The sequence below is a fragment of the Aureibaculum koreense genome (assembly GCF_034296135.1).
Lineage (GTDB): Bacteria > Bacteroidota > Bacteroidia > Flavobacteriales > Flavobacteriaceae > Aureibaculum.
This window is the reverse complement of the sequence record NZ_JAXKVV010000003.1, coordinates 1-115,343: the sequence shown is the minus strand read 5'-3', so window position 1 is coordinate 115,343 and position 115,343 is coordinate 1. Positions and strand designations below refer to the sequence as shown.

Sequence of the window (115,343 nt, the reverse complement as noted above, 5' to 3'; positions counted from 1 at the left end):
AAAAGCTCCCAATTTCTTGGGAGCTTTTATTGCTAGTAGCGGGGACTGGACTCGAACCAGCGACCTTTGGGTTATGAGCCCAACGAGCTACCTACTGCTCTACCCCGCGATATGGACGGCAAAGATACATATTTTTAATTCATTAGAAAATTATTTTACACAAAAAAAAGTCAAACAAAGAAATGCTTGACTTTTAATTACTTGAGTTAGTTATTTTTAAATACTCCCTTAATGGGAGATGCCGAAGGTAGAGAAGTTTAACCGTTCATTGAAATTAAAAACTCTTGATTGTTTTTAGAGAATTTAATTTTTTCGCTAATAAATTCCATTGCTTCAATAGGGTTCATATCCGCTAAATATTTACGCATAACCCACATACGCTGTACGGTTTTTTCATCTAACAATAAATCGTCTCTACGAGTACTTGATTTTACCAAGTCAACAGCAGGGTAAATTCTACGGTTAGCAATATTTCTATCTAGCTGTAATTCCATGTTACCTGTACCTTTAAACTCTTCAAAGATTACTTCGTCCATTTTAGAACCAGTATCGGTCAACGCAGTTGCAATAATGGTTAAAGACCCACCATTTTCAATTTTACGGGCCGCTCCAAAAAATCGTTTAGGCTTGTGCAGGGCATTAGCGTCAATACCACCAGATAATATTTTTCCGGAGGCTGGAGCAACAGTGTTGTAAGCTCTTGCCAAACGTGTTATTGAATCTAATAAAACAACAACATCATGTCCGCACTCAACTAGTCTTTTTGCTTTGTCTAAGACTATATTGGCAACTCTAACATGCTTTTCGGCAGGTTCATCAAAGGTAGAAGCAACAACTTCCCCTTTTACGTTACGTTGCATATCTGTTACCTCTTCGGGTCTTTCATCAATTAACAGAACAATTTGATAAACTTCAGGATGATTTGCGGCAATAGCATTGGCAATATCCTTTAGTAACATTGTTTTACCGGTCTTGGGTTGAGATACGATCATACCTCTTTGTCCTTTACCTATTGGTGAAAATAAATCGATTATCCTAGTAGATGTTGAGCTTCCTTTTTCTGCGAGATTAAATTTTTCTTTGGGAAATAAAGGTGTAAGATGTTCAAATGCAACTCTATCTCTAACAATACTAGGGTTTAATCCGTTTATTAATGAAACCCTGATCAGTGGAAAATATTTTTCGCCTTCTTTTGGAGGACGTACAATCCCTCTTACCGTATCGCCGGTTTTTAAACCAAATAATTTAATTTGTGATTGCGAAACATAGATATCATCAGGTGATGATAGGTAATTATAATCTGATGATCTTAAAAACCCATAGCCATCTTGCATAATTTCCAATACACCTTCGCTTTCAATTATGCCGTCAAATTCAAAATCAGGATCTCTATATTTTCCCTGTCTTCTGTTTACCCCAGGCTGTGGTTTACTTTGCTTATTGGAATTTCTTTGATTAGAACCATTTTGATTATGTTCTTTACGAGAGTTTCTATGGTTTTTTGGCTTATTCTCTTTAGTTTTATCTTCTGCAACGGTGTCATCTTTTTCTACTTTCTTAGGAGATGATTTTGGTTCAGGTTTATTTATTTTCTCTGATTTTTCAGTTACAGGAGATTGAGGTTCAGCTTCATTTGCGTCGTTATGTAGAGGTTTAACAGGTACGGGTTTCCCAATTCGCTTACGTGGTTTTTTGTTAGCAGGTTTACGCTCTGTTATTGGCTCTGAAGCTACTGGTTTTGTAGCCTGAACATCTAAAATTTGGTAAACTAAATCCAACTTTTTGAGTTGTTTGTATTTTGGCACACCTATTTTTTCGGCAATTTCGTGTAATTCGGGTAATTTTTTCTCTTTTAAAGATTCGATTTCAAACATTGAATAGTAATGTAATTAATTAATATAAAGAAGGAACTTCCTATAACTAAGAGTTGTAAAATAAATTGTATGATATTTTAAAATTAATGAATATTGCAAAAAGAAGAAAATCTACAATATGCGGTATTTGTGATGCAATTATACAAATTAAATTTAATATATAAGTTTATTTCTTAAAAAGTTTAACTTATTTTTGCAAAGTTATTTTAATTAAAAAACATGATTCAACGTATTCAATCACTGTATTTGCTTTTTGCGGCTGTATGCTCGTTAGGTCTAATACATACGTTTAATTTATGGGCTAATAAAGTTGGCAATACTTATTATGCTTTAGATTTATTTAACGAGAACGACCTTACTTTAAAAATAATCCCTATATTATTTATAATATCTGGGCTATTGAGTATTGTAAGTGTTTTTATGTTTAAAAAAAGAAAAAATCAGTTTGTTGTAAATCGTTTAAACATTCTGGTAAATTTTATTTTATTAGGTGTGTTGATTTATCATCTACTAACTTTATCTGGAGAAAGTCAAGTTTCTGAGAAGGGTATTGGGGCATTTTTACCTATTGTGGTTATTGTTTTGCTAGCCATTGCGAACAAAGCTATTAAGAAGGATGAAGACCTTGTAAAATCTGTAGATAGATTGCGATAGACCTAACATCTTAGTTATATTGTGCGAAAAGCTTATCGGAAACGGTAAGCTTTTTTTGTATAAAAAAACAGTCACACTAAAAGCGTGACTGTATCTAATTGGAGTATTTCGTTGTCGCTAAACACTTATATATAATAAATACTCCTTGTAATAAGGGGAGAAAAGAAAGGGGAGAAAGGAGAGAGGTTAAAACCACTCACCATTTATAATAGGAGTTTTCTTTTCTCTGGTACTAATATACTAATTATTTGTTTTGTTGACTTTATTCGGTAATTTTTTTTTACAACTACTTAAATTGTTGATAAACAAATTTTTACAACATTAATAATTAAATTGTTAACAATTTTTAGCTTACTTATTAACAATTTTTTATTATATTACACTCACAAAATGTCAATTTTTATATTTTTAAATAAAAACTAGTGGTTTTTGGGTAGTTTTTAAAATACCCAATTACACTATAAGTTATAGATCTTGACATTAAAAATTTAATTAATAACTCTAAAATCCCCTATCATGAGAAAATTAGTACTCGCACTGAGTGCTGTTTTGGTATTGGCATCTTTTACCAACAGTACAAACAAAACAACTATTTTAAAAGACATTGACGGCACATTATTACAATCTTATCCTGTAATTGAAACAATTGATGGTAATCATAAAATTACTTTCGCGGTTAATGCTAACACTATCGTAACCTCAAATGTTGTTGACAACCAAACACATATCAATTTGGTTGAAAATGGTTTTTCGAATAAAATCGTTACGCACACTATAACTTTTAGTACATCAAGTGTTGATTTTAATAATTTTTTTGAAAGTAATTTTGATGTAGCTTCAAATGAAGATGACGCACCTGCAAGAAGAATTAGAAAAGGCAAACCAAAAAAATTAATGGAATAGTTTACCAATTATCTATTATTTAAATCCGAAGTTTTACTTCGGATTTTTTTTTATCATTTTATGATATACCACACACAATATAAAGCCATATATTCAGTTTAATACTATAAATAATAAACCTCCTATTTTAAGTATGGTTGATGAAGATTTAAAAGAGTTTTTAAACGATAAGATTACCGTTCATATTGCAGACGATCATCAAATCTTGATTGATGGCGTTATGGCCGTGCTTGGTTTAGAACGAGATATTGATGTTGTTGGATATTCTTTAAATGGCGAACAGGTTATAGAATGGTTTGAAGAAAATTCATCGGATGTTTTAGTATTAGACATTAATATGCCTATTTTAGATGGGCTGGAAGTGCTTAAGAAATTTCAGGGCATGGAAGATGTTCCTAAAATAATTATACTGTCAAGTTATGATGATATAAAGCTGATAAAAGAAGTTTTGGGCATGGGGGCTATGGGCTTTGTCCCTAAAAAATCTGCGGGGGAACATATCGTTAAAGCTATTAGAGAAGTTCATAAAGGCAAACAATATTTTAGTGATGAGGTTAAAGAGAAAATGATGAAAACACTTATGGGCAAACCGATGCACAAAGCAGATAACCCAGAAGGTGTGCTAATCAATTCATTGACCAGAAGGGAATATCAGATATTGAAACTTATCGCCCAACAATATACTACAAGAGAAATTGGCGATACTTTAGGTATAAGCGAAAGTACAGTTGAAACACATCGTAAAAACCTGATTAAGAAAGTTAACGTAAAAAATACGGTTGGCTTGGCTATTTTCGCCATGAAAAACGAAATAGTATAATAGTATTGCTACTTTTAGCTAACTAAGCTTAACAATTATGTTACCGGTTCAAACCCAAATAGCTAAATATAAGATAGTGCTTTTCATTTTTTGCATGTTAAGTGGTTTTTGGCTTTACCCGCAAACCGACCCTCTTGAAAAAGTAATTGAAATAAATCTTCAGAATAAGGAATACGAACTGGCACTAAGTAATATTGAAAAATTAGAAAGTAATTCAAAATATCTAAAATCAGATAGCAATAAATTAAACTTACATTTATTAAAAGCTAAGTTTTTATATGACACTAATCAGCACGAAAGGGCTATTAATCTGCTCTTAAAAGGATTTTCAGAATTAGCGGATAATACTTCCCAAAAAGCTTTGTACATAAAATATGCAAAGTATCTGGGTAAGATATTTAACGAGGCTCAAAATTATAATAAATCAATAGAATATTATAAAGAGGTTTTGGACAATGCCTTGGTATTGAAAGATACCCTAAACATTTTAGATGCATATTTATCATTGGGCAAAAACTATTATAACAAAGAGGTAAAGGATAGTGCAGTTATAAGTTTCACCAAAATGTTGGGTTTTCCGGTTACAGCTAAAACTGAAAATTTCATTTCTTTTAGTTATAATAATCTTGGCATTATCGCAAGTGAAACAGATCTGGAATTGGCAGAAGATTATTATAATAAATCGTTCGAAATAAAAGAAAAACAAAAAGATACTGTGGGGCTGGCAACCGCGGTAATGAATTTAGGGGGTATTTATTATGATAAAGAAGAGTTTGTTAAAGCTAAGGAAAATTATTATAAAGCTTACCAAGCCGTTAAAAGATTAAAATCGGAACGGGCTGTAAAAGTTCAGGAATATGCACTTTACAATTTGGCGTACACCAACGAACAATTGGGTGACTTTGAAAAAGCATACAGTTATTTAGAAGAAGCTACATATTTAACCGATAGCATTAACGAAGCAAGTGTTGCCGAAAATATTTCTGAAATTGAAGCTAAATACAATGCTGCAAAACAAGCTCAAAAAATAGAAGAGGAAAAATCGTTGCGTTTAAGAGCCCAATTTTTATTTTATGGCTCCGCATTAGCCTTATTGGCGTTTATAATATTAGGTTATATTTTTTATAGAAACTATAGGCTAAAGCAGAAAAGCAAGATAGAGCAATTGGAAAATGAAACACAAACTAGAATAATAAATGCAACTATTGATGCCAAGGAAAAAGAAAGAAAATCAATAGCTGGAATTTTGCACGATAGTGTTAGTGCTTTGTTATCATCCGCCAATTTACATTTGCAAGCCACTAAATCACAGTTAAAAACAGGTGCTCCTCAAGAAATAACAAAAGCCCAACGTATCGTTAACGAGGCTTCCGTTAAAATTAGAGATCTGTCACATGAACTGATCTCATCGGTACTACTAAAATTTGGGTTGGCTTTTGCCGTCCATGACCTTTGTCAAAAATATTCTAATTCTGAAATTACATTGCGTAGTGACGATAAAGGTATAAAAAGGTACGATCAAGATTTTGAAATTAAAATTTATAATATTATTGAAGAATTGATCAATAACATTCTAAAGCATAGTAAAGCTTCAAATGCCACCATAATGTTAGTGCATAGAGAAGATAATATGCTTAGTGTAAGATTGAGCGATGATGGTATTGGTTTTGATATTAAAACCATAAAAAATAAAGATGGGTTGGGTTTAAGCCATATAAATGCCAGAGTTAAGGTAATGAACGGTATTTTTAATATAGTATCCTCTAAAGGAAAAGGCACCAGTATTTTTATTTTAGTGCCTATTCAGTTAAAATCGAATGGTTTACGGTCAATAATTTAAGCTTTTTTACCTAGCTCAATAACTTCTAGATTTTCAATTTTAGAACCATCAACTTCAAACCGTAACATTGTTCTAATTTTATGAAACCCATGTTTTCCAGCGGCTCCAGGATTGAAATGCAAAAGGTTTAGTTTTTTATCGTTCATTACTTTTAAAATATGCGAATGTCCAGAAATAAAGATCCTTGGCGGATTTTTTTTAATCTCCTCTTTAATCCTGATATTGTACCTATTAGGATAGCCACCAATATGGGTAATCCAAACATCCACATTTTCAATGGTAAACCTATTATCTAAAGGGAATTCTTTTCTGATTTCAGTATTGTCAATATTGCCATAAACTGCTCTAAGCGGTTTTAAATTTTTAATGGTGTCACTTACATTTACATCACCAATATCGCCCGCATGCCAAACTTCATCTGCTTGCTTTACAAATTTTAAGATTTGGTCATCAATATAACTATGCGTATCAGAAAGTAACAGTATCTTTTTCATTTTCAATAATTACTAGGGAGTTAAAATTAGGAATACCTATCTTTGCTTTTTTAGCAAAAATAATATTTCTTGAGGTATTTTATTGAACTTTCATATAACGGTAAAAATTATCATGGTTGGCAAATACAGCCCAATGCAATTTCGGTTCAAGAAGTTTTGACAAAAGCCTTTTCAACCATTTTAAGGATTGATGTTGACATTGTTGGTGCCGGAAGAACAGATACAGGTGTACACGCACTGCAATTATTTGCCCATTTTGATGTTGACAGCATTTTAGATGGAGAAGATATAACGAGAAAAATTAATGCTTTTTTGCCAGAAGATATCGTGGTAAAAAATGTTTTTAGTGTAGAAGATGATGCACATGCCAGATTTAGTGCTACTAGCAGAAGTTATGAATATAGAATTTGGTTGGGCAGAAATCCTTTTTTGATCGATACTACTTGGCAATTGTATCAAAAAAAACTTGATTTGAATAAAATGAACCAAGCTGCAGCTATATTGTTAGAAAATACTAATTTTAAATGTTTTTCTAAATCTAAAACAGACGTTAGAACTTATAACTGTAAAGTTATGGATGCAAAATGGGTGAAAATCAATAATGAATTGACGTTTTGTATAACAGCAGATAGGTTTTTAAGAAATATGGTTAGGGCAATTGTGGGTACTTTAATTGAAGTAGGTTCCGGTAAAAAATCAATAGAAGATTTTATTGAAATACTCAAAAGTGAAGATAGGCGTAAAGCGGGTGTTTCAGCTCCACCACAAGGCTTGTTTTTGTCTGAAGTTAACTACCCTAAATCTATAATAAATAAATTATAAATGAGTAACAAAGTTACAGGTAACGCTTTTGATTTTAAAATTTTTAGAAGGTTAATGTCTTATGCCAAGGCGTATCGGTCTCAATTTATATTTTCAACAATTGCAGTACTTTTATTAGCGGCACTAGCCGCAGCTAGACCCATTTTGTTGCAATGGATAGTAGATGAATATATCCTCGGTAAGGAAGTCAAATTATTATTGACTTTTAGTTTAATAATGCTGGGGGTACTATTGTTAGAGGTTGTATTTCAGTTTTTGTTTATATATTTCACAAACTGGTTGGGTCAAAATATTATAAAAGATATCCGTGCAAAACTGTTTGACAAGGTGCTCAAATTTAGAATGCAATATTTTAATAAAACACCGGTCGGCAAGTTGGTAACAAGAGTAGTCTCCGATATTGAAACCATTGCAAGTATTTTTGGACAAGGTCTGTTTCCAATTATAAGCGATTTGTTGCAGATGTTAGTGGTCATAATAATTATGATGGTTATGAATTGGCGGTTAGGATTGATTGTAGTGGCCGTTTTACCTATTATGGTGTATGCCACTAAGCTTTTCCAAATAAAAATTAAAGGCACTTTTCAAGATGTACGAGATCAAGTATCCAATCTTAATAGTTTTGTTCAAGAAAGGATTTCAGGGATGAAAATCGTGCAATTATTTACTCGCGAAAAGATTGAACATAAAAAATTCTTAAATATTAATGATAAACATAAAAAAGCCCATATCAGAACTATTTGGTATTATTCTATTTTCTTTCCGGTAGTTGAAATTTTATCTTCACTTACATTGGCGGTAATTGTTTGGTATGGTGGACTTACCGCTGCGGTTGAAGGAGCTACTTCTTTTGGGGTTATTACAAGTTTTATTTATATGACCAATATGCTTTTCAGACCTTTGCGTCAAATCGCCGACAAGTTTAATACCCTTCAAATGGGAATGGTAGCCGCTGAAAGGGTGTTTGTAGTGTTGGACGAAAATGCTACCGAGGTTGATACCGGAATTTTAGAAATTAAACACTTTAAAGGTAATATTAAATTTGATGATGTTCACTTCAGATATCTTGAGGATGAGCCGGTATTGCGAGGAATATCTTTTGAGGTAAAACAAGGCGAAACCGTTGCCGTTGTCGGTGCTACGGGAGCGGGAAAATCGACAATAATCAATTTATTGAGTAGGTTTTATAGGATAAATTCAGGTAGTATCACTATTGATGGCATAGAATTAAATAAAATCAAATTAGAATCATTACGAAATCAAATAAGTGTGGTGCTGCAAGATGTTTTTCTGTTTTCAGATTCTATTTTAAATAATATTACCTTGAATAATAAGGATATTAGTTTGGAAGAGGTAACGGAAGCGGCTAAAGTAATTGGTATTCATGATTTTATAATGACACTTCCAAATAACTACCATTATAATGTAAAGGAAAGAGGAGGTATGTTATCCGTTGGGCAACGCCAGCTCATCGCTTTTCTAAGGGCATATGTAAGTAAACCCGCAATTTTGGTTTTAGATGAAGCGACCTCTTCTATTGATGCACAATCCGAAAGGTTGATCCAAAAAGCAACAAATACAATAACCTTAAACAGAACCTCAATAATTATCGCACACCGATTGGCAACTATTAAAAAAGCGGATAAAATTATTGTAATGGAAAAGGGTAAAATTGTAGAGCAAGGCACACATAAAGAATTGCTCAAACAAAAAGGATATTACAGTAAATTATATGAAATCCAATTTGAAACCGCTCAAGCGAGTTAGTTGTTAAGTTAATGGTTATTGAGTTATTAGTTACTAGAGGAATGAAAATGATTTGTTGAAATTTGGATTTTGCTATTTGAAATTTGTTTTTTAAACTCTGAACTCAAAACTCCGAACTCATAACTATTATTCCAGATCCTCCTTAATCATTTCCTTTAAACTGCTTAAGTCATTAAATAAAATAAACTCACCATCTTTAATATAGGATATTTGTCCAGTTTCTTCAGAAACAGCCAGAGCTAAAGCATCGGAACGCATGGTAATTCCTAAAGCGGCTCTGTGTCTTAGTCCAAAACGAGCGGGAATTGAAATGTCTTTTTCAATAGGTAAAATTACTCTTGTGGCGGTAATAAAATTATCTTCAATAATAACGGCACCATCATGTAAAGGACTGTTTTTATAAAAAATACTGGTTAAAAGTGGCTTATTAACCTCAGCGTACATTTTATCGCCAGTTTGTTTAACCAAATCTAAATTGTTGTTTCGCTGAATAATAATCAAAGCACCAGTTTTGGTCTTTGACATTTCATCACAAGAATTAATAATGCTGTCAACATCAGTTGTAATAAAGTCTTCAGTACCACGCAGATTGGTGAATAGCTTGAATCTCTTTAAGAAACCCTTTTTTCTTGTAAAATTGGTAGAGCCAACCATTAATAAAAACTTTCTTATTTCTTGTTGAAATACAATAATTAACGCGATAAATCCGCCACCTAAAAATTTGCCCAAAATATCACTTAGCAGTTCCATTTGTAAGGCAACGGTTAGTTTCCAAATCAAATAGACGATAGCGATACCCAAAAAAATGTTGATAGCAACAGTGCCTCTAATTAGTTTGTAAACATAATAGAGCAGTATTGCAACCAAGACAATATCTAAAATATCTAAAATACTAAGGTCTAAAAATTTGAATGCATCCAAAAAATAAGGTTTTGGTAAATGTAGTAAAAAGATTGAAGATTTAAAATTTAAAATTTGATTGTGTGCTTGGCGTTACCTCAACTGATAACATTATTAATACCATTGTCATTGCCATGGTATTAGCCAAAACACTAGCATTAAATAGCAATTTTAAATGCCTGTAGCACTCTCATATGTTATTAGAATATTTATTGCAAAAAAGGCTTTGAAACCATAATGTAGAGCTATTTAAGTGGGGTCTCCTCGGTTAAAAGTTGCGGATAGCTTTTCCTGACTAAATCAATTTCTATTTCGTTTTTCAGTTCATTAAAATTTTTTCCATAAAGAGATTGTGACAATTTATTTCTCAGTTCCGCGTAAGCACTTAAGATTTCATTTTGTACTGAAATATATATTGAATAGGTTGAATTTCGCTGTGTTTGAAATTGAATCATTGCTTTTTCAGGATGATCTGATGAGGTCTCATTTTTTTTACCGTTGCACCAAGTACATTTCTCGCCGTTAGCATTTGTTCCGGCTCCATTATCTATAAAATCGACAACTATTTGTTTAAGTTCTCTAATATCAATAGTTTGATCTCCTTCAATGAGAATTTCATCATTAGCATTCAGGTTAATTTCCAACACATTTTTTTCATTCACATTAATTCTTGAAATATCAGTTTGTTTTTCTGGTAATTTTTTATAAATACCAATTTCGGTATCCATAGTAGTCGTAACTAAAAAGAAGATTAATAATAAAAATGCAATGTCTGCCATAGATCCGGCATTGATTTCGGGGTTGTTCCTTTCGCTCATAATTGTAGTTTTAGAGGTTAAATTCAATTTAATCTAATTGTTTCCTCGACGAAACAACCTTGTTTAAGGTGCTGACTTACCTCTCCTTTGGAGAGGTCAGAAATACATTTTCTACATATTTCTGGGTGAGGAATAAGGAAAGGTTAACAAAATATTAACAAAAATAGTGCCGAAATGTTTATTAGGGTATAGTTTTATTCACGGAGTGCTTCAACAACTTTGATAGCCTCCAAGGCTTCGTTCACATCATGCACTCGCAAAATATTGCTACCATATAATACAGCAATTGTGTTTGCCACGGTAGTCGCATTTAATGCTTTTTGAGGTGTTGTGCCTAATAGATTATAGAGCATAGATTTGCGGGAAACTCCAGCTAGTATGGGGACTTCTAAATTTTTAAATAGTTCAAGATTATTCAGCAACTCATAATTTTGTTCTAAGGTTTTTCCAAACCCAAAGCCAACATCAATAATTATATCATTAAGCCCTAGTTTTCGCAACGTATTTAGTTTGTCGGAGAAATAATAGACAATGTCTTTGGTAACATCAGCATAAGTTGGGTCAATCTGCATGGTTTTTGGTGTGCCTTGCATGTGCATAATTATATAAGGGACTTGTAAATTTCTGACCGTTGTAAACATATTTTCATCTAAGTTACCAGCAGAAATGTCATTGACCATAGACGCTCCAGCTTCTATTGCCTTTTTAGCAACTACGCTCCTAAACGTATCAATAGAAACCAATATTTCAGGAAAATTTTTGACCAACAATTTAATAATGGGAATCACTCTTTGTGATTCTTCAACTTCACTCACATCTTTTGCATTGGGCTTTGAAGAATATCCACCAACGTCAATAAAAGTAGCACCTTCCGTGAGCATTTTCTCTGTTCTGCCAATAACGTCTCTATCGCTCTTTAAAGTTCCACCATCGTAAAAAGAATCTGGGGTCATGTTTAAAATTCCCATTACCTTCGGGGTAGATAAATCAATAAGTTTGCCTTTGCAGTTTATATTCATTTATTTAGGATATTAGCTTTAACAATTTTGTTGATTACCTTGGTCATTTTAGGTGCTTTATAATTATCCATTATTTTAATTAATTCTTCAACTTTATCACTGATTAAAAGCATATTTTTATTTTCCTGTTTTAAAAATCCCTCTTTTACCATTACATCTAATTGTTGTAAAGTGTGATCAAAATAACCATTAGTGTTTAAAATTCCGATGGGTTTGGTTTCAATGCCTAATTGACCAAGAGTAAGTACCTCAAAAATTTCATCTAAAGTGCCAAATCCTCCAGGCATCGCAATATATCCATCAACCAAACGACTTATTTTTACTTTACGTTTTGACATTTTCTTGGAAAAATACATTTTAGTAATAGCCGCATGGGCAACTTCCTCATGTCTCAATAAATGTGGAATAACACCAATTACTTCGCCTTTGTTTTCCATTACAGCATCTGCAATTACGCCCATCATGCCAATTTTACCACCGCCATAAACCAAACCGATATTGTTTTTTGCCATATAAACACCTAGTTTATTGGCTTCATCGGCATAAATAGAACTGTGACCAATACTCGATCCGCAAAAAACGGCTATTCTCTTCATATTTTTGAATTTGTTCAAAGGTAATAAATTATATATTTTGAAATTCTACGCGTTAAAATGACGGTTAACTTAATAACTTATTAACCTAATAACTAAAAATTTCAATAGAAATTGATAAATTCGCTACTTAGAACGAACAGTAACACAATATGCACCAAACTTCAGAAAAATACGATGCCGTAATTGCAAAATGTCGTGAACTTTTTATAAATAAAATGACAGATTATGGCAGGTCTTGGCGTATTTTACGATTACCATCGTTAACAGATCAAATTTTTATTAAGGCACAACGTATTCGAAATCTACAAGAAAATGAGGTTAAAAAGGTTGATGAGGGAGAAATGTCGGAATTTATGGGTATTATAAATTACTGTGTAATGGCGTTGATTCAATTAGAAAAAGGAGTCGCAGATCAACCTGATTTATCCGCAAAGGAAACAGAAGAGCTTTATGACAAGCATATCGCCATTACAAAATCTTTGATGGAGAATAAGAATCACGATTATGGTGAGGCTTGGCGTGATATGCGTGTAAGTTCTTTAACCGATTTGATTCTGCAAAAATTACTTCGCGTAAAGTCTATTGAAAATAACAAAGGAAAATTATTGGTTTCTGAAGGTTTAGATGCCAACTATCAAGACATGATTAATTATTCGGTTTTTGCATTGATTTTAATGAGTGAAAAAGACACAGATAAAAAATGAAATTTATAACCCACATCGCAAGATTTTTAGTAGCAGCAACTTTTATATTTTCAGGATTTGTAAAATTGATAGACCCGCTGGGTTCCGCTTATAAATTTCAAGATTATTTTGCAGCTGGTGTTTTAAATTTGGAATTTTTAAGCCCTTATGCTTTACCTTTTTCGGTAATTTTAATTCTTGCTGAAATTATGTTGGGTGTTACGTTGTTAATAGGTTTCAAGCCCAAAATCACCGTATGGAGTTTGTTAATTCTGACCCTCGTATTTTTATTTTTAACGTGGTATTCCGCCTATTACAATAAAGTAACCGATTGTGGTTGCTTTGGCGATGCCGTTAAATTAACACCTTGGGAAACTTTTTATAAAAATGTTGTTCTTATCGGACTAATTGTTCTGTTAATATTCAATTTAAAAAACATCAAGCCAATATTTAGTAAAAATATAGTAAAATGGATTTCTTTTGGGTCACTTATGGTATTTATGTACATAGCGTATTATGTATTACAACATTTACCGTTGATTGATTTTAGACCTTATGCTATTGGAAACAATATTCCTGACGGAATGGTAATTCCCGAAGGGGCAAAACAGGATGTTTATGAAGACACTTGGATTTACAACGTTAACGGTGAGGATAAAGAATATACTACTGCTGAAAAACCTTGGGAAATTGAAGGTGCCACTTTCGTGGATAGAAAGACAGTATTAATTGAAAAAGGTTATGAAGTACCCATTCACGATTTTACTATGGAACGTGATGGTGTTGATTTTACTGAATTTTTAATGCAAAAGGAAAAATTGGTTTTAATTATAATGCATAATTTAAACAAAACGGATAAAACCTTATTGCCAAAAATTAAGGAATTTTCTACCAAAGCATTGCAAGAAGGTTATGACGTTTATGCCATGTCTTCCAGCAAAGAAGAGGATTTTTTAAAACTAAAAAATGAGTATAATTTAGACTTTGATGTATTGTTTTGTGATGATATTACTTTAAAAACAATGATACGGGCCAATCCTGGAATTATGATTTTAGATAAAGGTACAATCACCGGAAAATGGAATGCCAATGATGCCGATAATGTAAAGCTATGATACTATGAAACAACTAGTACTGGTATTTATTGGTGGAGGTTTTGGTAGCATTGCTCGTTTCTTGTTGGCCAAATACTTCAACAGTGAAACTACCGGAATTCCTTATGGTACCTTTTTGGCCAATGTGCTTGGCAGCTTGTTAATTGGTCTTATCTTAGGATTGGCATTAAAAAATGACACCTTGTCTCAAAACCAAACATTGTTATTAGCAACGGGTTTTTGTGGCGGTTTTACTACTTTTTCTACATTTGCCTATGAAAATTATGTATTTTTAAAAGCGGGTGATTTTGCCAGTTTTTTTATGTATGCTGTTGGTAGTTTTGTTTTGGGTCTTGCTGCTGTTTTTTTAGGAATGTATTTAGTTAAGAGTTGAATTAAACAGTATTTGTCATTCAGAACTAAACACAGTGAAGCCAAGAATCTTTTGAAATAATCTACACAGAATTACGTTTATCCAATAGAACAGTAATTCTTAAACTATGCAAAGGCATTTTTTCATTTTAATATTGGCGGTTGTTAGTGTAATTTCATGCGATCAAATTGATAATCTCACTAAATTCACGATGGATTATGATTCTTCCATGACCATACCTTCATCAACTGGAATTAATTTACCATTTGTATTGAATACTCCAGAAATGGAAAGTAACTCAGAATCAGAATTTGAATCTAACAATACGCATAAAGATTTAATAGAAGATATTCGACTTAGAGTATTAAAACTTACGTTGACTTCACCTGAAAATGAGGATTTTAGTTTTTTGGAATCCATTAAAATATTTATTGTAGCAGATGGTCTTCAAGAATTGGAAATTGCATATAATGAAGACGTAGCCTCATCGGCAGGTAAAGTCCTCGACTTAAAAACCATAGATGTTGATATTAAAGACTACATCAAAAAAGATAAATTTTCTTTGCGTGTTAAAGCGGTTACGGATGAAGTTATTACAACCGACCACCATATTGATATTCATTCAGAATTTTTTGTAGATGCCAAGATTTTAGGTGTTTAATAATTAAAAAAACTTTTAACTTAGAAGCTAGATCCATGGTATAAAATTTGATACAATTAATCAAAGTTTAATACCCATGAAATACATCTGTTTTTCCCTTATTTTATTTTTAATTTCCTCTTGTATTCCTTTACGGATTGCCCCAACAATTGAAGATTATAAGTTGACTACTGGGAAAAAGTTTAAGAAACATTTACCCAGAGATGAGGCATTTGTATTTGAAGACCCAAAAGATGCCAGTGAATTTTATAATTTTATCAATACAAAATATTCATTAAACCATAAAACGGTTGAGTATAATGTACCTATTCATGTTGAAGGCGGAGAGTTTTACATGTCATTTTACGAAGTAGAAATTCCAACTAAAACTATAAATTTACTACCTATTGCTGTTGATGCTACCCTTAAAAATAAGGGACTTGACCCCATGCTACAAGGTTCTCAATTCACACGTAAAGGCAATTGGTATTTAGCACTTTTTGTTTATGATGCAAATATGAAAGATTGTCTTAAGTCAGATTACCCTTCAAGAAAAGGAATATTAAATTACTTAAAAGCTCTCAAAAAAGAATATTTAAATACACATAATTATTTGGAAGCTATGATGAAGATGAAGTAAAATTTTGAGCTACAAATTAATTAAAAAGGCAACTTCTTCAAATCAAAATTTCCACCAGAAAGGATAACGCCAACTTTTTTATTGGTAAATTCAGACTTTGAATTTAACACCGCTGCCAATGCCACAGCACTGGAAGGTTCAACAATAATTTTCATACGTTCCCAAATCAATCGCATGGCAGCAACAATTTCTTCTTCAATAACCCGGATAATTTTTTCAACATGGTTATTGATGAGATTAAAAGTAATGTCGCCTAATGAAGTTTTAAGTCCATCACCAATAGTATCGGTAGTTGAATTGTGTTCTATTTTTCCACTTTCCATAGAGCGGTAAGCATCGTCAACTGCAAAAGGTTCTGCACCAATTACTTTGCAATTATTGCCAAACGCCATGGCACTTAAAACAGTACCGGAAACCAATCCGCCGCCGCCAACTGGGGAAATTATAAAATCCAAATCTGGATGTTTTTCCAATAATTCTTTTCCTGCGGAAGCGTTACCAAGTACAACATTAAAATCATTGAACGGGTGGACAAAAGTTGCTCCTTTTTCTTGCTGGATTTTTGAGGCTGTTGTTTCTCGGGCTTCTAAAGTTGGTTCACATTCCGTAATTTCTCCACCATAACCCCTAACGGCACTTTTTTTTACTTCGGGGGCATTGCCGGGCATCACAATATAAGATTTAACCCCTAAATTTTTTGCTGCCAATGCCAGGGCTTGTGCAAAATTACCCGACGAATGCGTAACCACACCTTTTTGTTTTTGCTCAGGAGATAATTGTAAAATAGCGTTGGTTGCCCCTCGCATTTTAAAAGCCCCCATTTTTTGGAAATTCTCACATTTAAAATACAATTCAGCTCCTGCCATTTTATCTATGGTCTTTGAAGTTATTATTGGCGTATTATGTATGTAGGGGAGAATTCTGTTGTAACTTTCTAAAATGTCTTCTTTAATTTCCATAGTTATAATTTTTTACACCTGCCTTTATAGCAATAGCCAAGTCATTTTCTTTGGGTGGAATAGGGCAGGAGTATTTTTGGTTATAAGCACAATACGGATTATAGGCTGTATTAAAATCTATAATAAGAGTATCCCCTTTAGGAATTTCAACATCTAAAAAACGTCCGCCACCATAAGTTTCTTTCCCATTGGTTTCATCATTAAAGGGTATAAATAAATGATTTTCAAAATCGTGTTGTTGTATTATATCTTGATTTTGATAGACATGCAAGGCCAATTTTTGCCCGTTTAAGGTAAAAACAGCTACACCATAGGTTCTATATAAAGGTAATCTATCTGTAGTAGTTGGCATAGCAAAGGTTTTTGGATTTTCGTATAATTTGAATTCTGCCGTTACTTTGTAAGTAGAATCGATTGGGAAAAAATCCAAGCCTTTAAATTTTTTTCTGTCCTCTTCTGTTAACGGTGATTTATTTTTATCTCTAAATTCCAGATTCTGATTTTGCTGATAGTCCTTGATGGAGGCAACATAATCATTAAATATGACTTTTTTTTGGGAACAAGCAACTGACGAGATTATCAATAGAAATAATAAAATATGCCTTTGCATAAAAACTGGAATTTGTTGTAAATATAATGATTATTAAAAATATTTTGTAGCTTTGACAAATCACAAAATAAGAATAATGTACACCTCAATTAAATATGTCCAGTTTATTTGTTCAAGAATGAGCAATTACGGGTGTGTTATAAATTGATTGGTATAAAAAAATCATATTTTAAAAACCCGGCAAGCTGCCGGGTTTTTTGTTTTTTCCTCACCCAGAACCGCAAGAAAAATGCAGTTTTGACCTCTCCGAAGGAGAGGTGAAAAGGAAACCCGATTCAAACTCGGGTTAAATATTTAGATTAATGAATCTACTAACCTACTTAAATAAAAAAATTATTCAACCCTATGTTGATACCTTTAAAGGTTTGTCAACAGAAGTTTGGTGGTTGGCACTTATAACGTTTATAAACAGGGCGGGTACAATGGTTATTCCGTTTTTGTCTTTGTATTTAACCAAGCATATGGGTTTTACATTGAGTAAAGTGGGCTGGGTAATGACTGCTTTTGGTTTAGGTTCTGTCCTTGGTTCATGGATAGGAGGTAAACTTACTGATTTAGTAGGTTATTATAAAGTAATGCTTTTTAGTTTAATTGGTACTGGATTTCTATTTATAGGATTACAATATTTAGATACTTTTTATTCAATCTGTATAGGTGTCTTTTTGGTTATGCTGGTTGCAGATACTTTTAGACCTGCTATGTTCGTTGCGTTAAATGCATACAGTAAACCCCAAAATAAAGCACGTTCAGTTACTTTAATTCGATTGGCAATTAATTTGGGTTTTTCAGGCGGGCCAGCAATCGGTGGGTTGATTATAACAAAAATTGGCTATGGTTTTCTTTTTTGGATTGATGGTGTTACGTGTGTCTTGGCCGCAATATTGTTGGTTATTGTTTTACAGCCTAAAGCTTCGAGAATTTTGGATAATTTGATTGTAGAAAACCCAAAGTCGGTATATAGTGATAAATTGTTTTTTATCTTTTTTGCAGCTATGGTGCTGTTCGGATTTGTATTCTTACAATATTTTTCAACTATCCCGCTTTACTATAAAGATGTGCAACAATTGTCTGAATATCATATTGGTTTATTGATGGGGCTCAACGGTTTTTTGATTTTTGTATTGGAAATGCCATTAATTAAAAAGTTGGAAAATCGCAATTTAAATATAGTTGGGTTAATGATTTTTGGTGCAGCCTTAATGGGTGGTAGTCTCTTGATATTGAATTTTAGCAATTGGGTAGGTATTGTAGTTTTCGGGATGGTGTTGATGACTATTGGTGAAATGATATTGTTTCCCTTCTCTAACGCCTTTGTAATGCAAAGGGCCAAAGGGGGTAAGCAAGGTGAATATATGGGTTTATATACCGTTTCATTCTCCATAGCCCACATATTCGGTCATAATATGGGGCTACAATTTGTGGATAATGTTGGTTATGAAAATACGTGGTATATTATGACGGTATTAACGTTAGGATGCTTGCTCTTGTTATATTGGTTAAAAGTTGTAGCGAGGCAAGAGCGGTTGGTGAAGTTAGAATTTCCAGACTAAATTATTAGACCCCGAATCTCCTTGTCAGTCGTTCGGGATAAGCGACCTCTAAGTTTTTTCATGAAGTGCCGTAGTGAAAAATTCGAGATCCCGATGTAGTTCCTCATCGGGATGATTGATTTACGCACTTTTCGCAAAAAGCGAAAAGTGGTTCTCTACTCACATATTTCTTCGATATTCTCCGCCAACTTCAAACAAAGCACGTGTAATCTGACCTAAAGAACAAACTTTGGTAGCCTCCATTAATTGTTCAAAAATATTTTCGTTTTTGACTGCCTTTTCTTGTAATAATTTGAGTTGTTCTGTCGATTTTTCGGTATTACCTTTATTCAGATTGTTAACCACCTCAATTTGATTTTTCTTCTCTTTTTCTGTAGCTCTTATTACCTCTTGCGGTAAAATAGTTGGCGAACCTTTGCTACTTAAAAAAGTATTTACACCAATAATGGGGAAATCACCATTGTGTTTCAGCGTTTCATAATGCAAACTTTCTTCTTGAATTTTAGAACGTTGGTACATGGTTTCCATTGCTCCTAAAACGCCCCCTCTATCAGTAATTCTATCGAATTCTGCATACACGGCTTCCTCTACTAAATCTGTTAATTCTTCAATAATAAACGCCCCTTGAATTGGGTTTTCATTTTTTGCCAAACCTAATTCTTTATTGATAATCAATTGAATTGCCATTGCCCTACGTACCGATTCTTCGGTTGGTGTTGTGATGGCTTCGTCATAAGCATTGGTGTGCAAACTGTTGCAATTATCATAAATGGCATACAATGCTTGGAGCGTAGTTCTTATATCGTTAAAGTCAATTTCTTGGGCGTGCAATGAGCGTCCAGAAGTTTGAATATGGTATTTCAACATTTGTGCTCTAGGATTAGCACCATATTTTAATTTCATAGCTTTAGCCCAAATTTTACGGGCAACTCTACCGATTACGGCATATTCTGGATCAATTCCGTTTGAGAAAAAGAAGGAAAGGTTTGGGCCAAATTTGTCAATGTCCATACCTCTCGACAAATAATATTCCACATAAGTAAAACCATTGGACAAGGTAAATGCCAATTGTGAAATTGGATTGGCACCTGCCTCCGCAATATGATACCCTGAAATAGAAACAGAATAAAAATTCCGAACCTTGTTTTCTATAAAATATTCTTGTACATCGCCCATCAATCGCAGGGCGAATTCTGTTGAAAATATACAAGTATTTTGAGCTTGATCTTCTTTTAAAATATCCGCCTGAACTGTACCTCGAACTTTAGAGATGGTTTCTAATTTAATTTTTTGATAAACCTCGTTTGGCAACACCTCATCTCCAGTAACACCAAGCAACATTAACCCTAAACCATTATTGCCCTGAGGTAATTCGCCTTGATAAGCTGGACGTTTTACACCTTTCTTTTTATAAATAGATTCAATTTTTTTCTCCACTTCTTTTTCTAAACCTTTGGCTTTTATATATTTTTCACATTCTTGGTCAATTGCGGCATTCATAAAAAATCCTAGCAACATAGGTGCTGGGCCATTAATGGTCATAGAAACGGAAGTCATTGGGTTGGTCAATTCAAAGCCTGAGTACAACTTTTTAGCATCATCTAAACAGCAAATGGAAACTCCTGCATTGCCAATTTTACCGTAAATATCCGGGCGTAAATCGGGATCATTTCCATATAAAGTAACTGAATCAAAAGCGGTTGAAAGACGCTTAGCGTCCATGTCTAAACTCACATAATGAAACCGTCTGTTGGTGCGTTCTGGACCACCTTCGCCAGCGAACATTCTTGTAGGGTCTTCGCCAGTTCTCTTAAAGGGATAAATTCCTGCAGTATAAGGAAATTCTCCTGGCACATTTTCTTGTAAATTCCAAAGTAGTATATCGCCCCAAGCTTCATATTTTGGTAAGGCTATTTTCGGAATTTGTAAATGAGATAAGGATTCTGAATGGGTTTCAATTTTTATTTCTTTATCTCTTACATTAAAAGAATAAATAGGATTTTTATAGGTTTGCTTTTTCTTTTCCCAATTTAAAATTGTTTTCCAATTCTGAGGATTTAGGTCTGTTTTTATTCTAGAAAATTCTTTAAAAAGTAGCTTTAACAGTTGAGAACTAATATCCTTATCATTGTTAGTTTCTTCCAAAATCTTCTTCTCATCAAGACCATTCTCAGTAAGAAATCCCTTTTGATTATTTAATGAATCAACATTGCAAACCGAACAAATGGTTTTATAAATCCCATATAATTTTTGAGCAACATCTTTTTGTTCTAGACACCGCTGATTATAATTCCGATTATTATCAGTAATCTCAGAAAGATAACGCGTTCTATTTGGTGGGATTATAAACTGTTTTTCCGACATTTCGTCGGTTATTTTAAAAGTACTTTTAAGTTTAACATCTACTTTTTCATTGAGTTTGTCGATAATTGCTTTATAAAGCGAATTTGTACCTGGATCATTAAATTGAGAAGCAATAGTACCAAAAACAGGCATATAATCAGGATTTTCATCCCACAGATTATGATTCCGCTGATATTGCTTTTTTACATCGCGTAAAGCATCCAAAGCCCCACGTTTATCGAATTTATTAAGAGCGATAACATCGGCATAATCTATCATGTCTATTTTTTCCAATTGTGTAGCCGCACCGTATTCGGGAGTCATAACATACAACGACATATCTGAATGCTCGATAATCTCCGTTCCAGATTGCCCAATTCCAGAAGTTTCTAAAATGATGAGATCAAATTCCGCCATTTTAAGGATTTCGATAGCATCTGAAACGTTTTTTGAAAGTGATAGATTGGATTGCCTTGTGGCCAATGAACGCATATATACACGGTCATTTTTAATGGAGTTCATTCTAATTCTATCACCCAACAACGCTCCGCCTGTTTTTCTTTTCGAAGGGTCAACAGAGATAATTCCCAATGTTTTATTCTTAAAATCTGCTAAAAACCGTCGTACCAATTCATCAACCAAAGATGATTTTCCAGCACCACCAGTTCCTGTAATTCCTAAAATAGCCCCTTTGCCCTTTGGGCATTTCCCCTCAGGGGAAAGACTATCGAATAAAATTTTGTAGTTGTCGTAGTCATTTTCCGCTAATGTAATCAACCGAGCAATAGTATTTATATCCTTGTTTTTCAGTAGTTCTAACGTCCCTCCCCCTGAGGGGGAGGCTAGGTGGGGGCTTCTATCACACCTCTCCACCATATCGTTAATCATACCTTGCAATCCCATTTTTCTACCATCGTCAGGTGAGTAAATCCTGGCAATGCCGTAATCCATCAATTCTTTAATTTCTTCAGGTAAAATAACACCCCCGCCGCCGCCAAAAATTTTAATCTGTGGAGCATTTTTTTCTTGTAAAAGGTCAAACATGTATTTGAAATACTCGTTATGACCGCCTTGATAAGAAGTCATCGCAATGGCATTTGCATCTTCTTGAATAGCAGTATTTACAACCTCTTCTACACTTCTATCGTGCCCCAAATGAATAACCTCAACGCCAGTAGCTTGAATTATTCTACGCATAATATTAATGGCAGCATCATGCCCATCAAAAAGAGAAGCGGCTGTTACAATTCTAATTTTATTTTTGGGTTTATAAACGGGAACTTGCTCCATGAAAAATTTGATGTTTTATATGGCAATTTACAAATATTTTTAATTAAAACAGAGATGAAAGGGGAAGTGAAAAGTCGATATTTTAGGACTTTCAAGAAGTTTTTATAAATAATTTATAAAAGACCAGAATTTACGTTCATTTAAATAGTTAGGGTTTCCTTCATTTTCATAAGCTTCTTTTTCGAAACTTATATTTTTATAGGCAGCGGTCCAATTTCTTAATCGGATTAAATGAAATAAAAACTCCAAGGTATACCATATAAAAAAGAATACCCATAATAATTCCAACTGTTGTTTCAAGTGAATACGTTCGTGATTTATCAGTACCCAGTTGTTTGATAATGATCTATTCTTTAAAAAAATAAAAGGATATATGGCCAAACCAGTATAATTTTTAGGAATTAAGAATCTTGAAAATAATATCATTAAAATTTTTTTATTTAGGGGATTGCCTACTTTTTATAACGTTAAAATTACTAAATAATTATTTTTCAGCCTTTTAAGTATTTTTAACTTATAAACAAGAAGTTAACAGTTAAAATGGCTCGTCTTAAGTAAAAGATTATCGGCACTTACTTTTTTGGCTTTTTTTTAACTAGGCATTAACAAATTTATGCCTAGTTAAATTTTAATTTTAGACTAACTATTAATTATTCAAATAATCTATCTTGTCTTATGACCATATCTAAGATGGTTAAAATAATATTTTTGTTTATTTATGTCAGTAGTTTTTCTTTAAATTTTGAAGATCAAAATTTAAATTATTCAAAAGAAAAAAAACTGATTGATAGTTTGTATTTTGGCTATAACCAGTCTCCTGTTAATCAGCAAAATGCTCAAAAAATAATCGAGACCTATAATAATAAGAATAAGAGTGATTCAATTTTATCGGCAGAAGATTTAAAAATATTAGCAATAAGCTATAGTCATTTAAATAATTCAACTAAAGCCAGCCATTATGTAGAAAAATATATTAAAAAATCTCATGACTTAAAAATTTTGGATAATGATTCTTTTGAAAAGATATTTGAGTCTGATGAATATCAACATACAATTGGTAAATATAGACCTAAACTAAATGTATGGATTTTATTCTTTTTTGCTACAGGATTAATAGGAGTATTTATATCAATAGTTTTAAATTTAAGAAAGAAAGGAGATATAACAGCTAATATTCTTATCAGTTTGTTTGTATTAATGCATTCTTTATTTATGATAAATTTATGCTTATTTTTATCAAACTATGTTTATAATTTTCCAAATCTGTTTTCAATAACACTTTCATTTTCATTTTTATATGGTCCTCTGCTTTATTTCTATTATAAAAGAATATCACAAAGGTATATCTTTAAACCTTTAGACATATTACATTTATTGCCAACTCTTATCTTACTTCTATTTTTATTACCGAACTATTTGCTGACAGCGGAAGAAAAATTACACATTTTATTAAATAGAAATAGTATTTTTCACTCAACATTGGTTATTGTAATAATTATCAAGTCAATTTCATTGATTGGTTATGGATATCTGGTGTTTAGGTTATACCATAAAAATTTTAATAAAAAATCAAAACCCAGAACAGAAATTTTAAAATGGCAAAGAAATTTAATGATTTTGAATTCGGCATATGCTCTTGTTTATGCTGCTTATGGCGTGTTTTTAATATTTAAATCGGCATTTGTTTTTATATACCCTCAAACATTCTTATTGTCAATTACGGTATTGTATGTAGGCTATATAGCATATGTACAACCTAGTGTTTTCAGTAAAAAGCATTTGTTCTATGACGTATTAAAATATCAAAAATCAGGATTAACAGAAAGCTTTTCGAATGAACTTAAAGGGCAATTATTAAAATTGCTATATGAGGAAAAAATCTATAAAATAAACAATATTAGTTTAGAAATATTATCAGAGCGGTTGGAAACAAATAGGCACAGTGCGTCACAAGTAATTAATGAGCATTTTAATATGAATTTTTTTAATCTAATCAATAAATTTAGAATACAAGAAGCAGTAGAGATTTTTAAAAATGACAAGAATAATAATTTGAATATTATTGATGTGGCTTATGATGTAGGCTATAATAATAAAGTTACTTTCAACAAAGCTTTTAAAGATGTTACCGGTACCACACCTTCACAATTCATTAACAACTTTAACGAAAACAAGCCAAATACAATTTTTAAAGTAAATTTTAAGTAATAATACTTCGGCTAAGAAAAATATTATAAGCCTTTCCTTCAAAATTTAACATTTTAACTTCATTTGCGACTGAATGCTGAACATCTAGTTGATGGATAACTTACTTCTTAAAAAAATAAAGAATCCACTAAACTTTGTTTTCATGTAAAGAAGATTATTTGAATTAATTGTTTTCCTGATTCTTTTTCGTTTGGCATTCTTTAATTTTTTATTAACTCAAATATTCAATTTATGAAATGTAAGTTTTACAATTTATGTTTCTTTCTTGCTATGCTGAGTAGTTCGCTACTTTATGCTCAAGGAAGAACAATTACTGGTAACGTAACGGATGAATCTGGACCTTTACCTGGAGTAAGTATTATTATTAAGGGCACCACTACGGGTACCGAAACCGATTTTGATGGTAATTATGCCATACAGGCGGAAACAGGCGATGTACTTGTCTTTAGTTTTGCAGGTATGCTAACTCAAGAAAAAACAGTAGGATCATCCAACACCATTAACGTAACAATGCAAAACAATAATCTTTTAGAAGAAGTTGTTGTTGTTGCTTATGGTACATCTAGTAAGGAAGCTTTAACTGGTGCTGTTACCCAAATTAAAACGGAAGACATTGAAAAAAGGTCTATTACGAACCTTTCTACCGCTATTGAAGGTGCTTCGCCAGGTGTAATCGCTACTGCTAGCGGAGAACCAGGTTCAGGACAAAGTATTAGAATTAGAGGTTTTGGCTCTTTTACAGCCACAAATGCACCTTTATATGTTGTTGACGGTATTCCTATTAATGGTAATTTGTCTAGTATAAATCCAAATGATATTGACAATATTACAATTTTAAAGGATGCTTCTTCAACCGCTTTATACGGAAATAAAGCAACAAATGGTGTAGTATTGGTTACTACTAAAAGAGGTAAGACAGGTAAAGGGCAACTTTCTGTAAATATATCTACAAGTATTGTAGATAGATCTATTCCTGAATACGATAGAATTGATGCAGATGATTATTATCCAGTTATGTGGGAGGCATTAAGAAATACTTCCGCAATACCTGGAGTAAGTAGTCAGGCGGATTTGGATGCGGCAAATCAAGCTGCTAGTGATGGTATTTTCGGAATTTTAGGATACAACCCTTACAACGTTCCAAATGATCAGATAGTAGGAACCAACGGACAATTAAATCCAAATGCATCATTGTTATATGATGATTTTGATTGGGAAGGTGCCATAACCAGAACAGGTATTAGAAGAACAGCAGATATAAGTTATCAAGGTAGAACAGAAAATGCAGATTATTTTGCGTCTTTTGGTTATTTAGATGAAGAAGGTTATATAACAAAATCTGATTTTGAAAGATTTACGGCTAGAGTCAATGTAAATTATCAAGCAAAAAAATGGTTAAAAGTAGGAGGTAACTTTGCTGGGGGTAAATCGGATAGTAATCAAAGTAATTTGGGAACGAATACCAGTTTTAGAAATGCTTTTCGTTTTACAAGACAAATGGGACCTATTTATCCTATTTATGAACATGACCCTGTTACCGGTGCATTTATACTCGATGAAAATGGAAATAGAAAGTTTGACATTAATGATAATAGACCAAGTGGGGCAAGTACAGGTAGGCATGTTGTTCTCGAAAGAAAGTTAGATGTAGATTTTGATGAAATAACAACCATCAACTTAAAAACCTATGCAGATATAACATTGGCTGAAGGTTTAACATTCAGAACTAACCTTAGTTATGAAGAAGATAACTTCTACAACACATTTTTCTGGAATACAATAATAGGTGACGGTGCACCTACTGGTTTAGGGTTTAGACAATTTGTAAGAACCAGAACAGTAGGTTTCAATCAATTGTTAAATTATACAAAGTCTTTTAATGATGTGCATAATTTTGAAGTACTGGGTGGTCATGAAAGTCAAAGATTAGAGATTGACGATTTGAACGGAACACGCAGAACGCAAATTGCAGCAGGCAATTTAGAGCTAATCAATTTTGTAGAAACTACTGATTTAGTATCTCAAAGAGATGAGGCTACCGATGATAGTTATTTTGGACGATTAAATTATAATTACGATAACAAATATTTTATAAGTAGTTCTATCCGTACCGATGGTTCATCTCGTTTTACAGATGAAAAAAGATGGGGTACGTTTTGGTCTTTAGGAGGTTCTTGGAGTATAGATAAGGAAAATTTTATAAGTGATGTTTCATGGATAAATCAATTGAAATTAAGAGCTTCTTATGGTGAGTTGGGCAATAGCAGAATTCTAAAAGAGGTTAACAATGTTTTTGTAGCTGATTATTATCCGGCTCAGGCCACTTTTGCTTTAGATAATAATAACCAAAATGAGCCTGGTATAATAAGGTCAAGCTTAGGAGCACCAGATTTAGAATGGGAAACTAGTGCAAATTTTGATGTTGCTTTGGAATTTGGTCTATTTAATAGAATCAGGGGTTCTGTGGAATATTATAACAAAGAGTCGCAAAACTTGATATTTAATGTTCCAGTTGCTTTTTCTGATGGTGCGGACAGCAAGCTACAAAACATTGGTACTTTATTTAATAGAGGTATTGAAGTTAGTTTGTCGGCCGATATCGTTAAGAGCGAAAATTTTTCTTGGAATATTAATATAAATGCAGCTACTATTCAAAATGAATTTACAGAATTACCTCAAGGAGAAATTATCAACGGTACTAAAAAACTGCAAGTTGGTAAAGGCCTATTTGATTATTGGTTGAGAGACTGGTATGGTGTTGACCCAAGTGATGGTGCAGGTTTATTTGTTGCTGATGACCCAACTGGGTCTAATGTTAGAACGGTAAATGGTGTAACGGTAACAACCTCTTCCAGCAATGCTAAATTTCATTATGCGGGTTCTGCCATTCCTGACTTAACAGGATCTATAACCAATGAATTTAAGTATAAGAACTTCTCTTTGTCAACTTTGTTTACATATCAACTGGGAGGTGAAACCTTAGATGGAAATTATCAAGGTATTATGAGTGCTGGAACGTATGGAGAGGCAAAACATGTTGATATTTTGGATCGTTGGCAGCAACCGGGAGATATTACCAACGTGCCAAGGATGGATGCTTCTTCCGCATCGCAGTGGGATGTTACTTCGGATAGATGGTTAACGGACGCTTCAAACTTGAATTTAAGACAAGCAAACCTTGCTTATACATTTAATGATGATGTAGCAGAGAAAATAGGATTATCCTATTTGAGACTATATGCTACGGCAGAAAATGTTTTCTCTATTAATGCTCGTAAAGGGCTTAATGTTCAACAACAGTTTAATGGTAATACTACAAATGTATATACTCCGTCAAGGATAGTGTCATTTGGTTTAAATTTAAAATTATAAAAGAATGAAAAAATTAAAGTTTATTTTAATACTGGTTTTAGGAATTTTTGTTCTTAATTCTTGTAAAGAAGATTTTTTAGAGACGGTTCCTACAGATCAAGTATCTGCAAGTGAAGCTGTAGCAACCACAGCCACGGCAAAATCGGTGGTGAATGGAATACATAGGTCGCTATACACACGTTGGAACGATATTCAAGGAAATTGTGGTATAGGAGGTATTTATATACATATGGATTTACTGGGCGAAGACCAAGTAGTGCACAGGGAGCAATGGCACAATAGAGTGTATAAGTGGACAGCTGGAAGAAGTGATACTGATTTTTATGCCGAATTTCCATGGAGATCATACTATATAATCATAGCAAACGCTAATGTTTTGATTAACGGTATAGTAGATGCTGAAGGACCTGAAGAAGAAAAAAACGAAATTTTGGGTCAAGCATTGGTATATAGAGCGTGGTCCCACTATCAGTTGGTGCAAACTTATGGCGGTAGATATGTACCTGGTGGTGGAAATTCTCAATTAGGCGTACCTTATAAAAAAAGTGAATTGGAAGAACAATTAGCTAGGAATACAGTTGAGGAAGTTTATACCGAAATTAATAACGATTTAGATGCTGCTATAGTGGCCTTAGACGGATTATCTAGGGCTAATAAGTCTCATATAAATCAAGCAGTAGCAAAAGGCGTAAAAGCAAGAGTAGCTCTGACAATGGGTAATTGGGCTACCGCTATTCAAATGGCTCAAGAAGCAAGAGCTGATTTTAGCTTGATGGATCAAGCTACTTATGCTTTAGGATTTCAAAGTTCATCTGAAAGTAATCCGGAGTTTATGTGGGCCAGTCAAGTTCAATCAGATCAAAATGATGGGTTCGGTACTTATGGTGCTTATATTTCCAGAAATTTTAGTTCTTCCGCCATTCGCGGCAATCCTAGATCCATAAACTCAAAGTTGTACGACATGATTTCCGATACCGATGTTAGAAAAAGTTTGTTTGACCCAACTGGGGAGCATTTGAATCTTCCATCAGGAAAATCATTATTAGATTCTCATCAAAGATTTCCATATACCAATCAAAAGTTTTTGGCTGCAAGTAATGGTGATAGTAGTATGGATGTGCCTCATATGAGAGCTGCGGAAATGTATTTAATCGAAGCTGAAGCTCAGGCGAGAAGTGGAAATGATGGTGACGCTGCTCAAGCACTTTTTGACTTGGTAACTACTAGAGATGATGCTTATACTTTATCAACCAATACAGGTCAAGCATTGATTGATGAGATTATGATCCAAAGAAGAATTGAACTTTGGGGCGAAGGATTCCGATTTTTAGATCTAAAAAGATTGAACCTACCATTAGATAGAACCGGTGCTAATCATAGTGCAGCGTTGGCAGACAATAATTTAGAAATCCCTGCTGGTGATATTCGTTGGGAATGGTTAATACCTCGTGAAGAGTTGGACGCCAATCCTAATATGGTTCAAAACCCTCAATAATTTATATTCCCCAATTTTACAAAAATCCATCTTATTAATTTAAGGTGGATTTTTTATTTTAAAATTTACCTGTTTTCCAAAAATAAGGTGTAAAAAGTATTAATACGGTAAATAATTCGAGCCTACCCAGTAACATTAAAAATGCAGACCACCATTTACCCGCTGTAGGTAAAGCGTTAAAATTATTAACTGGACTCAGCTGACCAAAAGCTGGGCCAACATTACCCAATGATGAGGCAGAACCGCCTAAAGCAGTTACAAAATCCAATCCCATAATTCCAAATACGACTGCACCGAGGGCAAATAAAATAAGATATAAAATAAAAAACGCCATTATGTTGAAAACAATATCTTGAGAAACCGTTTTGCCATTGTAACGTACAGGTATTATGGCACTTGGGTGCATAGAACGCTTAAATTCTATTATGCCATTCTTAATCATTATAATATGGCGAACAAATTTAACCCCACCAGAGGTTGATCCAGCGGATGCACCGAAAAACATCAATATAAAAAATAAAGTGGTTAAAAAAGGTGTCCATGTAGTAAAATCAGCAGAAACAAAACCCGTAGTGGTAATAATTGCTACAACTTGAAAGAAAGCATGTCTGAACGCACTTTCCAATTCTCCGTTTACCATGGGGTGAGCTATTAATTGTGTTTCCGTGGCAACTTTAGAGACGTCTGCCCTGAAAAAAACGATGAGACCAACTATAATACCGATTATTATAACGTTGAATATATAGGTTTTAAATTCTTCGTCTTTTATTATCTTTTTAATTTTTCCAGTAAATGCAAAATAGCTCAACACGAAATTTGTCCCCGCTAAAATCATGAATATTGTTATTATGTACTGTATGGATGGTTGGTCGTTCCAATGGGCAATACTAGCATTTTTAGTAGAAAATCCACCCGTAGAAAGTGTGCTCATAGCATGATTTGCGGCATCAAAAACACTCATTCCTGCTATTTTTAATAGTACAGCTTCTGTAACTGTAAGTCCTAAATAAATATACCACAATCTTTTAGCAGTATCAGTAATCCGTGGATGTAATTTATCAGCTGAAGGGCCTGGTGCTTCGGCAGCAAAGAGTTGCATGCCGCCAATACCTAACAACGGTAAAACGGCAATTGTTAAAACGATAATACCCATACCACCAATCCAATGGGTGGTGCTTCGCCAAAATAGTATGCCTTCGGGCATACTTTCTATATCATTTAAAATGGAAGCTCCAGTTGTGGTGTAGCCTGAAATTGTCTCAAAAAAAGCATTGGTAAAGGTAGGGATAGATTCAGAAAATAGATAAGGGAGAGAACCAGATAACGACATTAAAACCCATCCAAGAGTAACTATAATGTAACCTTCCTGTTTATTGATTTTTTTTGTAAAATTCTTAGTTGTGAATCTGGAAATAACACCCGCTAATATTGTTATTACACCTGCGAAAAATATTCCTTGAGTAGCTCCATCCTCATAAAAATAACTTATGCCAGCAGAAATTAACATAAAAAGACCATTGAAAATGAGAAGAAACCCCATCATTTGAAAAATGATCTTTATATTTAAGTTTTTCATTGTTGATGTAACGTAATCTTATGCAAAAAATTTCTCAACTTTGTTAACTATCTCTGACAAACAGCTGACAACTACTTTGTCATTGGTTCTAATCCTAAAATCACCCAAAGCGATCATACCCTTTCCATCCCTAATTACTCCACCAATGGTAGCTTCTCTCGGGAAGTTTAAATCACGTATGTCTTTTGTAGTTATTTTAGAACCTTCACGAACCTGAAATTCCATTATTTCAACATCCAAATTATTAAGTGTAGCAATTTCCAATACATCGCCTTTTCTGACATGCTTAAAAATACTATTGGCCGCCAATAACTTTTTATTGATAATGCTATGGATACCAATTGAGTGGGACAATTTGGAATAATCTATAATTTCTGCCAATGCAATTGTTTTTTTCACTCCTTTGGATTTAGCAATTAGACATGCCATAATATTTGCCTCTGAACTATCGGTGGCACCTATAAAAACATCCATCCTTTCTATACTTTCTTCCATTAATAATTCAATATCTCTACCATCTCCGTGTACCACAAGGGCATTTGGTAATCTATCGGCAAGTTCTAAAGCCCTGTTTTTGTTTTTTTCTATAATCTTAACGTTTAAATGCTTGCTACACAATTGTTTGGCCGCTCTCCTGCCAACTGAGCTCCCACCCAATATCATTACGTTTTTAACGGGCTCCTTTATTTTTCCGGTCAGTTTGTACAAACCGTTAACACCTTCTTTAACGGTTATAAAATAAGCCAAATCTCCACTTTTAAAAACAGTGTCACCACGGGGAATAATACTATTGTTGGAATTGTCGGTCTGAATGGCAAGAGGCATAAAATGAATTTCTGGAAAAGTGGCTGCAGCTTCCTTAACGGACATACCCACAAAAGGTGCGGTTTTAGATAGTATGATGCCCAATAGGCTTAATTGTCCATCTTCAAATTCGTGCATGTGGTTAAACGCTGCCTGATCTAGAAGCATTCTTATCTCATTGGTGGCCAATTCTTCCGTAGAAATCAATTCATCAATACCAAATTCGGAAAAATTAATTTCGTTTTTGTTATCTATAAATTCAGAGTTGCTTACCCTGGCAATAGTTTGTTTTGCTCCCAGCCTTTTGGCAAGTGCACTTATGGTAATATTAACAGTTTCATTCGAAGTTACTGCAATTAACAAATCCGTATGTTTTACGTCAGCCTGTTTTAGAATTCTAATTGAAGTTGCATTGCCCTTTAATACTTTAATGTCTAAACGCAGATCGGCATAGTTTAAGCGATCTCTTTTTTCATCAATAAGTGTAATGTCGTGAGATTCAAAAGAGAGTAATTTTGCTAAATGAAATCCGACTTCACCAGCTCCTGCAATAATAATTCTCATTGTTAATCATATTAAAAGAGTAACAAAAGTATTGTTTTTTCTTTTATATCTTTAGAGAAATTTTAATTAATGAATTCAGAACAGAAAGCCACTTCAATTAAAAATTGGAAAGAAGATGACAGACCAAGGGAAAAATTGCTTATTAAAGGTAAAGATGCTTTGTCAGATGCAGAATTGGTCGCTATTTTAATAGGCTCGGGCAATAGGCAGGAAAGTGCCGTTGATCTGTCAAAACGGATATTAACTTATGCAAATAATAATTTGAGCGAATTGGGTAAATTATCCGTAAACGATCTTATGCAATTTAAGGGAATAGGCGAAGCAAAGGCTATAACGATAATAACCGCTTTAGAATTAGGAAAAAGAAGACGTTTGGAAGAGGCTTTGGTAAAGCCAAAAATTTCTAGCAGTAAAGCCGTTTTTGAAATTATGCAACCTATTATAGGCGACTTGCAACATGAGGAATTTTGGTTATTATATTTAAACAATTCCAATAAAATTATTTATAAGAATAAATTGAGCAGCGGTGGTATAACGGGTACTTTGGTAGATGTTAGAATGCTATTTAAAAAAGCATTGGAACTTTCCGCCGTTGCGGTTATTCTTAGCCATAATCACCCATCGGGTAACTTAAAGCCGAGCAAGGCGGATACAGATTTAACTAAGAAAATACAAAATGCCGGTAAAACTTTAGATATAAAAGTGCTGGATCATTTAATAATAACCGAAAAAGATTACTTTAGCTTTGCAGATAACAATTTGATGTAATTTCTAATCCAGTTCAGAGTGGTCAGTTGAGTGTTTTTTAAGATAGAACACGGAAGAAAGAGGTTTTGGGATTTGGAATTTTATTTTTCACTAACCACTACAAACTAAAAAAATGCTACTAGTTTATACACATAAATTAACACCCAGATTAACCTATACTTTTAAGCACTTTTTTACCAGAATTTTACAAATTCAAGTAGATTTTACAACCAAAGTTGAGGATTTTATTGCACATGACGGACTTAAATTAACCTATGGTAAACAGCCTTTGGGAAATGAAATATTCATTAAAAGTACAAACCTTTTGTTTGAGCAGGGCATTAACGATGTAGATGTTAATATGGGCAAGTGGAGTGGTGTTGAATGTTTTTTTCAAACAAGGCAAGAAGCTTCTATCCCGTTTGATGTTTTTGCTGCAACTTTTTACTTGTTAAGCAGATATGAAGAATATCTACCACATCGGAAAGATGAACATGAACGTTACCCAGCAGAAGAAAGTTTAGCGTTTAAACATCAATTTTTACACAAACCATTAATAGATATCTGGGCGTATAAATTTAAAGATATTTTATTGGAAAAATTTCCTGAAACTGAGCTAAAACAAAGAAGTTTTGAATTTATTTCCACAATAGATGTAGATATAGCTTATTGCTTTAAACATAAAGGTGTGATTAGAACATTTGCGGGTTATTTTAGAGATTTGTCCAGATTTAGATTGCTAGATTTATGGTATAGAACTATGGTAATATTTGGATTTACAAAAGATCCATTTGATACTTTTGAAGAACTGATCAGCTTTCAGAAACAATATGGTATCAAAACTACTTTTTTCTTTTCAGTGGGAGGTTATACAACTTTCGATAAAAATACATCTTCAAGAAATTCAAGTTATCAATCATTGATAAAATCGGTTGCCGATTATGCTCAAGTTGGTTTGCATCCATCCTATTTTTCGTCAAAAGATGAAAGTATATTGCAAAAAGAAAAATTGCGATTAGAATCTATTGTAAACAGGCCTATTGAAAAATCTAGACAACATTATTTGCGATTTGATTTGCCGGAGACCTACCAAAATTTAGTCAACTTAGAAATTAATGAAGATTATACAATGGGTTATGCAGGACATTATGGATTTAGAGCCAGTACCTGTACACCATTTTATTTTTACGATTTAGAGTACGAAATCCAAACACCATTGAAAGTTTTTCCTTTTGCTGTTATGGATGGCACCCTAAAAGATTATTTAAAACTGCCCAATAAAAAATCATTTGAAATAATTATTGATTTGGCCAATCAGGTAAAAAAAGTGGACGGAACATTTATTACCCTTTTTCATAACGATACGTTGAGCAATAGATACAGATGGAGACGTTGGAGAAAAATTTACATTGATATGTTTAAAAAGTTGTCACCATTAACATAAAAACGTATCTCGATGATTAAATATTTAACTAGAAATCAAATAGATATTGATAAATATGATAGCTGTATTTCAAAGTCAATTAATAGCCGTATTTATGCACATAGTTGGTATTTAAATGCAGTTTGTAATGATTGGGATGCCTTGATTTTAGGTGATTATACTACGGTTATGCCACTACCAAAGCGTAAAAAGTATGGTGTAAATTATATTTATCAAGCTCCTTGGATTCAGCAATTGGGATTGTTTTCAAAAAACAAAATAGAATCAAATTTGTGTGAAGAATTCATTCAAAAAATCCCCAGAAAGTTTAAATTGATCGATATAATGTTGAACACGTCTAATGGTTTTTCTAGTAAACATATAACTCCAAGAGATAATTTTGTGCTATCGCTCGAAAATAAAAATCATAAATCATTACAAAAAGGATATTCCAAAGGTAGGAAAAGTAGTATAAAACAAGCCCAGAAACATGGATTGTGCATACGGACTACAACCACAGCAAATACACTTATTGAGCTATTTAAAGAAAATAAAGGGACAACCGTAAAAAAAACGGAACATGAATATTCAGCATTGAGCAATCTTGTTTTAAAAGGACTTCAACTCGGAAAAATATTTGTTTATGAAGTGTTGAACAAAAAAGGCAAACTGATTGGTGGAGCGGTTTTTTTAAAAGATACGAATCGGATTACTTATTTGTTTTCAGCTTTAAACGACGAAGGTCGAGAAAAACAAGCCATGTCTTATTTGATGGATTTTATAATCATAAAATATGCAAATCAGTCGATTATTTTAGATTTTGAGGGTTCCATGATACTAGATATAGCCTCGTTTTACAAAAGTTTTGGTGCAGAGAAGGAAATGTATTTTCACTACAAGAAATATCGACTTTATTAAAATGGTTTAAAAAATTTTTGAATCCAAAGTTCTGTCATAACCAAATGCCAAATTTTTCTAACATTATTCGTTTTTATTATTAAATCAATTTCTTTATTGTCAAAGAAGTTTCTTTTTTTTAATAATGAAATATTTTCTTGTACAAAATCTTTTAACTCACTTTTATACCAATATTCTAACGGCAGGCCAAAACCTTTCTTTTCCATTTTAAAGCAACTTGTTGCTATATACTTTTTAGCAACTTCCTTTAAAATGTATTTATGGGAATGATTTTTAATTTTATACTTAGAGGGTATTTTAAAAGCTAACTCAATTAAATGATGATCTAAAAAAGGAAACCTTCCTTCAATTGAAAAATTCATAGTAAATTGATCTATAGTTCTTGTTTGGTGATTGCTTATATATGATTTTAAGTTGTAATAACTTAAAGCTTCAATATCATCTGTAAAAACTCTATGATTTGGATATATATTTTCCAAAGAATTTATAGGTTTAAGGTTTTTATTATTAAAAAGCTTTCGTTTTTCTAATTCATTGAAAGTACTATGAAAGTGGGTGTAAAAATCAGCAATGGCATTATAGGATGCAATTTTTTTAGCTAAATCCAAACGCTTGTTTATATTTTTAGGAATTAATTTGAATATCGGATTAAATCTTTTCAAGATTTTCCATCCATTTAATTTATCATAAAAATGATAACCAGCAAAAAGTTCATCACCCCCTAATCCGTTTAAAACAACCTTGACGTGATTCTCTGAAACCACTTTTGATAATGCATAATTCGCAGGTAAATGATGATAGGGTTCTTCATAACAAGTAATTATGGTTTCTATGTTATCTATAACTATATCTGGATTCTCATAATGAATTATATGATTAATGTTATTTATTCTTGCAGTGTCTTTTGCCTGGTTTATTTCGTCATATTCGAAATAGTTGTTGTGAAATCCAAGTGTAAAAGCTTTAATATTAGGTTGTAATTTAGAAGCAATGGAAGATATCGTTGTTGAGTCTATTCCACCGCTCATAAATGTACCTACCTCAACATCAGCGTTTAACCTATATTTAATAGAATTATATAAACTTTCATCTAATAAATCAATTGCTTTTTTTTCGGTCATAGAAAAGTCTTGGATACCAATTGGAATATTCCAATACTTTTTTTTAGTGGTTTTACCGGTATGCAAATTTATTCTGATGTAATTAGCAGGTTCTAATGCTGTTATATTTAAAAAGCAAGTATTGGGACGTTGGGCAATTGAATAAGTATAATTTTGAGAAAGACCATTCCAATTAATTTCAGGTTTATATAATTTTGAGTCTATAATTGATTTTATAGTACTACTAAAAATGAACCTTGTATTATCATGAAAATAATACAAGGGTTTAATTCCCATCCTATCCCTAGCCAAAAAAAATTCATTATTTACTGTATCCAGGATTGAAAAAGCGAACATACCATTAAATTTCTGTAACGCTTCCCCCCCCCATGTTAAATAAGCTTTTAATACCACTTCTGTATCGGAATTTGAAATAAAACTATTGCCTAATAATCTTAATTCGCTTCTAATCTCTTTATAGTTATATATTTCCCCATTAAAAATAATCCAATATTTTCCACTTTTGTCAGACATAGGTTGATGTGCATTATAAGATAAATCAATAATTGATAATCTTTTAAACCCTAGAGCAATATTACTTTTTTTATTTATTGCAGTATCTATATGGAATTTAGGAGCATATGGTAAATCTTTATTCTTGATTTTAAGATTGGTATGACTTCCGTAATAAGGTACTGTAGAATCGCTCTTGAGCAAGAAACCTTCATTGTCTGGTCCTCTATTCTGTAAACTATTGGTCATGTTTTTAATGGCCAAAACTTGATTTGATTCACCATTAAATTCTATAATTCCAGCAATTCCACACATTAGTTAACTATATTTTGATTCAAGAGTTGGATATATTTTTCTGGAATTTTTTTATTAAAAGTGATTTTGGAAAAATCTTCAATATACATACCTTTTGGTTTTATGACTTTGCAGGGATTGCCTAATGCAATAGAATTTTTCGGAATATTTTTAGCTACAATGCTCCCTGCACCTATTACTACATTGTCACCAATCGATACACCGGGTAAAATAACACTATTAGAACCAATAAAGACATTATTACCTATTATAATTGGAAGTGCAAAATCATGTTTGGAATGATCGTCATGCGAATGAATTGATGATAACACCCTAGCTCCTGAACCTATACCCACATTAGATCCAAAAACTATACCATTATTGGCTTCAATGTAAATATTGGGGTTGTCTCCAGGGTCACACAAAATCCCTTTTTTTATATTCTGCCCATTAATGATTACTGAGGTAAAATGTACTGGCCATTTGACCTTAGCATTTAGTCTGAGTATTTTTTGGGGAATTAAAAAATGAAAAAACAATTTATAATAAGGTATATAATTAAATTTGGGTCTGTAATATTCGCCGTATACCAAATTTATTATCCACCCAAAAAGGAAAAAGTCTAATCTTTGTTTAAAAGAAACTTTAGCTTTCACTCGTTTAATTTTAGTTAATGTTTGTTTCATCTTTATATGTTTTAAGCAATCCTAAAAAATAAATTAACAATGCGAAATAACCTACACCGCCAATAATTGAAAAAATAAGGACTGTATAAATGATGTTGTTATATATACTGCCAATATAAATAGCAATAAAGTTAACCAATGCCAAAGCAATATTAAAGAATAGTCCAACATGCATTTTATTAATAATAACAATCAATGAACTAATAGGTGAAAAAGCTGCCTGCCCCAATACAAAAAAGGAAAGTATAAGAATATACATAGTCAAATTATCCCAATCTTTATTAAAAAAAATATCTAATAAATAAATACCTAGAGTATTAATAATTAATAAAATACCCAACATGATTAAAATGTTGGTGAAGGCAACTTTTTTCGTAAAATTATGTAATTTATGTTTTGCATGATTAAAATATTCAGATGCTTTTTGAAAATATACCTGCGAAATTGACGATGAAATAATAAATAGAGGTACAGATACTACTTTTAAACTTAAAGCATAAACGCCTGATTGAGCAACTGAAAAATATGCCAATATCAGTATAGGCAGAATATAATTGGCAATGCTGTTAATTACACCAGATGGAAAAGCAAAACGTAAAATATTTTTATGGTTTTTTATAGTTTCTTTAAAAAGTTTCATGTTAGGTTTTCCAATGATTTTCTTTGAAGTTAGGTAATAAAACAAAAAAGTTATAAACACCGCACCCGAATAACCGTATATAAGTCCGTTTTCGCTAATATAAAATAAAAAGAACTGAAATAAAACTGTACAAATAGAAAGTAAAACACGGGCATTGGCAATATTTTTAAATTTTGATTTCCTTGTGGCATAAGACTCTAACAACTTAGAATTTGATAAAAACAAGGAACTAACACTACTGTATAGTAAAATAGTGTAAGTTATGGCATGTTCTAGAAAAAAAGCTCTGAAAAAAATAAAAAATATGAGATAAAAAAAACTAATTAATGCAATAATGACCAATATGGCATTTACCATATTTTCACTTTTTTTATCAGATTTATCTGTAATAACTATGTATTCTAATTTAAGGCTGTTTATAATGGTTAAAATACTTACAAAACTTAAAAAAACACTATAGGTGCCATAAAGTTCAGGTGCATAAATTTTTGCTAAAAATAAGGCTCCAATAACATTCACAATCTGGGCAATAACAGTTCCGCTAAATAGTGTTGCTATATTTTTTTGAAAAGATGTTGAAAAAAAAGTTTTATAATTTAGTTTCACTAATGTTTTTCTTTGTGTTCAAAGATAAATTAAAGAATTCACAAAACATTAAATTGAATTTTCAAATTACGAGCCACAAATTTTTATCTTTGGATTTTTAAAAGTATCATATTGAACTCAAATATTAAACACGTTTTTTTCGATTTAGATCATACTTTATGGGATTTTGAAACAAATTCTGCTCAGGCATTTGAATTTATTTTTAAAGAGAGTAATGTAAATATAAATATTGAGGACTTTTTATTCCATTATAAACCTATTAATTTTAGGTATTGGAAAATGTATAGGGAAGAACGGGTAAGTAAAAAAGTACTACGGTACAATCGTTTAAAGGAAACATTTGATTTAATGTCCTATAAAATTTCCGATGACCACATTAATCATTTAAGTACAACGTACATAGATAATTTACCAAATTATAATGTACTTTTTGATGGAACAACCGAGATTTTAAACTATTTATTGCCCAAATACAAATTACATATTATTACCAATGGGTTTGAAGAAGTGCAAACCAAGAAAATGAAAACTTCAGGTATCTTACACTTTTTTGACAAGATTATTACTTCGGAAAGTGTAGGTGTAAAAAAGCCAAATCCTAAAATTTTTAATTATGCGTTGCAACTAGCTGAAACCGACGCTGCAAATAGTATTATGATAGGTGACAACTACGAAGCAGATATCTTAGGTGCACAACGGGTAGGTATGCAAACTATTCATTTTAGAGATTGCAATGAAACTACTTGCGATGGTACAATAAATATAACGGATCTTCTAGAAATTAAGCAATATCTTTAAATCAGTTATCTTTATCGTTTTAATTCCAATTGAATGAAGCGGTATATAACATACTTTCTAAGTAGCATCGTAATTACAACAATATTGTCATGTACCAGCAATGTTGACTTCGACCAGATTAATAATATAGAAATCAATCAAAATTTTTCTTCACCTTTTATCTATTTTAATATTGATCAAAACAGGTTTTTGAATGCTAATGGCAGTTCCGAAATACCTACAATAACGGACATTAGTGTTTTCGATATTTTTGATACCGATTATGTTCAAGATAATCTGGTAAAGGCAAATTTTAATTTTGAAATTGAAAACACTTTTAATCGGAATTTTGAACTGGAACTTTCGTTTTTAAATGCAGACAATGCCATTACAAACAGTTTTGTAATAAATGTTCCAAATAACAGTAAAGTTACGCACCTTCAGGTTTTTGAGGGTTTGGATTTACTTTCTTTAAAATTTTCTCAAAAGCTGAGAGTGTCCGTTAATTTGCAACCAAGTTCAAATTCAAGTATGCTTTCTGAAGATGCTGAAATGAAGCTCATAATAAAATCATCTGCTAACCTTATATTTAAAGTAAATTGATGCAATTACAGAAATATATAGTGTGCTTTTTAAGTTTTATTATATTTCAAAGTTATGCTCAAAATAAAAAATTTCTTTACGGAAATATTGAGATACCACAGTCTCTATTGTTAAATCCTGGAGCGGAGGTGGACTATAAAAAACATATCGGCATTCCTTTGCTGTCTGGTTTATACCTAAATGTAGGCTCAAATAATTTGACCGTTAAAGATATATTTGCTGATGATGGCATAGATATAAATGACAAAATAAGGAATCATCTTTTTAGAATGAAATCAACTGATTTTTTTACGGCTAACGAACAAATTGATGTAATTAATATAGGATATAAATTAGAAAATAATAGAGATTATTTAAATTTTGGCTTTTATCAGGAATTCGATTTTATAGCTTATTTTCCCAAAGATCTGGCAGTACTATTTTATCAAGGAAATACCGACATTAACGGAAATATTGAGTTAAATACCAATAGAAATATTAAACATCTTAATTTTAAAGGGGAAGCTTTTGGTGTATTCCATGCAGGTATTTCAAGAAAGATAAACAACCAACTCAATATCGGAGCTAGGGTAAAATTATATTCGGGAATTTTTAATGCTCAATCAATTAAAAACAAAGGAAGTTTTACTACTATGTTGGGTACTGATAATATCTACAGACATCAATTACAAAACCTAGATTATAGATTTCAGTCATCAGGATTACTTGAAGATGACCAACTAAGTATTTCTGCAAATAATATTTTAAGTAATTTATTTCTAGGGGGCAACTTAGGTTTGGGTTTTGACTTGGGGTTCACCTATAATTTAAACGAAAAAACGAAAATTTCAGCCAGTATTTTAGATGTTGGTTTTATTGCCTATTCAAATAATGTTACCACTTATACAAACAAAGGCGATTATTCATTTGAAGGTATTGGTCTGCTTTTTCCTGAAAACGATCCCGTTCCATATTGGGAGAATTTAATCGTAGATTTTGATGAGCAAATTAAAAGAGAAGGGAACAGTAAAACGTATGTTTCTTTACCATCTGCAAAATTAAATGCAGGTTTACAATATGGTTTTGGCAAAAAAATAAGAAAATTGCCACCAATTATAGATTGTCATGCCAATAATGGATTTTCATTGTACAATTATCAAAATGAAGTTGGTGTTCAATTATACAGTATATTCAGACCTAAATTGCCCCAAACTGCGGCTACATTGTTTTATGCCAGAAGGGTAAATAATTTTTTACGGGCTAAAATAACATATACTGTTGATAGTTATTCTTTTTCTAACATAGGTCTAGGATTTTCTACAAGAATTAATAAATTTAATTTTTATGCTTCCGCCGATAATCTTTTGGGTTATGCTGATTTTTACAATTCAAAAAAAATGTCGCTCAGTTTAGGGGCAAATTTAATTTTTGACTAAAATTATCCTTATATTTATCAACTAAATTTTATACTATGAAGATGAAATCGTTATTATTTGTCCTAGTACTTTTTATTTCAAATGGCCTTATCGGGCAATCGTTAAATGAATACAAGTATGTAATTATACCTTCAAAATATGATTTTCAAAAGTCGGAAGATCAATATCAGTTAAATTCTTTGACCAAGTTTTTATTTGAAAAAGAAGGGTTTGAAACTGTTTATGCAAATCTTGAATTACCGGCTGAGATTTCAAACAACCCTTGTTCTGCATTAACGGCAAAGGTTAATAACGAATCCAATATGTTTACGACCAAATTGGTTATTGAGTTGGTTAATTGTAAAAACCAAAAAGTATTGGTTACCGATGAGGGTAAAAGTAAAGAGAAAGAATACAAAAAGGGCTATCAAGAAGCATTACGTGAGGCATTTGAGGATGTAATAGCTCAAAATTATAGTTTTTCCAAGAGTAATATGCTTCGACCTGCAGAAGAACAAGTAGTTGAAGAAGAGCCAGAAGTAATTGAAATAATAGAAACTTCTGAAGATGAAACTACTGACGAAATTGGTATTACCGAGATGGTAGAAGTTGAAGAAACCATTGAGACGGAAGAGACCAATATCAATAATAAGGCTGAGCCAGAGTTAACAATATTGTATGCCCAGGCAAATAAACTGGGATACCAATTGGTGGACAGTTCACCAAAAGTGGTTTTTATATTGTTAACATCGAGCATAAAAAATGTTTATATACTCAAGAATAAGAACGGAATGGTTTATAAACAAAATGGAACTTGGGTGGCGGAGTACTTTAATGGAACTGAATTGGTAAAAGAGTCGTTGAATATAAAGTTTTAGCAACCATAATTAGATTTTTTCTAACAAATAGAACGGTCTAATAACCATATTTATCTTTCCAACGTTTTTTTAGAAATTCCCTAAAGCTATTTTCTCTACTGTTATTACCCGGGTCGTAGAGTTTTGTATTTTTAATTTCATCAGGTAAAAATTCTTGATCAATAAAATTATTATCATAATTATGGGCATATTGATAGTCTTTACCATAATCCAGATCTTTCATTAATTTGGTTGGGGCATTTCTCAAATGTAATGGTACGGATAAATCTCCAGTTTGTTTTACCAATTGTTGGGCGTTGCCTATGGCCATATAAGAAGCATTACTTTTTGGGGAATTTGCCAGATAGACCGCACATTGACTTAATATAATTCTCGATTCAGGGTTGCCGATTACCGAAACAGCTTGAAAAGTAGAAGTTGCCAGCATCAAGGCATTTGGGTTGGCGTTCCCAATATCTTCGGATGCTAAAATGACCAATCGTCGGGCAATGAATTTTACATCTTCGCCGCCCTCAATCATTCTTGCCAACCAATAAACCGCTGCGTTGGGGTCACTGCCACGAATGGATTTTATAAAAGCGGAAATAATGTCATAATGTTGTTCGCCCGTTTTATCATAACGAACCGTATTATTTTGGACTTTCTCCAGCACTTTATCGTTTGTAATTACTACGGGATCATCTTCTGTATTGACGATCAACTCAAAAATATTCAACAATTTTCTTGCATCACCACCTGATAGTTGTAATAGTGCATCAGTTTCTTTTAACTTTATTTTCTTTTTAGAGATAATTTCATCTTCAGCAATTGCCCTATCCAATAAAGCAATTAAATCAACTTTATCAAAAGAATTTAAAATATAAACCTGACATCGAGAGAGTAGTGCAGGAATGACTTCAAAACTTGGGTTTTCAGTAGTAGCTCCAATTAATGTAACCCAACCTTTTTCAACCGCCCCTAACAAAGAATCTTGTTGTGATTTGCTAAAGCGATGTATTTCATCAATGAATAAAATAGGATTTTTCGTAGTAAATAAACCGCCACTTTGTTTAGCTTTGTCAATAACTTCACGTACATCTTTAACTCCAGAATTTATCGCACTAAGCGTGTAAAAAGGCCGTTTAGATTCTTCTGCAATTATATTCGCCAATGTGGTTTTACCAATACCTGGGGGTCCCCATAAGATAAGTGACGGAATGACACCTCTTTTAATATGAGCGGTTAAAGCTCCGTTTTTACCGACCAAATGTTGTTGACTTATATAATCGTCTAGAGTTTTTGGTCTTATACGTTCTGCCAGCGGTGCATTCATAATACAAATTTAGTGAAAAGGAGTTATTAAGTTATTAGTTAATGGGTTATTTGTTTTTTAGTCTTTGGTCATTAGTTCTTGTTTGCCCTCCATAGCCTTGGCGAATGAGGGTCATTGTGAGGAGCATAAACAAAATACTATAGGATTATTTTAATTTTATATGCGACGTCGCAATCTAATTTATATTACTACTGATTCTATTGATAAAACCAATTGATAACTACAACACCAGCTTTTACCCTGACAATTTGTACCTTTATCTTTAATTGGACATATTTTTGAATATAGAATAAACACAATTTAATATCCGAATCAGTTCCCTCTCCTTTGGGGAGGGTTGGGGAGGGGCTTCATTATGGATTTAAAGGAAGAACATACACAATTCAAATTTTCGCCAATGGTAATTGCCATTCCATTGTATTTTGTCTTGTTTTTGTGGATTGTCTTTTGGGTTGAAGGTAATTACAATTTATACTTCACAAAATATGGTTTATATCCACAAACGTTAAAAGGATTACGAGGCATAATATTCTCGCCCTTTATTCATAGTGGTGTAAAGCATTTGTTCAATAATTCAATTCCTCTTTTTATTTTAATGACCGCCCTCTTCTATTTTTATAGAGAAATAGCTTTTAAAGTGCTTATTTATGGAGTATTATTAAGTGGATTATTAACATGGATTATTGCCAGGCCATCGTATCACATAGGAGCTAGCGGTATTGTTTATTTACTGTTCAGTTTTATTTTATTTAGCGGGATGATTCGCAAATATTATCGATTAATTGCAGTATCGCTAATTGTAATTTTTCTTTATGGAAGTATGATTTGGTATGTTCTGCCTATAAAAGATGGTATTTCTTGGGAAGGACATTTGTCAGGATTTTTAGTAGGAATATTGTTTTCAATTATTTATAGAAAGCACGGACCGCAACCTTTGAAATACGAATGGGAAGAAGAAAGTTTGGAAGAAAATGGCGATTTTTTTATTTATGATGAAGACTATGAAGAAGAATAAGTTCTTCATTTTCCTTTCCGCAGTTTTAATAATGTCTATTAAGGATTACTCCTGCAAACTTATCCGTTGTCTAACAACCTCATACAACGCCACTCCACATGCTACAGAAACATTTAATGAAGCAATATCACCGAGCAAAGGTAATTTTGCTTTAGCATCGGCTATCTTTAAAATTGAGGGAGATATGCCTTTATGTTCAGAACCCAGAATTAATGCTGTAGGTTTATTAAGTTCGACTTCATAAATGGTACCATCTGTTTTTTCGGTAATAGCAACAATTTGAATTCCTTCAGCTTGTAAAAAGTAAATAGCATCTAATAAATGATTCACTTTACAAATAGGTATTTTAAATGCAGCACCAGCAGATGTTTTAATGGCATCCGCATTTAAAGGAGCACTACTCTGATTAGGAATAATAACAGCATCCACTCCAGTACATTCAGAGGTTCGTAAAATTGCACCAAAATTTCTTACATCGGTAATTTGATCTAATAAAAGATATAAAGGATTCTCTTTTGTATTGGAAGCAATAATATCTTCTAAACTGTAAAAATCAACAGCCGAAATTTTACCAACAACACCTTGGTGATTTTTATTTTTAGAAAGATGGTTTAATTTTTCAATAGGCACATAACTTGACGATATATTATGTTGCTTAATTAATGTATTCAATTCAGAAAATAGATGTCCTGTCAATCCTTTTTGAATATAAATTTTCTCTAAGGTTTGTCCAGCATTAATGGCTTCAATGATGGCTCTAATACCAAAGATGTTCGAGGTTTCTTGCATGAGACAAAGGTAAGAAATTTAGGCATAAAAAAAACCACCTGCGAGAGGTGGTTTGGCTTAGAGTCAAGTATAAATTGCTTAATCTAATTAATTTGAAAGCCAGTAGAACTGGAAGCACCATAATTACCTTGGGCCGATGCGTAAACATTTCCTCCTACCGTCAACGTAAAAGAGCCTCCAGGAGAACTTAATCCATCTCCAAATGCATCATTTACTATTAATGTATAGCATCTACCAGCACATAAAGTAACAGGGATACTAGCAGATGGTTCTCCGTCAATCCATGGAGAACTGGGTCCAGATACGACAACCCCGCCCAATACATCACGTATTTCATAAGAAACCTCACTTGCCCAATCATCAAAATCAAAGTCCAAAGTACCAGAAACCTCAGTGGAGCATGCACCGCTTGGGGTTTGAAAGTAGGTTAACGTGGTTTCCGAATTGGCCGTTATACCCTCTGGCGGGTCTAAGCTCATCACAACATCATTAAAACAGTCTAGGTTCGTATCGCTCAGCTCTACTGTAAAAGTGCCTTTGTTCGTACCACTTGGAATAGTTACAGAACTTGGAACACTATAGGATCCTGTTGGAGCACTGGAACCGTCAACGGTAATATTAAAAGTTCTATCCGATGTAGCGGTTTTTGTTGCATATACATTTATGTCTATGGTCGAACTTCCATCTGGAGTTACGCCAGTTGAGTATGTGGAGTTTGCAAAAGACGCATAATCCAGTGAAGATTCAAACTGGTCTTCCTCACAGCTATTGAACAATGCTACTGACAATAATATCAAAAAGATATTTTTTATATTTTTCATAAATAAAATTTTAAGTTAATAAATATCTAGTTTTGATCGGCTTCCGTTAAAAATGGGTTCGCGTCAATTTCTTGTTGCGGGATTTTATATATCCAATCATTATTAACCGAAGGTTTATCTTGCATAAACCCGGCTCCGTATATTACCAGAGAAGCACCGGAATTAGTGTGGTCAATACCCTCGTCCCATCTAATTTTATCATGATAGCCAAAACCTTCGCCCCATAATTCCACGCGTCTCTGAAACTTAATTTGATCCATAAGTGCTTGTTGCGTAGCAAAATCCGTTTTATCGAAATCTGTATCCCTAGCGGAACCCAGGATATCTAGGGCATTTTGAGCACCAGTTATATCATTTAGCATCGCTTTTGCTTCTGCTTCTATCAAAACCATTTCAGAGGAACGCATATAAAGTACATCATCTGGACTGTTAGTTCCCGGATTGCTTTGTTTGAATTTCACATTCATGTACGGATGTGTATTATGAGCGGGAGTAGCCCCGTATTCTGCTATGATTGCAGCTTTAGCGGCATTAAATGAAGCTGCATCATCATAATTTGGATCTGTCAGATAACTTCCTCCTTGACCGTTATAAGCGGCAGAGTTTGTATTTGGTGCCATTGGCAACCATGCTTTATTTCTATAATCGGTTGCGGGAATAGCATCGTACAGCTCATTATTTATCATCTTGTTATTGCCCCTGCATTCACCACCATTGAACATAAAGGAAATATAGTAAAAATATGCTGCAAAGAAATTTGATTCGGTATCGATTATACGACTTCCCCAAATAACTTCTGACAAGTCAACAGAGTTAAATCCAGATTGCCAACCATCCTCGTTCAACAACGGAAAACCATCTCTGGCCAAAGCGGCATTTGTCGCCGCGGTTGCCCAATCGCCTTTAGATAATGCAATACGTGCTTTTATTCCGTAAGCTGCATTTAACGATATATGCGATTTATCAGCAGGAGCACTGGCATTGGTCAAATAAGTAATAGCTTGATCTATATCCGATTCTATCTGGTTATATACCGCCTCAACGGTAGCACGGGGGCCACCTTCATATGGAGCACCCTGTTCTAACAATAATGGCACACCTGGGTCGCTTGATGGGTTTCCGATAAGATACCCTTTGGCAAAAGTGGTAACCAACCTCCAGTACGACCAAGCACGATATGCATGTGCCTGACCCAAGATATTGTTCAGTTGTGGTGTTTCCGCAAAATCTGAAGCAGCAACACCGTTAATTAATGCATTTGAAGTTTCTACAAAATGGTAACGTTGAAACCAAAAGTTAAAAACCGTTGTAGAACTGGCATTGGTGTGCAAAAGCCATTGTGCATCCGCTTTCATCCAATTAAACCCGGGACCGGTGTGAATGACCTCTCCCGAAATAAAATCCAAAGAAGGTAAAAAATGGCTTTCGCCGTTCCTGCTCCCCGAAGACCCTTCTAATTGTGCCGAATACATCTGTCTATGAAGACCATTTAATACAAGTTCCATATTGTCCGGACTTGAAAACGCTGCCGCCTCTGAAATAGAATCCGTTGGGACCGTATCGAGGTAAGTTTCTTCACAACTGTACGTTACTATTAACGACACTGTCAATAATAATATATAAATTTTTCGTATCATTTTATTTAATATTATATTTTTCATATTTTTTTTAGTTAAAAACTAACATTAACACCCACAGATATTACCCTGTTCGGATTATAATCATTACCAGCAGGTGTACCTGCAAGATTGTACTGTGGGTCTAAACCGGTTCTTTTAGCAAGCAGGAACAGGTTTTCGCCAGAAATAAATATCCTTAGTTTGTCCGCACCTATTTTTTCAACAACTTGATTGCTCAAATTGTAGGCTAAATTCACATTTCTAAGGGCTAAAAAGTCAGAATCCGTTAACCATCTCGATGACAGTCTTGCGGATAAGTTTTGATCTCCATTTTGCAAACGGGGTACATTGGTTATATCCCCTGGTTGTTTCCAAGCATTTAAAGCATCAGGGTGCAACGATGCACCATAAGTACCTTCATGCATCATATCCGCATAACCGTAGTCCAATATTTTTCCACCGATTTGGTAGGTAAACAAGAAGCTAAGGTCAAGGTTCTTATAACTAAAGCTATTTGTTATAGACCCTATAACATCGGGAACGGTATTTGTATCTATATAACCTTTTCCGGCCTCTTGCCAATCATTTGTTACTGCATGGGTGCCATTATCATTTAAGATAGGGATACCTACATTTCCATCATCATCCTCTTCGTACATGTAATACAAAGCATCTCCATTGCTAGGATCTACCCCTGCAAAATCATAAATGAAAAAATCATACCTCGAACGTCCCACATCCCAACGTTTAGAACCTGTTACAAATGGATCCGGTAATGCTGTGATTTCATTTTTTAAAGTTGAAGCCTGTAGCCCTAAATCCCATGAGAAATTATCAGTTTCTACAATTCGTGCATTTAAACCAAGTTCAAAACCTTGATTGAACATATCCCCAATGTTATTAGGTGCTTCAATTTGACCTTCGGACGCAGCTATAGGAACATTGTATAAAAGATCGGAAGAAACCTTTTTATAAAACTCAAACGAACCCGATAAACGGTTGTTAAATAATCCAAACTCTAGGGCAACATCCCAACTCTCTGAGTTCTCCCAACGCAAATCCGCATTACCTGTTGAACTCCAAAAAAGACCAGGAGTACCTGCATTTGGAAGTATACCATATAAAGGCTGAGAGATGTAATAATTTCTAGTTAAATCATCATTTAACAAATTGTCATTTCCAACTTGCCCGTAAGAACCTCTTAATTTTAAATTATTTACAAAGGAGACATTTTTCATGAAATTTTCTTGACTAATTCTCCAAGAACCGCCAACAGAATAGAAAGTACCCCATTTATTATTGGTAAAAACGGACGAACCGTCCCTTCTAACAGATCCGCTTAAATAATATTTATTATCGAAGTTATAGTTAAGTCTGGCAAAATACCCTTCAAGTTTATAATCAGTCCTACTACCATCAGCAGACAATATTACAGAAAAGTTGTCCAATTCATAGATGCCTGTTGCGGTTTCAGTTTCTTTAAATGTTCTTTGTCTTTGAAAAACTCTGTTAAAGCTTTCATGACCTAAGGTGACATCTAAATTATGGTTGCCAAAAGATTTGTTGTAAGTGATTATTTGGTTGAAATTCTCAACGGTTCGCGTAAAACTGGTTTGATCCAACCTGCCATTTGGCTGACCATCACCAACTATAGGGTTCTCATAACTTTGGTTAAGACTGTTTTGAATGTCTTGCCCGTATATTACACTAACTTTTAAACCTTCTGTTAAAGTAAAATCAGCGTTAAACCTGTAGCCGAAGTTGTTTCTCTTTGTGAGTTCGTTATTTAAAATAGCCTCTTCCAAAGCGTTACGACCAATAAGTGTAGGCCTTGATTGAATACCCAACTCAGAGATACCTTCGCCCCTGTCCCATCGGGCATTGCCCTCTTCATTCCTAATGATTTGATTGGTAGCCGGATCTAATAAAAAAGGCGAATAAATGGATCCCATGTCTTTTGCAAAACCGAAAACGTTTGCCGCAAAAGAACCTCTTGAAGGAGGGCCTGTTGTTTTTTCAGTTGCAAAATTAACGCTACCTCCTAAAGACAACCACTTGGTCGGCGTAAAATCGGCATTTAAACGACCTGTGGTCCTTTTGTAATCACTTTCAATAACATACCCTTTTTCTTTTAGGTCTGAAACCGAGAAAAATATATTACTGTTTTCCCCACCACCGGATACACTTAAGGAATTACTTTGCCTACTGCCCGTTCTTTCCAAGGCATTATACCAGTCTAAATCCTCCGCTATAACACTTGCATTGGGATTGATATTTCCATCTACGCCAACTATTTGGTCATTGGGAACATTGAAAGGGTTTCTGCCCAAACGATTAAAAAGGGTGGCCGAGGCCTCAGCGGCGGGATCTGCAGTTGCTTGAGGACCGGGAGAATTTTTATAAGCTTGCCACATGAGTTCGTAATACTCCGCTGGACTAGTTGCATCGTACTCATCAATACCTTTGGTAATCAATCCGTATTGACTTGTAGCATTAACGGAAACACGAGAACCTTTCTTTCCTTTTTTGGTGGTAATTATAATTACACCATTTGCGGCACGAGAACCATAAAGAGACGTTGAGGCGGCATCTTTAAGAACGGTTAACGACTCAATATCATCTTGGTTTATGGTATTCAAACCTCCTTGGAAATCTATACCATCCACAATAATAAGAGGGCTAGTACTTCCGTTTAATGTTCCAACACCTCTTATTACTATGCCAGGAGATGATCCCGGTTGTCCGGATGCCGAGAGGAATTGAACACCGGTAACATTACCTTCAATAGCCGCAATGGGAGATGTCAATGACCTTAATTCTAAATCCTCAGAACTAACAACTTCTGCAGAACCCGTAAAGGCTTCTTTAGTTGTTGTACCATAAGCCACAACGATTACCTCATCCAACAAATTGTCGGATTGCATTATAATATTGATAGTGCTGGATGAACCAACAGCTACCTCTTGTGTGGCCATACCTACAAAACTAAAAACAAGTATATCGCCTGTTTTTGCTTCGATGGAGTAGTTGCCATCAAAATCGGTATCGGTACCAGTTACAGTACCTTTAATAATAATACTTACACCAGGTAAAGGACCTGTGTCATCTGAAACAGTACCTGTTACCGTCTTTTCTTGTGCAAACGTAAGTTGCACTACTAACGCCAATAATAGCGTTAGAAATCCACTAAACTTTGTTTTCATATTTAATTATTTGAATTAATTTTGCCAAAAGTCATAATAATTTGTTAAAGAACCAAATTTTTAACTAAAAAAGTTAACGTAAAGTTAATATATTGTTAAATATTTTATAATTTATTTAACATAATGATGCATTATTAGCAATTTGGTTGCTTAAAATTTTAGAAAAAATCAACAATGCTTAAAGAGAAGCAAGAATTATCAAAAAAAATCATTTGATTTTTCAAGATCTACTATTATGATAATCCTATTTATTATATGTTAAAAACTCGTTTTAAATTATTAAAACGAGTTTTTAGTATTAACCTTTAATGTTTTTTACTTTACAAAAAACAAATCAACTAGTTAAATGTTGGTAAGTTAGAATCATCAGCTCTAGCGGGTGCAGTACTAATATCAAAATGTGGTACAACACCTGTTGGGTCTGCAGTTACACCACCAAAAGTATATAATTCTTCTTCAATTACCTGCAACTCGGTAGCGGGTACAGGGAAGTGTCTAAAAGTTCCAACTTGCAGTTGATTCGTTCTTCTTCTGTCAAAGAATCCTGTTCCACAAGCTGAATTGAATAATTCTACATAACGCTCATAAAAAATGGCGTCCATTATTTCCATTTTAGATGCACTCGCAGCTAGAGGAGCTAAATTCCCTCTAGTTACTCTTGAACTTTCATTAACGGTTGTTACTGCATCTCCAAGTTCATCTAATCTAGCTTGTGCTTCAGCTAATAACAATCTATTATCCTCGAGCATAAATGATTTAAGTTGCTTAGAATCTGCACCATCTGAAAAGTTGTCATCATTTGCATAACGCATACTTATATAATGAGAAAAATGAAACTGACCTCTAGCAGGGAAGAAGGCAATGTTTGCTCTGAATTCAAAATCTTTACCAATTCCAACTCTAGCATCAGGTGTGGTCATTTCTGGGTTAGCTAAGACTGCACCAGGGGTTGCTGGATAGAATTCTGGTTGACTAGGGTCTAGTAAATTTACAACTCTCATGTCTAATCGTCCTCCAAAAGTTCCAAAACCATTTGGTGTTTCGCTAAAAACAAAAACATTACTCCACCAAATTACTCCATTGTCCCCAGTAGGTCCAAAATCTTCTGTTATACCATTTTGGGTAAGGGTTTTTATAGTGTTCCAGTCAATGGCATTAGTCTCATCTTGAAATCTTGCTGATTGAACAATAAATCTTGCTTTAAAAGAATTACAGAACTTTATTAAATCTGCACTAGTAGCTGTAATTCCATTAATGAAATTGTCAGTTATTGTGAAATCGTTACTTGAAGCCAAAGCTATGCAAGCATCTAAATCTGTTATGGCTTGAGCAATTAATTCATTGTATGGAACAAATGGTAATTTTTGTGAAAGGTCTGTATTCTCATCAACAATAAAACCTTTTTCAAAAAGTAATCCCAAATAACCATATGCAAGACCTCTTAAAAAATGTGCAGAAGCCTTAACCTGAGGTGTTCTGTCTACACCGCTTTCAATCCATTCAATACCGTCGTTATTTATGGCACCTAAAACATCATTTGCAGACGATATAGATGCATAATTACCTTGCCATGGTTGCTCAACAACGTTTGCGTCTGCCCAAGATGCAGCATTAAGCATTGGGTTTCTTGGCTCCCATGATAAAGATCTCATTCCATAGTTACCCCAAGAAGCAGTTCCATGATCAGCGGCAACCGCCAAGGCTGCATACGTATCTCTATTATTGGCTTGCCACCAAGTTGTATATCCTCCACCTATAACGGCATTTAAATCGGAACCTACAGCTAATACCTGTTGTGTATCCGGATTGTTAAGGTTTTTAACCGCATCTATGTCATCAGCACATGATGTAAACATGAGTATAAAACTCATGTATATGATATTATTTAATTTTAATATTTTCATTTTGTTTTTTTTTAAAAGTTTAACTGTAGAGAAAAGCTATACGATTTTGTAGTAGGGTAGGGAAAGTTATCTACCTTAAATACATTAGGGTCACCACCAGGTGTATTTGCATCATTACCAAGACCATTAGTATCTCTACTAGTTAAATCTGATCTGGATGCTTCAGCTTGATTTGTAATTTCAGGATCGAAACCAGTATAGTCAGACCAAGTAATTAAGTTTCTTCCAATGAATCCTATTCTCATACTCTCAATAAAGTTACCAATATTACCCATATTTTCACCGTCAAGTGTATAGTAAAGAGAAAGTTCTCTCAGTTTTACAAATGACCCATCTTCTATAAACCCAGAACTTGGATTGCCAGTATTATAGAGTCCTGCATAGAAACTAGCTGGAACTTGTGAATTTGCAGAAACTGCATGTCTTGTATCGCGATATAACCATTGATTGGTTCTATTATAAATATCACCACCTTTTTTCCAGTCGAACAGTGTATAAAATGAGAAATTTTTATATTTTAAAGTCGTATTTATACCCATTCTAAAATCTGGAGTAACATCACCAATCACGAAAAAGGCATTTCCTGCATCATCAACTCTTGCGACAGGGGTCGAACCGGTTGCCGCATCAACTACATAACCCTCAGCATTTACTTGGTAATCACTAGGATTAAGACCTGCTGGCAAATCTGATAAAGATGTAATGAAATCAGTACCATACATAATACCAAAGTTTTGGCCTTCTTCTACTCTAAAGAACGTTGTGTTCTGTGTTCCTGGCCCTGTGAGGTACGATGGCACATCTAGACGGGTAATTTTTTGCTTAGACTTGTCCCAAACAATTCCCAAATTCCATGAAAAGTTCTCATTTCTGATAATATCATAGTTTAAAGAAGCTTCAAGAGTTGTACCTTCTATTTCTCCGGCATTTCGCCACTGAGAACCAAAACCTGTAGCCGCTGATAATGGTACATTAAGAATTTGATCATCCGTTACTGCTTTAACATAGTTAAATTCAAAATTAAAACGATCTAAAAAATCTATATTAATACCTAACTCTAGCTCACCTGTTTTTGCAGGTTTTAATTGATTATTTCCTATAGTAGACTTAGTAGCCGCTCCATTTCTTAATGTGAATGTTTCAAACCTCATTTCATAGGTTGGTCTTATACCGGCTGTACCATACGATGCTCTTAATTTTAATTCTTGAACACCTGGAATTTCGAAGTCCTCAGTTAATCTGTAAGCTAAACTTGCTCTAAAATAATTAGCCCATCTAGTGTCTGGGCCAAATAAAGAAGATCCTTCGCGTCTTACAACCCCACTAAAAATATATTTCTTTTTGTAATCAATATCAGCAATTGCAAAATAACTATCTGATATGATAGTCTGAGATTCAGAAGCTAAAGCGGGTCTGTCTTTAATATTGTCTAATGAACGAATACCAGAAACAGATAAATTATAACCTTCTGCATTATTAAAGTCACTTCGATATCTTTCATTTAAATAACTTAATCTTAAGTTTAAATTAAAAGCGTCATCAGCACCAAAAGCTCTAGAGAATAATGCATTAAACCTTACATTTTGTGCACGACCGTTGAAATTGGATCTTTGAATAAATCCTATATTTTGAGCCTGTCCATCAGGAGTATCAGATAAAAAGCCTTTAGGAATATAGTTTTCAAAGGTGTTATTTTCATAGTCGTAAGAATAGGATCCGCTTAAAGTTAGCCAAGGCATAACTTTGTAATCTAACGCTACATTACCTAAGACTCTGTTTCTTCTTTCTTCTCTGTCATTATTCGCCAAACTATAAAGTGGGTTTCTATTATTACCATCAATAGTATCAAAATCATAATTGTAAGGCGAGCCATCTTCTTCATTTGGAGCTAACAAATCATGTATTGGCTCTGTCATTAATGTAGAGAAAAGAACATTCCCTGTAGAACCAGCATTAATTCCAGCATCTCTTCTTGAATTACCATAAAATAGCGACGTTTTCAAGTTTAGTTTCTCAGATATTTTGTTGTCTAAATTTAATCTAAAATTATCTCTTCTATAACTATCAACTTCTTTAAAAATTCCTTCATCTTCAAGCCTTGAATAAGAGAATAAATATCTCGAATTTTCACTACCTCCATTCACAGACGCAAAGTGTGAATTGAATTGACCTGTTTGAAAGACTCTATCTTGATTGTTATATAAGGGGCTACCAGATGGATAAGGATTATCAGCAAACCCATCAGGATCAAGTTGTCTTGAACCTGTTGATAAGTCAAAATTAGAACCATCAGGAAGCATTAAGAATTGATGTGTTGTCGCTAAGTCATATTCCGCATTCACTTTTCTCCAACCAACTTCAGATCTATAGGTAACATTAACTTTATCACTATATTTACCGCGTTTAGAAAATATTTGGATAACACCATTTGCTGCTCGAGATCCGTATAATGAAGCTCCTGCTGCACCTTTGGCTACCTCAATGCGGTCAATGTCTTCTGTGTTTACATCAGCTAGTCCACCTTCCAAAATCACGCCATCTAATATAATTAATGGGTTTTGACCGGTGGCTATTGAATTTGCGGTTCTTAGCTGAATGTTAACATCACCTCCAGGTTGTCCTCCTGAAGGAGAAACAGATACACCTGAAATTTTACCTTGAAGAGCTTGACCTGCTGATGCTGCTGGAACATTATCTAGAAGCTCGTTGTTCACTTGTCCTAAAGAAAAACTAAGTTCTTTAATAGACTTTCCTGAAGCACTCCCTGTAACAACCACCTCTTCAAGTATATTGTCTGCTTCCAAAACTACATTGATGGTGTTAGAAGCACCTACGGTAATTTCTTTTTTGCTCATACCAATAAAGCTAAACGAAAGCACATCACCTTCTTTAGCCTGTATTGTATATCTACCGTCAAAATCGGTTTCGGTTCCAGAAGTAGAACCTTTGATAATGACACTAACACCTGGTAAAGGTCCAGATTCGTCGGAAACTATACCGGTGATCGTTTTTTCCTGTGCAAACATAAGTTGCACTGTTAGCACTAGAAATAGTGCTAATAATCCACTAAACTTTGTTTTCATATTTTGATTATTTGAATTAATTTGCCCAAAAATCTTAATAATATGTTAAAGAACCAAATTTTTTAACTAAAAAAAGTTAATATATGCCAAGGAGTTATTATGAATATTTTAATTATGTTTAACATAATAATGTAATATTCTCAAATTTGTTACATGAATGTTTAGAAAAAATTAACAATCTTTAAGTGAAACCGAGAATTGTTGAAATTTAAAGTTTGACTTGGAGAACCTCCCAACGCATAGCTTAAATTAATAAACCCTAATTTTGAAGAAAAGGCATAACCAAGGCCGAAAGCGTATAATTGAGAAGATAAGCGACTGATTTTATTATTAATATAGCCTAAATCTGTAACAGAATATAAATAAGAAGTATTATTAGTACTATATCTGTATTCTATGTTAAAGTTGCTATAAGCCGATGCTAAAATACTTTCTTCGTCAAATCCGCGAATAGAATTTGTGCCACCAATTCTTAAAAGCTCATTGCTAAATAATTTTTCTGAATTAATAACACCACTTTGACTTTGCAAGAAAATATGGTTCTTAAAATTTAAATTCCATAAAAAGTTTGATTTTAAATAGAGTTTAGTTTGGTTACTATTAACAATTCCGTTTCTTTTTCCCGCTAGAGCCTCTAAAAGAATGTTGAATTTTGTTCTAAATAAAGGGTGGCTATTTGGTATTTTATAATTATAGTTTAGTCCATAGAAAGTGCTTTTGTAATCTTCGATATTGTTATTGTTGATTGTCAAAAGATTGGAAGAACTTTCAGTCTTCAAAATTAACCCAACAGAACTTCTACCATTAATATAATAAGGTAACGCCAATTTAAATGTAGTATTAACAAAAGAAGAATCTTGTTTGTAAATATTTAAAGCTAGTTCAGGTGAAATTTTTGATTTGAACACAAAGGGTAAAGCAACGTTTAAATCGAACATTTGTCTATTATTACCATTGTTTTTCCAGCGTAAGTTAAAATTTTCTCCTGAATTGAATAGATTGTTTAAGGATAGATCTAAATAGCCATTCAAGGATAATCCTTTTCCTGTTTCATTTGAGGTAAAACCGATAAGTCCATCAAAGTGATTGGCATTTTCTTTTTTCAGGTATAAATAAACTACGGTAGAGTCTTTGGTAAATAAAACTTCTGGTGGTTTGATTTCCGAAACAAAAGAAATAGCATTGATAGTACTTGAAGCCTCGTCTAATTTCTCTTTACTAAATAAGGCGTTCTGCTCTAATTTTAAATGATGTTTAAGAAATGTTTTTGGAAAAGATGTATATCCGTTAATAATTATTTTATCTATTTTCCTCAAAGTTGATTTATCTACAAAAAGTTCAGCTAATATTAAGGAATCATTTTTTATCGAGATGTTTTTTAAAGTTATTTGCGAAAATGAGTTTCCTTGTTCTTCAAGCGTATTGGCAATATTTTGCAAAGTGGTACTGAGATTCTCCGTATTCACTTCAAAATAATCAGATGTTACTATCCCTCTAATATTTGCAAGTTGTTTTTGAGAAATATCTTTCTCAAAATAATAAACCTTAATCTTCTCTATCTGCTCTCCCAAGTTAAAGTAAGCCGTATAAATTGTGTCATTTACAACCAAGCCATCTCCCTTCTTTTGGTTGGGGCTCAGGGGAAAGCTCACTCCAATAGTATCCCCCTCCTTCGGAGGGATTAGGGGAGGTCTTTTCTTCTGGAGGATAGAGGAAGGCCTTTTCACAAGACTATCAAGGTTGTAATTTACAAATCCCATAGTTTCTATTTTTAGCTTTACCGAATCCAACGATTTTATTAACGAATTTTCGGAAAAATGAATCTTTTGATAATGAACTTCCTGTAATAATAAAGTTGATGTAGTATCAGAAGCTGAAATTTCCAACACTAATTTTTGAGCATAACAAGTGTTTAAAAAACCTAGAATAATTAGTATATATATATATGGTGTAAATTTCTGTTTCAAAACGGTTCAAAATTAGTTTAAAACTGCTAAATTCTCTAATTATAAAAAATGTTTTTAAAATGATGATAAATTTTAGTCAACACCTGTTTGTAGAAACAGATTTTATTTATACATTTGCACACTCTTAAAAATAGAGGTTTTACAAAAACAAAAACAATAATTAATTTATATGCCAACTATACAGCAATTAGTACGCAAGGGAAGAACCCAAATAACTAAGAAGAACAAATCGGCTGCATTAAATTCTTGTCCACAAAGAAGAGGCGTATGTACACGTGTTTATACTACTACACCAAAAAAACCAAACTCTGCTATGCGTAAAGTAGCGAGGGTAAGGTTAACTAACGGTAATGAGGTAAATGCATACATACCTGGTGAGGGCCATAATTTACAAGAGCACTCGATAGTATTAGTTAGAGGAGGAAGAGTAAAAGATTTGCCTGGAGTAAAATATCACGTAGTTCGTGGTGCTTTGGATACTGCAGGGGTTGAAGGACGAACACAAAGACGTTCTAAATACGGAACGAAACGTCCTAAGAAATAATTTTAACACTTTAATGTAAGAAGTAATGAGAAAAAGAAGTGCAAAGAAAAGACATTTATTACCAGATCCAAGATTTCAAGATCAACTGGTAACTCGTTTTGTAAATAATTTAATGAAAGACGGTAAGAAGTCTGTTGCTTTTAAAGTTTTTTATGATGCTATGGATATAGTTGAGGAGAAAAAGCAAGATGAAGAAAAAACTGCTTTAGAAGTTTGGAAAGAAGCATTATCTAATGTTATGCCACATGTAGAAGTGAGAAGTAGAAGAGTAGGTGGAGCAACATTTCAAATACCAATGCAGATTAGACCGGACAGAAAAGTTTCTATGGCTATGAAGTGGATGATTTCATATTCTAGAAAACGAAATGAAAAATCAATGGCCCAACGCTTGGCAAATGAAGTTTTGGCTGCGGCTAAAGAAGAAGGGGCTGCGGTTAAGAAAAGAACTGATGTTCATAAAATGGCAGAAGCAAATAAAGCATTTTCACACTTTAGATTTTAGTAGATGGCACAAAGAGATTTAAAATATACAAGAAATATAGGTATTGCTGCTCACATCGATGCTGGTAAAACGACAACTACTGAGCGTATATTATTTTATACGGGCGTAAATCATAAGATTGGAGAAGTGCACGATGGTGCTTCTACAATGGACTGGATGGAGCAGGAAGCTGAAAGAGGTATTACCATCACTTCTGCAGCTACAACTTGTACTTGGCAATTTCCTTTAAAAAACGGACAACCAGTTGAAGATACTAAGGGTTACCATTTTAATATTATTGATACTCCTGGTCACGTTGATTTTACAGTTGAGGTAAATAGATCCTTAAGGGTACTTGACGGATTGGTATTTTTGTTCTCAGCTGTTGATGGTGTTGAGCCACAATCTGAAACAAACTGGAGGTTAGCCGATAATTACAAAGTGCCAAGAATTGGTTTTGTTAATAAAATGGATCGTCAAGGCTCTAATTTCTTGATGGTAAATCAGCAGGTAAAAGAAATGCTAGGTTCTAATGCAGTTCCTATCGTATTGCCAATTGGAGATGAGGCTGATTTTAAAGGTGTGGTTGATTTAGTTAAAAACAGAGCAATTATATGGCATGAGGACAATATGGGAGCTACTTTTGATGTAGTTGACATTCCTGTAGAAATGGTTGATGAAGTGAAAGAATATAGAGCTGCTTTGATAGAAGCGGTTGCTGAGTATGATGAGGTATTGATGGAAAAATTCTTTGAAGATGAAGATTCTATTACTGAAGATGAAGTACATGCTGCATTAAGAGCTGCGGTTATGGATATGTCTATCATACCTATGATATGTGGTTCTTCATTTAAGAATAAAGGTGTACAGTTTTTGTTAGATGCGGTTTGTCGTTATTTACCCTCTCCAATAGATAAAGATGCTATTGTAGGTACTGATCCAGATTCTGGAAATGAAATTTCTAGAAAACCTGATGTATCTGCTCCTTTTTCTGCTTTAGCTTTTAAAATTGCTACGGATCCATTTGTTGGTCGTTTGGCTTTCTTTAGAGCATATTCTGGAAGATTAGATGCAGGTTCTTATGTCTTGAACAATCGTTCTGGGAAAAAAGAGCGTATATCACGTATTTATCAAATGCATGCTAATAAGCAAAAAGCATTAGATTATATTGAAGCTGGAGATATTGGTGCAGCAGTTGGATTTAAAGATATTAAAACTGGTGACACTTTAACGGATGAAAAACATCCAATTATTTTGGAAAGTATGGACTTTCCAGATCCGGTAATTGGTATTGCAGTTGAACCTAAAACAAAAGCTGATATTGATAAATTGGGAATGGCGTTGAGCAAATTGGCTGAAGAGGATCCTACATTTACAGTAAAAACTGATGAAGCTTCTGGTCAAACCATTATTTCCGGTATGGGCGAGCTTCACTTAGATATTATTGTTGATAGACTTAAACGTGAATTTAAAGTTGAGGTTAATCAAGGTCAACCACAAGTTGAATATAAAGAAGCATTGACAAGAACCGCAGATCATAGAGAGGTTTACAAAAAACAATCTGGTGGTCGTGGTAAGTTTGCCGATATTGTCTTTACAATGGAACCCGCCGAAGAAGGTAAACAAGGATTGGAGTTTATCAATGTAATCAAAGGTGGTAATATTCCTAGGGAATTTATCCCTGCTGTTGAAAAAGGATTTAAAGAGGCGATGAAAAATGGACCGTTGGCTGGTTTCGAAATGGATTCAATGAAAATTACATTAAAGGATGGTTCTTTCCACCCTGTGGATTCTGACGCATTATCTTTTGAACTAGCTGCAAAAATTGGATACAAATCTGCTGCAAAAGCCGCTAGAGCTGTATTAATGGAGCCTATTATGAAATTAGAGGTGTTGACACCAGAAGAAAATATGGGTGATATTGTTGGTGACTTAAATAGAAGAAGAGGTCAGGTTGGTAGTATGTCTGATAGAGCTGGGGCAAAAGTAATCAAAGGTGAGGTGCCATTATCTGAAATGTTTGGTTATGTTACTTCTTTGAGAACATTATCATCAGGTAGAGCAACTTCAACAATGGAATTTTCACATTATGCTGAAACACCTTCAAATATAGCTGAAGAGGTAATCAAAAACGTAAAGGGTTAATTTACTAAATAGATAAAGATGAGTCAGAAAATTAGAATAAAATTAAAGTCTTACGATCATAATTTAGTAGATAAATCTGCTGAGAAAATCGTAAAAACGGTTAAAAGTACTGGTGCAGTTATCAATGGACCAATTCCATTACCAACGCACAAAAAAATATTCACGGTATTACGTTCACCACACGTAAATAAAAAATCTAGAGAACAATTTCAATTAAGTTCTTACAAAAGATTATTAGATATTTATAGTTCATCATCAAAAACAATTGATGCTTTAATGAAGCTAGAATTGCCAAGTGGTGTTGAAGTAGAAATTAAGGTATAACCTTAATTGCCATTCCCGCATAAGCAGGAAAACATGTCCCGAGCGGTTGACGAGGGAAAAACGGAAAAAAATACATTCAGGGTTGAAGTATTTTGACCCTTTTTTTTGAAATAAAGTTAGTAATAATAAATAAACAATTGACAGCAGGTTCGGTTTCAATTTTTGAAATCTAAGACCGGAAGTCTAAAATCTAAATTAAAATGTCTGGGTTAATAGGAAGAAAAATTGGAATGACCAGTATTTTTGATGACAACGGGAAAAATATTCCTTGTACGGTTATCGAAGCAGGTCCTTGTGTAGTTACCCAAGTCAGAACCAAAGAAGTAGATGGCTATGAAGCCATTCAATTAGGTTTCGATGACAAAGCAGAAAAGCAGACAACTAAAGCGTTAAAAGGACACTTTAAAAAGGCTGGTACTACTGCTAAAAATCGAGTTGCCGAATTTCAAGGTTTTGAGGAGGAGTACAAATTAGGTGATACAATCACAGTAGAGCACTTTGTAGAAGGTGAATTTGTCGACGTGGCAGGTACATCAAAAGGTAAAGGTTTTCAAGGTGTTGTTAAACGTCACGGTTTTGCCGGTGTCGGTCAAGCAACTCATGGTCAGCACAACCGTTTAAGAGCTCCCGGTTCTATCGGTGCGGCATCATATCCTGCAAGAGTATTTAAAGGAATGAAAATGGCCGGAAGAATGGGTGGTGAAAAAGTGAAAGTTGAAAATTTAAGAGTTTTAAAAGTAATTCCAGAAAAGAATCTTTTAGTTATAAAAGGTGCAGTTCCTGGACATAAAAACGCTTACATAACTATTCAGAAATAATGAAAGTAGAAGTAATAGATATCAACGGGAAAAAAACTGGGAGAAAAGTTGAACTTTCAGATGCTATTTTTGCAATAGAGCCAAATAAACATGCAGTTTATTTAGATGTAAAGCAATTTTTAGCAAATCAGAGACAAGGTACACATAAAGCTAAGGAAAGAGCTGAAATTAAAGGTAGTACTAGAAAGATCAAGAAACAAAAAGGTACAGGTACAGCACGTGCAGGTTCAATAAAGTCACCAATCTTTAGAGGTGGGGGTAGAATATTTGGACCTAGACCAAAAAATTATGGTTTTAAATTAAATAAAAATTTAAAACGTTTGGCTCGTCAATCTGCCTTATCTATCAAAGCTAAAGACAATAATATTGTTGTACTTGAAAACTTTGAATTTGATGAACCAAAAACCAAGAATTTCACAAATGTTTTAAAAGCTCTAGAACTGGAGAATAAAAAATCTTTGTTTGTGTTGGATGCTTCAAATAAAAATGTATATTTGTCCTCTCGCAATTTGAAAGGCACTAGCGTTGTAAACGCTTCAAGATTAAGCACTTACAACATGCTTAATGCAAATAAAATTGTACTTTCAGAAGGAAGTATAGAAGAAATTGAATCAAATCTTAGCAAGTAATAGCATGAGTATTTTAGTAAAGCCAATTATTACGGAGAAAGCAAACGACCTAAGTGAATTGCATAATAAATTCACTTTTCAGGTTGATAAGCGTGCAAATAAGATAGAAATCAAAAATGCTATAGAAAAGGCTTATGGCGTAACTGTTAACAAAGTAAGAACAATGAACTACCCTGTAAAAAGGAATACAAAGTTTACTAAAAAGGGTGTTGTTACAGGAAAAATAGGAGCTTACAAAAAAGCTGTTATTGAGTTAGCAGAAGGTGATAACATTGATTTTTATAGCAATATTTAAGACGAAAAAAGATGTCATTAAGAAAATTAAAACCAGTAACACCGGGTCAACGTCATAAAGTACTAAATACTTTTGAGTCGATTACGACTGATAAGCCAGAGAAAAGCTTATTAGCACCGCATAAAAGATCAGGTGGTAGAAATAGTGGAGGAAAGATGACCATGCGTTATTTGGGCGGTGGTCATAAAAAGAGATACCGTATTATCGATTTTAAAAGAGATAAAGATGGAATTCCGGCTACTGTAAAAAGTATTGAATATGACCCTAATCGTACTGCATATATAGCATTGCTTAATTATGCTGACGGTGAAAAGAGATACGTAATTGCACAAGCAGGATTGCAGGTTGGACAAACGGTTATATCTGGAGAAAAAGCTACACCAGAAGTTGGTAACGCTATGCTTCTAAAGGATTTGCCGTTAGGTACTGTAATTTCTTGTATAGAATTACATCCTGGTCAAGGAGCAGTTATTGCTCGTAGTGCGGGTTCTTTTGCCCAGTTAATTGCAAGAGAAGGTAAGTATGCAACGATAAAATTGCCATCTAGTGAAATTAGATTGATTCTATTGACTTGTAAAGCAACTATTGGTGTTGTTTCAAATTCAGATCATCAACTTGAAGTTTCTGGTAAAGCTGGTAGAACAAGATGGAAAGGAAGAAGACCAAGAACTAGACCTGTGGTTATGAATCCAGTAGATCATCCAATGGGTGGTGGTGAAGGTAAATCTTCAGGTGGACATCCAAGATCTAGAAATGGTATTCCTGCAAAAGGATATAAAACACGTTCTAAGACCAAAGCGAGTAATAAATATATCATAGAACGTAGAAAAAAATAAGAGAAAGATATGGCACGTTCATTAAAGAAAGGACCTTACGTTTTCCATAAATTGGAAAAGAAAGTACAAAGCAATATAGATTCTGGTAAAAAATCGGTTATCAAAACATGGTCAAGAGCCTCAATGATAACTCCTGATTTTGTTGGGCAAACAATTGGAGTGCACAACGGTCGTCAGTTTGTACCAGTTTATATTACTGAAAACATGGTAGGTCATAAATTAGGAGAATTTTCACCAACACGTTCTTTTAGAGGACATGCAGGTGCAAAAAACAAAGGTAAAAGATAAGCAATGGGAGTTCGAAAAAAATTAAGAGCACAGCAGCTTAAGGAAGAACGCAAAACTAAATTTTTTGCGAAGTTAAACGGTTGTCCTACATCGCCTAGAAAAATGCGATTGGTAGCCGACCAAATTAGAGGTGTTGATGTTGAAAAAGCATTAGCTATTTTAAAATTTAGTCCAAAAGAAGCTGCACGTAATTTAGAGAAGTTAACATTATCTGCAATTGCCAATTGGCAAGCAAAGAACGAAGATGCAAATATTGAAGATGCAGGTTTGTTTATAAAAGAAATTTATGTTGACAGTGCGGCAATGTTAAAAAGACTTAGACCGGCTCCACAAGGTCGTGCACATAGAATAAGAAAACGTTCAAATCATGTTACTATGATATTAGGAGAAAAAAACAATACAAGCAATTCGTAAATAGTATGGGACAAAAAACTAATCCAATAGGAAATCGTTTAGGAATTATCAGAGGATGGGAATCTAACTGGTACGGTGGAAATGATTATGGCGATAAGCTTGCAGAAGATGATAAAATAAGAAAGTACATACATACTAGGTTGTCAAAGGCTAGTGTATCAAGGGTAATTATAGAGCGTACGCTTAAATTAATTACGGTTACCATTACCACTGCCCGTCCGGGAATTATTATTGGTAAAGGAGGTCAAGAAGTAGATAAATTAAAAGAAGAGCTTAAGAAAATTACAGGTAAAGAAGTTCAAATAAATATTTTTGAAATTAAACGTCCTGAATTAGATGCATTTTTAGTAGCGTCGAGCATTGCACGTCAAATTGAAAATAGAATTTCGTATAGAAGAGCAATAAAAATGGCTATTGCAGCAACAATGCGAATGAATGCAGAGGGTATTAAAGTGCAGATTTCTGGTAGATTAAATGGAGCTGAGATGGCTCGCTCGGAAGGTTATAAAGAAGGAAGAATTCCATTATCAACTTTTAGGGCAGATATTGATTACGCTTTAGTTGAAGCACATACAACTTATGGTAGAATAGGTGTTAAAGTGTGGATAATGAAAGGTGAAGTATATGGTAAAAGAGAATTGTCACCATTAGTTGGTTTGTCTAAAAAGCAAGGAAAAGGTGGTCAAAAAGGTGGAGGAAGAAAACCTCAAAGAAGAAAATAATTTTTTAAAGTTTTAAGAAATGTTACAACCAAAAAGAACGAAATATCGTAAAGTACAGAAGGGCAAAGGGAACATGAAAGGGAATGCCCAAAGAGGTCATAGGCTCTCTAACGGTATGTTCGGTATAAAAGCTTTAGAGCAAGACTTGCTTACATCACGTCAAATTGAGGCTGCTCGTATTGCTGCAACACGTTATATGAAAAGACAAGGTAGTATTTGGATTAAAATTTTTCCAGACAAACCGATTACCAAAAAACCTTTAGAGGTTCGTATGGGTAAAGGTAAAGGTGCTCCTGAATATTTTGTTGCTGTAGTAAAACCAGGAAGAATTTTATTTGAAATTGGAGGTGTACCAATTGAAACAGCGAAAGAAGCTTTGAGATTGGCTGCACAAAAATTACCGGTAAAAACAAAGTTTGTTATCGCAAGGGATTATGACGAAAACGAGGCTTAAAAGTTTAAAAAGATGAAACAATCAGAAATTAAAGAATTATCTGTAGCAGATATACAAGAGAAATTGGCAAGTGTAAAGAAGAACTATACAGATCTTAAAATGGCACATGCTATATCACCTCTAGAAAACCCGATTCAACTGAGAGATTTAAGAAAAACAGTTGCAAGACTAGCCACAGAATTAACTAAAAGAGAAGTACAATAATTGTATTCGTATTTACAAGATGGAAAAAAGAAATCTTAGAAAAGAAAGAATAGGAGTTGTTTCGAGTAACAAAATGGAGAAATCTATTGTAGTTAGCGAAGTTTCAAAAGCCAAACACCCTATGTACGGAAAGTTCGTTATTAAGACGAAGAAATATGTTGCACATGACGAAAAAAACGACTGCAATGAAGGTGATACTGTAAAGATCATGGAAACAAGACCTTTAAGTAAAACCAAACGTTGGAGATTAGTAGAAATCTTAGAAAGAGCTAAATAATTATGTTACAACAAGAATCAAGATTAAAAGTAGCTGACAATACCGGGGCAAAAGAAGTACTGGTTATAAGAGTGTTAGGCGGAACAAATAGACGTTACGCTTCTGTTGGCGACAAAATAGTAGTTTCGGTAAAACATGCTACACCTAACGGTACAGTTAAAAAAGGACAAGTTTCTAGAGCAGTTGTTGTACGAACAAAAAAAGAAGTACGTCGTAAAGATGGATCTTATATTAGATTTGACGATAACGCATGTGTATTGTTAAATCCAACAGAAGAAATGAGAGGAACCCGTGTTTTTGGGCCGGTAGCTAGAGAACTTCGTGAAAAACAATTCATGAAAATTGTATCACTAGCACCTGAAGTGCTTTAAATTTATAGATGATGATAAAGATCAAAGTTAAAACAGGAGATACAGTTAGAGTAACAACTGGAGAAGATAAAGGTAAAGAAGGAAAGATTGTTAAAATTCTTAAAGACAAGAATAAAGCAATTGTTGAAGGCGTAAATATGGTATCAAAACATACCAAACCTAGTGCTCAGAATCCCCAAGGTGGAATTTCAAAATTTGAAGCTCCTATCCATATTTCTAACATTATGTTAGTTGAAAATGGTAATACCGTAAAAGTTGGATATAAAATAGAGGGCGACAAAAAAGTGAGATTCTCTAAAAAATCAAAAGAAATAATTTAGTTATGGCATACGTACCTAGACTTAAAGAGGAATATAATAACAGAATAAAAGCTGCTTTAACCGAAGAGTTCGGCTATAAAAATGTAATGCAAGTACCTAAATTACAAAAAATTGTAATTAGTAAAGGTGTTGGTGCAGCTGTAGCTGATAAGAAATTAATCGATTATGCTCTTGATGAAGTAACAAGAATTTCAGGACAGAAGGCAATCGCTACAATGTCCAAAAAGGATGTTGCATCGTTCAAATTGCGTAAGGGTATGCCAATTGGCGTTAAAGTTACCTTACGTGATCAAAAAATGTACGAATTCTTGGATAGATTAGTAACTGCTTCGTTACCGCGTGTTAGAGATTTTAGAGGTATAAAATCAACAGGTTTTGATGGTAGAGGCAACTATAATTTAGGAATTACAGAACAAATTATTTTTCCTGAAATAGATATTGATAAGGTGAACAAGATCAGTGGTATGGATATTACTTTTGTAACCTCTGCAAATACTGATAAAGAAGCAAAATCATTATTAACCGAATTAGGATTACCCTTTAATAAAAATTAAGAGATGGCTAAAGAATCAATGAAAGCCCGTGAGGTTAAGAGAAGAAAAATGGTAGCAAAATATGCTGAAAAACGTAAGGCTTTAAAAGAAGCTGGTGATTACGAAGCATTACAGAAACTACCTAAAGATGCTTCACCAGTTCGTTTGCACAATCGTTGTAAAATAACTGGAAGACCTAGAGGATATATGAGAACTTTTGGTATTTCGCGTGTTACTTTTCGTGAAATGGCAAATCAAGGTTTAATCCCAGGCGTTAAAAAAGCAAGTTGGTAAAATTATAAATTGGTTTCAGGTTTAATCATTTGTATTAAAAACCAAAACCGTAATTAAATAAATATGTACACAGATCCTATTGCAGATTATTTAACAAGAATTAGAAATGCAGCAAATGCAGGTCTTAGGGTTGTTGAAATTCCAGCTTCTAACTTAAAAAAAGAAATGACCAAGATTTTATTTGACCAAGGTTATATTTTAAGCTATAAGTTTGAAGAAAATAAAGTTCAAGATAATATTAAGATTGCTTTGAAATATGATAAAGATTCAAAACAACCTGTTATCAGGAAAATAGAAAGAATTAGTAAACCAGGTTTACGTAAATATGTAAATGCTTCCGAATTGCCAAGAGTTTTAAATGGTCTTGGTATTGCTATAGTTTCTACCTCTAAAGGGGTAATGACTAACAAAAAGGCTCAACAAGAAAATGTTGGTGGAGAAGTTTTATGTTACGTTTACTAATAAAGAATAAGAAATGTCAAGAATAGGAAATAATCCAGTAGCAATTCCAGAAGGAGTTACCGTTGATGTTAAAGAAAATATAGTTACTGTTAAAGGAAAATTAGGGGAATTAACTCAAGAGTTTTCTAATGTAACCATTAAAGTTGAAGACGGTAATATTTTAGTTACACGTCCTTCAGATAGTAAGGAAGACAAGGCAAAGCATGGTTTGTACAGATCTCTTATGTTCAATATGATTGAAGGTGTATCTAAAGGCTGGACTAAAGAATTAGAATTGGTTGGTGTAGGTTATAGAGCAAGTCACCAAGGGCAAAAATTAGATTTAGCTTTGGGTTACTCTCATAATATTGTATTGGACTTGGCTCCAGAAGTTAAAGTTGAAACAGTATCAGAGAAAGGTAAAAACCCTATAGTAAAGTTAACTTCTTTTGACAAACAATTGGTTGGGCAGGTTGCCGCTAAGATTCGTTCTTATCGTAAACCAGAACCTTACAAAGGAAAAGGAATTAAATTTGTAGGAGAAGAATTAAGAAGAAAAGCAGGTAAATCTGCATAATAAATAGATATTATGGCATTATCAAAGCTACAAAGAAGACAGAGAATTAAGCAAAGAATTAGAAAGATTGTTTCTGGTACTGCTGAAAAGCCAAGGCTTTCAGTTTACAGAAGCAATAAAGAAATCGATGCTCAATTAATAGATGATATTACTGGCAACACGTTGGTTGCGGTATCATCAAGAGATAAAAAGATTGCTGCCAAAGGCACAAAAACGGAAGTGGCCGCCGCGGTAGGTAAAGCATTAGCTGAAAAAGCAACAAAATCAGGAATTGAAAAAGTTGCTTTTGATAGAAATGGATATTTATACCACGGTAGAGTTAAAGCTCTTGCGGATGGAGCGAGAGAAGCAGGATTAAAATTTTAATTAAGATTTATGTATCAAAAATACGGAAACGTTGAACACGTAAAACCAAGCGGATTAGATTTAAAAGATCACTTGGTAGGAGTACAAAGGGTTACTAAAGTAACAAAAGGTGGTAGAACATTTGGTTTCTCGGCAATTGTTGTTGTTGGTAACGAAAACGGTGTTGTAGGTCATGGTCTTGGAAAGTCTAAAGATGTTGCTTCTGCTATCGCAAAGGCCATTGAAGATGCTAAGAAAAATTTAATAAGAATACCTATTATTAAGAATACGATACCACACGAACAAAAAGGAAAATATGCGGGTGCTAAAGTATTTTTAAAACCTGCTACCAATGGTACTGGTGTAATTGCTGGTGGTGCTGTGCGTATGGTATTGGAATCGGTTGGTGTACATGATGTATTATCAAAATCACAAGGTTCTTCTAACCCTCATAACGTGGTAAAAGCAACATTTGATGCTTTATTACAAATGCGTGACGCCAATACAATAGCTAAGGAAAGAGGAATTTCTTTAAATAAAGTTTTTAACGGATAAACCAAAGGGGCGATGAAAAAAATTAGAGTAAAACAAGTGCGTAGTAAAATCAGACGACCTCAAGATCAAAAAAGAACGTTAGAGGCGTTGGGTTTACATAAATTGGATCAAGTTGTTGAGCATGATGCTTCGCCAGCTATCCTTGGAATGGTAAATAAAGTTAAACACTTAGTTTCTGTAGAGGAAGTTAAATAAGATAACGATATGGAATTAAATAACTTAAGACCTGCTAAAGGTGCAGTTAAAAGTAAAGCGAAAAGAATAGGTAGAGGTCAAGGATCTGGTAAGGGTGGTACTGCTACCAGAGGTCATAAAGGGGCTAAATCTCGTTCAGGTTATTCTAAAAAGATAGGTTTTGAAGGTGGTCAAATGCCAATTCAACGTCGTTTACCCAAATTCGGTTTTACAAACATCAATCGAAAAGAGTATGCGGTTATCAATTTAGATACGTTACAAGAAATGGTCGATAACGGAAGTATTAAAGATACGGTGACGTTCGAAACCTTGGTTAATAATGGTGCAGTTGGAAAAAATGACTTGGTGAAGATATTAGGTAGAGGGGAATTAAAGGCAAAATTAGATATTACTGTGCATAAATTTACTGCATCGGCAAAAGAGGCCATTGAAAAAGCAGGAGGTAAAGCAGTAACATTATAAGAAATAAATGAAAAAATTTATAAGTACCATACAAGATATTTGGAAAATTGAAGAGTTAAGAAATAAGATTATCTTAACACTTGGGTTAATGGTGGTGTACCGTTTAGCGGCACAGATACCATTACCAGGTATTGATCCTCAACAATTATCTGGTTTGGCGAGTACAACAAGTGGTAACAACCTTTTAGGGTTGTTAAATGCTTTTACAGGTGGAGCATTTGCTCAAGCTTCTGTAATGGCCTTGGGTATTATGCCTTATATTTCTGCTTCAATTGTTGTGCAGTTAATGGGTATAGCTGTACCTTATTTACAAAAATTACAGAAGGAAGGGGAAAGTGGACGTAAAAAAATAAATCAAATTACCCGTTGGTTAACAATTGGTATTTTGGTAATTCAGGCTCCCGCATATATTTTAAGTTTACCTAGTTTAGGTATTCCTGAGTCAGCATTTTTATTAGGTAGAGGTCCAATGTTTATGTTTTCTTCCATTTTATTGTTAACTACGGGTACTATTTTTGCCATGTGGTTAGGTGAGAGAATTACTGACAAAGGTATTGGTAACGGTATATCATTATTAATTATGATAGGTATTATTGCCACTTTGCCTTCAACTTTTATGCAAGAATTTACGTCAAGGGTAACACAATCTAACGGAGGGTTATTAATGATTTTAATAGAGGTAATTCTATGGTTAGTAGCTATATTGGCTTGTGTGTTCTTGGTAACCGCGGTTAGACGAATTGCAGTACAATATGCAAGACGTACCGTTGCAGGAAATGTACAAGATGCAGCAGGGGCTAGACAGTATATTCCGTTAAAAGTGAATTCATCTGGGGTTATGCCAATTATATTTGCACAAGCATTGATGTTTGTACCAGGTCTATTATCACAGTCTGGAAATGCAACTGTTCAATCAATCGGGATAGAATTCCAAGATATGTTTGGTTTATGGTATAATGTAGTATTTGCAATTTTGATAATTATATTCAGTTATTTTTATACTGCAATCACTATTCCTACCAATAAAATGGCAGATGATTTAAAAAGAAGTGGTGGGTTTTTACCAGGTATAAGACCTGGAAAAGAAACAGCAGATTATTTAGATACGATTTTATCGAGAATAACCTTGCCAGGATCAATATTTTTAGCTCTACTGGCTATATTGCCAGCTTTTATTGTAAAAGCAGGTGTGCAACCAGGATGGGCTATATTTTACGGAGGAACATCATTGTTGATTATGGTTGGTGTGGCCATAGATACAATTCAACAAATAAATTCACACTTATTAAATCGTCATTATGATGGTTTAATGAAAACAGGAACTAAAAGAAAATCAGTAGCATAATATGGCAAAACAAAAAGCAATAGAACAAGACGGAACAATTATAGAAGCATTATCAAATGCTATGTTTCGAGTTGAACTAGAAAATGGTCATATTGTTACCGCACATATTTCAGGTAAAATGCGAATGCACTATATTAAATTGTTACCTGGAGATAAAGTAAAATTAGAAATGAGTCCTTATGATTTAACTAAGGCTCGCATAACGTACAGATACTAAAAATATAACGATGAAGGTAAGAGCATCAGTAAAAAAGAGAAGTGCCGACTGCAAAATAGTTCGCAGAAAAGGTAGATTATATGTAATCAATAAAAAGAATCCTAGATTTAAACAAAGACAAGGATAATTATGGCAAGAATAGCAGGTATTGACATACCAAAAAACAAAAGAGGAGTTATTTCATTAACTTATATTTACGGTGTTGGTAGAAACAGAGCTAAGGAAATCTTAGCAAATGCGAAAGTTGACGAAAGCACTAAAGTTCAAGATTGGACTGACGATGAAATCAGTAACATTAGAGAACAAGTAGGTACTTATACTATTGAAGGTGAATTGCGTTCAGAAACTCAAATGAACATTAAACGATTAATGGACATTGGTTGTTATAGAGGTATTCGTCATAGATCTGGTTTACCTTTAAGAGGTCAAAGAACTAAAAATAATTCTAGAACTAGAAAAGGTAAAAGAAAAACTGTTGCAAATAAAAAGAAAGCAACTAAATAATTTATATCGGTTAATAGTTTTCGGCTAAAATTATAATATAATTCGCTGACCAACTACTACCACCAATGACTATTAATTATGGCAAAAACAAGTTCAAAAGCAAGTTCAAAAAAACGTAAAGTTGTTGTTGATGCTATTGGTGAAGCTCATATTCAGGCTACATTCAATAATATCATCATTTCTTTAACCAATAAAAAAGGAGATGTGATTTCTTGGTCTTCTGCGGGCAAGCAAGGGTTTAGAGGTTCTAAAAAGAACACACCTTATGCTGCACAAACCGCTGCTGAAGATTGTGCTAAAGTAGCACATGAAGCTGGGCTGAGAAAAGTAAAAGTTTATGTAAAAGGTCCAGGTAATGGCAGGGAATCTGCTATTAGAACCATACATAATGCTGGTATTGAAGTAACAGAGATTATTGATGTTACACCTTTGCCACACAACGGATGCCGTCCTCCAAAAAGACGTAGAGTATAAATTGAGTTAATTTCAATTGCTCTGAAATAATACTGAATACAATTTAGTAACTGTTAATATAATATTTAATCAATTAAAAGGAACTATAGATTATCGAAGGATAAGCCTTAATTCATAATCCCTTTTATAAAACAAACGAAATGGCAAGATATACAGGACCAAAAACTAAAATTGCTCGTAAATTTGGCGAGGCAATCTTCGGAGATGACAAATCATTCGAAAAAAGAAATTACCCACCGGGACAACATGGTAACAACCGTCGTCGTGGTAAAAAATCTGAATATGCTGTCCAGTTAATGGAAAAGCAAAAAGCAAAATACACTTACGGAATTTTAGAGCGTCAGTTTAGAAATTTATTCGAAAAAGCTTCTAGAAGTAGGGGTATTACTGGTGAAATTTTGTTACAGTTATGTGAGTCTAGGTTAGATAACGTAGTTTACAGATTAGGTATTTCGCCATCACGTAGTGGAGCTCGTCAATTAGTATCACACAGACATATTACTGTTAACGGAGAATTGGTTAACATTCCTTCATATTCTTTAAAAGAAGGTGATGTTATCGGAGTTAGAGAAAAATCTAAATCTTTAGTGGCTATTGAAAACTCATTGGCTAACAATAGTGCAGTATATGAGTGGTTAAACTGGAATGGAGATACTATGCAAGGTACTTTTGTAACTGTACCTGAGAGAATTCAAATACCAGAAAATATTAACGAACAGTTTATTGTAGAATTATACTCTAAATAATTAAAGAAAGTAATTGAACTTATGGCAATATTAAATTTTCAAAAACCCGATAAAGTAATAATGATAGAATCTACCGATTTTGAAGGTAGATTTGAATTCAGACCTTTAGAACCAGGTTATGGTTTAACTGTTGGTAATGCATTACGTAGAGTTTTATTATCTTCTTTAGAAGGTTACGCAATTACATCTTTAAGAATTGAAGGTGTTGAGCATGAATTTTCTACGGTAAAAGGTGTTGTAGAAGACGTTACTGAGATGGTGTTAAACCTAAAACAAGTTCGTTTTAAACAACAGATTGAAGAAACAGAAAATGAGACTGTAACCGTTACCGTAACAGGTAAAGATCAATTAACTGCAGGAGATTTTCAAAATTTTATTTCAGGATTTCAAGTGTTAAATCCTGATTTGGTAATCTGTAATATGGAAAAATCAGTTAAACTTGATTTAGAATTTACCATTGAAAAAGGTAGAGGCTTCGTATTATCAGAAGAAAATAAAAAATCAAATGCTCCTCTAGGAACAATATTTACCGATGCTATCTTTACACCTATAAAAAATGTAAAATATGCAGTTGAGAACTTTCGTGTGGAACAAAAAACGGATTATGAAAAACTGATCTTTGATATTGTTACCGATGGTTCCATAAACCCTAAAGATGCATTAACTGAAGCTGCAAAAATATTAATCCATCACTTTATGTTATTCTCTGATGAGCGTATTACATTAGAAGCTGATGAAATTGCACAAACAGAAACTTATGATGAAGAATCACTTCACATGAGACAGTTGTTGAAAACAAGATTGATTGATATGGATCTTTCAGTAAGAGCTTTAAATTGTTTAAAAGCTGCTGAAGTTGATACATTAGGCGATTTAGTATCTTTCAATAAAAACGATTTAATGAAATTCAGAAATTTTGGTAAAAAATCATTAACTGAACTAGATGAGTTAGTGAATGTAAAAGGACTAACTTTCGGAATGGACTTAAGCAAATACAAGTTAGACAAAGAATAAAAAAATATAGATTTAGAAATAGAGGTTTTTGATTTATAAAGCACAAAACCCTCACAGCTAAAATCTAATATATAAAATAAGATGAGACACGGAAAGAAATTTAACCATTTAAGTAGAAAAACTGCTCATAGAAAAGCAATGTTAGCTAATATGGCATGTTCTTTAATAGAGCATAAGCGTATTAATACTACTGTTGCTAAAGGTAAAGCATTAAGACAGTTTGTAGAACCTTTAATAACTAAATCTAAATCTGATACTACTCACAATAGAAGAGTTGTTTTCAGTTATTTAAGACAAAAAGAGGCAGTTTCAGAATTATTTAGAGAAGTTGCAACTAAGGTTGCTGACAGACCAGGTGGTTACGTACGTATTATCAAATTAGGTAATCGATTGGGTGATAACGCTGATATGGCTATGGTAGAATTGGTTGATTATAATACCACCTATAATCCTAATGGTAATAAAAAGAAAACTACCAGAAGAAGTAGAAGAGGCGGTAAAAAAGCTAATGTTGTTCCGCCAGTACCAGTAGCAGATAAAAAAGCTTCTAAATCTGAAGAGGAAGAATAGAATGTTAATAAACATTAAATATAAAAAGGATAAGCTAGTTTAGTTTATCCTTTTTTTTATATTATTTTTGGTGCATAAAGGACATTTAAAAAATATGATTAACTCCAACCGATGTATGAATTTAAAAAAATAGTCGGTTTGTGACTGTTTAATATGTTTTAAAAATAAACTAATCAATGAAATATCAAACAAGAAAAAAGGCAATTGTTCTACTGGCTGACGGAACTATTTTTGAAGGAAAATCTATAGGTATTGAAGGCTCTTCTACAGGGGAAATCTGTTTTAATACGGGCATGACGGGTTATCAGGAAATTTTTACCGACCCTTCATATTATGGGCAGTTAATGGTAGCCACCAATGCACATATAGGTAATTATGGTGTTAACGATAAAGAGGTGGAGTCCGAAGGCATAAAAATAGCCGGATTAATATGCAGAAATTTTAGTTTTGATTATTCTCGACCTGATGCCGATGGCTCCTTAAAAGATTGGTTTGAAAAGCATAATTTAATAGCCATTTCTGATGTTGATACAAGAGCTTTGGTAACTTACATTAGGGAAAACGGTGCAATGAACGCAATCATTTCTACTGAAGTAAATGATATTGAAAAGTTAAAAGAACAATTGGCAGAAGTACCTAATATGGATGGATTGGAGTTGGCCTCTAAAGTATCAACCCAAAAACCATATTATGTTGGTAATAAAAGTGCAAAATACAAGATATCAGCCTTGGATATAGGCATCAAAAAGAATATTTTAAGAAATTTAGAAAAGAGAGACGCTTATATAAAGGTATTTCCATATAATGCAACTTTTGAAGAAATGAATAGCTTTAGTCCCGATGGTTATTTCTTGTCAAATGGGCCAGGAGATCCTGAACCGTTGGTTGAAGCCCAACAGGTCGCTAAAGAAATTATTGATAAAAATTTACCGTTGTTCGGTATTTGTTTAGGGCATCAAGTAATTGCACTGGCCAATGGTATTAGCACTTATAAAATGCATCATGGCCACAGAGGGATAAATCATCCAGTAAAAAATATGATATCTGGCAAAGGAGAAATTACTTCACAAAATCATGGTTTTGCAATCAATAAAGAAGAAACTGAAAAAAATCCAAATGTAGAAATTACGCACATACATTTAAATGATGATACCGTTGCAGGCATTCGCATAAAAGACAAAAAGTGTTTTTCTGTCCAATATCATCCAGAGGCTAGTCCTGGACCTAATGATGCCGAATATCTTTTTGATCAATTTTTTGAAATGATTGAAAATTAGGAATTGGAAGTTGACCTGCAAGGTCTCCAAGACCTTATAGGTCTAATCGCTCAGCGAAAACGTTGTCGTATAAATAGTCGATTTCAATCATAAAGACGCTGGCAATTTCGTAACTTTACGCTGTAGTAATCCACAGAAAAAATAAAAATAATCAATAAATAAAAAGATCATGAGCATTATAATTAACATTCACGCACGTCAAATTTTTGATTCAAGAGGAAACCCTACCGTAGAGGTAGATGTGGTTACAGAAAGTGGAATTTTAGGCAGAGCTGCCGTACCTTCGGGAGCTTCAACGGGAGAGCATGAAGCTGTTGAATTACGTGATGGAGACTCAGCCTATATGGGTAAAGGTGTATTAAAAGCTGTTGCCAATGTTAATGATAAAATTGCTGAAGAATTAATAGGCAGTTCCGTATTTGAACAAGCTTTGATCGATAAAACAATGATAGATTTAGATGGTACGCCAAACAAATCAAAATTAGGAGCCAATGCCATTTTAGGTGTTTCTTTGGCGGTGGCTAAAGCCGCAGCTAACGAATTGGGCATGCCTCTTTATCGTTATGTTGGTGGTGTTTCGGCAAAAACTTTACCAGTACCAATGATGAATATAATTAATGGTGGTTCACATTCAGATGCTCCGATCGCTTTTCAAGAGTTTATGGTTATGCCGGTTAAGGCTAAGAACTTTACTCAGGCATTACAAATGGGCACAGAAATTTTTCATCACCTAAAAAAAGTGTTACATGACAGGGGTTTAAGCACAGCTGTGGGTGACGAAGGTGGATTTGCACCAAACCTAGCGGGTGGTACGGAAGATGCTTTGGACACTATAGCAAAAGCGGTTTCTAATGCAGGATATAAGCTTGGTGACGAAATTATGATCGCTTTAGATTGTGCCGCTGCTGAATTTTATAAAGATGGAAAATATGATTATAAAAAGTTTGAAGGAGATTCAGGCGTAGTTAGAACATCAGAAGAGCAAGCTCAATATTTAGCAGATTTATCCTCTAAATATCCTATCATTTCCATAGAAGATGGTATGGACGAGAATGATTGGGACGGTTGGAAAGCATTGACTGATAAAATTGGCGATAAAGTACAGTTGGTCGGTGATGATTTATTCGTAACCAATGTTGAAAGATTGGGTAGGGGAATTGAAAACGGAATTGCAAATTCAATTTTAATTAAAGTAAACCAAATAGGTACGCTTACGGAAACTATAGCAGCTGTAAATATGGCTAAAGATGCAGGCTTTACTTCGGTTATGAGTCACCGTTCTGGTGAGACAGAAGACAATACCATTGCTGATTTGGCGGTTGCCTTAAATTGTGGTCAGATTAAAACAGGTTCAGCTTCTCGTTCCGACAGAATGGCAAAATACAATCAATTGTTGCGTATTGAGGAAGAATTGGGAGATGTTGCCTATTACCCGCAACAAAAGGCATTCAAGGTTAAATAATTTGTTTACATACTGTAAAAAGCGGTAATATTGTTTAACCGCTTTTTTTATGCTCTTTTCATAAATAATTTATAGTAATTTTTGTAAATTAGCCTTATTCAATTATTTAACAAAATCTACACAATAATATGTCTGACAAAGCAACTTTAGCGGTAAACGGTAAATCTTACGAATTCCCCATTATAAAAGGTACAGAGGATGAACTGGCCATAAATATTAGCTCACTTCGAGGGAGTACTGGCGGTTTGATAACTTTAGATCCAGGTTTTAAAAATACGGGTTCATGTGAGAGTGCCATTACTTTTTTAGATGGTGAAAAAGGAGTTTTACGCTATAGAGGTTATGCTATTGAAGAACTAGCCGAAAAAGCAGATTTTTTGGAAGTGGCTTACTTGCTTATTTTTGGAGAATTGCCAAATTCTGAACAATTGGAAAAATTCCATAACGATATTAAAGAACAATCAGTTGTAGATGAAGATGTTAAAAAAATTTTAGATGCCTTTCCTAAATCAGCACATCCTATGGGTGTGTTATCTTCTCTAACAAGTGCGTTAACTGCATTTAATCCAATTTCAGTTGATATCAGCTCTGAAGAAGCCATGTATAAAGCGATTGTAAGGATATTGGGTAAATTCCCTGTATTAGTGGCTTGGACTATGCGTAAAAAAATGGGATTACCTTTAAATTATGGTAGTAAATCGTTGGGTTATGTAGAAAACGTATTACGAATGATGTTTAGACAACCTAATGAAGAATATATTTTAAACCCCATCGTAGTGGAAGCGTTGGACAAACTATTGATTTTACATGCTGATCATGAGCAAAATTGTTCTACAAGCACAGTACGAATAGCTGGTTCCTCTCACGCAGGATTATTTGTTTCTTTGGCTTCGGGAATTTCAGCCCTTTGGGGGCCATTGCATGGCGGTGCAAACCAAGCGGTTATTGAAATGCTGGAAGCCATAAAGGAGGACGGAGGCGATACCAAAAAATATATGGCCAAAGCAAAGGATAAAAACGACCCTTTCCGATTAATGGGCTTTGGACACAGGGTATATAAGAATTTTGATCCTAGAGCAAAGATTATTAAAAAAGCGGCAGATGCTATTTTAGATGATTTAGGTATTGAAGACCCTATACTAGATATAGCCAAAGGATTGGAAAAAGAAGCTTTAGAAGATAAATATTTTGTAGATAGAAAACTCTATCCAAACGTCGATTTTTATTCAGGTGTTATTTACCGTGCTTTAGGCATTCCAACAGATATGTTTACAGTGATGTTCGCTTTAGGCCGCTTGCCAGGATGGATTGCCCAGTGGAGAGAAATGCGTCTTAATAAAGAACCTATTGGCAGACCCCGTCAAATATATATTGGTAAAACGCTCAGGTCTTTTGTTCCTTTAGATAAAAGATAAATTTTTTAAAATAGTGTGTATGCCGTTTTTTCCATATTTTTGGATAAAATGGCATTTTCTTTTTGATACTATGATAAAGTTGAATATACAAAATGAAACTTCCCGATTAAGGGCGGTGGTTTTGGGCATTGCACACAATAATGGAACCACACCTACTTTTGAAGAAGCCTATGACCCTAAATCACGGGAGCATATTTTAGCGGGAACTTATCCTAAAGAAGAAGATATGGTAAATGAGATGGAAGCTTTTTCAAAAGCCTTAAAAAAGTATGACGTTAAAGTATATCGACCACATGTTCTAGAAGGTGTAAATCAAATTTTTGCTAGGGATATTGCTTTTGTAATCGAAGATAAATTTATAAAATCGAATATATTACCTGATAGAGAAAGGGAAATTGAGGCAATTGAACATGTAATTGCTCAGATCGACCCTAAAAAGGTAATCAAATTTGCGGAAAAAGTACATGTAGAAGGCGGAGATGTAATGCCTTGGAACGAATATATTTTTGTGGGCATTTATACTGGCGAAGATTATCCTGATTTGATTACGGCACGTACTAACCGCCATGCAGTTGAAGCCTTACAAGAATTATTTCCTCATAAAAAAGTAAAGTCTTTTGAATTACGGAAATCCAATACCAAGGCCAAAGAAAATGCTTTGCATTTAGATTGTTGTTTTCAGCCTGTTGGTAAAGATAAAGCCATTTTGCACAAAAACGGATTTTTAATTGAAGATGAATACAATTGGTTGGTCAATTATTTTGGTCTTGAAAATATTTTTGAAATTACCAAAGAAGAAATGTATAACATGAACAGCAATATTTTTTCCATTTCTGAAAGGGTAGTGGTTTCTGAACAAAATTTTACTAGATTAAATACATGGTTACGCCAACAAGGTTTTATAGTTGAAGAAATTCCGTATGCCGAAGTTGCCAAACAAGAAGGATTGTTACGATGTTCCACAATGCCGCTAATTCGAGGTTAACAGCATTATTATCATATTTTTAGTTTTAAAAATCTAAGATTTACCTGATTTTTTTAGCGAAACTAAAATACCAATGAGCAATGACGATCCAATAAAAGTTAACGAAACCCATTCTGGGAATTTGTAATGATGTGCCAAAATTAATTTTACACCAACAAAGGTTAAAATAGCTACCAAACTGTATTTAAGATATTCAAATTTGGCAAGCATATTTGATAAAAAGAAATACATGGAACGCAATCCTAAAATGGCAAAAATATTGGAACTAAACACCAAAAACGGATCGGAAGTAATCGCCAAAATAGCAGGAACAGAATCCAATGCGAATAAAATATCGGTAAACTCTATGACAATTAAAGCTATAAATAATGGTGTGGCCGCTTTGATGTGCTTTATTTTTATAAAAAATTTCTGACCATCCATTTGTGTGGTAATGGGCATTACTTTTCTTAAATTTCTATATACAAAAGAATTTTTTGGGTTGTAGGCCTCCTCTTTTTGAGTTAACATTTTATAGGCGGTAAACAATAAAAAAGCACCAAAAACGTACGTTGTAAAACTGAATTTATTAATAAGTACTACACCAAAAAATATCATTAAAGCCCTAAAAACGATAGCACCTAAAATTCCCCAAAACAGTACACGATGCTGGTATTTTAATGGAATATTAAAAGAGGTGAAAATAACAGCTATCACAAAGATATTATCAATACTTAAGGAGAGTTCTATTAAATAACCGGTAATATATTTTATAGTAGCGTCGGTAGCGGTCAACTGGTCGGGGTTGGCAATATTCCCAGAACCGTAAAGCCAATAAACTACTGCTGAAAATGCAAAGGACAAAGTTACCCAAACCGTGGTCCAAGCAGATGCTTCTTTAATACTTATAACATGTGGGTTTTTATTAAAAACCCCAAGATCTAACGCTAAAAAAATTAAAATGGCTAAAATAAACAGTCCCCAAACAAGCATAAAATTTTATCTATAAATTGAGTGCGAAAATACCGTTTTTTAACATTCAATTTTAACGTAAATAAAAATTATTTTTGCTTAATAAACAATTTCTAGAAAGGAATTCTATAGAAGTCAACAATTTACAGCTTACATTGTTTGTTAGCTCAGTTCTTTGCAGTATGCCGTTTTTATTTTTCATTTCGTTTTTCAGCGTTAGCGAGAAAGTTCTTTGTAATCGTAAGACGAAGGAAATTGATAAAATTTCATATAGAAATAGATTTATCCTATTAGATTTTTAGGCAAAAACACGCATCAGAAAAAATTAAAAAGATTGACACTTGCCAGAAAGAAATTTAATTTTAAGTATATAACACATTTCAATATCATTAAACAGGGTAAAATGTACCATCATCTTTACGACTTTGCTTGGATAGAATTTTCTGATGACGAGGTTTTAATTATTAGAAGAAAGCCTTAAAAGTTCTGATAATTAAGAAAACCAATAAATAATTATACTTTCCCGAACAGAATAATTTACCTAATTTTAACCCGGCAAAACAAAAAAAATGATAAGTAGTAAATATAAAATTACATCACCCATAAACCTGACTGAAATTGTAACAAAAGAAGTTGATGTTGATGCCAAAAAAAAGCTCAAAATAGCAAGAAAACAACTTAGCGATGTGCAGGATAAAATGTATGCTCATGGTAAATATAGCATGTTGGTGTGCCTGCAAGGTATGGACACATCGGGCAAAGACAGTTTGATCAGAGAAGTTTTTAAACAGGTAAATGCCAGGGGAGTGGTAGTACATAGTTTTAAAGTGCCTACAGAAAACGAATTAAAACACGATTATTTATGGCGACATTATGTGGCTTTGCCCCAAAGAGGTAAAATAGGCGTTTTTAACCGTACACATTACGAAAACGTGCTGGTTACCAGAGTGCATCCCGAATATATTTTAGGTGAAAACATACCCTCGGTAAAAAATATTAATGATATTAATGATGAGTTTTTCCATAAAAGAATGGAACATATTACTAATTTTGAACAACATATTGCTGAAAACGGAACGATTGTTTTAAAATTTTTTTTACATCTATCAAAAGAAGAGCAAAAAAATAGGTTATTACGTAGGATTGAAAAAGAGAATAAAAATTGGAAATTTTCTGCCGACGATTTAAAAGAACGTAAACTTTGGAATAAATATCAAGACTTTTATCGAGATGCCATTAATAGAACTTCAACTGAAAAGGCACCATGGTATATCATACCGGCAGATGACAAACCTACTGCACGAATAATTGTAGCCGAAATTATTTTAGAAACTCTAGAATCTTACGACGACATTAGATATCCTGAATTGGATGAGAAAACCAAAGCTCGGTTGTCAGAATTTAGAGAGCAATTGGATAAAGGTTGATATAGTATTAAGTACAAAGAATTAAGTATTAAGAAAAAAAGTATAACAATAAAATTATTAAGATGCATCGATTTGAAGAATTGAAAATTTGGAATAAAGCAATGGATATTACAGAGAACTGTTACTTGTTGACCGAAAATTTTCCAAAAGAAGAAAAATTTAATTTAACTTCACAAATTAGAAGAAGTGCGGTATCTATTCCGTCAAATATTGCAGAAGGTGCAGGTCGAAATTCAAATGGGGAATTCAAACAGTTTTTGGGTATAGCTAATGGTTCTTCTTTTGAGCTATTGACACAATTATATCTCTCAGAAAGGCTAAAATTAACATCCAAAAAACAAATTGAACCAATAATAGGTGAAATTTTACAAATATGTAAAATGAATTACACACTACAAAATACGCTAAAAAAGTCTTAATTCTTTGTACTTAATTCATAATACTCATTCAACATGAAAAAATTATTAATATTATCTATTTCATTACTATTGACAGCAAGTCTGTTTGCACAGACAGATTTGAAAAATGATTCAATACAGCTTAGAAAAATATATACTGAGGCACTTACTAAAGGCAGAAGTTACACATGGTTGCACTATCTAACCAAAAGAGTTGGTCATCGTTTGGCAGGCTCAGAAGGTGATAAAAACGCCGTAGCTTGGGCAAAAGCCGAATTGGATAAATTAGGTCTTACCAAAGTTTGGCTACAACCCGTTACTGTGCCACATTGGGTACGTGGCGATAAAGAGGAGGCTCATATAGAATCCAAGTTCGGAAAATTTAATGTTGATATCAGAGCGTTGGGCGGATCGATCGCAACGCCTAAAGATGGGCTTTTAGCTGAGGTTATTGAAGTTAAAAGTTTAAAAGAAGTAGAAGAATTGGGAGATAAAGTTAAAGGTAAAATTGTTTTTTACAATGGGCCAATGCCAGCGGACAAAATAGAAACTTTTAGAGCCTATGGTGCTGCCGTTGGTCAACGTGTAAATGGAGCAGCCGTGGCAGGTAAATATGGTGCTGTTGGTGCTATAGTCCGTTCCATGACTACTAAAATTGATAATGTACCACATACGGGTACAATGCGTTATGGCGATATAGAAGAAAATCAAAAAATTCCTACTGCGGCAATTAGTACCAACAGTGCTGAAATGTTGAGCAAATTGTTAGAGCAGAAAGACGATATGGAACTTAAGTTCTACTTTAAATTAAATTGTAAGAACTTGCCCGATACACAGTCGTTTAATGTGATTGGAGAAATTGAAGGTCTAAGTCATCCCGATGAAATTATGGTCGTGGGTGGGCATTTAGATTCTTGGGATTTAGGCGAAGGTGCTCACGATGACGGAGCGGGAGTAGTACAATCAATGGAAGTATTAAGGTTGTTTAAGGAATTGAAAATTAAGCCTAAAAGAACTTTAAGAGTGGTTTTGTTTGCCAATGAAGAATTTGGATTAAGTGGAGGTACTACTTATGCAGCAGAAGCGGAAAAGAAAAAAGAAAAACATATTGTAGCGTTGGAATCTGACTCCGGAGGTTTTACGCCACGTGGATTTGGTTTTACCTGTAATGATAAAAATTATGATCAAATACTACAATGGAAACCTTTATTTGAACCCTATAACTTACATATTTTTGCAAGAGGTGGCGGCGGAGCAGATATTGGTCCGTTAAAAAAAGACGATAATGTATTGTTAGGCTTAAGACCAGATTCACAACGTTATTTCGACTATCATCATACCGAGGCTGATGTTTTTGAAGCGGTGAATAAACGTGAATTGGAATTAGGGGCAGCATCTATGGCTTCAATAATTTATTTATTTGACCAGTACGGGATTAATAATTAACAATCTCAATTAAAGGAATTAACTTAATGACTTATTCTAAAAAACAACTTTCTCAATTAATTGTAGAAAGCTGTGTTGCTTATAAAATAGAACACGTAATTATTTCTCCTGGCTCACGTAATGCCCCTTTAACCATTGGCTTTACTAACCATTCTAAGATAAAAACGTATAGTATTGTTGATGAACGATGTGCGGCTTTTTTCGCGTTAGGCATTGCACAACAGACTCAAAAACCTGTGGCTTTGGTTTGTACATCGGGCTCTGCATTGTTAAATTATTATCCCGCATTTGCAGAAGCATTTTACAGTAATATTCTGCTGATTGTTATTTCTGCAGATAGACCGAAACAACTAATTGATGTGGGTGATGGGCAAACCATCCGTCAAGAAAATGTATTTGCGAATCATAGTCTTTTCAATGCCAACTTAGTTGAAGGGGAGGTATTTGAAAATGAAAATGCAACATTGATTTCTAAGGCAATTCAGTTAGCAATTATAAAGGGCGGTCCAACGCATATTAATGTTCCTTTTGATGAGCCGTTATATGAAACTACCAATTCATTATCGGTAAATGGTATTGATAAAAAATTAATATCCACTGAAAAAGAAATAGATTATGATTTTGACTATTTTGCCAAGTTATGGAACACATCTACCAAAAAAATGGTCTTAATCGGTAACCATTATCCCGATGTATTATTGCAACAGCAATTAGAAGAATTGATTAAGGACAAATCGGTTTTGATTTTTACGGAAACAACGTCTAACGTGCATCATCCAAAATTTATAAATAGTGTTGACAAGTTGATTTTTCCTTTAAACGATGTTGACTTTGATCAATTGAAACCAGAAATTTTACTAACCTTAGGTGGTATGATAGTTTCAAAAAGGATAAAACAGTTTTTGCGAAAATTTAAGCCTGAACACCATTGGCATGTCAATGGTGAAAGTGCACCCGATACTTTTCATTGTCTTACCCAGCATTTTAAACTGCCGACAACGGTATATTTTCAGTATTTTTTAAAAGAAATTAAACCAGTAAAAAGTGCCTATCAAAAAAATTGGTTATCAATCAAAGAAAGTAGGAATAAAAAACAAAACCAATTTATAAAAAATGTTGAGTTTTCTGATTTTAAAGTTTTTGATGTTATTTTAAGTGAACTTCCTGATAACGTGCAATTGCAACTTGGCAATAGTTCCGTAGTCCGTTATGCACAATTATTTGATAATAACCCAACAATTAAAGTTTTTTGTAATAGAGGCACAAGTGGCATAGACGGGAGCACTTCTACTGCCATTGGGGCAGCGTCTGTTAACTTGGAACAAACTATTTTTATTACGGGAGATATTAGCTTTTTTTATGATAGTAATGCGTTGTGGAACAGCTACATACCCAATAATTTTAGAATAATAGTAATTAATAATGGCGGGGGTGGTATTTTTAAAATTTTACCCGGTCCACAAAAAACAAATGCGTTAAATTATTTTGAAACACCTCATAATCTAACTGCTGAGCATTTATGTAAAATGTATAAATTAGATTATTTTAAAGCAAAAAACGAACGTGAACTGTCAAATCAATTAAAACCCTTTTTTAATAGCGTTGAGAGACCTAAATTATTAGAGATTTTTACACCCAATAATTTAAATGACAAAGTGTTGAAGGAGTACTTTAAACATATTCAATAAAAAAAGTCGCTCAAGTTGAACGACTTCAATAATTTATTCTACCCAAATTGTTATTTGGAATGACACTATCCATTAAAGTGTGTAAATACAAAACATAGGGTTTAATTTTTTCTGGGTTGAACCCTGTGTTCAAATATAGCTAAAAATTGGTTTAGAATAATTCCCCAATTTCTAATGGGCATAGTCCATTTTTTAGTTACTTCACCAAGAGCCAAAAATACGGATTTTTTAACCGCATCATCTGTTGGGAACGAAAGCTTGTTTTTGGTGTATTTTCTAATTTTTCCATTAAGGTTTTCAATAAGATTGGTGGTGTAAATAGTCTTTCTGATCTGCACTGGGAAATCTAAAAAAGCAGTTAGCTCCTCCCAGTTTTTATACCAAGAATCAACAGCATAAGAATATTTATCGTTCCACTTTAATTTAAAGTCTTCCAAAGCTGCTCTTGCAGCTTCCGCATTAGGTGCCGTATAGATATGCTTCATGTCTTTTGAAAACTCCTTTTTATCTTTCCATACAACATACCTGGCCGAGTTTCTTATCTGATGTATCACGCAAATTTGCTTTGTCGAATTTGGGAAAACCTGCGTAATTGTATCTGTGAAACCATTTAGATTATCGGTAACCGTTATTAAAATATCATCTACCCCGCGGGTCTTTAGATCCGTTAAGACCGACATCCAAAAAGCGGCACTTTCATTCTTGCCGAGCCACATTCCCAAAACCTCTTTTTTACCATCTTCACGTAAGCCTACAGCTAAATAAACAGCTTTATTGACAACTCTTGAGTTTTCTCTAACTTTAAAGACTATGGCATCCATCCAAACAATCAAATAGGTAGGTTCCAAGGGTCTGTTTTGCCATGCGACAATATCTCCGGTAATTTTATCGGTAACCACAGAAATTGTGGAAGTAGAAACGTTAAATCCATATAATTCATTGAGCTGGGATTCTATATCCGAATTGCTCATCCCTTTAGCATAAAGAGAGACTATTAGGTTTTCAATACCTTCTGATAAAGTACTGCGTTTAGGAACTATTTGGGGTTCAAACTCCGCTTTTCGATCTCTTGGCACATCAATGGTAAACGTTCCATGTTGTGTTTTGATCTTCTTTTTACCATAGCCATTTCGGCTATTGTCCGGGTTTTTCTTCTTTTGATTTTTGGAATAGCCTAAATGAGATTCAATCTCGCCTTGCAACATGGTTTCAACTCCCCGTTTATAGAGGTCGTCCATAAAGTTTCCAAAATCTTTAGAGTCTTTAAATTGTTTTAAAAACTCACTGCTTAATAATTCTTCTTTTGTCATTTTAAGTGTAAATAAAAAGTTAAAAATAATTACTTAAAAGTTATTTCCGAAACATTTTTTGCTCTTTTAAGGAGCAAAATATTTCAGAATAACTTTTTATTTACACACTTTATAGGATACTACCTTTGGAATTTGTGATTTTAAATTTAATGTTTAACGTCCTGTCCCTTCACCTTCTTCCGATTCAATAACTTCTTCTTCTAATTCTTCATCAGGTATTTCACCATTATTTAAACTTTTTTGTTTAGCAAGTACTCGCTCTACATTTTGGTAGTAACCATCTGAATTTGGATCTTCTGATGAAATTTTGGCGAAACCGTTTTTATAGTATTTTAAAGCTCTTTTATAATCATTACCAGTTTCGTAGTACTGACCAATATAATAATCACCTATTGGAGATTCAGGGTACAATCTATTAATCATTTTACCAAATTCCTCAAGGTAAGCTCCATCTTCTTTATCTAAAATGATAGATTCAATAGCAAAAATATCCCTTTCCCTGATTTTTAAATTCGCACCAAATAAGAACTGAATTTCAACATATTTTTTCTCTACATACTCAATAGCTTCGGCTGGTGATAAATCTGCAATGTTATTATCAAACTCTTCTTTAGAAATAGAAGAATACATATCGAAAATATGAGCCATAGCACCCGGTATTGCCTGACCTATCGAAGAAATACTGGTAGAGGTGTTAAACTCATCATATTTATATTTAAAATTTTCGTTTTCAAAATTTTTCAAAACATAATATAACGTTTCAATATTTTTGTTTTTTTGCTCACCTAAAAATTCTCCATTATTTAAATAATAGTAAGTATGTCTGTCTAAAGTAGGCACTTTGCCTCTAAATAAATCTGCTATATCTTGCGAATATCTTGGGTTTATGTTTACATAAGCATTAAAAATAGGCGAAGGCTCTACCATAAAATAATTTGTAAAATTTGCCGTAATGGTATTTCCTACAATAGTTCTAAATGGAGAAATTCTATAGTTATCTTCTATATAACCTATCAACTCATTTTTAATGAATTTGTAAAATTTTGAACTGGTTTCAGTAAGCATACTGTTCAAATCTACTTCGCAGTCTGATTTACGTTCGTTTTTTTGATTTTGAAAAATACCTACAACAATTTGCTCTGGTGCTTTATCCTTAGCAGCAAATAGTTTAGAATTGGCTACATAAATATCAAATAAGTATTCCGCATCTAAAACAATAGCTAGTGGATACACCCTTGTAGAATCTTGTTGATAAGAATCGGGCACATAAATTTTTAAGGTTCGCGTACTATTTAGCTCGCCACTTAATTCGGCGGACTTAAATGCTTCTAAAGAAACGTTTTGGCCCACAGCAGTAAAAGTCAGAGCTAAAAATAATAATAGAGGGTATAATTTTTTCATATTACACAATTTTTGGATTTTTAATCGGGTTAATTTTTTTTCTCTTTTTCTAAATTCTATCTTTACAAACGAATAGAATCGGATAAAATTGTAATCAATGATAGAGCCAAACTGGAAAATTGTAAAAAAATATACTGATATTACCTACAAAAAAGCGAATGGAGTGGCTAGAATAGCCTTTAACAGGCCTGATGTTAGAAATGCTTTTCGACCTAAAACAACTAGTGAATTATATGATGCTTTTTATGATGCCCAAGAAGACACAAGTATTGGCGTAGTCTTGCTTTCCGCGGAAGGGCCTTCATCGAAAGATGGTGTATATTCTTTTTGTAGTGGTGGCGACCAGAAAGCAAGGGGACATCAAGGCTACGTTGGTGAAGATGGTATGCACCGCCTAAATATTTTAGAAGTACAACGATTGATTCGTTTTATGCCAAAAGCTGTTATTGCCGTTGTTCCCGGCTGGGCAGTTGGGGGTGGGCATAGTTTGCACGTGGTTTGTGATTTAACTTTGGCAAGTAAAGAACATGCTATTTTTAAACAAACGGATGCAGATGTTACTAGTTTTGACGGAGGCTATGGTTCAGCCTATTTGGCAAAAATGGTCGGACAAAAAAAAGCTCGTGAAATTTTCTTTTTAGGTCGCAATTATTCCGCACAAGAAGCTTTTGAAATGGGAATGGTGAATGCGGTAATTCCTCATGAGGAATTGGAAGAAACAGCATATCAGTGGGCTCAAGAAATTTTGGCAAAATCACCTACATCCATAAAAATGTTAAAATTTGCTATGAATCTTACGGACGATGGTATGGTGGGCCAACAAGTTTTTGCAGGAGAAGCCACACGATTAGCGTATATGACCGATGAAGCAAAAGAAGGACGTGATGCTTTTTTAGAAAAACGCAAGCCTAATTTTGAAAAGAAATGGTTGCCGTAAGTTCAAAGTGGAATTTCCGTCTTCGGACTTTAAGCTTTTTTCATTAACTCGTTTTTCATTAACTCATAACTAAATAATCATTATGAAAATAATTTGCATCGGCAGGAATTATGCTAAACATATAGCGGAATTAGCTAATGAAAGACCTGAAAACCCAGTGGTGTTTTTAAAACCTGATTCGGCTATTTTACCAAAAAAGATGCCTTTTTTTATTCCACCTTTTTCTAGTGATATTCATTATGAGGTTGAAGTGCTGGTAAAAATAAATAAAGTTGGTAAACATATTGAAGCTAAGTTCGCCCATAAATATTATGATGAGGTTGGATTGGGCATTGATTTTACGGCTCGTGATGTGCAAGCACAATGCAAAGAAAAAGGACTGCCTTGGGAAAAAGCCAAAGCCTTTGATGGCAGTGCCGTTGTCGGTCAATTTTACCCGAAAGAACAATTTGATCTTGATAATTTACAATTTCAACTGGAAAAAAATGAAGTCGTAGTCCAAAATGGAAGTACCAATGCCATGCTATGGAAAATTGATGAATTGATTGCCTATGTTTCGCAATTCTTTACCCTTAAAAAAGGGGATATTATTTTTACAGGAACACCTGAAGGCGTTGGAAAAGTAAAGGAAAACGATATTTTAATTGGAAAATTACAGGACAACGAGGCGTTTAGCATCAAAATCAAATAGTTATTAATTATTTTAGAACGCATAATGGTATTGACAGCTATTTTTTGTCTTAATTCTTAATACTAACATCTTAATTCTAATTGATGGCTCAAGAAATTGAACGTAAATTTTTGATAAAGAACGATGATTTTAAAAAAGAATCGTTTAAAAAGGAAAATATCATACAAGGTTTTCTGTCTTCAGTGCCAGAAAGGACTGTCCGTGTCCGTATTATTGGTGAACGAGGATATCTTACTATTAAAGGTATTGGCAATATATCAGGAACTACACGGTTTGAGTGGGAAAAGGAAATAGCACTTGAAGAGGCTACGGATTTATTAAAAATCTGTGAACCTGGTGTAATTGATAAGTGCAGATATTATATAAAATCAAAGAATCACACTTTTGAGGTTGATGAGTTTTACGGAGAAAATGAAGGTCTAGTTATTGCAGAGATAGAGTTAAATTCGGAAGAAGAACGTTTTGAAAAACCCGATTGGTTAGGCAAAGAAGTAACTGGAATTTCTAAGTATTATAACGCATCGTTAGTGAAAAACCCTTATAAAAACTGGTAAAATTTCTAAGTCTTACTTCATATTATACAAACTCTTCCCAGCATTATAATATTTATCGCCCTCGATCCAAAAAGGAGTTTTTGAGTCATTGGCAATCAATCGACAGGCCATAACATAAGATTTAAAGAACTTCTCCAAATAATCATAATCTAAATTGTCCGGGTTATCAGCCGTTTGATGGTAATATTTACCAATTTCCGCATCAAATGCTGTGAAACCCAAGCTATAAGTTGGAGCTGGAATACCTTTGGCAGCAAAATTAACATTGTCAGATCGGTCAAATAGACCTTGTTCTCCGGCAGGGTCATCAATGGCCTTTAAACCAAATTCGGTCGCTGCATTTTTAATATGATCCCCAGCCGTTGTTCTGTTTAATCCAATAATGGTGGCTATTGAAGTATCGTTATAACCACCATTATCACTATTAAAACAATAGACCATTTGTTCTAAAGGAATCACAGGATGTTCAACATACCATTTACTGCCCAATAATCCCTTTTCTTCACCGGTAAATAGTATAAATAAAGCAGATCTTTTTGTAGGATATTTTGCAATATTCTCTGCGGCACTCAAAACAGTTACTGTTCCCACTGCATTATCTCTGGCACCGTTGTAAATGGAATCGTTTTCCGCATTAGTTTCGCCTATTCCAATGTGGTCATAATGAGCGGAATAGATAATAAATTCATCTTTCAATTTTGGGTCTGTACCTTCTACCATTCCTACCACATTTTTTGAAGGAACTGTCTTTTTTTCTACACCTGAAATATTTAATTCAATTGGAATATTTTTTGTGGAACTTATTGCTTTTTCAATACTTCCATCAATATCCTGTAGCCAAATATGAAGTAGTTCTTTCTCATCATTACTACCCGCTAATCCTAATTTATCCGAGCCAAAGTTATGAGATAATCTATCCCACATTTGGTTATCTAGAGTTGATAATTCAATTAAGCCAATAGCTCCATTTTCTTCGGCTAACTTTGTTTTTGCCCTTCCGCTTCTAAAAGCTGATCTAGCATCTTCATTCTCTTTGGTACCAGCTTTTACAACTACAATTTTTCCCTTAACATCCTTATTTTTAAAATCCTCTTCCGTTCCGTAATTTAAATATGCCGCAGTTCCGCTATAATCAATATTACCACCTTGTAATGGCAATATATTTGGTGAAGACATATCGTTTAATTTGACACTCAATTCTTTTGCAGCGGTAGTTTTCTGTAATTCAACAGTTTGGTAATAACTTCCGTTATTTGCAGGTTTAACACCATATCTCCTAAAAGAATTTGCCAAATAAGAAGCGGCAATATCTATTTCTGGAGTTCCTGTCTCTCGACCTTTCAGTTCATCAGAAGCTAAAAAATAAATATGACCTTCAATATCATTTTTAGAAATGGTTTCATTTACTTTTTCTTTATCCGTTTGGGCTTTACAAGACCAAGTAATAAGAAGAGCGATGGAAAAAAGGACTATTTTTTGCATGATATGAAGATTTTGGTGTAAATATATGTAAATAGTTACAAAGTCATGGTCACCTTGGTTTAAAACACTTGACTATCTTTGTTGAGAATTTTAAACTATATTAATTTGAATGCAGAAATAATTACTATTGGAGATGAGATACTTATCGGACAGATTGTAGATACTAATTCTGCTTTCATTGCCCAAGAATTAAATAAAATAGGAATTTCTGTTTACCAGATTACCTCTGTTCAGGACGATAAAGAACACATTTTAAAATCACTTAAAGAGGCTGAAGAAAATGCGGACATCATTATACTTACTGGAGGATTGGGTCCTACAAAAGACGATATTACGAAACACACTATCTGTGAATATTTTAATGATTCCTTAGTTCGGAATGATGAAGTTTTAAAACATATTGAAAATCTATTTGCGAAATACATTTCTACACCAGTTTCAAATATCAACCGCCAACAAGCATTAGTGCCATCAAAGGCACTGATTTTAACGAACAAATTTGGAACAGCACCAGGCATGTTACTTGAAAAAAATGACAAAGCTTTTATTTCCTTACCTGGTGTACCTTACGAAATGAAAGGTTTAATTACCAATGAAGCAATACCTTATTTGCAAAAAAAATATAATCGCCCGTATATATTTCATAGAACTTTACTGACTTATGGTCTGGGCGAAAGTGCCATTGCCGATAGGTTAGATAAATGGGAAGATGCATTACCAAAAAATATCAAATTAGCATATTTACCTAATTTAGGTAAAGTTAGGTTACGATTGACCGCCAAAGGATTTGATAAAGATTTGCTAAAAAGTGAAATGTTAAGACTGGAAAAAGAGTTAATTACCTATGTTGATGATATTTTTGTAGGATTTGAAGGAGAAGAGTCCATCGAAACTTTGATTGGTAAATTGCTTGTTGCAAAAAACCAGACCTTAGCAACAGCTGAAAGTTGTACTGGTGGAAGCATCGCTAAAATGATTACTTCAGTGGCCGGTGCATCAAAGTATTTTATTGGATCGGTTGTCAGTTATAATGAGCGTATTAAAACCGATATTTTAAATGTATCACCAAAAACCATTATAAAACATTCTGTGGTAAGTGCTGCTGTGGCAGAAGAAATGGCTAAAGGTATCCAACAATTGTATAAAACCGATTATGCCATTGCGGTAACCGGAAACGCAGGTCCAACAACCGATAAGACAGATACTTCCGTTGGAGTTGTTTTTATCAGTTTGATTACGCCAATTGAAATAATTACACACGAATTTAACTTTGGTCAACCCCGAGAAAAGGTAATAGAAAGAGCTTCTGGTAAAGCGTTGGAAATGTTGAGAACGGCTTTATTAAAAAAGCACTTAGGGTAAACTCCCACTTTATAAAATGCTACGAATACACTAATTTTTCTTGATTGTGGATTAAAAAAAGAATCAACACTAATTTTTAAAAAATCTATAGATTTTTTATTCGTGATAATTATTTTTTACGTATTTTTAGTTTTATTCGTGTATTTGTGGCAAAATATTTCTTAAATAAAAGTATGGGTTTGCCTTGAAAAAACTAACATTAGTTGTCCAAAATTTTTTTTTGCTCTATTACTTGCTTTTCCATTCGTTGCAAACAAGTATTACTTGTCTTTAGTTTATTTATTAAACTAAATGATAGTTAATTAGTTGCGATTATGTCTTGCATCTTGTGTCAAGTAGACCCGAACCGAGAATTCGGGGTCGGGGCGGTCTTATGTCTATAACACTATATTAACAAAAAAAACACTTAATATTTTGTTTGTAAATTGAATTAATTTATTATTTTTGCACCTCGTTTAGAATAACATAGTTAAAAGTTTAAAAAATGTCAAGAGTTTGTGAGTTAACAGGAAAAAAAGCCATGGTGGGAAACAACGTTTCACACTCCATGAACAAGACTAAAAGAAAATTTGACGCTAATTTAATGAAAAAGCGTTTTTATATTCCTGAAGAAGATAAATGGATTACGTTGAAAGTATCTGCATCGGCTTTAAAGAACATCAATAAAAAAGGCATTTCTGCTGTAATTAAAGAGGCCAGAGCTAATGGCTTTTTGAAAAAATAGAATACAATGGCAAAAGGTAAAGGCAATAGAATTCAAGTTGTATTAGAATGTACCGAACACAAAGAAAGTGGCAAACCGGGTACATCTAGATATATTACTACCAAGAATAAAAAAAATACTCCTGACAGAATGGAATTGAAAAAATTCAATCCTATTTTAAAGAAAATGACTGTTCATAAAGAGATAAAATAATAAATCATGGCAAAGAAATCAGTAGCATCATTACAGACAGGCTCAAAAAGATTGACAAAAGCGGTAAAAATGGTAAAATCTCCAAAGACTGGAGCGTATTCATTTGTTGAAACCATTGTGGATCCCGCTAATGTAAACGACTTTTTTAACAAAAAATAATTGTTTTTATAAATTATAAAGAAGCTACTTTCATTCGCTTGAAAGTAGCTTTTTTGTTTTTTATATTTGTAGTGAAAATTTAAAATTCGAGATTTAAAATTTTTAAGGATTACACATTAATCTAATCCGCCTACGCTAAAGCTTCGGACGGACAACTAACTCAGTGACCAATTAACCATTAACTTTAAAAAATGAGTTTATTCAAAAAAATATTTTCAAAAGAAAAAAAGGAAACTTTGGACAAGGGTTTGGAAAAAAGTAAAACTACTTTTTTTTCAAAACTCTCTAAAGCTGTTGCCGGAAAATCTAAAGTTGATGATGATGTATTGGACAATTTAGAGGAAGTATTGGTTTCTTCTGATGTAGGTGTAGCTACAACGTTAAAAATAATCGATAGAATTGAGGCTCGTGTTGCTAAAGATAAATATTTAGGAACTGAGGAACTTAATCAAATTTTAAGGGAAGAAATAGCAGGCTTATTGTCAGAAACTAACGTAGGCAACGAAACCGAATTCACAATCCCTAGTGATAAAAAGCCATATGTTTTAATGGTAGTAGGTGTAAACGGAGTGGGTAAAACCACAACCATTGGTAAATTGGCAGCTCAGTTCAAAAAGCAAGGTTTAAAAGTGGTATTAGGTGCGGGAGATACTTTTAGAGCCGCGGCGATTGATCAATTACAGGTTTGGGCAGATAGGGTTGGGGTTCCTATTATAAAACAAAAAATGGGCAGCGATCCGGCTTCAGTGGCTTTTGATACGGTACAGTCAGCCGTAAATCAAGATGCTGATGTGGTTATAATAGATACCGCTGGGCGTTTACATAACAAAGTGAATTTAATGAATGAACTCACAAAAATAAAGCGTGTTATGCAAAAGGTTATAGAAGATGCACCACATGACGTTTTGTTGGTTCTTGATGGTTCTACTGGTCAAAATGCTTTTGAACAGGCCAAACAATTTACAAAGGCAACTGAAGTTACTTCACTTGCAGTTACCAAATTAGATGGAACAGCCAAGGGCGGTGTGGTTATTGGTATTTCCGATCAATTTAAAATTCCCGTAAAATATATTGGAGTGGGCGAAAAAGTTGACGATTTACAAGTATTTAATAAAATTGAGTTTGTGGATAGTTTTTTTAAATAATACTCTAGTCATCTTTTTTTAGGCATTGCCCAGTAGTAAAAAAATATTATTCCCGCACTAATTTCTAAAACTAAACCTCCTATTATTAGGATATTGGAGTATAATTCCATTTTAAAAACTTTTAAGATAGCTCCAAGTACAATTAATAGCAATCCTATAACAAGGAATTGAGAGGGTTTGTTTTTCATGTTTAATTTACGTTTAAAAAATAATAGAGGTCTTTTCAGACCTCTATTACATTAACTCCCTTATTAAAACAAATTGATTAAAAAGTGATTATTCTTCGCAAAAATTATAATACACCTTTATAATTAGAGATAAAAAGCCCATTCCAATGATTTATAGTAAAGTCCTTGCTATGAAAAAACCTTACATCCTTAGTAATAAGTGGAAATTTAGGAAAGTAGATCATTGGATTATGGGCTAAATTATTTATAATGTGTTTAGCAATACTTAATTGTTTTAATGTTGATACAAAGATAACGATATACTTAGGACTTTATTCAATAAAAAACCGCAAAATTTCATAAAATAAACCGCAAATTTTTACGGTTTGAACCGTAAAAATTTGCGGTTTAAAAAGCTATATTTTGTGGTTAAATACCTATAATAAAACAAATTAACTATGTAATTTAGTGAAACTAAATTAGGTGTTATGCAACATAGATATTCCATTATAGATAACAACAAATCAACTATTAAAAAAATTCAAAATTTTTTCGAAATAAAAGATGATTTTGTATGTGTGGGTGCTTCAGATTGTTATAATCAATCCTTAGATACTATTTTGGAATACACACCTGATATTGTCTTTATAAATGTAGATGATAACCATGATATTTGTAATAACGCCTTTACCTTTGTAAACGAATTGTATAAATACGTTAGTGAAATTCCTCATATAATTGCCTTGTCAGCTACAAAAGATGAGGCATATAATTGTATGAAGAATAATTTTTATGATTATATTTTAAAACCTATCAATGATTTTGAGTTGCGAAAATCAATAGCCAGGTTAAAACTAAAACCCAAACAGCCTTCAAATAAGCTATGCTTAAAATCTTATAAAGATTACCGGTTTATTGAAATGGACGAAATTCTATTTTTAAAGGCAGATAATACCAGTACAGATTTTTTTATGAACGATGGTAATACTATAAGTGCCTATAAGACCCTTAAGTTTTTTGAAAGTGTTTTACCAGAAAATTTTACCAGAATACACAATAGTTATATTGTAAACCAAAAATATGTATCTAGAATTCACTTCGGAAAATCTAAATGCACCATTAAACAAAGTAGTTTTGCCATTCCGTTTTCAAAATCTTACAAAGAAAACGTGGTTATTTTAGAAAAATCTATTTCTAAAAATGCACTATTGTCATTAAATTGATGTAATAAATTTCCAACTACTGCCATAAGTAGGTTAAGTACTTCTCTTTGCCTACCATCTACTATAACCTTACTAAAATAATAGTATAAACTTGCTATTCCACTTAGTTTTGTAACAGAATTTGAAGCTTCAAAATCAATTTAACTATTAAATAAAACAAGGCTTGTAAATAGTTACAAGCAAATAATCTAATTTTTTAACCTACTAAAAATATAAAATCATGAAAAACTTAAAAAATATATTCGCTTTATTACTATTATCAGTTGCTTTTTACTCTTGTGATGCCGATGCTACACTAGATGAAGTACAACAAGCCGAACAAACGGAGTTTGACGTAAAAGTTTCTGCTGATACAGGTGATCAAGGGCAAGTTGAAGCTGAAAGAGAGGGATAGAAAACATTTAAATAAAGCTTTAACAATAAACCCTAAACAATTTGTTTAGGGTTTATTGTTTTTATTGAATAGATTTGTTGTGATATTTTAAAATTATTTCTGTTGTATTATTCAAAATTAACTTTGTTATTTTTTTTAATACTGCCTCTCTTTTTTTTTGATTTGAGTGCGGATATTCACTCATTTGAAAAACAAAATGACAGTATTATCAAGCTCATTAACCTTGCAAAAGATAAAAAGTTTACATCTAAAAAGAGAAAATACTATTTAGACAGAGCTTTTAAAATTTCTAAGGATGAGAGAAATGATTCTTTAAAAAATATTTATTTTTCAAAGATTGCTTTTACATATTTGAAAATAAATGATTCATTAGGATTTAGAAAATCTAATAAAGAGTCAATCAAATTCTCTACTAAGATGAATGATTCAATTACTATTGCCAATAACTATTGGGATTTAGGGAGATTTTACTCAAAAAATAATGTTAAGGATAGTGCCTATTACAGCTATTCTAAAGCTGAAAAAATATATGAATCTTTAGGTAAAAAGTATTATGGAGGGTTGATGTTATTAAATATGGCCATTATTCAATCTGATCTTAGAGATTATACAGGTAGCGAAGTTACAACGTTCAGGGCCATTGAATTATTAAAACCATTAGACAAATATAAATACTTGTATAGTGCTTACAATAACTTGGGTATTGTATTTAATGAATTGGAAGAGTACGACAAAGCTCTGTTTTATCACAATAAGGCATTGGAGTACCAAGCTAAAATAGAGGGCGAAAATACTTTTAAATCCAATACGCTTAATAATGTAGGTGTTGTTTATAAAAACGATAATCAGCATTATAAAGCTATAAAAAGTTATAACGAAGCATTAAATACGCAAAGTTTAAAACAGCAAAACACAAAACTCTACGCCATGCTATTAGACAATTTAGCCTACAGTAAGTTTAAATTAAACGATACAATTGGGGTAAATGCCTTATTTCAAGAATCGTTGCATCTTAGAGATAGCATTGGTGATATATCTGGTAAAACCATCAACAAACTGCATTTGGCAGAATACCATGCCGCTTATAACGATTCTATAAAAGCATTGCAATTGGCCAACGAGGCTAAAGACTTGGCAGAAAATTCAAAAAATTATAGAGATCTATTGGCATCTTTACTGTTGTTGTCAAAATTAGACAAAAAAAATAGTGACCAATATTCACAACGCTACATAGCTTTAAATGACAAACTACTAAAAGAGGAACGAGCCATTAGAGATAAATTTGCCCGTATTCGTTTTGAAACCGACGAATTTATTGAAGAAAACGAAGCGTTAGCAGAAGAAAAAGAAATTTTAACAGAACAAAAAAAGCGTATTTTAACAATAGGCTCAATACTATTGGTGTTGGGTGTTTTAATCTACATTATACGCGACCAACGTTTAAAAAATATAAGATTAAGGTTGGAAAAAGAACAACAACAGGCCAATGAGGAAATCTATAATTTAATGCTAACGCAACAATACAAACTGGATGAAGGGAAAAGAAATGAGAAAAAAAGAATGTCCGAAGAATTGCACGATGGGGTGTTGGGCAACTTGTATGGTATTAAAATGAATTTAGCGGTTCTTAATCAGCAAAGTAATCCTGACGCTATTTTAAAAAGAGAAGAATTTATTGAGGGGTTATCCAATGTAATTGATGAAATAAGAAATGTTTCTCATGAGCTACATGCAAACGCTCTTGATGCAGATGTAGGTTATATGCAACTAATTGAAGACCTATTAATACAAAAAAGTGAAGTCAACGGTTATAACTATGAGTTATTAGTGGAGGAAGATACAAATTGGCAAGTAATAGCTGGTGATATAAAAATGAATATCTATCGAATTATACAAGAGGCTATTCAAAATATAAATAAATATGCTCAAGCAAATAAAGTTAAAGTTGAATTAAAAAGTGATGGTGACTTTATACATCTCACTATTAGTGACGACGGAATAGGATTTAACACCAAAACGAAAAAAGACGGTATAGGTATTAAAAACATAAAATCTAGAGTGGAGCGTTTAAATGGCTCTGTTGAATTTTTGTCAGAGCTAAAAAAAGGAACTTCAATAATTATTAAGATACCTTATATCGGTATATAATTTTAATTCACTAACTTTGTTACTGACCCTTTTCCCTTTTTATTCTGATGAAAAAGCTAATAAATACATTAATAGTTGATGATAATCCGATGATTATTGAAGCCTATAAAAGTATGTTTAATTATGCTGATTTAGAAGATTATAATATTGAAATTGATATTGCATCGGATTGTGAAGAGGCAATTGCAAAGATGAAATCGGCAACTGCAAAACAATCCTATGATCTTTTTTATTTCGATATGAATTTACCACCTTCATTAGATGGAAAATTTACGTCTGGAAAAGACTTAGCCTTATATGCTAAAGACAGCTTTCCTAAGGCTAAAGTGGTTATTTTAACCTTAAATAATGATAGTCTTAGTATTCATAATATTTTAACCAAAATTAATCCCGACGGATTACTCATAAAAAACGATAGCAACCCAGTTGAATTTATTTCTGGTTTTAAGACCATTTTGAGAAACCCTCCATTTTACAGCAATACCGTCGTAAAGTATTTAAATACCTTAAATGCTCTTAGGGAAAATGCTCAGTTTGACGAGAATGATGTCAAAATATTAATGCATTTGGAACGAGGTATAAGGACTAAAGATTTAGACCAATATATCAATCTTTCTTTGAGCTCGATTGAAAAGAAAAAAAGTCATTTGAGAAAGCTACTTGATGTTAAAAAAGGAAATGACGAAGAGCTTGTCCGTATTGCCAAAGAAAATGGTCTTATATAATTAGTTATTAGAGCATAATAGCCTACTTTTGCAAAAAATTATTGAAGCTATATGCGAACAAAATCCACCAAACAGAATAAGATAAATGTTGTTACCTTAGGCTGTTCCAAAAATGTTTATGATTCAGAGGTGTTAATGGGGCAATTACAAGCCAATGGAAAAGAAGTTGTCCACGAAGATGAGAATGACGATGGCAATATTGTAGTGATAAATACTTGTGGATTCATCGGCAAGGCCAAAGAAGAATCTATCAATACCATTTTGCACTATGCTCATAAAAAAGAGAATGGCGAGGTTGATAAGGTTTTTGTTACAGGCTGCCTAAGCGAACGTTATAAACCCGATTTAGAAAAGGAAATTCCCGACGTTGATGCGTATTTTGGTACGCACGACTTACCAAACTTATTAAAAGTATTAGAAGCAGATTACAAACACGAGCTGTTGGGCGAACGCTTAACAACTACTCCAAAACATTATGCTTATCTAAAAATTGCTGAAGGTTGTGACAGGCCTTGTTCTTTTTGTGCCATTCCATTAATGCGAGGTAAGCATGTTTCCACTCCTATCGAAAATTTAGTAAAGGAGGCTGAAAATTTAGCTGAAAAAGGAATCAAAGAACTAATTTTAATTGCCCAAGATTTAACCTATTACGGACTTGATATTTACAAAAAAAGAGCCTTGGCTGATTTGCTTAAAAATTTGGCTAAAGTAAAAGGCATTGAATGGATAAGATTACATTATGCATTTCCAACAGGTTTTCCGCTAGATGTGCTAGAAGTAATGAAAAGCGAACCTAAAGTTTGTAATTATTTAGATATTCCACTTCAACATATAAATACCGAGATTTTAAAATCTATGCGTAGAGGTACTACGCATGATAAAACGGTCAACTTAATTAAACAATTTAGAACGGCGGTTCCTGATATGGCTATTAGAACCACATTGATTGTAGGTTATCCAGGAGAAACAGATGAAATATTTAATGAACTTAAAAACTGGGTAAAAGAAACCCGTTTTGATAGGCTAGGGGCTTTTGCATATTCACATGAAGAAAATACCCATGCAGCTACTTTAGTAGACGATGTTCCTGAAGCTATTAAAGAACAACGCGTTGCGGAAATTATGGAAATTCAAAGTCAGATTTCTTTTGAGTTGAATCAAGAAAAGGTGGGTAAAACGTTTAAATGTATTTTTGACAGAAAAGAAGGGAACTACTTTTTCGGTAGAACAGAATTTGATTCTCCAGATGTAGATAACGATGTAATTATTGATGCCACCAAACATTATGTGCAAATAGGGCAATTCGTAAGCGTCAAAATTACAGAAGCTGGCGATTTTGATTTGTATGGAGAACCAGTTGGTTAAAAGATTTTATTAATTGACGATAATTCCTCCCCTTATTTCAAGGGGAGGTGTCCGAAGGACGGAGGGGTTTTCTTTTTTTCAATTTTAAATCTCGAATCCTTTCATTCTTTTTCCCTATTTTTATCACATGATAGAAGCCGATTGTACCACTCACATTCCTTTTGCCAAAACGGGCTATTTTTCAACTATTATTTGTGATTATCTCAATGAAGATGAAAAGATTAAACCCTTCTATTCAAACTTTCCAAATAGTGAAGGATTTAAAAAACAGATCGATGCTAAACGTCATTCTGAACTTGTTTCAGAATCTCATAGAAAAATACTTGTCACATCCTTAGAAAATCAATATCAAAATATAGAAGTTTCAGATTCAACCAAACAAAACATTAAACTTCTAAAAAAAGAAAACACTTTTACGGTAACTACCGGTCATCAATTGAATTTATTTACAGGACCATTGTATTTTTTATATAAAATTATTTCTACCATTAATTTATGTAAGCAGTTAAAAGCGGAGTTCCCTAACGAAAATTTTGTTCCCGTTTATTGGATGGCAACTGAAGATCATGACTTTGAGGAAATCAATTATTTTAATTTTAAAGGTCAAAAAATAAGTTGGAATATTGATTGTAAAGGAGCAGTTGGGCGATTGCAAACAGAAGGTTTAGAACAAGTTGCTAATGTTTTTGAAAAAGCATTGGATAGTTCTAAAAATGCCAACTATTTAATTCAGTTGTTTAAAGATTCTTATCTAAAACATGATAATTTAACGGATGCAACCAGATATTTAACCAATGAACTATTTAGTGAATATGGTTTGGTAATAATTGACGGTGATGATAAAGAGTTAAAAAAACAATTTATTCCTTTTGTTGAAGATGAGCTTTTAAATCAAACAAGTTTTAAGAAAGTATCGAGTACTATTGAACAACTCGAAAAGAACTATACAATTCAGGTTAATCCACGAGAAATCAATTTGTTCTATCTAACAAATGAGCTTAGAGAACGTATTGTTTATGAAGATGGAGTGTATAGAGTAGTGGACAACGATATTTCTTGGAGCAAAAATGAAATTCTTAAAGAACTTAACGACTTCCCCGAGAGGTTTAGCCCAAATGTAATAATGAGGCCTTTATATCAAGAAGTTATTTTGCCTAATTTATGTTACATAGGAGGTGGTGGAGAATTGGCGTATTGGTTGGAACTTGCAGCTTATTTTGAGGCGGTAAAAGTTCCTTTTCCAATACTCTTACTGCGAAATTCAGCTTTGATAGTTACTGAAAAGCAGAAGAAAAAAGCTGATAGATTAAATATTGCTATCGACGAACTATTCCTAGATCAACATCAACTGGTCAATAAAAAAATAAAGGAAATATTAGAAATTGAAATCGATTTTTCTGAGCAACGTAGTTTTTTAAAAAAGCAATTTGAAGATTTAGAACAACTTGCCGAAAAAACGGACAAATCATTTATTGGTGCTGTAAAAGCACAAGAGGTCAAACAATTAAAAGGTTTAGATAATTTAGAGAAACGTTTGCTCAAAGCCCAAAAAAGAAAATTAAACGATGAAGTAGAACGAATAAAAGAACTTCAAAATCAGCTTTTTCCAAATCAAAGTTTGGAAGAACGCCAACGTAATTTTTCGGAAATGTATTTGGCTTACGGGGAAAGATTAGTTCCATCATTGGTAAAATCACTTCGTCCTTTAGATGGAAAATTTACAATTTTAGAGTTATAATGAGAAAGCGGTTAAAATATATTATTCTCGCTATTATCATTATTCCACTCTCAATGATTTTTATGGCTAATTATAGTATAGTAAATACTTCAGAAAATAAAGTCTTTGACAAAACTACATCTATACAACCGAACAAAGTAGGTTTAATTTTAGGCACTTCTAAATTATTAAAAAACGGACGGATTAATTTGTTTTATCAATATAGGGTTGATGCCGCAGTGGCATTATATAAGGCTGAAAAAATTGAGTTTATTTTGGTTAGCGGAGATAATAGTAGCGTTAATAATGACGAACCAACTGACTTTAAAAACGATTTGATTGCAAATGGTATTCCTGCTGAAAAAATATTCTTAGATTATGCTGGGTTTAGGACATTAGATTCCGTGGTTAGGGCTAAAGAAATTTTCGGATTGACCGAAGTTACCTTTATTTCTCAAAAATTCCATAATCAAAGAGCTATATATCTTGCTGAAAAAAATGGAATTAAAGCCATCGGTTATAATGCCAAAGATGTTGGTGGTCAGTCTGGTACAAAGGTGATGCTACGCGAATATTTGGCAAGGGTTAAAGTCTTTGTTGATTTATTGTTTGGCGTTGAACCTCATTTTTTAGGCGAAAAAATTGAGATAAAATAAGTATTCAGTCAGCACTAGCAGTTTGCAATTTCTGCTGATTTCAAACTTTCGAGAAAACTCTTCGTGATCTTCGCGTTGCCCACTATGTACTTTGCGTGAAAATTTTAAATCTCAAGTCTAATATCTAACGTCCCATATCTAAAAGAATCCACAAATATCCAAAGCTTTTTTATAAGCTTCTGCCCTAAAATAAGTATTATATTTCGGTAAGTCTACTGGTAAAATCCAAACCAAATCCTCAAATTCATCATCCTGAGGATCCAATTTCATGGTAGCGTTGTACTTTATCTTAACAATATTTAATTCCTGCCGTTTAAAAATATACCTGTCCTCATCTGGATAAATATAAGTTACGGTTTGAGTATAGCTTTTTACAATGTCTTTTTCAGTAATGTCAATAGCTAATTCTTCTTTGAGCTCACGTATTATTCCATCGATAAAATGCTCATCATTATCCAATCCTCCTTGCGGAAATTTAAAGCCGCCATCTCTCGGTGAAGAACCGATCAACACTTTACCCTCATCGTTAACAATTACTGCCATTACGGCTTTTCTAACCTCTTGCTTTGTCAACTTTTATTGATTTTACTCGCAAAGTTATCTAGAAAATATGTTTTTTAATTTTTTTTGGTAATAAATTTGAGGTTTTTCCGTATAAATTTGGGTGAGCCTAACAATATTGTTAGAAAGTCGGTTGGTGGCCGAGAAAAGTTTTTCTTGCAAAGAATTAGTGTCCGAAGGTGTTGAATATGTATTTATTAAAAAAGTATGATAATTTCTGATATTTTGAAAGTAGGCAGGATTCAGAATATCATTGTCGTTTAAATCATTGTTTATTTTGGCATAGACTTTAAATTTGGCCTTATCCATTTTTGACATGGTAACCAAATCGCAAAATAATTTTATTTTTTGACCAAAAGAAAATTTATTCTTAGCGTTAAGATCCGAAATGGTTTTCTTATCGTTTGTACCAAGATGTTGTAACAAATACTTTGTAATCAGTTCATCAATAAGCGAAGTGTTCTCACCAACTTTTTTTTCTAATTCTGTAATCATAGTATAGCAGTTTTAAGTATTGAGACATTATGGTTAAATGAACTGAATACCAGGTTTAAAAAATATGATAGTTAGAAAAATAGTTAGATAGGCTCAAATATATTGAATATTATTGAGCAAAACAATGAAAATGAGTGTATTACCCTTTTTTGTTAACAAATGGTATGTTTTTTCTGTTTTTTAGTAAAATGATAATAGATAATATAAAGACCACCAGTGCCATATAAAAAACTTTACCACCGTCACCATTAACCTCAATACCCAATTTAGTAAGATGTGAAAAGATAGCACCGGAAATAATGCCTAATGATAACAATGCACCCATCCATACCGTTTTTGGAACGAGTATTAATATCGCTGCAATTAATTCCAGAATTCCTATTCCTATTCTACCATAAGGTTCTAGCCCCAAAGTGCTAAAAATATGTATACTATCAGGATGTGCGGTAAATTTAAAATATAATGTTTGAACCAATATCAGTGCAACTAGTAATCTTAAAACGAAGTAAATTTTTGAAGTCATAATGCTTTAGTTTAAACTTTAGTCGAGAATCACTAAAAAACATACAGATATATTTAAAACAATTTATAAACAATTCGCAAAAGGTTCTGACATTTTAAGAATTAAATTTTATTTTTGCGGATGCAAGAAAAAGTCCTCATTTTAGATTTTGGTTCACAAGTAACCCAGCTGATAGCTAGGCGAATTAGAGAATTGAATATATTCTGCGAAATCTTTCCTTTTAATAGCAACAAATTTAATGTTGACGATTACAAAGCGGTAATTTTATCTGGTAGTCCGTGTTCTGTAAATGCTGAAGATGCACCGAAAATTGATTTGACAAAAATAAAAGGAAAAAAACCATTGCTTGGTATTTGTTATGGTGCTCAATATTTGGTCAAATTTTTTGGAGGAAAAGTAGGAACTTCAAACACTAGGGAATACGGTAGGGCAAAACTTTCGTTTTTAGACCATAATGAAGAATTTTTCACGAATATTAATGAGGGCAGTCAAGTTTGGATGAGCCATTCCGATACAATTTTGGAACTTCCTGAAGGGTATAAAAATATTGCGAGTACAGAAGATGTGGAGTATGCCGCTTTTAAAATTGAGAACGAAGATACTTACGCCATTCAGTTCCACCCAGAAGTTTATCATACTACAGACGGCACTCAACTTTTAGCGAATTTTTTGGTAAATATTGCCGATGTAGAGCAAAGTTGGACACCAGATTCTTTTGTAGATTCTACCGTAGATAAACTAAAAAATCAATTGGGTAATGATAAAGTCGTTTTAGGTTTGTCGGGCGGTGTAGATTCTACTGTTGCCGCTGTCCTTTTAGATAAGGCAATAGGCAAAAATTTATATTGTATTTTTGTTAATAACGGCTTGTTACGTAAAAACGAGTTTGAAAGTGTTTTAAACCAATACAAGCACATGGGCCTGAACGTTAAAGGTGTAGATGCTTCGGCACGCTTTTTGAAAGCCCTTGAGGGAATATCTGAACCCGAGTTAAAACGTAAAGCTATTGGAGGCACGTTTATCGAGGTTTTTGATGATGAAGCACATCGAATTAAAGATGTAAAATGGTTGGCACAGGGCACTATTTATCCCGATGTAATCGAATCGGTTTCTGTTTCGGGCGGTCCTTCGGCAACTATTAAAAGTCATCACAATGTAGGGGGATTGCCAGATTTTATGAAATTGAAAATTGTAGAGCCTTTACGGATGATTTTTAAAGATGAGGTAAGAAGAGTTGGTAAGTCTATGGGTATAGATGCTGAACTTTTGGGCAGACATCCTTTTCCGGGACCAGGATTGGGTATTCGTATCTTAGGGGATATTACCGCTGAAAAAGTAAGGATTTTACAAGAAGTGGATGCTATTTTCGTAAATGGATTAAAAAAGTGGAATTTGTATAATGATGTTTGGCAGGCGGGAGCCATGTTGCTTCCGGTAGATTCCGTTGGTGTAATGGGAGACGAGCGAACTTACGAAAAAGTTGTAGCTTTGCGAGCGGTTTCTTCAACGGACGGAATGACAGCGGATTGGGTAAATTTACCCTACGAGTTTTTACAGGAAACATCAAATAAAATAATAAATGGTGTAAAAGGTGTGAATAGGGTAGTTTACGATATTAGCTCTAAACCGCCCGCCACAATTGAGTGGGAGTAAAATTTTAGTTTAGAGTTATGAGTTCAGAGTTAAATAGTAACAAGATACTTTGATTAACAATTCTAGAATTTTAAATGATTTGATTGTCCCCTTGATGGGACTTTAGGGGTGTTCACGCACCGATAAAATGATTGCCGAAAACTATGTGATTAACGTTTTCAGAATAATAAGTCTCAAACAGCGGTACCAATAAAATTGATTAATTGATTAAAAATGAATAAAATAAAATTAACTATACTATTATTTCTTTTGGTAATAGTTAGCGTTTTTTCACAAGAAAAAAAGTACTTGACCCACCAAGTTAAAAAGGGAGAAACGGTTTTTAGTATTACACAAAAATATAGTATCTCAAAAGCTGATTTTCTAAAATTGAATCCAGATATTAAAAATGACGAAGTTAGTATAGATCAAGTTGTTATTGTGCCCAACAAAGCTTTTAAGGCTATACCAGATATTGAGGATGGTGATTATGTGCTTGATGGTTTTTTATACCACAAGGTGCTTCCCAAAGAGAATTATTTTAGACTAAGAAAGGAATATGGAGCATCTAAGCGTATCCTTAGAAAACATAATGAAATACTGAGAATTGACGATTTAAAAGCTGGTCAAGTAATTAAAATTCCGGTAAAAGACGGTTATGAAGTTGATGCGGTTAAGGTCAAGAAGGAAGATAAAACCGTTAGACCTTATTTGGTTAAAGCTAAAGAAACCAAATATATGATTTCTAGACGTTATGGAATTTCAGTTGAAGAACTCGAAAAAATGAACCCTCAAATAAAAGAAGGTTTAAAGGCGGAAACAATAATTAAAGTCCCAAATAGAAAGGAAATACCCGATGCGGTAAATGATGGCAGTATTACGCATCAAATTGAAAAGAAGGAAACACTTTTTAGTTTAAGTCAAAAATTTAAAATTTCACAGGAGCAAATCTTATTGAATAATCCTGAATTGAAGGATGGCGTTAAAGAAGGCATGATAATAAGAATTCCAAAGGTATTGACGCTTAACAATAATCAGATTTTTATTGAAAACATTTCATTAAACAATAATTTAAAAGTGGCAATAATGTTGCCGTTTACAACTGGTAAAAGCGAGTTGGACTTTGATACGGATAGAACATTAAATATTGCAACGGACTTTTATTTAGGAGTGGAAATGGCTTTAGACTCCTTAAAAAAACAAGGGTTAAATATAGCCGCTAAAGTATTTGATACTAAAAATAAAATAACGGAAGTTTCCACTATTATAAAAACAAACCAATTTAATGACGTTGATGCCATAATTGGCCCTATGTTTTTGAATAATGTAAAATTGGTTTCTCAAAGCTTAGGCAATCAAAATACAGCTATAATTTCACCAGTTTCTTCAAAAGACCATGGTGTTTTTGCTTCTAAAAATACAATACAAGATACTCCTTCTGAAGATGAATTATCTCAAAAAGTATTGGATTATATCAAAGAAAATTATAAAGATGAGAATTTGATTGTTATTAAAGATGATATTGAAGAAAACCAATTAAAATATAACAAAACAATAGCTGAATTAAAAAGAATAGATTCACTAGGGAAACTAAGTGTTTTAAGTCCGGTAAAAGGATATATAAGACCAGATTTTTTCAAAAAAAACATCCAGGATAAAGAACAGAATTGGGTAGTTTTATTGACCGATGACCCTTCGGTTACCAATGACGTGATTCAGAATTTAGGGGTAATGCCTGAAAAAATTAATATTACACTTTTTGCGTTACATCATAATGTAAATCCCGGCGGTAATTTTGAGAAGGCTGAAAATCATCATTTGGCCAGGGTTAATTTGCATTATGCTACAGAAAATTTTGTAGATGAAAATGATGTTAAAGTACAGCAATTTGTTAAAAAATACAAAGCGAAAAATCATCTAGAACCTTCTGAATATGCTTTTAAAGGTTTTGATATAACTTATGATGCATTAGCTCGTATGGCTACTTATAAAATGGTAAATAGTGCTTTTTCAGGTGGTATTTCAGAAAGAACTTCAAGTAAATTCTTTTACGTTAAAAATGGAAATAAAGGTTTTATAAATAAGGGTATATTTTTAGTGAAGTATGATGGACTCAATTTGGTAAATGTGGAAAAAGAACCTACAGATAAAATGGAATTGAAAGAATAAATAAAGATATGATCTTATAAATAGCAAAAGCCTGAAATTAAAAATTTCAGGCTTTTTTACTATCTTTTTTTGATACCTACAAATTAAACCAACATCGTAACCGGATTCTCAATATACCCTTTCAATGTCAATAAAAATTCAGCACCAGTTGCACCATCAACCGTTCTATGGTCACATGCCAGAGTTAGCTTCATAGTATTACCAACTACAATTTGCCCTTCTTTTACAATAGGTTTTTGCACAATGGCACCTACTGATAAAATAGCCGAGTTAGGCTGATTTATAATTGAGGTAAAATCGGTGATACCAAACATACCCAAATTAGAAATGGTAAATGTACTACCCTCCATTTCTTGAGGCGTTAATTTCTTATTTCTAGCTTTACCAGCGTACTCTTTTACTTTTGCCCCAATTTGTTGCAAACTTTGCTCATCGGCAAATTTTAAAACGGGAACTAGCAATCCATCTTCAACGGCTACAGCCACACCAATATGTACATGATGGTTGATACGCATTTTATCATCAAACCATTGCGAATTTACCTGGGGATGTTGTTTTAATGCCAAAGCTACTGCTTTAACAACCATATCGTTATACGATATTTTGGTATCGGGAACAGAATTGAATTGTTGTCTAAATGCGATGGCGTTATCCATATTGAACTCAACGTTCAAATAGTAATGGGGTGCAGTGAATTTAGATTCGCCTAATCTGCGTGCAATAACTTTACGCATCTGTGAATTAGGTATTTCATCAAAATTCTCTTGTCCACTGGGTACAAATGGCATTGCAGCTGATCCGGCTTGACCTGGTGTAAAATTCTCAACATCATTTTTAATAATACGTCCTCCAGTTCCTGAGCCTTTTACTTGTGCTAAGTTAATACCTTTTTCCTTCGCTATTTTTTTAGCCAATGGCGATGCAATTATACGTCCACCTGATTCAGAAGTGGTTACGTTAGCTTCTTGCTTTGTTGCAGTCTCTGTTTTTTGGGTTTGTTGAGGTTGGCTTTTAGGCTCTTCTTTTTTAGTAGCTGGTTTCTCCGCCTTTTTATCATCTCCTTTAGAAAAGGCACCATCTTTAATTGAAGCAATTAGTGAACTTACATCGGTTCCTTTTTCTCCTACTACTGCCAAAACGCTGTCAACAGCAGCGGTTTCGCCTTCTTTGACACCAATATAGAGCAATGTGCCTTCATAAAAAGATTCAAATTCCATAGTGGCTTTATCCGTTTCTATTTCGGCAAGAATATCACCTTCTTTAACGCTATCACCTTCTTTTTTAAGCCAAGTTGCTACCGTTCCTTCGGTCATGGTATCACTTAAACGAGGCATGGTTATAATTTCTGCACCATCAGGAATGGTTGCATCGGCACTAGATTTGCTTTCTTCTTTGGTTTCCGTCTTTTCTTCTTTAGTTTCTTCGTTTTTATCCTCTTTTGGCTCCTCTTTTGCACCATTTAATAAATCAGAAATATCTTCACCTTCCTCACCGATAATGGCCAATAATGTATCAACTTTTGAAGTTTCCCCTTCTTGAATGCCAATATGTAAAAGTGTTCCTTCATGGAAAGATTCAAACTCCATAGTAGCTTTATCGGTTTCAATCTCGGCAAGAATATCGCCTTCGTTAATTTTGTCACCTACTTTTTTCAACCATTTTGCTACAACACCTTCTTCCATGGTATCGCTTAAACGGGGCATGTTAATTATTTCTGCCATAAAAATATAATTTTAAACTTTGATCGTTTATTTTTTTCTCTAACCTCTTTCATCCTCCATAGCTTCAGCAAAGGAGGAATTCTCTTACAGTCTATGTTTTAAAAACGGATAATCTTCTTGTTCATAAACCACGTCATATAACAATTGCTTATCTGGATATGGGGATTCTTCTGCAAATTTCTCACATTCGGCCACTTTGGTCTTAACTTCTTTATCTATCGCTTTTATTTCGTCATCAGTTGCATATTTCTCTTTTTTAATTACATCCAAAATTTGAGTGATTGGGTCTAATTTTTTATATTCAGCAACTTCGTCTTTTGTGCGATAATGTTGGGCATCGCTCATGGAATGACCTCTATATCTATAGGTTTTTACTTCTAAAAAGTAAGGGCCGTCTTTTCTAGCATGCTCAATAGCTTCATACATGGCTTCAGCTACTTTTACAGGATTCATACCATCAACCGGTTTACTTGGCATATCATACCCCAAACCTAATTTATAAATATCGGTATGATTTGCTGTCCGTTCCACACTGGTTCCCATAGCATAGCCGTTATTCTCACAAACGAATACAACAGGTAATTTCCAAAGCATTGCCAAGTTAAAAGATTCATGCAAAGAACCTTGCCTAGCGGCTCCATCACCAAAACAAGTTAATGTAACGGCATCACTACCTTTATATTTATCACCAAAAGCAATTCCGGCTCCTAAAGGAATTTGACCACCCACAATACCATGACCTCCGTAAAAACGGTGCTCTTTAGAAAAAATGTGCATAGAGCCACCTAAACCATGAGAAGTTCCAGTTTCTTTACCATATAGTTCTGCCATAACACGTTTGGGATCAACACCCATACCAATAGGTTGCACGTGATTTCGATAAGCGGTTATCATTTTATCTTTGGTAAGGTCCATGGCGTGCAAAGCACCTGCCAATACTGCTTCTTGACCGTTATAGAGATGCAAAAATCCCCGTACTTTTTGCTGAATGTAAACAGCGGCTAGTTTATCTTCAAACTTACGCCAAAACAGCATATCCTTATACCAGTTGATGTAGGTCTCTTTTGTTATTTCCTTCATTTTGTTTAAAAGTAAAATTTATAAACGTAAACACAAAAATACTACTTTAGTAATAGTTAAAAAAGAAACATCGAATTTTATTTTAACTCCATTGCTTATAGATTGAGCTGTTCCATGACAAATTTCATTTATCTTAGATTTAAAGTGATAAAAATAGCCGCTATTTTTTAATTTTCCAACGTGATAACTTCCATTCCTTTTGTTCCAGTTTAGACAGAAAAGTCCAAGCCACTATACGGCTAGATTTGTTGCCCGTGCCCATCAGGATGGTTTTTACTTCACTTGCATTAAATTTATTGAGTGCTTTATAGATTCCTTTAAGATTAGATTGTTTAGAAACCAATGTGGAAAACCAATAACAGTTTTTACCAAACTTTTCACTTTCCCTGACCATATTCGCAATGAATTTGGATTCGCCACCATCACACACCAATTCATTATAAATTCCAGCGAAATTGAGTTCTGGTTTTTCTACTTTTTTACCCGATAAATTCTGAACTTTTCGCTGTGTACCACGTTTAGCATCTTCTAATGAAGCATGGAAAGGTGGATTGCAAATTGTAACATCAATTTTATCATCTCGGGTAAGTATGTGGTAAAAAACATCTTTTGGATTTTCTTGTAATCTAAAAGTAACTTTACTTTTTAACGACTGATTAGAATCAACAATATGTTGTGAAGATGCAATGGATTTCGGGTTTATATCCGACCCAATAAAATTCCAACCGTATTCCGTTACTCCTAAAATGGGGTAAATACAACTCGCACCTACACCAACATCTAAGCAGATAACTTTATCTCCTTTGGGGATTTTCCCAAAATTATGCTCACATAACAAATCGGCTATATGGTGAATATAATCTGCTCTTCCCGGAATGGGCGGACATAAATTCTCATCCGGGAAATCCCAAATTTTAATTCCATAATAATGATTGAGCAATGCCCTGTTTAAGATTTTTACCGCTTTTGGATTGGCAAAATCCACAGAATCATCACCATATTTATTGGGTTTTACAAAAGCTTCCAATTCTGGATTTGACTTTACCAATGCCTTTAAATCGTAACGTTCCCTATTTTTATTCCGCGGATGTAAATTTGATTTTACAGGATTGGGTTTTTTTGAGGGCATTTGTTTTGTTTGAAATAGTTCTTTTGGTAGTGCAATTTAGTCTTTTTTTATTGCTCTCTTTTACAAATCAAATTATACATATATGTATAAAATTAAAAGATAAAATAGACATATAATACCATTTCTCTTGTTAATTTACTCAATTATTTGTAAATTGCCTTATGGCAAAACAAATAGACTTACACATTAAAGAGAGTGAATCAGAACTAAAGGCTCTTATGAATGCTCAAAGCAAGCT

At 33.4% G+C, this 115,343-nt stretch carries 113 protein-coding genes and 1 tRNA gene; 80 read left to right on the top strand and 34 right to left on the bottom strand.

Annotated elements, in window-relative coordinates:
- Positions 1-36: 36 nt before the first annotated feature.
- Together UMM65_RS04295 and rho are read right to left on the bottom strand one after the other, a co-directional pair.
- Positions 37-109: transfer RNA gene (locus UMM65_RS04295), tRNA-Met, on the bottom strand.
- A gap of 148 nt (positions 110-257) precedes the next feature.
- The gene (gene rho, locus UMM65_RS04290; RefSeq protein WP_321975246.1) at positions 258-1,874 is read right to left on the bottom strand and encodes a transcription termination factor Rho; all 1,617 of its coding nucleotides are present in this window, start codon (positions 1,872-1,874) and stop codon (positions 258-260) included.
- A 219-nt stretch (positions 1,875-2,093) separates the two neighbouring features.
- Here rho and UMM65_RS04285 point away from each other — a divergent pair, with 219 nt between their 5' ends.
- From UMM65_RS04285 to UMM65_RS04270, 4 genes are all read left to right on the top strand, one after another.
- Positions 2,094-2,528: a DUF4293 domain-containing protein gene (locus UMM65_RS04285; RefSeq protein WP_321975245.1), complete on the top strand. Its 435-nt coding sequence runs from the start codon at positions 2,094-2,096 to the stop codon at positions 2,526-2,528.
- Positions 2,529-3,044: 516 nt separating this feature from the next.
- Positions 3,045-3,431 carry a hypothetical protein gene (locus UMM65_RS04280; protein ID WP_321975244.1) on the top strand — a complete coding sequence of 129 codons (387 nt, stop codon included), beginning with the start codon at positions 3,045-3,047 and terminating at the stop codon, positions 3,429-3,431.
- Positions 3,432-3,564: 133 nt separating this feature from the next.
- A complete protein-coding gene (locus UMM65_RS04275; RefSeq protein WP_321975242.1) occupies positions 3,565-4,251 on the top strand; it encodes a response regulator transcription factor in 687 nt (228 codons plus the stop codon).
- A gap of 37 nt (positions 4,252-4,288) precedes the next feature.
- Positions 4,289-6,091 (top strand): tetratricopeptide repeat-containing sensor histidine kinase, encoded by a 1,803-nt coding sequence (locus tag UMM65_RS04270; RefSeq protein WP_321975241.1) that lies wholly within the window; start codon positions 4,289-4,291, stop codon positions 6,089-6,091.
- Here UMM65_RS04270 and UMM65_RS04265 read toward each other — a convergent pair.
- The gene (locus tag UMM65_RS04265) at positions 6,088-6,585 is read right to left on the bottom strand and encodes a metallophosphoesterase family protein (protein ID WP_321975240.1); all 498 of its coding nucleotides are present in this window, start codon (positions 6,583-6,585) and stop codon (positions 6,088-6,090) included. The genes UMM65_RS04270 and UMM65_RS04265 overlap by 4 nt on opposite strands.
- A 69-nt stretch (positions 6,586-6,654) precedes the next feature.
- Between UMM65_RS04265 and truA the strand changes: the two genes are divergently transcribed.
- Complete coding sequence (gene truA / locus UMM65_RS04260) at positions 6,655-7,407, top strand: tRNA pseudouridine(38-40) synthase TruA (RefSeq protein ID WP_321975239.1); 753 nt, start codon at positions 6,655-6,657, stop codon at positions 7,405-7,407.
- Complete coding sequence (locus UMM65_RS04255; RefSeq protein WP_321975238.1) at positions 7,408-9,174, top strand: ABC transporter ATP-binding protein; 1,767 nt, start codon at positions 7,408-7,410, stop codon at positions 9,172-9,174.
- A 126-nt stretch (positions 9,175-9,300) separates the two neighbouring features.
- On the opposite strand, the gene UMM65_RS04250 is transcribed toward UMM65_RS04255, so the two are convergent.
- The 4 genes from UMM65_RS04250 to UMM65_RS04235 all read right to left on the bottom strand — a co-directional run bounded on the left by UMM65_RS04250 (position 9,301) and on the right by UMM65_RS04235 (position 12,507).
- Positions 9,301-10,095, bottom strand: coding sequence for a diadenylate cyclase (locus tag UMM65_RS04250; protein WP_321975237.1), 795 nt, complete (start codon positions 10,093-10,095; stop codon positions 9,301-9,303).
- Between the two features lie 224 nt (positions 10,096-10,319).
- The gene (locus UMM65_RS04245) at positions 10,320-10,892 is read right to left on the bottom strand and encodes an ExbD/TolR family protein (RefSeq protein ID WP_321975236.1); all 573 of its coding nucleotides are present in this window, start codon (positions 10,890-10,892) and stop codon (positions 10,320-10,322) included.
- A gap of 194 nt (positions 10,893-11,086) precedes the next feature.
- The gene (folP, locus tag UMM65_RS04240; protein WP_321975235.1) at positions 11,087-11,911 is read right to left on the bottom strand and encodes a dihydropteroate synthase; all 825 of its coding nucleotides are present in this window, start codon (positions 11,909-11,911) and stop codon (positions 11,087-11,089) included.
- Positions 11,908-12,507, bottom strand: a complete 600-nt coding sequence (locus UMM65_RS04235; RefSeq protein WP_321975234.1) for an LOG family protein — start codon at positions 12,505-12,507, stop codon at positions 11,908-11,910. The genes folP and UMM65_RS04235 overlap by 4 nt, the downstream gene beginning before the upstream one ends.
- Positions 12,508-12,656: 149 nt before the next feature.
- Here UMM65_RS04235 and UMM65_RS04230 point away from each other — a divergent pair, with 149 nt between their 5' ends.
- The 5 genes from UMM65_RS04230 (at position 12,657) to UMM65_RS04210 (ending at position 15,937) form a co-directional block, all read left to right on the top strand.
- Positions 12,657-13,211, top strand: coding sequence for a DUF1599 domain-containing protein (locus tag UMM65_RS04230; RefSeq protein WP_321975233.1), 555 nt, complete (start codon positions 12,657-12,659; stop codon positions 13,209-13,211).
- Positions 13,208-14,305 (top strand): BT_3928 family protein, encoded by a 1,098-nt coding sequence (locus UMM65_RS04225; RefSeq protein WP_321975232.1) that lies wholly within the window; start codon positions 13,208-13,210, stop codon positions 14,303-14,305. The genes UMM65_RS04230 and UMM65_RS04225 overlap by 4 nt, the downstream gene beginning before the upstream one ends.
- Before the next feature lie 4 nt (positions 14,306-14,309).
- Positions 14,310-14,678: a fluoride efflux transporter CrcB gene (crcB, locus tag UMM65_RS04220; protein WP_321975231.1), complete on the top strand. Its 369-nt coding sequence runs from the start codon at positions 14,310-14,312 to the stop codon at positions 14,676-14,678.
- 106 nt (positions 14,679-14,784) lie between these two features.
- A complete protein-coding gene (locus tag UMM65_RS04215) occupies positions 14,785-15,318 on the top strand; it encodes a hypothetical protein (protein ID WP_321975229.1) in 534 nt (177 codons plus the stop codon).
- A gap of 76 nt (positions 15,319-15,394) precedes the next feature.
- The gene (locus UMM65_RS04210; protein WP_321975228.1) at positions 15,395-15,937 is read left to right on the top strand and encodes a hypothetical protein; all 543 of its coding nucleotides are present in this window, start codon (positions 15,395-15,397) and stop codon (positions 15,935-15,937) included.
- Between the two features lie 20 nt (positions 15,938-15,957).
- On the opposite strand, the gene UMM65_RS04205 is transcribed toward UMM65_RS04210, so the two are convergent.
- Positions 15,958-16,896, bottom strand: a complete 939-nt coding sequence (locus UMM65_RS04205) for a pyridoxal-phosphate dependent enzyme (RefSeq protein WP_321975227.1) — start codon at positions 16,894-16,896, stop codon at positions 15,958-15,960.
- Entirely contained in the window at positions 16,886-17,506 is a 621-nt protein-coding gene (locus tag UMM65_RS04200) for a DUF1684 domain-containing protein (protein ID WP_321975226.1), read from the bottom strand. Before UMM65_RS04200 ends, UMM65_RS04205 begins: the two co-directional genes overlap by 11 nt.
- A gap of 302 nt (positions 17,507-17,808) precedes the next feature.
- On the opposite strand from UMM65_RS04200, the gene UMM65_RS04195 reads away from it, so the two are divergent.
- The gene (locus UMM65_RS04195) at positions 17,809-19,056 is read left to right on the top strand and encodes an MFS transporter (RefSeq protein ID WP_321975225.1); all 1,248 of its coding nucleotides are present in this window, start codon (positions 17,809-17,811) and stop codon (positions 19,054-19,056) included.
- Between the two features lie 159 nt (positions 19,057-19,215).
- Here UMM65_RS04195 and UMM65_RS04190 read toward each other — a convergent pair whose 3' ends face one another.
- Both UMM65_RS04190 and UMM65_RS04185 read right to left on the bottom strand, forming a co-directional pair.
- Positions 19,216-22,689 (bottom strand): methylmalonyl-CoA mutase family protein, encoded by a 3,474-nt coding sequence (locus UMM65_RS04190; RefSeq protein ID WP_321975224.1) that lies wholly within the window; start codon positions 22,687-22,689, stop codon positions 19,216-19,218.
- Between the two features lie 102 nt (positions 22,690-22,791).
- Positions 22,792-23,115 (bottom strand): hypothetical protein, encoded by a 324-nt coding sequence (locus UMM65_RS04185; RefSeq protein WP_321975223.1) that lies wholly within the window; start codon positions 23,113-23,115, stop codon positions 22,792-22,794.
- A gap of 249 nt (positions 23,116-23,364) precedes the next feature.
- On the opposite strand from UMM65_RS04185, the gene UMM65_RS04180 reads away from it, so the two are divergent.
- The 3 genes from UMM65_RS04180 (at position 23,365) to UMM65_RS04170 (ending at position 29,764) form a co-directional block, all read left to right on the top strand.
- Positions 23,365-24,897, top strand: coding sequence for a helix-turn-helix domain-containing protein (locus UMM65_RS04180; protein ID WP_321975222.1), 1,533 nt, complete (start codon positions 23,365-23,367; stop codon positions 24,895-24,897).
- 231 nt (positions 24,898-25,128) lie between these two features.
- Entirely contained in the window at positions 25,129-28,269 is a 3,141-nt protein-coding gene (locus tag UMM65_RS04175; RefSeq protein ID WP_321975220.1) for a SusC/RagA family TonB-linked outer membrane protein, read from the top strand.
- Positions 28,270-28,273: 4 nt separating this feature from the next.
- Positions 28,274-29,764 carry a RagB/SusD family nutrient uptake outer membrane protein gene (locus UMM65_RS04170; protein WP_321975219.1) on the top strand — a complete coding sequence of 497 codons (1,491 nt, stop codon included), beginning with the start codon at positions 28,274-28,276 and terminating at the stop codon, positions 29,762-29,764.
- 58 nt (positions 29,765-29,822) lie between these two features.
- Here UMM65_RS04170 and UMM65_RS04165 read toward each other — a convergent pair whose 3' ends face one another.
- Both UMM65_RS04165 and trkA read right to left on the bottom strand, forming a co-directional pair.
- Positions 29,823-31,340: a TrkH family potassium uptake protein gene (locus tag UMM65_RS04165; RefSeq protein WP_321975218.1), complete on the bottom strand. Its 1,518-nt coding sequence runs from the start codon at positions 31,338-31,340 to the stop codon at positions 29,823-29,825.
- An 18-nt stretch (positions 31,341-31,358) separates the two neighbouring features.
- On the bottom strand, positions 31,359-32,708 hold the full coding sequence (trkA, locus tag UMM65_RS04160; RefSeq protein WP_321975217.1) for a Trk system potassium transporter TrkA: 1,350 nt from the start codon (positions 32,706-32,708) through the stop codon (positions 31,359-31,361).
- A gap of 69 nt (positions 32,709-32,777) precedes the next feature.
- On the opposite strand from trkA, the gene radC reads away from it, so the two are divergent.
- The 3 genes from radC to UMM65_RS04145 all read left to right on the top strand — a co-directional run bounded on the left by radC (position 32,778) and on the right by UMM65_RS04145 (position 35,796).
- On the top strand, positions 32,778-33,476 hold the full coding sequence (gene radC, locus UMM65_RS04155; RefSeq protein WP_321975216.1) for a RadC family protein: 699 nt from the start codon (positions 32,778-32,780) through the stop codon (positions 33,474-33,476).
- Between the two features lie 112 nt (positions 33,477-33,588).
- Entirely contained in the window at positions 33,589-34,899 is a 1,311-nt protein-coding gene (locus UMM65_RS04150) for a polysaccharide deacetylase family protein (protein WP_321975215.1), read from the top strand.
- Positions 34,900-34,911: 12 nt separating this feature from the next.
- A complete protein-coding gene (locus UMM65_RS04145) occupies positions 34,912-35,796 on the top strand; it encodes a peptidoglycan bridge formation glycyltransferase FemA/FemB family protein (protein ID WP_321975214.1) in 885 nt (294 codons plus the stop codon).
- Here UMM65_RS04145 and asnB read toward each other — a convergent pair.
- The 3 genes from asnB to UMM65_RS04130 are packed head-to-tail and all read right to left on the bottom strand — an operon-like array spanning position 35,793 to position 39,635.
- Positions 35,793-37,724: an asparagine synthase (glutamine-hydrolyzing) gene (gene asnB, locus UMM65_RS04140; protein ID WP_321975213.1), complete on the bottom strand. Its 1,932-nt coding sequence runs from the start codon at positions 37,722-37,724 to the stop codon at positions 35,793-35,795. The two genes, UMM65_RS04145 and asnB, sit on opposite strands and share 4 nt — an antisense overlap.
- The gene (locus tag UMM65_RS04135; RefSeq protein WP_321975212.1) at positions 37,724-38,389 is read right to left on the bottom strand and encodes an acyltransferase; all 666 of its coding nucleotides are present in this window, start codon (positions 38,387-38,389) and stop codon (positions 37,724-37,726) included. Before UMM65_RS04135 ends, asnB begins: the two co-directional genes overlap by 1 nt.
- Complete coding sequence (locus UMM65_RS04130) at positions 38,370-39,635, bottom strand: oligosaccharide flippase family protein (RefSeq protein ID WP_321975211.1); 1,266 nt, start codon at positions 39,633-39,635, stop codon at positions 38,370-38,372. The genes UMM65_RS04135 and UMM65_RS04130 overlap by 20 nt, the downstream gene beginning before the upstream one ends.
- Positions 39,636-39,746: 111 nt before the next feature.
- Here UMM65_RS04130 and UMM65_RS04125 point away from each other — a divergent pair, with 111 nt between their 5' ends.
- The 4 genes from UMM65_RS04125 to UMM65_RS04110 are packed head-to-tail and all read left to right on the top strand — an operon-like array spanning position 39,747 to position 43,287.
- Entirely contained in the window at positions 39,747-40,433 is a 687-nt protein-coding gene (locus tag UMM65_RS04125) for a YjjG family noncanonical pyrimidine nucleotidase (protein WP_321975210.1), read from the top strand.
- Positions 40,434-40,466: 33 nt separating this feature from the next.
- Positions 40,467-41,015, top strand: a complete 549-nt coding sequence (locus UMM65_RS04120) for a hypothetical protein (RefSeq protein WP_321975209.1) — start codon at positions 40,467-40,469, stop codon at positions 41,013-41,015.
- Entirely contained in the window at positions 41,015-42,430 is a 1,416-nt protein-coding gene (locus tag UMM65_RS04115; RefSeq protein ID WP_321975208.1) for a DUF5723 family protein, read from the top strand. Before UMM65_RS04120 ends, UMM65_RS04115 begins: the two co-directional genes overlap by 1 nt.
- A 41-nt stretch (positions 42,431-42,471) precedes the next feature.
- Entirely contained in the window at positions 42,472-43,287 is an 816-nt protein-coding gene (locus UMM65_RS04110) for a hypothetical protein (protein WP_321975207.1), read from the top strand.
- A gap of 37 nt (positions 43,288-43,324) precedes the next feature.
- On the opposite strand, the gene UMM65_RS04105 is transcribed toward UMM65_RS04110, so the two are convergent.
- Positions 43,325-44,599, bottom strand: a complete 1,275-nt coding sequence (locus tag UMM65_RS04105; RefSeq protein WP_321975206.1) for a replication-associated recombination protein A — start codon at positions 44,597-44,599, stop codon at positions 43,325-43,327.
- Between the two features lie 355 nt (positions 44,600-44,954).
- Here UMM65_RS04105 and UMM65_RS04100 point away from each other — a divergent pair, with 355 nt between their 5' ends.
- Entirely contained in the window at positions 44,955-45,614 is a 660-nt protein-coding gene (locus UMM65_RS04100; protein WP_321975205.1) for a rhomboid family intramembrane serine protease, read from the top strand.
- Positions 45,615-45,659: 45 nt separating this feature from the next.
- On the opposite strand, the gene rlmB is transcribed toward UMM65_RS04100, so the two are convergent.
- The 7 genes from rlmB to UMM65_RS04065 all read right to left on the bottom strand — a co-directional run bounded on the left by rlmB (position 45,660) and on the right by UMM65_RS04065 (position 59,000).
- Positions 45,660-46,403 carry a 23S rRNA (guanosine(2251)-2'-O)-methyltransferase RlmB gene (gene rlmB / locus UMM65_RS04095; protein ID WP_321975204.1) on the bottom strand — a complete coding sequence of 248 codons (744 nt, stop codon included), beginning with the start codon at positions 46,401-46,403 and terminating at the stop codon, positions 45,660-45,662.
- A gap of 83 nt (positions 46,404-46,486) precedes the next feature.
- The gene (locus UMM65_RS04090; RefSeq protein ID WP_321975203.1) at positions 46,487-47,224 is read right to left on the bottom strand and encodes a hypothetical protein; all 738 of its coding nucleotides are present in this window, start codon (positions 47,222-47,224) and stop codon (positions 46,487-46,489) included.
- Positions 47,225-47,250: 26 nt separating this feature from the next.
- A complete protein-coding gene (locus tag UMM65_RS04085; RefSeq protein WP_321975202.1) occupies positions 47,251-48,885 on the bottom strand; it encodes a RagB/SusD family nutrient uptake outer membrane protein in 1,635 nt (544 codons plus the stop codon).
- A gap of 11 nt (positions 48,886-48,896) precedes the next feature.
- Entirely contained in the window at positions 48,897-52,046 is a 3,150-nt protein-coding gene (locus UMM65_RS04080) for a SusC/RagA family TonB-linked outer membrane protein (protein ID WP_321975201.1), read from the bottom strand.
- 338 nt (positions 52,047-52,384) lie between these two features.
- Positions 52,385-53,950, bottom strand: coding sequence for a RagB/SusD family nutrient uptake outer membrane protein (locus tag UMM65_RS04075; RefSeq protein WP_321975200.1), 1,566 nt, complete (start codon positions 53,948-53,950; stop codon positions 52,385-52,387).
- A gap of 11 nt (positions 53,951-53,961) precedes the next feature.
- The gene (locus UMM65_RS04070; protein ID WP_321975199.1) at positions 53,962-57,033 is read right to left on the bottom strand and encodes a SusC/RagA family TonB-linked outer membrane protein; all 3,072 of its coding nucleotides are present in this window, start codon (positions 57,031-57,033) and stop codon (positions 53,962-53,964) included.
- 161 nt (positions 57,034-57,194) lie between these two features.
- The gene (locus UMM65_RS04065; RefSeq protein ID WP_321975198.1) at positions 57,195-59,000 is read right to left on the bottom strand and encodes a ShlB/FhaC/HecB family hemolysin secretion/activation protein; all 1,806 of its coding nucleotides are present in this window, start codon (positions 58,998-59,000) and stop codon (positions 57,195-57,197) included.
- Positions 59,001-59,169: 169 nt separating this feature from the next.
- Between UMM65_RS04065 and rpsL the strand changes: the two genes are divergently transcribed.
- The 36 genes from rpsL to UMM65_RS03885 all read left to right on the top strand — a co-directional run bounded on the left by rpsL (position 59,170) and on the right by UMM65_RS03885 (position 81,533).
- On the top strand, positions 59,170-59,544 hold the full coding sequence (gene rpsL / locus UMM65_RS04060) for a 30S ribosomal protein S12 (protein ID WP_117879401.1): 375 nt from the start codon (positions 59,170-59,172) through the stop codon (positions 59,542-59,544).
- A 25-nt stretch (positions 59,545-59,569) separates the two neighbouring features.
- A complete protein-coding gene (gene rpsG, locus UMM65_RS04055) occupies positions 59,570-60,046 on the top strand; it encodes a 30S ribosomal protein S7 (RefSeq protein WP_321975197.1) in 477 nt (158 codons plus the stop codon).
- Positions 60,047-60,049: 3 nt separating this feature from the next.
- Entirely contained in the window at positions 60,050-62,170 is a 2,121-nt protein-coding gene (gene fusA / locus UMM65_RS04050; RefSeq protein ID WP_321975196.1) for an elongation factor G, read from the top strand.
- A gap of 18 nt (positions 62,171-62,188) precedes the next feature.
- Positions 62,189-62,494: a 30S ribosomal protein S10 gene (gene rpsJ, locus UMM65_RS04045; RefSeq protein WP_117879398.1), complete on the top strand. Its 306-nt coding sequence runs from the start codon at positions 62,189-62,191 to the stop codon at positions 62,492-62,494.
- Positions 62,495-62,694: 200 nt separating this feature from the next.
- The gene (gene rplC, locus UMM65_RS04040; RefSeq protein WP_321975195.1) at positions 62,695-63,312 is read left to right on the top strand and encodes a 50S ribosomal protein L3; all 618 of its coding nucleotides are present in this window, start codon (positions 62,695-62,697) and stop codon (positions 63,310-63,312) included.
- The gene (gene rplD / locus UMM65_RS04035; protein ID WP_321975194.1) at positions 63,312-63,941 is read left to right on the top strand and encodes a 50S ribosomal protein L4; all 630 of its coding nucleotides are present in this window, start codon (positions 63,312-63,314) and stop codon (positions 63,939-63,941) included. Before rplC ends, rplD begins: the two co-directional genes overlap by 1 nt.
- 4 nt (positions 63,942-63,945) lie before the next feature.
- On the top strand, positions 63,946-64,236 hold the full coding sequence (gene rplW, locus UMM65_RS04030) for a 50S ribosomal protein L23 (RefSeq protein ID WP_321975193.1): 291 nt from the start codon (positions 63,946-63,948) through the stop codon (positions 64,234-64,236).
- A gap of 11 nt (positions 64,237-64,247) precedes the next feature.
- Complete coding sequence (gene rplB, locus UMM65_RS04025; RefSeq protein WP_321975192.1) at positions 64,248-65,072, top strand: 50S ribosomal protein L2; 825 nt, start codon at positions 64,248-64,250, stop codon at positions 65,070-65,072.
- A gap of 9 nt (positions 65,073-65,081) precedes the next feature.
- Positions 65,082-65,360 (top strand): 30S ribosomal protein S19, encoded by a 279-nt coding sequence (gene rpsS, locus UMM65_RS04020; RefSeq protein WP_321975191.1) that lies wholly within the window; start codon positions 65,082-65,084, stop codon positions 65,358-65,360.
- A 3-nt stretch (positions 65,361-65,363) separates the two neighbouring features.
- Positions 65,364-65,774, top strand: a complete 411-nt coding sequence (gene rplV, locus UMM65_RS04015; protein ID WP_321975190.1) for a 50S ribosomal protein L22 — start codon at positions 65,364-65,366, stop codon at positions 65,772-65,774.
- A 5-nt stretch (positions 65,775-65,779) separates the two neighbouring features.
- The gene (gene rpsC / locus UMM65_RS04010) at positions 65,780-66,496 is read left to right on the top strand and encodes a 30S ribosomal protein S3 (RefSeq protein ID WP_321975189.1); all 717 of its coding nucleotides are present in this window, start codon (positions 65,780-65,782) and stop codon (positions 66,494-66,496) included.
- A 19-nt stretch (positions 66,497-66,515) separates the two neighbouring features.
- Positions 66,516-66,950 (top strand): 50S ribosomal protein L16, encoded by a 435-nt coding sequence (gene rplP / locus UMM65_RS04005; RefSeq protein ID WP_321975188.1) that lies wholly within the window; start codon positions 66,516-66,518, stop codon positions 66,948-66,950.
- A gap of 12 nt (positions 66,951-66,962) precedes the next feature.
- Complete coding sequence (gene rpmC / locus UMM65_RS04000) at positions 66,963-67,154, top strand: 50S ribosomal protein L29 (RefSeq protein ID WP_321975187.1); 192 nt, start codon at positions 66,963-66,965, stop codon at positions 67,152-67,154.
- A 19-nt stretch (positions 67,155-67,173) separates the two neighbouring features.
- Positions 67,174-67,431: a 30S ribosomal protein S17 gene (rpsQ, locus tag UMM65_RS03995; RefSeq protein ID WP_321975186.1), complete on the top strand. Its 258-nt coding sequence runs from the start codon at positions 67,174-67,176 to the stop codon at positions 67,429-67,431.
- Positions 67,432-67,433: 2 nt separating this feature from the next.
- Positions 67,434-67,802, top strand: a complete 369-nt coding sequence (gene rplN, locus UMM65_RS03990) for a 50S ribosomal protein L14 (RefSeq protein WP_123896350.1) — start codon at positions 67,434-67,436, stop codon at positions 67,800-67,802.
- 11 nt (positions 67,803-67,813) lie between these two features.
- The gene (gene rplX, locus UMM65_RS03985; RefSeq protein WP_321975185.1) at positions 67,814-68,122 is read left to right on the top strand and encodes a 50S ribosomal protein L24; all 309 of its coding nucleotides are present in this window, start codon (positions 67,814-67,816) and stop codon (positions 68,120-68,122) included.
- A gap of 2 nt (positions 68,123-68,124) precedes the next feature.
- The gene (rplE, locus tag UMM65_RS03980; protein WP_321975184.1) at positions 68,125-68,676 is read left to right on the top strand and encodes a 50S ribosomal protein L5; all 552 of its coding nucleotides are present in this window, start codon (positions 68,125-68,127) and stop codon (positions 68,674-68,676) included.
- A 3-nt stretch (positions 68,677-68,679) separates the two neighbouring features.
- Positions 68,680-68,949 carry a 30S ribosomal protein S14 gene (rpsN, locus tag UMM65_RS03975; RefSeq protein WP_321975183.1) on the top strand — a complete coding sequence of 90 codons (270 nt, stop codon included), beginning with the start codon at positions 68,680-68,682 and terminating at the stop codon, positions 68,947-68,949.
- Positions 68,950-69,012: 63 nt separating this feature from the next.
- Positions 69,013-69,411 (top strand): 30S ribosomal protein S8, encoded by a 399-nt coding sequence (rpsH, locus tag UMM65_RS03970; RefSeq protein WP_321975182.1) that lies wholly within the window; start codon positions 69,013-69,015, stop codon positions 69,409-69,411.
- A gap of 13 nt (positions 69,412-69,424) precedes the next feature.
- Positions 69,425-69,967, top strand: a complete 543-nt coding sequence (gene rplF, locus UMM65_RS03965; RefSeq protein ID WP_321975181.1) for a 50S ribosomal protein L6 — start codon at positions 69,425-69,427, stop codon at positions 69,965-69,967.
- A gap of 12 nt (positions 69,968-69,979) precedes the next feature.
- Complete coding sequence (rplR, locus tag UMM65_RS03960) at positions 69,980-70,333, top strand: 50S ribosomal protein L18 (RefSeq protein ID WP_321975180.1); 354 nt, start codon at positions 69,980-69,982, stop codon at positions 70,331-70,333.
- Between the two features lie 9 nt (positions 70,334-70,342).
- The gene (gene rpsE, locus UMM65_RS03955; RefSeq protein ID WP_321975179.1) at positions 70,343-70,867 is read left to right on the top strand and encodes a 30S ribosomal protein S5; all 525 of its coding nucleotides are present in this window, start codon (positions 70,343-70,345) and stop codon (positions 70,865-70,867) included.
- Between the two features lie 12 nt (positions 70,868-70,879).
- Positions 70,880-71,062 (top strand): 50S ribosomal protein L30, encoded by a 183-nt coding sequence (gene rpmD / locus UMM65_RS03950; RefSeq protein WP_321975178.1) that lies wholly within the window; start codon positions 70,880-70,882, stop codon positions 71,060-71,062.
- 9 nt (positions 71,063-71,071) lie between these two features.
- Positions 71,072-71,524, top strand: coding sequence for a 50S ribosomal protein L15 (gene rplO, locus UMM65_RS03945; protein WP_321975177.1), 453 nt, complete (start codon positions 71,072-71,074; stop codon positions 71,522-71,524).
- A 7-nt stretch (positions 71,525-71,531) separates the two neighbouring features.
- Positions 71,532-72,869 (top strand): preprotein translocase subunit SecY, encoded by a 1,338-nt coding sequence (secY, locus tag UMM65_RS03940; protein WP_321975176.1) that lies wholly within the window; start codon positions 71,532-71,534, stop codon positions 72,867-72,869.
- Between the two features lies 1 nt (position 72,870).
- The gene (infA, locus tag UMM65_RS03935; protein ID WP_321975175.1) at positions 72,871-73,086 is read left to right on the top strand and encodes a translation initiation factor IF-1; all 216 of its coding nucleotides are present in this window, start codon (positions 72,871-72,873) and stop codon (positions 73,084-73,086) included.
- Positions 73,087-73,096: 10 nt separating this feature from the next.
- The gene (gene ykgO / locus UMM65_RS03930) at positions 73,097-73,213 is read left to right on the top strand and encodes a type B 50S ribosomal protein L36 (RefSeq protein ID WP_013305171.1); all 117 of its coding nucleotides are present in this window, start codon (positions 73,097-73,099) and stop codon (positions 73,211-73,213) included.
- 2 nt (positions 73,214-73,215) lie between these two features.
- Positions 73,216-73,590 carry a 30S ribosomal protein S13 gene (gene rpsM / locus UMM65_RS03925; RefSeq protein WP_321975174.1) on the top strand — a complete coding sequence of 125 codons (375 nt, stop codon included), beginning with the start codon at positions 73,216-73,218 and terminating at the stop codon, positions 73,588-73,590.
- A 78-nt stretch (positions 73,591-73,668) separates the two neighbouring features.
- A complete protein-coding gene (gene rpsK, locus UMM65_RS03920) occupies positions 73,669-74,064 on the top strand; it encodes a 30S ribosomal protein S11 (RefSeq protein ID WP_117879374.1) in 396 nt (131 codons plus the stop codon).
- Between the two features lie 140 nt (positions 74,065-74,204).
- Positions 74,205-74,810, top strand: a complete 606-nt coding sequence (gene rpsD / locus UMM65_RS03915; RefSeq protein ID WP_321975173.1) for a 30S ribosomal protein S4 — start codon at positions 74,205-74,207, stop codon at positions 74,808-74,810.
- Between the two features lie 21 nt (positions 74,811-74,831).
- Positions 74,832-75,824, top strand: a complete 993-nt coding sequence (locus tag UMM65_RS03910; protein ID WP_321975172.1) for a DNA-directed RNA polymerase subunit alpha — start codon at positions 74,832-74,834, stop codon at positions 75,822-75,824.
- Between the two features lie 81 nt (positions 75,825-75,905).
- Positions 75,906-76,394, top strand: coding sequence for a 50S ribosomal protein L17 (gene rplQ, locus UMM65_RS03905; protein ID WP_321975171.1), 489 nt, complete (start codon positions 75,906-75,908; stop codon positions 76,392-76,394).
- Between the two features lie 176 nt (positions 76,395-76,570).
- Positions 76,571-77,671 (top strand): glutamine-hydrolyzing carbamoyl-phosphate synthase small subunit, encoded by a 1,101-nt coding sequence (gene carA, locus UMM65_RS03900; RefSeq protein ID WP_321975170.1) that lies wholly within the window; start codon positions 76,571-76,573, stop codon positions 77,669-77,671.
- A 169-nt stretch (positions 77,672-77,840) separates the two neighbouring features.
- Positions 77,841-79,133, top strand: coding sequence for a phosphopyruvate hydratase (gene eno / locus UMM65_RS03895; RefSeq protein WP_321975169.1), 1,293 nt, complete (start codon positions 77,841-77,843; stop codon positions 79,131-79,133).
- A 128-nt stretch (positions 79,134-79,261) separates the two neighbouring features.
- Complete coding sequence (locus UMM65_RS03890; protein ID WP_321975168.1) at positions 79,262-80,548, top strand: citrate synthase; 1,287 nt, start codon at positions 79,262-79,264, stop codon at positions 80,546-80,548.
- A gap of 70 nt (positions 80,549-80,618) precedes the next feature.
- The gene (locus tag UMM65_RS03885) at positions 80,619-81,533 is read left to right on the top strand and encodes a dimethylarginine dimethylaminohydrolase family protein (RefSeq protein ID WP_321975397.1); all 915 of its coding nucleotides are present in this window, start codon (positions 80,619-80,621) and stop codon (positions 81,531-81,533) included.
- 33 nt (positions 81,534-81,566) lie between these two features.
- Here UMM65_RS03885 and UMM65_RS03880 read toward each other — a convergent pair whose 3' ends face one another.
- Entirely contained in the window at positions 81,567-82,505 is a 939-nt protein-coding gene (locus tag UMM65_RS03880; RefSeq protein ID WP_321975167.1) for a TerC family protein, read from the bottom strand.
- Between the two features lie 548 nt (positions 82,506-83,053).
- Between UMM65_RS03880 and UMM65_RS03875 the strand changes: the two genes are divergently transcribed.
- From UMM65_RS03875 to menD, 4 genes are all read left to right on the top strand, one after another.
- Positions 83,054-83,911 carry a PPK2 family polyphosphate kinase gene (locus tag UMM65_RS03875; RefSeq protein ID WP_321975166.1) on the top strand — a complete coding sequence of 286 codons (858 nt, stop codon included), beginning with the start codon at positions 83,054-83,056 and terminating at the stop codon, positions 83,909-83,911.
- A 62-nt stretch (positions 83,912-83,973) separates the two neighbouring features.
- Positions 83,974-84,330, top strand: a complete 357-nt coding sequence (locus UMM65_RS03870) for a four helix bundle protein (RefSeq protein WP_321975165.1) — start codon at positions 83,974-83,976, stop codon at positions 84,328-84,330.
- Positions 84,331-84,363: 33 nt separating this feature from the next.
- Positions 84,364-85,755, top strand: coding sequence for a M20/M25/M40 family metallo-hydrolase (locus UMM65_RS03865; protein WP_321975164.1), 1,392 nt, complete (start codon positions 84,364-84,366; stop codon positions 85,753-85,755).
- Positions 85,756-85,781: 26 nt separating this feature from the next.
- Positions 85,782-87,443, top strand: coding sequence for a 2-succinyl-5-enolpyruvyl-6-hydroxy-3-cyclohexene-1-carboxylic-acid synthase (gene menD / locus UMM65_RS03860; protein ID WP_321975163.1), 1,662 nt, complete (start codon positions 85,782-85,784; stop codon positions 87,441-87,443).
- A 101-nt stretch (positions 87,444-87,544) separates the two neighbouring features.
- Here menD and UMM65_RS03855 read toward each other — a convergent pair whose 3' ends face one another.
- Both UMM65_RS03855 and UMM65_RS03850 read right to left on the bottom strand, forming a co-directional pair.
- Positions 87,545-88,753, bottom strand: coding sequence for an IS256 family transposase (locus tag UMM65_RS03855; protein ID WP_321975162.1), 1,209 nt, complete (start codon positions 88,751-88,753; stop codon positions 87,545-87,547).
- Positions 88,754-88,906: 153 nt separating this feature from the next.
- Positions 88,907-90,154, bottom strand: coding sequence for an alpha/beta hydrolase (locus UMM65_RS03850; RefSeq protein ID WP_321975161.1), 1,248 nt, complete (start codon positions 90,152-90,154; stop codon positions 88,907-88,909).
- A 97-nt stretch (positions 90,155-90,251) separates the two neighbouring features.
- Here UMM65_RS03850 and UMM65_RS03845 point away from each other — a divergent pair, with 97 nt between their 5' ends.
- The 3 genes from UMM65_RS03845 to UMM65_RS03835 all read left to right on the top strand — a co-directional run bounded on the left by UMM65_RS03845 (position 90,252) and on the right by UMM65_RS03835 (position 92,336).
- Positions 90,252-91,091: a 1,4-dihydroxy-2-naphthoyl-CoA synthase gene (locus UMM65_RS03845; protein WP_321975160.1), complete on the top strand. Its 840-nt coding sequence runs from the start codon at positions 90,252-90,254 to the stop codon at positions 91,089-91,091.
- Between the two features lie 82 nt (positions 91,092-91,173).
- Complete coding sequence (locus tag UMM65_RS03840) at positions 91,174-91,782, top strand: fumarylacetoacetate hydrolase family protein (RefSeq protein WP_321975159.1); 609 nt, start codon at positions 91,174-91,176, stop codon at positions 91,780-91,782.
- 83 nt (positions 91,783-91,865) lie between these two features.
- On the top strand, positions 91,866-92,336 hold the full coding sequence (locus tag UMM65_RS03835; RefSeq protein WP_321975158.1) for a CYTH domain-containing protein: 471 nt from the start codon (positions 91,866-91,868) through the stop codon (positions 92,334-92,336).
- A 12-nt stretch (positions 92,337-92,348) separates the two neighbouring features.
- On the opposite strand, the gene UMM65_RS03830 is transcribed toward UMM65_RS03835, so the two are convergent.
- The gene (locus UMM65_RS03830; protein WP_321975157.1) at positions 92,349-93,818 is read right to left on the bottom strand and encodes a M28 family peptidase; all 1,470 of its coding nucleotides are present in this window, start codon (positions 93,816-93,818) and stop codon (positions 92,349-92,351) included.
- A 105-nt stretch (positions 93,819-93,923) separates the two neighbouring features.
- On the opposite strand from UMM65_RS03830, the gene UMM65_RS03825 reads away from it, so the two are divergent.
- The 12 genes from UMM65_RS03825 to UMM65_RS03770 all read left to right on the top strand — a co-directional run bounded on the left by UMM65_RS03825 (position 93,924) and on the right by UMM65_RS03770 (position 105,795).
- Complete coding sequence (locus UMM65_RS03825; RefSeq protein ID WP_321975156.1) at positions 93,924-95,180, top strand: competence/damage-inducible protein A; 1,257 nt, start codon at positions 93,924-93,926, stop codon at positions 95,178-95,180.
- A 484-nt stretch (positions 95,181-95,664) separates the two neighbouring features.
- The gene (gene rpmB / locus UMM65_RS03820) at positions 95,665-95,904 is read left to right on the top strand and encodes a 50S ribosomal protein L28 (protein WP_123896535.1); all 240 of its coding nucleotides are present in this window, start codon (positions 95,665-95,667) and stop codon (positions 95,902-95,904) included.
- Between the two features lie 6 nt (positions 95,905-95,910).
- On the top strand, positions 95,911-96,096 hold the full coding sequence (gene rpmG / locus UMM65_RS03815) for a 50S ribosomal protein L33 (protein ID WP_321975155.1): 186 nt from the start codon (positions 95,911-95,913) through the stop codon (positions 96,094-96,096).
- A 6-nt stretch (positions 96,097-96,102) separates the two neighbouring features.
- Positions 96,103-96,255 (top strand): DUF4295 domain-containing protein, encoded by a 153-nt coding sequence (locus tag UMM65_RS03810; protein ID WP_321975154.1) that lies wholly within the window; start codon positions 96,103-96,105, stop codon positions 96,253-96,255.
- 191 nt (positions 96,256-96,446) lie between these two features.
- Complete coding sequence (gene ftsY / locus UMM65_RS03805) at positions 96,447-97,400, top strand: signal recognition particle-docking protein FtsY (RefSeq protein ID WP_321975153.1); 954 nt, start codon at positions 96,447-96,449, stop codon at positions 97,398-97,400.
- 655 nt (positions 97,401-98,055) lie between these two features.
- On the top strand, positions 98,056-98,790 hold the full coding sequence (locus UMM65_RS03800) for a LytR/AlgR family response regulator transcription factor (protein WP_321975152.1): 735 nt from the start codon (positions 98,056-98,058) through the stop codon (positions 98,788-98,790).
- 220 nt (positions 98,791-99,010) lie between these two features.
- Positions 99,011-99,184, top strand: a complete 174-nt coding sequence (locus UMM65_RS03795) for a hypothetical protein (protein WP_321975151.1) — start codon at positions 99,011-99,013, stop codon at positions 99,182-99,184.
- Between the two features lie 417 nt (positions 99,185-99,601).
- The gene (locus UMM65_RS03790) at positions 99,602-101,332 is read left to right on the top strand and encodes a tetratricopeptide repeat-containing sensor histidine kinase (protein ID WP_321975150.1); all 1,731 of its coding nucleotides are present in this window, start codon (positions 99,602-99,604) and stop codon (positions 101,330-101,332) included.
- A 47-nt stretch (positions 101,333-101,379) separates the two neighbouring features.
- On the top strand, positions 101,380-102,057 hold the full coding sequence (locus tag UMM65_RS03785; RefSeq protein WP_321975149.1) for a response regulator: 678 nt from the start codon (positions 101,380-101,382) through the stop codon (positions 102,055-102,057).
- A 51-nt stretch (positions 102,058-102,108) separates the two neighbouring features.
- Entirely contained in the window at positions 102,109-103,422 is a 1,314-nt protein-coding gene (gene rimO / locus UMM65_RS03780) for a 30S ribosomal protein S12 methylthiotransferase RimO (RefSeq protein ID WP_321975148.1), read from the top strand.
- Positions 103,423-103,549: 127 nt separating this feature from the next.
- Positions 103,550-105,160, top strand: coding sequence for a bacillithiol biosynthesis cysteine-adding enzyme BshC (gene bshC / locus UMM65_RS03775; RefSeq protein ID WP_321975147.1), 1,611 nt, complete (start codon positions 103,550-103,552; stop codon positions 105,158-105,160).
- Positions 105,160-105,795, top strand: coding sequence for a SanA/YdcF family protein (locus UMM65_RS03770; RefSeq protein ID WP_321975146.1), 636 nt, complete (start codon positions 105,160-105,162; stop codon positions 105,793-105,795). The genes bshC and UMM65_RS03770 overlap by 1 nt, the downstream gene beginning before the upstream one ends.
- A gap of 138 nt (positions 105,796-105,933) precedes the next feature.
- Here UMM65_RS03770 and UMM65_RS03765 read toward each other — a convergent pair whose 3' ends face one another.
- From UMM65_RS03765 to UMM65_RS03755, 3 genes are all read right to left on the bottom strand, one after another.
- A complete protein-coding gene (locus UMM65_RS03765) occupies positions 105,934-106,368 on the bottom strand; it encodes an NUDIX hydrolase (RefSeq protein ID WP_321975145.1) in 435 nt (144 codons plus the stop codon).
- Positions 106,369-106,392: 24 nt separating this feature from the next.
- The gene (locus UMM65_RS03760) at positions 106,393-106,851 is read right to left on the bottom strand and encodes a hypothetical protein (protein WP_321975144.1); all 459 of its coding nucleotides are present in this window, start codon (positions 106,849-106,851) and stop codon (positions 106,393-106,395) included.
- A 139-nt stretch (positions 106,852-106,990) separates the two neighbouring features.
- Positions 106,991-107,374, bottom strand: coding sequence for a DoxX family protein (locus tag UMM65_RS03755; RefSeq protein ID WP_321975143.1), 384 nt, complete (start codon positions 107,372-107,374; stop codon positions 106,991-106,993).
- Between the two features lie 120 nt (positions 107,375-107,494).
- Between UMM65_RS03755 and guaA the strand changes: the two genes are divergently transcribed.
- Positions 107,495-109,027: a glutamine-hydrolyzing GMP synthase gene (guaA, locus tag UMM65_RS03750; protein WP_321975142.1), complete on the top strand. Its 1,533-nt coding sequence runs from the start codon at positions 107,495-107,497 to the stop codon at positions 109,025-109,027.
- Between the two features lie 213 nt (positions 109,028-109,240).
- Positions 109,241-111,175: a LysM peptidoglycan-binding domain-containing protein gene (locus UMM65_RS03745; RefSeq protein ID WP_321975141.1), complete on the top strand. Its 1,935-nt coding sequence runs from the start codon at positions 109,241-109,243 to the stop codon at positions 111,173-111,175.
- Between the two features lie 83 nt (positions 111,176-111,258).
- Here UMM65_RS03745 and UMM65_RS03740 read toward each other — a convergent pair whose 3' ends face one another.
- The 3 genes from UMM65_RS03740 to rlmF all read right to left on the bottom strand — a co-directional run bounded on the left by UMM65_RS03740 (position 111,259) and on the right by rlmF (position 115,105).
- Positions 111,259-112,896, bottom strand: coding sequence for a pyruvate dehydrogenase complex dihydrolipoamide acetyltransferase (locus UMM65_RS03740; RefSeq protein ID WP_321975140.1), 1,638 nt, complete (start codon positions 112,894-112,896; stop codon positions 111,259-111,261).
- Between the two features lie 84 nt (positions 112,897-112,980).
- Positions 112,981-113,976, bottom strand: coding sequence for a pyruvate dehydrogenase (acetyl-transferring) E1 component subunit alpha (gene pdhA / locus UMM65_RS03735; protein ID WP_321975139.1), 996 nt, complete (start codon positions 113,974-113,976; stop codon positions 112,981-112,983).
- Between the two features lie 160 nt (positions 113,977-114,136).
- Positions 114,137-115,105, bottom strand: coding sequence for a 23S rRNA (adenine(1618)-N(6))-methyltransferase RlmF (gene rlmF, locus UMM65_RS03730; RefSeq protein ID WP_321975138.1), 969 nt, complete (start codon positions 115,103-115,105; stop codon positions 114,137-114,139).
- Positions 115,106-115,343 lie beyond the last annotated feature (238 nt).

Bases quoted from the DNA above. Each gene is read 5' to 3' on its own strand.
- rho (WP_321975246.1), bottom strand. From the start codon at position 1,874: ATGTTTGAAATCGAATCTTTAAAAGAGAAAAAATTACCCGAATTACAC.
- UMM65_RS04285 (WP_321975245.1), top strand. From the start codon at position 2,094: ATGATTCAACGTATTCAATCACTGTATTTGCTTTTTGCGGCTGTATGC.
- UMM65_RS04280 (WP_321975244.1), top strand. From the start codon at position 3,045: ATGAGAAAATTAGTACTCGCACTGAGTGCTGTTTTGGTATTGGCATCT.
- UMM65_RS04275 (WP_321975242.1), top strand. From the start codon at position 3,565: ATGGTTGATGAAGATTTAAAAGAGTTTTTAAACGATAAGATTACCGTT.
- UMM65_RS04270 (WP_321975241.1), top strand. From the start codon at position 4,289: ATGTTACCGGTTCAAACCCAAATAGCTAAATATAAGATAGTGCTTTTC.
- UMM65_RS04265 (WP_321975240.1), bottom strand. From the start codon at position 6,585: ATGAAAAAGATACTGTTACTTTCTGATACGCATAGTTATATTGATGAC.
- UMM65_RS04255 (WP_321975238.1), top strand. From the start codon at position 7,408: ATGAGTAACAAAGTTACAGGTAACGCTTTTGATTTTAAAATTTTTAGA.
- UMM65_RS04245 (WP_321975236.1), bottom strand. From the start codon at position 10,892: ATGAGCGAAAGGAACAACCCCGAAATCAATGCCGGATCTATGGCAGAC.
- folP (WP_321975235.1), bottom strand. From the start codon at position 11,911: ATGAATATAAACTGCAAAGGCAAACTTATTGATTTATCTACCCCGAAG.
- UMM65_RS04235 (WP_321975234.1), bottom strand. From the start codon at position 12,507: ATGAAGAGAATAGCCGTTTTTTGCGGATCGAGTATTGGTCACAGTTCT.
- UMM65_RS04230 (WP_321975233.1), top strand. From the start codon at position 12,657: ATGCACCAAACTTCAGAAAAATACGATGCCGTAATTGCAAAATGTCGT.
- UMM65_RS04225 (WP_321975232.1), top strand. From the start codon at position 13,208: ATGAAATTTATAACCCACATCGCAAGATTTTTAGTAGCAGCAACTTTT.
- crcB (WP_321975231.1), top strand. From the start codon at position 14,310: ATGAAACAACTAGTACTGGTATTTATTGGTGGAGGTTTTGGTAGCATT.
- UMM65_RS04215 (WP_321975229.1), top strand. From the start codon at position 14,785: ATGCAAAGGCATTTTTTCATTTTAATATTGGCGGTTGTTAGTGTAATT.
- UMM65_RS04210 (WP_321975228.1), top strand. From the start codon at position 15,395: ATGAAATACATCTGTTTTTCCCTTATTTTATTTTTAATTTCCTCTTGT.
- UMM65_RS04205 (WP_321975227.1), bottom strand. From the start codon at position 16,896: ATGGAAATTAAAGAAGACATTTTAGAAAGTTACAACAGAATTCTCCCC.
- UMM65_RS04200 (WP_321975226.1), bottom strand. From the start codon at position 17,506: ATGCAAAGGCATATTTTATTATTTCTATTGATAATCTCGTCAGTTGCT.
- UMM65_RS04195 (WP_321975225.1), top strand. From the start codon at position 17,809: ATGAATCTACTAACCTACTTAAATAAAAAAATTATTCAACCCTATGTT.
- UMM65_RS04190 (WP_321975224.1), bottom strand. From the start codon at position 22,689: ATGGAGCAAGTTCCCGTTTATAAACCCAAAAATAAAATTAGAATTGTA.
- UMM65_RS04185 (WP_321975223.1), bottom strand. From the start codon at position 23,115: ATGATATTATTTTCAAGATTCTTAATTCCTAAAAATTATACTGGTTTG.
- UMM65_RS04180 (WP_321975222.1), top strand. From the start codon at position 23,365: ATGACCATATCTAAGATGGTTAAAATAATATTTTTGTTTATTTATGTC.
- UMM65_RS04175 (WP_321975220.1), top strand. From the start codon at position 25,129: ATGAAATGTAAGTTTTACAATTTATGTTTCTTTCTTGCTATGCTGAGT.
- UMM65_RS04170 (WP_321975219.1), top strand. From the start codon at position 28,274: ATGAAAAAATTAAAGTTTATTTTAATACTGGTTTTAGGAATTTTTGTT.
- UMM65_RS04165 (WP_321975218.1), bottom strand. From the start codon at position 31,340: ATGAAAAACTTAAATATAAAGATCATTTTTCAAATGATGGGGTTTCTT.
- trkA (WP_321975217.1), bottom strand. From the start codon at position 32,708: ATGAGAATTATTATTGCAGGAGCTGGTGAAGTCGGATTTCATTTAGCA.
- radC (WP_321975216.1), top strand. From the start codon at position 32,778: ATGAATTCAGAACAGAAAGCCACTTCAATTAAAAATTGGAAAGAAGAT.
- UMM65_RS04150 (WP_321975215.1), top strand. From the start codon at position 33,589: ATGCTACTAGTTTATACACATAAATTAACACCCAGATTAACCTATACT.
- UMM65_RS04145 (WP_321975214.1), top strand. From the start codon at position 34,912: ATGATTAAATATTTAACTAGAAATCAAATAGATATTGATAAATATGAT.
- asnB (WP_321975213.1), bottom strand. From the start codon at position 37,724: ATGTGTGGAATTGCTGGAATTATAGAATTTAATGGTGAATCAAATCAA.
- UMM65_RS04135 (WP_321975212.1), bottom strand. From the start codon at position 38,389: ATGAAACAAACATTAACTAAAATTAAACGAGTGAAAGCTAAAGTTTCT.
- UMM65_RS04120 (WP_321975209.1), top strand. From the start codon at position 40,467: ATGAAGCGGTATATAACATACTTTCTAAGTAGCATCGTAATTACAACA.
- UMM65_RS04115 (WP_321975208.1), top strand. From the start codon at position 41,015: ATGCAATTACAGAAATATATAGTGTGCTTTTTAAGTTTTATTATATTT.
- UMM65_RS04110 (WP_321975207.1), top strand. From the start codon at position 42,472: ATGAAATCGTTATTATTTGTCCTAGTACTTTTTATTTCAAATGGCCTT.
- UMM65_RS04105 (WP_321975206.1), bottom strand. From the start codon at position 44,599: ATGAATGCACCGCTGGCAGAACGTATAAGACCAAAAACTCTAGACGAT.
- UMM65_RS04100 (WP_321975205.1), top strand. From the start codon at position 44,955: ATGGATTTAAAGGAAGAACATACACAATTCAAATTTTCGCCAATGGTA.
- rlmB (WP_321975204.1), bottom strand. From the start codon at position 46,403: ATGCAAGAAACCTCGAACATCTTTGGTATTAGAGCCATCATTGAAGCC.
- UMM65_RS04090 (WP_321975203.1), bottom strand. From the start codon at position 47,224: ATGAAAAATATAAAAAATATCTTTTTGATATTATTGTCAGTAGCATTG.
- UMM65_RS04085 (WP_321975202.1), bottom strand. From the start codon at position 48,885: ATGAAAAATATAATATTAAATAAAATGATACGAAAAATTTATATATTA.
- UMM65_RS04080 (WP_321975201.1), bottom strand. From the start codon at position 52,046: ATGAAAACAAAGTTTAGTGGATTTCTAACGCTATTATTGGCGTTAGTA.
- UMM65_RS04075 (WP_321975200.1), bottom strand. From the start codon at position 53,950: ATGAAAATATTAAAATTAAATAATATCATATACATGAGTTTTATACTC.
- UMM65_RS04070 (WP_321975199.1), bottom strand. From the start codon at position 57,033: ATGAAAACAAAGTTTAGTGGATTATTAGCACTATTTCTAGTGCTAACA.
- rpsL (WP_117879401.1), top strand. From the start codon at position 59,170: ATGCCAACTATACAGCAATTAGTACGCAAGGGAAGAACCCAAATAACT.
- rpsG (WP_321975197.1), top strand. From the start codon at position 59,570: ATGAGAAAAAGAAGTGCAAAGAAAAGACATTTATTACCAGATCCAAGA.
- fusA (WP_321975196.1), top strand. From the start codon at position 60,050: ATGGCACAAAGAGATTTAAAATATACAAGAAATATAGGTATTGCTGCT.
- rpsJ (WP_117879398.1), top strand. From the start codon at position 62,189: ATGAGTCAGAAAATTAGAATAAAATTAAAGTCTTACGATCATAATTTA.
- rplC (WP_321975195.1), top strand. From the start codon at position 62,695: ATGTCTGGGTTAATAGGAAGAAAAATTGGAATGACCAGTATTTTTGAT.
- rplD (WP_321975194.1), top strand. From the start codon at position 63,312: ATGAAAGTAGAAGTAATAGATATCAACGGGAAAAAAACTGGGAGAAAA.
- rplW (WP_321975193.1), top strand. From the start codon at position 63,946: ATGAGTATTTTAGTAAAGCCAATTATTACGGAGAAAGCAAACGACCTA.
- rplB (WP_321975192.1), top strand. From the start codon at position 64,248: ATGTCATTAAGAAAATTAAAACCAGTAACACCGGGTCAACGTCATAAA.
- rpsS (WP_321975191.1), top strand. From the start codon at position 65,082: ATGGCACGTTCATTAAAGAAAGGACCTTACGTTTTCCATAAATTGGAA.
- rplV (WP_321975190.1), top strand. From the start codon at position 65,364: ATGGGAGTTCGAAAAAAATTAAGAGCACAGCAGCTTAAGGAAGAACGC.
- rpsC (WP_321975189.1), top strand. From the start codon at position 65,780: ATGGGACAAAAAACTAATCCAATAGGAAATCGTTTAGGAATTATCAGA.
- rplP (WP_321975188.1), top strand. From the start codon at position 66,516: ATGTTACAACCAAAAAGAACGAAATATCGTAAAGTACAGAAGGGCAAA.
- rpmC (WP_321975187.1), top strand. From the start codon at position 66,963: ATGAAACAATCAGAAATTAAAGAATTATCTGTAGCAGATATACAAGAG.
- rpsQ (WP_321975186.1), top strand. From the start codon at position 67,174: ATGGAAAAAAGAAATCTTAGAAAAGAAAGAATAGGAGTTGTTTCGAGT.
- rplN (WP_123896350.1), top strand. From the start codon at position 67,434: ATGTTACAACAAGAATCAAGATTAAAAGTAGCTGACAATACCGGGGCA.
- rplX (WP_321975185.1), top strand. From the start codon at position 67,814: ATGATAAAGATCAAAGTTAAAACAGGAGATACAGTTAGAGTAACAACT.
- rplE (WP_321975184.1), top strand. From the start codon at position 68,125: ATGGCATACGTACCTAGACTTAAAGAGGAATATAATAACAGAATAAAA.
- rpsN (WP_321975183.1), top strand. From the start codon at position 68,680: ATGGCTAAAGAATCAATGAAAGCCCGTGAGGTTAAGAGAAGAAAAATG.
- rpsH (WP_321975182.1), top strand. From the start codon at position 69,013: ATGTACACAGATCCTATTGCAGATTATTTAACAAGAATTAGAAATGCA.
- rplF (WP_321975181.1), top strand. From the start codon at position 69,425: ATGTCAAGAATAGGAAATAATCCAGTAGCAATTCCAGAAGGAGTTACC.
- rplR (WP_321975180.1), top strand. From the start codon at position 69,980: ATGGCATTATCAAAGCTACAAAGAAGACAGAGAATTAAGCAAAGAATT.
- rpsE (WP_321975179.1), top strand. From the start codon at position 70,343: ATGTATCAAAAATACGGAAACGTTGAACACGTAAAACCAAGCGGATTA.
- rpmD (WP_321975178.1), top strand. From the start codon at position 70,880: ATGAAAAAAATTAGAGTAAAACAAGTGCGTAGTAAAATCAGACGACCT.
- rplO (WP_321975177.1), top strand. From the start codon at position 71,072: ATGGAATTAAATAACTTAAGACCTGCTAAAGGTGCAGTTAAAAGTAAA.
- secY (WP_321975176.1), top strand. From the start codon at position 71,532: ATGAAAAAATTTATAAGTACCATACAAGATATTTGGAAAATTGAAGAG.
- infA (WP_321975175.1), top strand. From the start codon at position 72,871: ATGGCAAAACAAAAAGCAATAGAACAAGACGGAACAATTATAGAAGCA.
- ykgO (WP_013305171.1), top strand. From the start codon at position 73,097: ATGAAGGTAAGAGCATCAGTAAAAAAGAGAAGTGCCGACTGCAAAATA.
- rpsM (WP_321975174.1), top strand. From the start codon at position 73,216: ATGGCAAGAATAGCAGGTATTGACATACCAAAAAACAAAAGAGGAGTT.
- rpsK (WP_117879374.1), top strand. From the start codon at position 73,669: ATGGCAAAAACAAGTTCAAAAGCAAGTTCAAAAAAACGTAAAGTTGTT.
- rpsD (WP_321975173.1), top strand. From the start codon at position 74,205: ATGGCAAGATATACAGGACCAAAAACTAAAATTGCTCGTAAATTTGGC.
- UMM65_RS03910 (WP_321975172.1), top strand. From the start codon at position 74,832: ATGGCAATATTAAATTTTCAAAAACCCGATAAAGTAATAATGATAGAA.
- rplQ (WP_321975171.1), top strand. From the start codon at position 75,906: ATGAGACACGGAAAGAAATTTAACCATTTAAGTAGAAAAACTGCTCAT.
- carA (WP_321975170.1), top strand. From the start codon at position 76,571: ATGAAATATCAAACAAGAAAAAAGGCAATTGTTCTACTGGCTGACGGA.
- eno (WP_321975169.1), top strand. From the start codon at position 77,841: ATGAGCATTATAATTAACATTCACGCACGTCAAATTTTTGATTCAAGA.
- UMM65_RS03890 (WP_321975168.1), top strand. From the start codon at position 79,262: ATGTCTGACAAAGCAACTTTAGCGGTAAACGGTAAATCTTACGAATTC.
- UMM65_RS03885 (WP_321975397.1), top strand. From the start codon at position 80,619: ATGATAAAGTTGAATATACAAAATGAAACTTCCCGATTAAGGGCGGTG.
- UMM65_RS03880 (WP_321975167.1), bottom strand. From the start codon at position 82,505: ATGCTTGTTTGGGGACTGTTTATTTTAGCCATTTTAATTTTTTTAGCG.
- UMM65_RS03875 (WP_321975166.1), top strand. From the start codon at position 83,054: ATGATAAGTAGTAAATATAAAATTACATCACCCATAAACCTGACTGAA.
- UMM65_RS03870 (WP_321975165.1), top strand. From the start codon at position 83,974: ATGCATCGATTTGAAGAATTGAAAATTTGGAATAAAGCAATGGATATT.
- UMM65_RS03865 (WP_321975164.1), top strand. From the start codon at position 84,364: ATGAAAAAATTATTAATATTATCTATTTCATTACTATTGACAGCAAGT.
- menD (WP_321975163.1), top strand. From the start codon at position 85,782: ATGACTTATTCTAAAAAACAACTTTCTCAATTAATTGTAGAAAGCTGT.
- UMM65_RS03855 (WP_321975162.1), bottom strand. From the start codon at position 88,753: ATGACAAAAGAAGAATTATTAAGCAGTGAGTTTTTAAAACAATTTAAA.
- UMM65_RS03850 (WP_321975161.1), bottom strand. From the start codon at position 90,154: ATGAAAAAATTATACCCTCTATTATTATTTTTAGCTCTGACTTTTACT.
- UMM65_RS03845 (WP_321975160.1), top strand. From the start codon at position 90,252: ATGATAGAGCCAAACTGGAAAATTGTAAAAAAATATACTGATATTACC.
- UMM65_RS03840 (WP_321975159.1), top strand. From the start codon at position 91,174: ATGAAAATAATTTGCATCGGCAGGAATTATGCTAAACATATAGCGGAA.
- UMM65_RS03835 (WP_321975158.1), top strand. From the start codon at position 91,866: ATGGCTCAAGAAATTGAACGTAAATTTTTGATAAAGAACGATGATTTT.
- UMM65_RS03830 (WP_321975157.1), bottom strand. From the start codon at position 93,818: ATGCAAAAAATAGTCCTTTTTTCCATCGCTCTTCTTATTACTTGGTCT.
- rpmB (WP_123896535.1), top strand. From the start codon at position 95,665: ATGTCAAGAGTTTGTGAGTTAACAGGAAAAAAAGCCATGGTGGGAAAC.
- rpmG (WP_321975155.1), top strand. From the start codon at position 95,911: ATGGCAAAAGGTAAAGGCAATAGAATTCAAGTTGTATTAGAATGTACC.
- UMM65_RS03810 (WP_321975154.1), top strand. From the start codon at position 96,103: ATGGCAAAGAAATCAGTAGCATCATTACAGACAGGCTCAAAAAGATTG.
- ftsY (WP_321975153.1), top strand. From the start codon at position 96,447: ATGAGTTTATTCAAAAAAATATTTTCAAAAGAAAAAAAGGAAACTTTG.
- UMM65_RS03800 (WP_321975152.1), top strand. From the start codon at position 98,056: ATGCAACATAGATATTCCATTATAGATAACAACAAATCAACTATTAAA.
- UMM65_RS03795 (WP_321975151.1), top strand. From the start codon at position 99,011: ATGAAAAACTTAAAAAATATATTCGCTTTATTACTATTATCAGTTGCT.
- UMM65_RS03790 (WP_321975150.1), top strand. From the start codon at position 99,602: ATGAATGATTCAATTACTATTGCCAATAACTATTGGGATTTAGGGAGA.
- UMM65_RS03785 (WP_321975149.1), top strand. From the start codon at position 101,380: ATGAAAAAGCTAATAAATACATTAATAGTTGATGATAATCCGATGATT.
- rimO (WP_321975148.1), top strand. From the start codon at position 102,109: ATGCGAACAAAATCCACCAAACAGAATAAGATAAATGTTGTTACCTTA.
- bshC (WP_321975147.1), top strand. From the start codon at position 103,550: ATGATAGAAGCCGATTGTACCACTCACATTCCTTTTGCCAAAACGGGC.
- UMM65_RS03770 (WP_321975146.1), top strand. From the start codon at position 105,160: ATGAGAAAGCGGTTAAAATATATTATTCTCGCTATTATCATTATTCCA.
- UMM65_RS03760 (WP_321975144.1), bottom strand. From the start codon at position 106,851: ATGATTACAGAATTAGAAAAAAAAGTTGGTGAGAACACTTCGCTTATT.
- UMM65_RS03755 (WP_321975143.1), bottom strand. From the start codon at position 107,374: ATGACTTCAAAAATTTACTTCGTTTTAAGATTACTAGTTGCACTGATA.
- guaA (WP_321975142.1), top strand. From the start codon at position 107,495: ATGCAAGAAAAAGTCCTCATTTTAGATTTTGGTTCACAAGTAACCCAG.
- UMM65_RS03745 (WP_321975141.1), top strand. From the start codon at position 109,241: ATGAATAAAATAAAATTAACTATACTATTATTTCTTTTGGTAATAGTT.
- UMM65_RS03740 (WP_321975140.1), bottom strand. From the start codon at position 112,896: ATGGCAGAAATAATTAACATGCCCCGTTTAAGCGATACCATGGAAGAA.
- pdhA (WP_321975139.1), bottom strand. From the start codon at position 113,976: ATGAAGGAAATAACAAAAGAGACCTACATCAACTGGTATAAGGATATG.
- rlmF (WP_321975138.1), bottom strand. From the start codon at position 115,105: ATGCCCTCAAAAAAACCCAATCCTGTAAAATCAAATTTACATCCGCGG.